126 protein-coding genes, 1 tRNA gene and 2 pseudogenes (1 of these 129 cut by a window edge) are annotated in these 114229 nt (G+C 29.5%); 52 read left to right on the top strand and 77 right to left on the bottom strand.

The features are described from left to right. The 5 genes in view from CAMP5121_RS03480 to CAMP5121_RS03460 are tightly spaced (at most 42 nt apart) and all read left to right on the top strand, a layout consistent with a single transcriptional unit that may run on beyond the window. On the top strand, positions 1-70 hold the end of the coding sequence (locus CAMP5121_RS03480; protein ID WP_012661139.1) for a hypothetical protein. 137 nt of this gene lie to the left of the window's left edge; the window shows 70 of its 207 coding nt (coding positions 138-207); its start codon lies off the left edge, out of view; the stop codon is at positions 68-70. Positions 71-112: 42 nt separating this feature from the next. Beyond that, positions 113-547, top strand: coding sequence for a flagellar protein FlgN (locus tag CAMP5121_RS03475; protein WP_263663826.1), 435 nt, complete (start codon positions 113-115; stop codon positions 545-547). A 10-nt stretch (positions 548-557) separates the two neighbouring features. Beyond that, positions 558-2387, top strand: coding sequence for a flagellar hook-associated protein FlgK (gene flgK, locus CAMP5121_RS03470; RefSeq protein ID WP_263682762.1), 1830 nt, complete (start codon positions 558-560; stop codon positions 2385-2387). Next, on the top strand, positions 2387-3136 hold the full coding sequence (locus CAMP5121_RS03465; RefSeq protein WP_337214794.1) for a TIGR02757 family protein: 750 nt from the start codon (positions 2387-2389) through the stop codon (positions 3134-3136). Before flgK ends, CAMP5121_RS03465 begins: the two co-directional genes overlap by 1 nt. After that, the gene (locus CAMP5121_RS03460) at positions 3121-3873 is read left to right on the top strand and encodes a TSUP family transporter (RefSeq protein ID WP_337214793.1); all 753 of its coding nucleotides are present in this window, start codon (positions 3121-3123) and stop codon (positions 3871-3873) included. The genes CAMP5121_RS03465 and CAMP5121_RS03460 overlap by 16 nt, the downstream gene beginning before the upstream one ends. Here the strand turns inward: CAMP5121_RS03460 and CAMP5121_RS03455 are convergent. The 5 genes from CAMP5121_RS03455 to CAMP5121_RS03435 form a co-directional block, all read right to left on the bottom strand. After that, positions 3870-5030, bottom strand: a complete 1161-nt coding sequence (locus tag CAMP5121_RS03455) for a type II secretion system F family protein (protein WP_337214792.1) — start codon at positions 5028-5030, stop codon at positions 3870-3872. The two genes, CAMP5121_RS03460 and CAMP5121_RS03455, sit on opposite strands and share 4 nt — an antisense overlap. Next, a complete protein-coding gene (locus tag CAMP5121_RS03450; protein WP_337214791.1) occupies positions 5027-6541 on the bottom strand; it encodes a GspE/PulE family protein in 1515 nt (504 codons plus the stop codon). The genes CAMP5121_RS03455 and CAMP5121_RS03450 overlap by 4 nt, the downstream gene beginning before the upstream one ends. Next, the gene (locus CAMP5121_RS03445) at positions 6534-6728 is read right to left on the bottom strand and encodes a hypothetical protein (RefSeq protein WP_337214790.1); all 195 of its coding nucleotides are present in this window, start codon (positions 6726-6728) and stop codon (positions 6534-6536) included. Before CAMP5121_RS03445 ends, CAMP5121_RS03450 begins: the two co-directional genes overlap by 8 nt. A 163-nt stretch (positions 6729-6891) precedes the next feature. Continuing rightward, entirely contained in the window at positions 6892-7557 is a 666-nt protein-coding gene (locus CAMP5121_RS03440; protein ID WP_257905972.1) for a hypothetical protein, read from the bottom strand. Positions 7558-7649: 92 nt separating this feature from the next. Further along, positions 7650-8297, bottom strand: coding sequence for a LexA family transcriptional regulator (locus CAMP5121_RS03435; RefSeq protein WP_139452529.1), 648 nt, complete (start codon positions 8295-8297; stop codon positions 7650-7652). A 150-nt stretch (positions 8298-8447) separates the two neighbouring features. Here CAMP5121_RS03435 and CAMP5121_RS03430 point away from each other — a divergent pair, with 150 nt between their 5' ends. The 12 genes from CAMP5121_RS03430 to CAMP5121_RS03375 all read left to right on the top strand — a co-directional run bounded on the left by CAMP5121_RS03430 (position 8448) and on the right by CAMP5121_RS03375 (position 14752). Beyond that, on the top strand, positions 8448-8648 hold the full coding sequence (locus CAMP5121_RS03430) for a Mu phage-associated protein (protein ID WP_039663976.1): 201 nt from the start codon (positions 8448-8450) through the stop codon (positions 8646-8648). A 1-nt stretch (position 8649) separates the two neighbouring features. Continuing rightward, positions 8650-10713 (top strand): DDE-type integrase/transposase/recombinase, encoded by a 2064-nt coding sequence (locus CAMP5121_RS03425; protein ID WP_337214789.1) that lies wholly within the window; start codon positions 8650-8652, stop codon positions 10711-10713. Positions 10714-10795: 82 nt separating this feature from the next. Next, on the top strand, positions 10796-11719 hold the full coding sequence (locus CAMP5121_RS03420) for an AAA family ATPase (RefSeq protein WP_257398791.1): 924 nt from the start codon (positions 10796-10798) through the stop codon (positions 11717-11719). A 2-nt stretch (positions 11720-11721) separates the two neighbouring features. Next, positions 11722-11913 (top strand): sigma factor-like helix-turn-helix DNA-binding protein, encoded by a 192-nt coding sequence (locus CAMP5121_RS03415; protein ID WP_039663969.1) that lies wholly within the window; start codon positions 11722-11724, stop codon positions 11911-11913. Further along, the gene (locus tag CAMP5121_RS03410; protein WP_337214788.1) at positions 11910-12095 is read left to right on the top strand and encodes a hypothetical protein; all 186 of its coding nucleotides are present in this window, start codon (positions 11910-11912) and stop codon (positions 12093-12095) included. Before CAMP5121_RS03415 ends, CAMP5121_RS03410 begins: the two co-directional genes overlap by 4 nt. A gap of 55 nt (positions 12096-12150) precedes the next feature. Next, entirely contained in the window at positions 12151-12489 is a 339-nt protein-coding gene (locus tag CAMP5121_RS03405; RefSeq protein ID WP_147555818.1) for a DUF7768 domain-containing protein, read from the top strand. A gap of 108 nt (positions 12490-12597) precedes the next feature. Next, complete coding sequence (locus tag CAMP5121_RS03400) at positions 12598-13083, top strand: host-nuclease inhibitor Gam family protein (protein ID WP_263674598.1); 486 nt, start codon at positions 12598-12600, stop codon at positions 13081-13083. Continuing rightward, on the top strand, positions 13080-13205 hold the full coding sequence (locus tag CAMP5121_RS03395) for a hypothetical protein (RefSeq protein WP_256378661.1): 126 nt from the start codon (positions 13080-13082) through the stop codon (positions 13203-13205). The genes CAMP5121_RS03400 and CAMP5121_RS03395 overlap by 4 nt, the downstream gene beginning before the upstream one ends. A gap of 53 nt (positions 13206-13258) precedes the next feature. Continuing rightward, positions 13259-13525: a hypothetical protein gene (locus CAMP5121_RS03390; protein ID WP_039663960.1), complete on the top strand. Its 267-nt coding sequence runs from the start codon at positions 13259-13261 to the stop codon at positions 13523-13525. A gap of 14 nt (positions 13526-13539) precedes the next feature. Beyond that, positions 13540-13785 carry a hypothetical protein gene (locus tag CAMP5121_RS03385; protein ID WP_337214787.1) on the top strand — a complete coding sequence of 82 codons (246 nt, stop codon included), beginning with the start codon at positions 13540-13542 and terminating at the stop codon, positions 13783-13785. 57 nt (positions 13786-13842) lie between these two features. Then, on the top strand, positions 13843-14316 hold the full coding sequence (locus tag CAMP5121_RS03380; RefSeq protein ID WP_337214786.1) for a hypothetical protein: 474 nt from the start codon (positions 13843-13845) through the stop codon (positions 14314-14316). Next, on the top strand, positions 14303-14752 hold the full coding sequence (locus CAMP5121_RS03375) for a phage protein GemA/Gp16 family protein (RefSeq protein WP_337214785.1): 450 nt from the start codon (positions 14303-14305) through the stop codon (positions 14750-14752). Before CAMP5121_RS03380 ends, CAMP5121_RS03375 begins: the two co-directional genes overlap by 14 nt. A 242-nt stretch (positions 14753-14994) precedes the next feature. On the opposite strand, the gene CAMP5121_RS03370 is transcribed toward CAMP5121_RS03375, so the two are convergent. After that, positions 14995-15675 carry an endonuclease gene (locus CAMP5121_RS03370; RefSeq protein ID WP_337214784.1) on the bottom strand — a complete coding sequence of 227 codons (681 nt, stop codon included), beginning with the start codon at positions 15673-15675 and terminating at the stop codon, positions 14995-14997. A gap of 95 nt (positions 15676-15770) precedes the next feature. Here CAMP5121_RS03370 and CAMP5121_RS03365 point away from each other — a divergent pair, with 95 nt between their 5' ends. Together CAMP5121_RS03365 and CAMP5121_RS03360 are read left to right on the top strand one after the other, a co-directional pair. Next, positions 15771-16055 (top strand): Mor transcription activator domain protein, encoded by a 285-nt coding sequence (locus CAMP5121_RS03365; protein WP_043019826.1) that lies wholly within the window; start codon positions 15771-15773, stop codon positions 16053-16055. Positions 16056-16124: 69 nt separating this feature from the next. Then, positions 16125-16553, top strand: coding sequence for a hypothetical protein (locus tag CAMP5121_RS03360; protein WP_337214783.1), 429 nt, complete (start codon positions 16125-16127; stop codon positions 16551-16553). Here CAMP5121_RS03360 and CAMP5121_RS03355 read toward each other — a convergent pair. From CAMP5121_RS03355 to CAMP5121_RS03300, 12 genes are all read right to left on the bottom strand, one after another. Then, positions 16510-17487, bottom strand: coding sequence for a phage late control D family protein (locus tag CAMP5121_RS03355; RefSeq protein ID WP_337214782.1), 978 nt, complete (start codon positions 17485-17487; stop codon positions 16510-16512). The two genes, CAMP5121_RS03360 and CAMP5121_RS03355, sit on opposite strands and share 44 nt — an antisense overlap. Next, on the bottom strand, positions 17481-17672 hold the full coding sequence (locus CAMP5121_RS03350; protein WP_139452501.1) for a tail protein X: 192 nt from the start codon (positions 17670-17672) through the stop codon (positions 17481-17483). Before CAMP5121_RS03350 ends, CAMP5121_RS03355 begins: the two co-directional genes overlap by 7 nt. After that, positions 17665-18039 carry a phage protein U gene (locus CAMP5121_RS03345; RefSeq protein ID WP_039663934.1) on the bottom strand — a complete coding sequence of 125 codons (375 nt, stop codon included), beginning with the start codon at positions 18037-18039 and terminating at the stop codon, positions 17665-17667. The genes CAMP5121_RS03350 and CAMP5121_RS03345 overlap by 8 nt, the downstream gene beginning before the upstream one ends. Before the next feature lie 133 nt (positions 18040-18172). Then, entirely contained in the window at positions 18173-19411 is a 1239-nt protein-coding gene (locus tag CAMP5121_RS03340) for a phage head morphogenesis protein (protein WP_337214781.1), read from the bottom strand. A gap of 1 nt (position 19412) precedes the next feature. After that, positions 19413-20771 carry a Mu-like prophage protein gp29 gene (locus CAMP5121_RS03335; RefSeq protein ID WP_039663929.1) on the bottom strand — a complete coding sequence of 453 codons (1359 nt, stop codon included), beginning with the start codon at positions 20769-20771 and terminating at the stop codon, positions 19413-19415. Positions 20772-20780: 9 nt separating this feature from the next. Further along, complete coding sequence (gene terL / locus CAMP5121_RS03330) at positions 20781-22445, bottom strand: phage terminase large subunit (protein WP_337214780.1); 1665 nt, start codon at positions 22443-22445, stop codon at positions 20781-20783. Then, positions 22445-22927, bottom strand: a complete 483-nt coding sequence (locus CAMP5121_RS03325) for a DUF1804 family protein (RefSeq protein WP_039663924.1) — start codon at positions 22925-22927, stop codon at positions 22445-22447. Before CAMP5121_RS03325 ends, terL begins: the two co-directional genes overlap by 1 nt. After that, positions 22920-23339: a phage protein Gp36 family protein gene (locus CAMP5121_RS03320; RefSeq protein ID WP_264290557.1), complete on the bottom strand. Its 420-nt coding sequence runs from the start codon at positions 23337-23339 to the stop codon at positions 22920-22922. Before CAMP5121_RS03320 ends, CAMP5121_RS03325 begins: the two co-directional genes overlap by 8 nt. A gap of 109 nt (positions 23340-23448) precedes the next feature. Continuing rightward, on the bottom strand, positions 23449-24426 hold the full coding sequence (locus tag CAMP5121_RS03315) for a major capsid protein (RefSeq protein WP_214136118.1): 978 nt from the start codon (positions 24424-24426) through the stop codon (positions 23449-23451). Positions 24427-24428: 2 nt separating this feature from the next. Continuing rightward, on the bottom strand, positions 24429-24968 hold the full coding sequence (locus CAMP5121_RS03310; protein WP_264290556.1) for a hypothetical protein: 540 nt from the start codon (positions 24966-24968) through the stop codon (positions 24429-24431). Between the two features lies 1 nt (position 24969). After that, positions 24970-25779: a phage protease gene (locus CAMP5121_RS03305; RefSeq protein WP_337214779.1), complete on the bottom strand. Its 810-nt coding sequence runs from the start codon at positions 25777-25779 to the stop codon at positions 24970-24972. A gap of 1 nt (position 25780) precedes the next feature. Continuing rightward, complete coding sequence (locus tag CAMP5121_RS03300) at positions 25781-26215, bottom strand: hypothetical protein (RefSeq protein WP_264290554.1); 435 nt, start codon at positions 26213-26215, stop codon at positions 25781-25783. Positions 26216-26364: 149 nt separating this feature from the next. Between CAMP5121_RS03300 and CAMP5121_RS03295 the strand changes: the two genes are divergently transcribed. The 17 genes and pseudogenes from CAMP5121_RS03295 (at position 26365) to CAMP5121_RS03215 (ending at position 35687) form a co-directional block, all read left to right on the top strand. Next, positions 26365-26754, top strand: coding sequence for a YcbK family protein (locus CAMP5121_RS03295; protein WP_264290553.1), 390 nt, complete (start codon positions 26365-26367; stop codon positions 26752-26754). A gap of 9 nt (positions 26755-26763) precedes the next feature. Further along, complete coding sequence (locus tag CAMP5121_RS03290) at positions 26764-27099, top strand: hypothetical protein (RefSeq protein ID WP_264290552.1); 336 nt, start codon at positions 26764-26766, stop codon at positions 27097-27099. Then, positions 27096-27344 (top strand): hypothetical protein, encoded by a 249-nt coding sequence (locus CAMP5121_RS03285; protein WP_337214778.1) that lies wholly within the window; start codon positions 27096-27098, stop codon positions 27342-27344. Before CAMP5121_RS03290 ends, CAMP5121_RS03285 begins: the two co-directional genes overlap by 4 nt. 79 nt (positions 27345-27423) lie before the next feature. Next, the gene (locus tag CAMP5121_RS03280; protein ID WP_039663905.1) at positions 27424-27738 is read left to right on the top strand and encodes a phage holin family protein; all 315 of its coding nucleotides are present in this window, start codon (positions 27424-27426) and stop codon (positions 27736-27738) included. Next, positions 27735-28133, top strand: a pseudogene (locus CAMP5121_RS03275) (phage baseplate assembly protein V); the annotation flags it as partial. The gene CAMP5121_RS03280 and the pseudogene CAMP5121_RS03275, both read left to right, overlap by 4 nt. Positions 28134-28231: 98 nt before the next feature. Next, a complete protein-coding gene (locus CAMP5121_RS03270) occupies positions 28232-28444 on the top strand; it encodes a hypothetical protein (protein ID WP_257398770.1) in 213 nt (70 codons plus the stop codon). Next, a complete protein-coding gene (locus tag CAMP5121_RS03265; protein WP_039663898.1) occupies positions 28441-28731 on the top strand; it encodes a baseplate assembly protein W in 291 nt (96 codons plus the stop codon). The genes CAMP5121_RS03270 and CAMP5121_RS03265 overlap by 4 nt, the downstream gene beginning before the upstream one ends. Next, positions 28728-29885: a baseplate J/gp47 family protein gene (locus CAMP5121_RS03260; protein WP_337214777.1), complete on the top strand. Its 1158-nt coding sequence runs from the start codon at positions 28728-28730 to the stop codon at positions 29883-29885. Before CAMP5121_RS03265 ends, CAMP5121_RS03260 begins: the two co-directional genes overlap by 4 nt. After that, complete coding sequence (locus CAMP5121_RS03255) at positions 29882-30490, top strand: phage tail protein I (RefSeq protein ID WP_263692850.1); 609 nt, start codon at positions 29882-29884, stop codon at positions 30488-30490. The genes CAMP5121_RS03260 and CAMP5121_RS03255 overlap by 4 nt, the downstream gene beginning before the upstream one ends. Beyond that, positions 30487-31017 (top strand): annotated as a pseudogene (locus CAMP5121_RS03250) (phage tail protein); the annotation flags it as partial. The gene CAMP5121_RS03255 and the pseudogene CAMP5121_RS03250, both read left to right, overlap by 4 nt. Positions 31018-31032: 15 nt before the next feature. Next, on the top strand, positions 31033-31950 hold the full coding sequence (locus CAMP5121_RS03245) for a hypothetical protein (protein ID WP_264290548.1): 918 nt from the start codon (positions 31033-31035) through the stop codon (positions 31948-31950). A 9-nt stretch (positions 31951-31959) separates the two neighbouring features. Next, on the top strand, positions 31960-32616 hold the full coding sequence (locus CAMP5121_RS03240) for a DUF4376 domain-containing protein (protein WP_337214776.1): 657 nt from the start codon (positions 31960-31962) through the stop codon (positions 32614-32616). Then, entirely contained in the window at positions 32616-32972 is a 357-nt protein-coding gene (locus tag CAMP5121_RS03235) for a DUF1353 domain-containing protein (protein ID WP_236633606.1), read from the top strand. Before CAMP5121_RS03240 ends, CAMP5121_RS03235 begins: the two co-directional genes overlap by 1 nt. An 11-nt stretch (positions 32973-32983) precedes the next feature. Next, positions 32984-33697, top strand: coding sequence for a hypothetical protein (locus CAMP5121_RS03230; RefSeq protein WP_337214775.1), 714 nt, complete (start codon positions 32984-32986; stop codon positions 33695-33697). Between the two features lie 3 nt (positions 33698-33700). Then, the gene (locus CAMP5121_RS03225) at positions 33701-34891 is read left to right on the top strand and encodes a phage tail sheath family protein (RefSeq protein ID WP_337214774.1); all 1191 of its coding nucleotides are present in this window, start codon (positions 33701-33703) and stop codon (positions 34889-34891) included. A gap of 2 nt (positions 34892-34893) precedes the next feature. Beyond that, positions 34894-35403 carry a phage major tail tube protein gene (locus tag CAMP5121_RS03220; RefSeq protein ID WP_337205682.1) on the top strand — a complete coding sequence of 170 codons (510 nt, stop codon included), beginning with the start codon at positions 34894-34896 and terminating at the stop codon, positions 35401-35403. A gap of 44 nt (positions 35404-35447) precedes the next feature. Next, a complete protein-coding gene (locus CAMP5121_RS03215; protein WP_337214773.1) occupies positions 35448-35687 on the top strand; it encodes a phage tail assembly protein in 240 nt (79 codons plus the stop codon). A gap of 111 nt (positions 35688-35798) precedes the next feature. Here the strand turns inward: CAMP5121_RS03215 and CAMP5121_RS03210 are convergent, their stop codons facing one another. Next, positions 35799-36104 (bottom strand): hypothetical protein, encoded by a 306-nt coding sequence (locus CAMP5121_RS03210; RefSeq protein WP_214126356.1) that lies wholly within the window; start codon positions 36102-36104, stop codon positions 35799-35801. 41 nt (positions 36105-36145) lie between these two features. On the opposite strand from CAMP5121_RS03210, the gene CAMP5121_RS03205 reads away from it, so the two are divergent. From CAMP5121_RS03205 to CAMP5121_RS03195, 3 genes are all read left to right on the top strand, one after another. Continuing rightward, on the top strand, positions 36146-38467 hold the full coding sequence (locus CAMP5121_RS03205; RefSeq protein ID WP_337214772.1) for a phage tail tape measure protein: 2322 nt from the start codon (positions 36146-36148) through the stop codon (positions 38465-38467). A gap of 3 nt (positions 38468-38470) precedes the next feature. Further along, a complete protein-coding gene (locus CAMP5121_RS03200; protein WP_264290540.1) occupies positions 38471-38959 on the top strand; it encodes a phage virion morphogenesis protein in 489 nt (162 codons plus the stop codon). Between the two features lie 102 nt (positions 38960-39061). Next, positions 39062-39874, top strand: coding sequence for a DNA adenine methylase (locus tag CAMP5121_RS03195; protein ID WP_257395621.1), 813 nt, complete (start codon positions 39062-39064; stop codon positions 39872-39874). Positions 39875-39887: 13 nt separating this feature from the next. Here CAMP5121_RS03195 and CAMP5121_RS03190 read toward each other — a convergent pair whose 3' ends face one another. Continuing rightward, positions 39888-40208, bottom strand: a complete 321-nt coding sequence (locus CAMP5121_RS03190) for a hypothetical protein (RefSeq protein WP_264290539.1) — start codon at positions 40206-40208, stop codon at positions 39888-39890. A 57-nt stretch (positions 40209-40265) separates the two neighbouring features. After that, positions 40266-40895: a S24 family peptidase gene (locus CAMP5121_RS03185; RefSeq protein ID WP_263659918.1), complete on the bottom strand. Its 630-nt coding sequence runs from the start codon at positions 40893-40895 to the stop codon at positions 40266-40268. Between the two features lie 116 nt (positions 40896-41011). Between CAMP5121_RS03185 and CAMP5121_RS03180 the strand changes: the two genes are divergently transcribed. After that, a complete protein-coding gene (locus tag CAMP5121_RS03180) occupies positions 41012-42076 on the top strand; it encodes an SIR2 family protein (RefSeq protein WP_264290538.1) in 1065 nt (354 codons plus the stop codon). A 469-nt stretch (positions 42077-42545) separates the two neighbouring features. On the opposite strand, the gene mshL is transcribed toward CAMP5121_RS03180, so the two are convergent. The 24 genes from mshL to CAMP5121_RS03060 form a co-directional block, all read right to left on the bottom strand. Beyond that, a complete protein-coding gene (gene mshL, locus CAMP5121_RS03175) occupies positions 42546-43937 on the bottom strand; it encodes a pilus (MSHA type) biogenesis protein MshL (protein ID WP_263702492.1) in 1392 nt (463 codons plus the stop codon). Beyond that, complete coding sequence (locus CAMP5121_RS03170) at positions 43909-44169, bottom strand: hypothetical protein (RefSeq protein ID WP_337214771.1); 261 nt, start codon at positions 44167-44169, stop codon at positions 43909-43911. Before CAMP5121_RS03170 ends, mshL begins: the two co-directional genes overlap by 29 nt. 66 nt (positions 44170-44235) lie before the next feature. After that, on the bottom strand, positions 44236-47790 hold the full coding sequence (nifJ, locus tag CAMP5121_RS03165; RefSeq protein ID WP_337214770.1) for a pyruvate:ferredoxin (flavodoxin) oxidoreductase: 3555 nt from the start codon (positions 47788-47790) through the stop codon (positions 44236-44238). Positions 47791-47907: 117 nt separating this feature from the next. Continuing rightward, positions 47908-48552, bottom strand: coding sequence for an HAD family hydrolase (locus CAMP5121_RS03160; protein ID WP_337214769.1), 645 nt, complete (start codon positions 48550-48552; stop codon positions 47908-47910). Positions 48553-48555: 3 nt separating this feature from the next. After that, positions 48556-49542: an OmpA family protein gene (locus CAMP5121_RS03155; RefSeq protein WP_337214768.1), complete on the bottom strand. Its 987-nt coding sequence runs from the start codon at positions 49540-49542 to the stop codon at positions 48556-48558. 253 nt (positions 49543-49795) lie between these two features. Further along, a complete protein-coding gene (rpsI, locus tag CAMP5121_RS03150) occupies positions 49796-50185 on the bottom strand; it encodes a 30S ribosomal protein S9 (RefSeq protein WP_039617655.1) in 390 nt (129 codons plus the stop codon). 2 nt (positions 50186-50187) lie between these two features. Further along, positions 50188-50613, bottom strand: a complete 426-nt coding sequence (gene rplM, locus CAMP5121_RS03145; RefSeq protein ID WP_039617653.1) for a 50S ribosomal protein L13 — start codon at positions 50611-50613, stop codon at positions 50188-50190. 175 nt (positions 50614-50788) lie between these two features. Then, positions 50789-53536, bottom strand: a complete 2748-nt coding sequence (locus CAMP5121_RS03140; RefSeq protein ID WP_337214767.1) for a RecB-like helicase — start codon at positions 53534-53536, stop codon at positions 50789-50791. Continuing rightward, complete coding sequence (locus CAMP5121_RS03135) at positions 53533-55923, bottom strand: PD-(D/E)XK nuclease family protein (RefSeq protein ID WP_337214766.1); 2391 nt, start codon at positions 55921-55923, stop codon at positions 53533-53535. The genes CAMP5121_RS03140 and CAMP5121_RS03135 overlap by 4 nt, the downstream gene beginning before the upstream one ends. Beyond that, complete coding sequence (locus tag CAMP5121_RS03130; protein ID WP_337214765.1) at positions 55923-56435, bottom strand: FixH family protein; 513 nt, start codon at positions 56433-56435, stop codon at positions 55923-55925. The genes CAMP5121_RS03135 and CAMP5121_RS03130 overlap by 1 nt, the downstream gene beginning before the upstream one ends. Further along, the gene (locus CAMP5121_RS03125; protein ID WP_337214764.1) at positions 56436-57011 is read right to left on the bottom strand and encodes a hypothetical protein; all 576 of its coding nucleotides are present in this window, start codon (positions 57009-57011) and stop codon (positions 56436-56438) included. It lies immediately after the preceding gene. Then, positions 57008-57109 carry a hypothetical protein gene (locus tag CAMP5121_RS03120; protein ID WP_149062088.1) on the bottom strand — a complete coding sequence of 34 codons (102 nt, stop codon included), beginning with the start codon at positions 57107-57109 and terminating at the stop codon, positions 57008-57010. Before CAMP5121_RS03120 ends, CAMP5121_RS03125 begins: the two co-directional genes overlap by 4 nt. Before the next feature lie 2 nt (positions 57110-57111). Further along, positions 57112-57324 carry a DUF4006 family protein gene (locus CAMP5121_RS03115; RefSeq protein WP_263663812.1) on the bottom strand — a complete coding sequence of 71 codons (213 nt, stop codon included), beginning with the start codon at positions 57322-57324 and terminating at the stop codon, positions 57112-57114. Next, positions 57324-58202 carry a cytochrome-c oxidase, cbb3-type subunit III gene (gene ccoP / locus CAMP5121_RS03110; protein ID WP_263663811.1) on the bottom strand — a complete coding sequence of 293 codons (879 nt, stop codon included), beginning with the start codon at positions 58200-58202 and terminating at the stop codon, positions 57324-57326. Before ccoP ends, CAMP5121_RS03115 begins: the two co-directional genes overlap by 1 nt. Further along, positions 58202-58405 carry a cytochrome c oxidase, cbb3-type, CcoQ subunit gene (locus tag CAMP5121_RS03105; RefSeq protein WP_039617636.1) on the bottom strand — a complete coding sequence of 68 codons (204 nt, stop codon included), beginning with the start codon at positions 58403-58405 and terminating at the stop codon, positions 58202-58204. The genes ccoP and CAMP5121_RS03105 overlap by 1 nt, the downstream gene beginning before the upstream one ends. Positions 58406-58413: 8 nt before the next feature. Further along, the gene (gene ccoO, locus CAMP5121_RS03100) at positions 58414-59079 is read right to left on the bottom strand and encodes a cytochrome-c oxidase, cbb3-type subunit II (protein WP_149062087.1); all 666 of its coding nucleotides are present in this window, start codon (positions 59077-59079) and stop codon (positions 58414-58416) included. Between the two features lie 11 nt (positions 59080-59090). Then, a complete protein-coding gene (gene ccoN / locus CAMP5121_RS03095; RefSeq protein ID WP_263663810.1) occupies positions 59091-60557 on the bottom strand; it encodes a cytochrome-c oxidase, cbb3-type subunit I in 1467 nt (488 codons plus the stop codon). A 123-nt stretch (positions 60558-60680) separates the two neighbouring features. After that, positions 60681-61343 carry a sulfite exporter TauE/SafE family protein gene (locus CAMP5121_RS03090; protein ID WP_337214763.1) on the bottom strand — a complete coding sequence of 221 codons (663 nt, stop codon included), beginning with the start codon at positions 61341-61343 and terminating at the stop codon, positions 60681-60683. Continuing rightward, positions 61340-62458: a glutamine-hydrolyzing carbamoyl-phosphate synthase small subunit gene (gene carA, locus CAMP5121_RS03085; protein ID WP_337214762.1), complete on the bottom strand. Its 1119-nt coding sequence runs from the start codon at positions 62456-62458 to the stop codon at positions 61340-61342. The genes CAMP5121_RS03090 and carA overlap by 4 nt, the downstream gene beginning before the upstream one ends. Further along, positions 62455-63006, bottom strand: coding sequence for a DUF507 family protein (locus CAMP5121_RS03080; protein ID WP_257929470.1), 552 nt, complete (start codon positions 63004-63006; stop codon positions 62455-62457). Before CAMP5121_RS03080 ends, carA begins: the two co-directional genes overlap by 4 nt. A 61-nt stretch (positions 63007-63067) precedes the next feature. Further along, positions 63068-63583: a MotE family protein gene (locus tag CAMP5121_RS03075; protein WP_412174992.1), complete on the bottom strand. Its 516-nt coding sequence runs from the start codon at positions 63581-63583 to the stop codon at positions 63068-63070. Beyond that, the gene (locus CAMP5121_RS03070) at positions 63583-64002 is read right to left on the bottom strand and encodes a flagellar FliJ family protein (protein WP_263678553.1); all 420 of its coding nucleotides are present in this window, start codon (positions 64000-64002) and stop codon (positions 63583-63585) included. The genes CAMP5121_RS03075 and CAMP5121_RS03070 overlap by 1 nt, the downstream gene beginning before the upstream one ends. Then, positions 63999-65249, bottom strand: coding sequence for an adenylosuccinate synthase (locus tag CAMP5121_RS03065; protein ID WP_263702511.1), 1251 nt, complete (start codon positions 65247-65249; stop codon positions 63999-64001). Before CAMP5121_RS03065 ends, CAMP5121_RS03070 begins: the two co-directional genes overlap by 4 nt. A 24-nt stretch (positions 65250-65273) precedes the next feature. Next, positions 65274-65371 (bottom strand) — tRNA-Sec (locus CAMP5121_RS03060). 158 nt (positions 65372-65529) lie between these two features. Between CAMP5121_RS03060 and yedE the strand changes: the two genes are divergently transcribed. Next, the gene (gene yedE, locus CAMP5121_RS03055; RefSeq protein ID WP_337214761.1) at positions 65530-66744 is read left to right on the top strand and encodes a selenium metabolism membrane protein YedE/FdhT; all 1215 of its coding nucleotides are present in this window, start codon (positions 65530-65532) and stop codon (positions 66742-66744) included. After that, positions 66741-66968 (top strand): sulfurtransferase-like selenium metabolism protein YedF, encoded by a 228-nt coding sequence (gene yedF / locus CAMP5121_RS03050; RefSeq protein WP_012661107.1) that lies wholly within the window; start codon positions 66741-66743, stop codon positions 66966-66968. The genes yedE and yedF (CAMP5121_RS03050) overlap by 4 nt, the downstream gene beginning before the upstream one ends. Positions 66969-66985: 17 nt before the next feature. On the opposite strand, the gene putP is transcribed toward yedF (CAMP5121_RS03050), so the two are convergent. The 11 genes from putP to nspC all read right to left on the bottom strand — a co-directional run bounded on the left by putP (position 66986) and on the right by nspC (position 81333). Beyond that, positions 66986-68467, bottom strand: a complete 1482-nt coding sequence (putP, locus tag CAMP5121_RS03045) for a sodium/proline symporter PutP (RefSeq protein ID WP_337214760.1) — start codon at positions 68465-68467, stop codon at positions 66986-66988. Positions 68468-68484: 17 nt separating this feature from the next. Then, positions 68485-71982, bottom strand: coding sequence for a bifunctional proline dehydrogenase/L-glutamate gamma-semialdehyde dehydrogenase (locus tag CAMP5121_RS03040; RefSeq protein WP_337214759.1), 3498 nt, complete (start codon positions 71980-71982; stop codon positions 68485-68487). 140 nt (positions 71983-72122) lie between these two features. Beyond that, complete coding sequence (selD, locus tag CAMP5121_RS03035) at positions 72123-73154, bottom strand: selenide, water dikinase SelD (RefSeq protein ID WP_337214758.1); 1032 nt, start codon at positions 73152-73154, stop codon at positions 72123-72125. Then, the gene (yedF, locus tag CAMP5121_RS03030) at positions 73151-73729 is read right to left on the bottom strand and encodes a sulfurtransferase-like selenium metabolism protein YedF (RefSeq protein WP_337214757.1); all 579 of its coding nucleotides are present in this window, start codon (positions 73727-73729) and stop codon (positions 73151-73153) included. Before yedF (CAMP5121_RS03030) ends, selD begins: the two co-directional genes overlap by 4 nt. A gap of 48 nt (positions 73730-73777) precedes the next feature. Further along, positions 73778-74506 (bottom strand): winged helix-turn-helix domain-containing protein, encoded by a 729-nt coding sequence (locus CAMP5121_RS03025; protein ID WP_337214756.1) that lies wholly within the window; start codon positions 74504-74506, stop codon positions 73778-73780. Positions 74507-74560: 54 nt separating this feature from the next. Then, positions 74561-75130: a formate dehydrogenase FDH3 subunit beta gene (gene fdh3B, locus CAMP5121_RS03020; protein WP_039662920.1), complete on the bottom strand. Its 570-nt coding sequence runs from the start codon at positions 75128-75130 to the stop codon at positions 74561-74563. A gap of 10 nt (positions 75131-75140) precedes the next feature. Further along, positions 75141-77963 (bottom strand): formate dehydrogenase subunit alpha, encoded by a 2823-nt coding sequence (locus CAMP5121_RS03015; protein WP_214097741.1) that lies wholly within the window; start codon positions 77961-77963, stop codon positions 75141-75143. 16 nt (positions 77964-77979) lie between these two features. Continuing rightward, the gene (locus CAMP5121_RS03010; protein WP_012661099.1) at positions 77980-78183 is read right to left on the bottom strand and encodes a twin-arginine translocation signal domain-containing protein; all 204 of its coding nucleotides are present in this window, start codon (positions 78181-78183) and stop codon (positions 77980-77982) included. A 176-nt stretch (positions 78184-78359) separates the two neighbouring features. Beyond that, positions 78360-79040, bottom strand: a complete 681-nt coding sequence (locus CAMP5121_RS03005) for a TorD/DmsD family molecular chaperone (RefSeq protein ID WP_052243243.1) — start codon at positions 79038-79040, stop codon at positions 78360-78362. 63 nt (positions 79041-79103) lie between these two features. Continuing rightward, positions 79104-80033: a formate dehydrogenase subunit gamma gene (locus CAMP5121_RS03000; protein WP_039627999.1), complete on the bottom strand. Its 930-nt coding sequence runs from the start codon at positions 80031-80033 to the stop codon at positions 79104-79106. A 136-nt stretch (positions 80034-80169) separates the two neighbouring features. Beyond that, positions 80170-81333 carry a carboxynorspermidine decarboxylase gene (nspC, locus tag CAMP5121_RS02995; RefSeq protein WP_337212278.1) on the bottom strand — a complete coding sequence of 388 codons (1164 nt, stop codon included), beginning with the start codon at positions 81331-81333 and terminating at the stop codon, positions 80170-80172. A gap of 144 nt (positions 81334-81477) precedes the next feature. Between nspC and CAMP5121_RS02990 the strand changes: the two genes are divergently transcribed. The 4 genes from CAMP5121_RS02990 to CAMP5121_RS02975 are packed head-to-tail and all read left to right on the top strand — an operon-like array spanning position 81478 to position 84886. Next, on the top strand, positions 81478-83022 hold the full coding sequence (locus CAMP5121_RS02990) for a multicopper oxidase family protein (protein WP_337214755.1): 1545 nt from the start codon (positions 81478-81480) through the stop codon (positions 83020-83022). Between the two features lie 9 nt (positions 83023-83031). Then, positions 83032-83253: a molybdopterin synthase, small subunit gene (locus CAMP5121_RS02985; protein ID WP_039627993.1), complete on the top strand. Its 222-nt coding sequence runs from the start codon at positions 83032-83034 to the stop codon at positions 83251-83253. Between the two features lie 3 nt (positions 83254-83256). Next, on the top strand, positions 83257-83703 hold the full coding sequence (locus tag CAMP5121_RS02980) for a molybdopterin synthase catalytic subunit (RefSeq protein WP_039627992.1): 447 nt from the start codon (positions 83257-83259) through the stop codon (positions 83701-83703). Position 83704: 1 nt separating this feature from the next. Beyond that, the gene (locus tag CAMP5121_RS02975) at positions 83705-84886 is read left to right on the top strand and encodes a molybdopterin molybdotransferase MoeA (RefSeq protein ID WP_337214754.1); all 1182 of its coding nucleotides are present in this window, start codon (positions 83705-83707) and stop codon (positions 84884-84886) included. On the opposite strand, the gene CAMP5121_RS02970 is transcribed toward CAMP5121_RS02975, so the two are convergent. From CAMP5121_RS02970 to CAMP5121_RS02955, 4 genes are all read right to left on the bottom strand, one after another. Continuing rightward, positions 84876-86141: a hypothetical protein gene (locus CAMP5121_RS02970; RefSeq protein ID WP_337214753.1), complete on the bottom strand. Its 1266-nt coding sequence runs from the start codon at positions 86139-86141 to the stop codon at positions 84876-84878. The genes CAMP5121_RS02975 and CAMP5121_RS02970 overlap by 11 nt on opposite strands. A 158-nt stretch (positions 86142-86299) precedes the next feature. After that, a complete protein-coding gene (locus tag CAMP5121_RS02965) occupies positions 86300-87883 on the bottom strand; it encodes a hypothetical protein (RefSeq protein ID WP_337214752.1) in 1584 nt (527 codons plus the stop codon). A gap of 12 nt (positions 87884-87895) precedes the next feature. Further along, on the bottom strand, positions 87896-89164 hold the full coding sequence (locus CAMP5121_RS02960; RefSeq protein ID WP_087685180.1) for a restriction endonuclease subunit S: 1269 nt from the start codon (positions 89162-89164) through the stop codon (positions 87896-87898). Then, positions 89161-91413 carry an N-6 DNA methylase gene (locus CAMP5121_RS02955; protein ID WP_337214751.1) on the bottom strand — a complete coding sequence of 751 codons (2253 nt, stop codon included), beginning with the start codon at positions 91411-91413 and terminating at the stop codon, positions 89161-89163. The genes CAMP5121_RS02960 and CAMP5121_RS02955 overlap by 4 nt, the downstream gene beginning before the upstream one ends. Before the next feature lie 214 nt (positions 91414-91627). Between CAMP5121_RS02955 and CAMP5121_RS02950 the strand changes: the two genes are divergently transcribed. Together CAMP5121_RS02950 and CAMP5121_RS02945 are read left to right on the top strand one after the other, a co-directional pair. After that, positions 91628-92227: a hypothetical protein gene (locus CAMP5121_RS02950; protein WP_257938190.1), complete on the top strand. Its 600-nt coding sequence runs from the start codon at positions 91628-91630 to the stop codon at positions 92225-92227. A gap of 162 nt (positions 92228-92389) precedes the next feature. Beyond that, complete coding sequence (locus CAMP5121_RS02945) at positions 92390-93472, top strand: NAD(P)-dependent alcohol dehydrogenase (protein WP_337214750.1); 1083 nt, start codon at positions 92390-92392, stop codon at positions 93470-93472. Here CAMP5121_RS02945 and CAMP5121_RS02940 read toward each other — a convergent pair. Together CAMP5121_RS02940 and rrpA are read right to left on the bottom strand one after the other, a co-directional pair. Further along, the gene (locus CAMP5121_RS02940; RefSeq protein WP_337214749.1) at positions 93469-93921 is read right to left on the bottom strand and encodes a lipocalin family protein; all 453 of its coding nucleotides are present in this window, start codon (positions 93919-93921) and stop codon (positions 93469-93471) included. The genes CAMP5121_RS02945 and CAMP5121_RS02940 overlap by 4 nt on opposite strands. Continuing rightward, complete coding sequence (gene rrpA / locus CAMP5121_RS02935; protein ID WP_039617585.1) at positions 93918-94247, bottom strand: MarR family transcription factor RrpA; 330 nt, start codon at positions 94245-94247, stop codon at positions 93918-93920. Before rrpA ends, CAMP5121_RS02940 begins: the two co-directional genes overlap by 4 nt. A gap of 416 nt (positions 94248-94663) precedes the next feature. Between rrpA and CAMP5121_RS02930 the strand changes: the two genes are divergently transcribed. Beyond that, positions 94664-95248 carry an NAD(P)H-dependent oxidoreductase gene (locus tag CAMP5121_RS02930; RefSeq protein ID WP_337214748.1) on the top strand — a complete coding sequence of 195 codons (585 nt, stop codon included), beginning with the start codon at positions 94664-94666 and terminating at the stop codon, positions 95246-95248. On the opposite strand, the gene CAMP5121_RS02925 is transcribed toward CAMP5121_RS02930, so the two are convergent. From CAMP5121_RS02925 to lgt, 6 genes are all read right to left on the bottom strand, one after another. Then, positions 95238-97055: a dynamin family protein gene (locus CAMP5121_RS02925; protein ID WP_337214747.1), complete on the bottom strand. Its 1818-nt coding sequence runs from the start codon at positions 97053-97055 to the stop codon at positions 95238-95240. The genes CAMP5121_RS02930 and CAMP5121_RS02925 overlap by 11 nt on opposite strands. Then, positions 97045-99270 carry a dynamin family protein gene (locus tag CAMP5121_RS02920; protein ID WP_337214746.1) on the bottom strand — a complete coding sequence of 742 codons (2226 nt, stop codon included), beginning with the start codon at positions 99268-99270 and terminating at the stop codon, positions 97045-97047. The genes CAMP5121_RS02925 and CAMP5121_RS02920 overlap by 11 nt, the downstream gene beginning before the upstream one ends. Then, entirely contained in the window at positions 99248-99973 is a 726-nt protein-coding gene (locus CAMP5121_RS02915) for a fumarate reductase iron-sulfur subunit (protein ID WP_012661078.1), read from the bottom strand. Before CAMP5121_RS02915 ends, CAMP5121_RS02920 begins: the two co-directional genes overlap by 23 nt. Further along, positions 99966-101957: a fumarate reductase flavoprotein subunit gene (locus CAMP5121_RS02910; protein WP_066007209.1), complete on the bottom strand. Its 1992-nt coding sequence runs from the start codon at positions 101955-101957 to the stop codon at positions 99966-99968. Before CAMP5121_RS02910 ends, CAMP5121_RS02915 begins: the two co-directional genes overlap by 8 nt. Beyond that, entirely contained in the window at positions 101941-102720 is a 780-nt protein-coding gene (locus CAMP5121_RS02905; RefSeq protein ID WP_039617578.1) for a fumarate reductase cytochrome b subunit, read from the bottom strand. Before CAMP5121_RS02905 ends, CAMP5121_RS02910 begins: the two co-directional genes overlap by 17 nt. 77 nt (positions 102721-102797) lie before the next feature. Beyond that, positions 102798-103613, bottom strand: a complete 816-nt coding sequence (lgt, locus tag CAMP5121_RS02900) for a prolipoprotein diacylglyceryl transferase (protein WP_263668983.1) — start codon at positions 103611-103613, stop codon at positions 102798-102800. A gap of 72 nt (positions 103614-103685) precedes the next feature. Between lgt and CAMP5121_RS02895 the strand changes: the two genes are divergently transcribed. Then, a complete protein-coding gene (locus CAMP5121_RS02895) occupies positions 103686-104483 on the top strand; it encodes a membrane lipoprotein lipid attachment site-containing protein (RefSeq protein ID WP_337214745.1) in 798 nt (265 codons plus the stop codon). On the opposite strand, the gene CAMP5121_RS02890 is transcribed toward CAMP5121_RS02895, so the two are convergent. The 6 genes from CAMP5121_RS02890 to CAMP5121_RS02865 are packed head-to-tail and all read right to left on the bottom strand — an operon-like array spanning position 104470 to position 108659. Beyond that, positions 104470-105009: a hypothetical protein gene (locus tag CAMP5121_RS02890; RefSeq protein WP_337205740.1), complete on the bottom strand. Its 540-nt coding sequence runs from the start codon at positions 105007-105009 to the stop codon at positions 104470-104472. The genes CAMP5121_RS02895 and CAMP5121_RS02890 overlap by 14 nt on opposite strands. Beyond that, positions 104993-105547, bottom strand: a complete 555-nt coding sequence (locus CAMP5121_RS02885) for a hypothetical protein (RefSeq protein WP_039627963.1) — start codon at positions 105545-105547, stop codon at positions 104993-104995. Before CAMP5121_RS02885 ends, CAMP5121_RS02890 begins: the two co-directional genes overlap by 17 nt. Further along, positions 105544-106509 (bottom strand): hypothetical protein, encoded by a 966-nt coding sequence (locus CAMP5121_RS02880; protein WP_337214744.1) that lies wholly within the window; start codon positions 106507-106509, stop codon positions 105544-105546. Before CAMP5121_RS02880 ends, CAMP5121_RS02885 begins: the two co-directional genes overlap by 4 nt. A gap of 5 nt (positions 106510-106514) precedes the next feature. Next, the gene (locus CAMP5121_RS02875; RefSeq protein ID WP_039617569.1) at positions 106515-107138 is read right to left on the bottom strand and encodes a lysophospholipid acyltransferase family protein; all 624 of its coding nucleotides are present in this window, start codon (positions 107136-107138) and stop codon (positions 106515-106517) included. Further along, positions 107122-108420, bottom strand: a complete 1299-nt coding sequence (miaB, locus tag CAMP5121_RS02870) for a tRNA (N6-isopentenyl adenosine(37)-C2)-methylthiotransferase MiaB (protein ID WP_337214743.1) — start codon at positions 108418-108420, stop codon at positions 107122-107124. The genes CAMP5121_RS02875 and miaB overlap by 17 nt, the downstream gene beginning before the upstream one ends. After that, positions 108417-108659: an HP0268 family nuclease gene (locus CAMP5121_RS02865; protein WP_039617566.1), complete on the bottom strand. Its 243-nt coding sequence runs from the start codon at positions 108657-108659 to the stop codon at positions 108417-108419. Before CAMP5121_RS02865 ends, miaB begins: the two co-directional genes overlap by 4 nt. A gap of 124 nt (positions 108660-108783) precedes the next feature. Between CAMP5121_RS02865 and nusA the strand changes: the two genes are divergently transcribed. Continuing rightward, positions 108784-109875 (top strand): transcription termination factor NusA, encoded by a 1092-nt coding sequence (nusA, locus tag CAMP5121_RS02860; RefSeq protein ID WP_087700337.1) that lies wholly within the window; start codon positions 108784-108786, stop codon positions 109873-109875. Here the strand turns inward: nusA and CAMP5121_RS02855 are convergent. From CAMP5121_RS02855 to CAMP5121_RS02845, 3 genes are read right to left on the bottom strand one after another with little or no spacing between them, the layout of a single operon-like run. Then, positions 109872-110225 (bottom strand): membrane protein, encoded by a 354-nt coding sequence (locus CAMP5121_RS02855; protein WP_039627957.1) that lies wholly within the window; start codon positions 110223-110225, stop codon positions 109872-109874. The genes nusA and CAMP5121_RS02855 overlap by 4 nt on opposite strands. Continuing rightward, positions 110222-111595: a cytochrome P450 gene (locus CAMP5121_RS02850; protein WP_337214742.1), complete on the bottom strand. Its 1374-nt coding sequence runs from the start codon at positions 111593-111595 to the stop codon at positions 110222-110224. The genes CAMP5121_RS02855 and CAMP5121_RS02850 overlap by 4 nt, the downstream gene beginning before the upstream one ends. Before the next feature lie 9 nt (positions 111596-111604). Next, the gene (locus CAMP5121_RS02845) at positions 111605-112735 is read right to left on the bottom strand and encodes a DUF829 domain-containing protein (RefSeq protein ID WP_337214741.1); all 1131 of its coding nucleotides are present in this window, start codon (positions 112733-112735) and stop codon (positions 111605-111607) included. 163 nt (positions 112736-112898) lie between these two features. Here CAMP5121_RS02845 and CAMP5121_RS02840 point away from each other — a divergent pair. Next, positions 112899-114229: SGNH/GDSL hydrolase family protein (locus CAMP5121_RS02840; protein ID WP_337214740.1), on the top strand; the 1331-nt coding region annotated here is incomplete at its 3' end.

The following is a 114229-nucleotide window of genomic DNA, read 5'->3' as shown; positions in this document are numbered from 1 at the left end:
AATTAAAAATGGCGAGTATAAAATCAATCTACAAGCCACTTCTAAAGCAATAGCAGATTCTTTATTATAATTTTTATCCTTTTTTGGGTTGGTGCCTAAGAAAGGATAAAAAATGGTTAAACAATATTTAGATGAAACAAATTCTATTTTAGAAAAACTCATCAATCTTACTTTAGAAGATATAGCACAAATTCAAGCTGCTAATCATAAACATGTAAGTAAAAGTGTTGAAGATAAAACTAAACTTGTAAATGACTTCCAAATTGCTAAAAAAAATCTTGACAAGGCTTTGGTAGAACTTAGTAACCAAGGAAACAATAAAGGCTTAGATGAGCTTTTGGATGACGAAGATAAAGAAAAACTTGCTCTTTTAAAGCAAAATTTAAACACCTTACACCAAAAAAATAAAGAATATGCCAAACTAGCTCTTATTATTAAAAATTTTTACGACAATCTTTTAAATGCAATGTTTGAACAAAATGGAACAAATAATGCTTATGGAGACAATAAAACAATTCCAGATTCATTATTTAAGATTAATGTTTAAAGGCTAAGTCATGGGAATTTTTGATAGCTTATATACCGGAGTTAGTGGCATAAGAGCTGCTGAGCTTCAAATTAACACAACAGGCAATAATATTGCCAATGCAGACGCAGTATTTTACACAAGACAAAGAGCTGTGCAAAGCTCAGGTATGTCTCTTGATAGAGGTGGTTTACACTTAGGAACAGGTACACAAATTGATACCATAAAACGATTGCACGATGAGCACTCTTATTATGAGTTAAAAAATGCCACTACTCAACAAAATTATACAAATTATTTAGGACAAATTTTACAAGAAGCAAGCCAAAGATTTCCTGATATGCAAGGAACTGGTATTTTACAAGATTATAAAAATTATTATGATGCATGGAATAATTTTGCTTCTAATCCAAGTGATGGAGCAAGTAAAATAGATCTTGTTAATAGCGCAAATACATTAACTCAAAACATACAAAAAACCCTACAAGATCTTAGCAAAATGCAACAAACTGTCAACGAGCAAATCAGACAAACTGTAGATGAGATCAATAATATTGGTCAAGAAATTGCAAATATCAACAAACAACTTGAAAACGAAGAAGTTTTACCAACTGATAATGCTAATCAATTAAGAGATAGAAGAGATGAACTTGAACTTAGACTTTCAAAATTAGTTGATGCAGTAGCCTGGAAAGGAAAAAGCTCTCAAGATAGTACCCTAGAATCTACTATGACTGATTCTGGAAGATATTATGATTTAAGTATTCAAGGTTTTAGCATAGTCAATGGCTCTAGCTTTCATCCTTTAAAATTAGATGATAATAATCCTAATGGATTTTATCAAATTTATTATGAAGTAAATGATGAAAACCGCTATGATTTAACTAGTAAAATTTCAGGTGGACAACTTGGAGCTCAGCTTGACCTTAGAGGTAGAAACTATGATGGCAATCACGATACTTACAGCGATGGAAAATTGCAAGAGTATAAAGATATGCTCAATACCTTTACAAAAACACTTATAACTCAAACTAATAATGTCTATGCTCAAGCAGCAACTGATAAAGTAAATTCGGATGATTTAAAAGGTTTAAAACCTGATACTTCTTTAATGAGTTATGATAAAAATATCCAAGCAGGAAGCTTTGACATCACAATTTATGATGAAAAAGGTAATGCAGTAGCTACTAGAACTATAAAAATTGATGTTAATACCACCATAGAAGATGTTGTTAAGCAAATCAATGCGGATATTGATGATAACAAAGATGGTGTTAGTGGTAATGATTTAAATGATTATTTTCAAGCCTTTTATCATTATGATGGACAAAGTGATAGTGGAAATTTCCAAATCAATGGCTTAAAAAAGGGTTATAAAATAGCTTTTAAAGACAATGGTACAAATTTCCCAGGGGCTTTAAATGTATCTTCATTTTTTAATGGTCAAGATGCAAGCAATATCAATGTAAATTCAAGCATTAGAAATGATCCAAATAGCTTAAAAGCAAGCTCAAATGGAGTTGATGGAAACAATGATGTAGCCAATGCTATGTTGCAACTTCAAAATCAAAAAGTAAATTTTTATAATAAAGATGGTACAGTTGATACTATGTCTTTAGATGGATATTATAGAAAATTTACAGGTCAAATTGCTTCAGATGCTGAAAGCAATGGTTTTGCGCATGCAACTAATATGACGGTATTTAATACAGCCTATGCAGAATATCAATCAAAAAGTGGCGTAAATACTAACGAAGAATTAGCAGCGCTTATACAATATCAAGCAAGTTATGGCGCTGCAGCTAAAATCGTAACTACTGTTGATCAAATGCTTGAAACCTTACTTGGTTTAAAATCTTAATGCAAATTAAAGCTCTTTTAGATGAGGCTATTTTAAGCAAAAATACTCAAAAAGAGCTTTTCTCTTATCCTGATCCTTTACAAATTGCAAGTGTTTATAAAGATGAAAATATAGCCTTGCTTTGCGCTTTATTTGCCTATGGAAATGCTAAAAATATTGTAAATTTTTTAAAAAAACTTGATTTTTCTTTATTTGAAAGAAATGATGAGATTATTAAAAAAGAATGCAAAGATCTAAAATACCGCTTTCAAAACTCTCAAGACATAGCTCAAATTTTTATCACACTTAAACGCTTAAAAAATGAAGATAGTATAGAAAATATTTTCACTAAAACTTATCAAAAAGAGCAAAACATCACACATGCAATAAAAGCTTTTATAGAAACAATTTATAAGCTTAATCCTTATAAAAGCTATGGCTATGAGTTTTTCTTTTCAAAAGAATTTAAAACTCCAAAAGGTCCTTTAAAAAGATACAATATGTATCTTAGGTGGATGGTAAGAAAAGATGAGCTTGATTTGGGTTTGTTTAAAAATATCGATAAAAAAGATTTACTTATACCCTTAGATACCCATACTCATAAAGTTTCATTAAAACTTAAGCTTTTAAAGCGTAAGATTTATGATTTTAAAAGTGTTTTAGAGCTTACTCAAAGTCTTAAAAAATTTGATCCACAAGATCCTATAAAATATGATTTTGCTCTATATAGAATCGGACAAAACAAGGAAAGCTTATGGAGCTTGAATTAACTTATTATGTGATTTTATTTTTTGTTGCTGCTTTTGCAGGCTGTGTTGATGCGATTGTAGGTGGTGGTGGACTTATTACTATACCTGCTTTATTTGCTTGCGGGATCCCTCCTCATTTAGCCCTAGCTACCAATAAACTTCAAAGCACTTTTGGCTCACTTACTGCGGTTTTATCTTATAGAAAACATATGAACATAGAAAAAATTGCTTTAGGTATTTTATTTACCGCAATTGGAGCTGTTATTGGTACTTATGCAGTTTTACTAATAGATCAAAACGCTGTTAAAATCATTGTGCTAATATGCCTAGCTTCAGTTTTTCTTTATACTATTTTTAAACCTAATTTAGGAAATGTTCATAATGAAGCAAAAATGAGCGCCACAAGCTTTCAAGTCACTTTTGGTTTATTGCTTGGCTTTTATGATGGCTTTTTAGGGCCTGGAACTGGGTCTTTTTGGATTTTTGCTTGTGTAATATTTCTTGGTTTTAGTATGAAAAATGCAAGCATTAATACTAAAATCTTAAATTTCACTAGCAATGTAGTGGCTTTAGGAGTGTTTTTATACTCTTATGAAGTACTTTGGAAAGTTGGTATTTTAATGGGTATAGGCCAAGTCTTAGGTGCCTTTGTAGGCTCAAAACTAGTCTTAAAAACACAAGGAACTTTTATCAAAAAACTCTTTTTAACTATGGTTGCTTTAACTATAGCTAAGGTTGCTTATGATTATCTTGTTTAAATTCCTTGACTAATTTGCCACATAGGTAAAAATACACCCAAGGCTAAAACTAAAATCAAACTCGCCATAAAAATTGTCATCAAAGGCTCTAAGACACTTAAAAGTCTTTGAGTGTAATTTTCTTTTTTATGTTCATAAAATAAAGCAAGCTCATAAGTACTCTCATCTAGTTTAGAACTTTTTAAAGCTAAATTTAACATTCTTATCGCAAAAGATTCAAAAAGCTTTATTTTGAAAAAAGCTTGATCTAAATCAAGTCCTGATTCAAATGAAGTCTTTATAATAAACATTTTGTTTTTAAAAAATTGATTTTCTATACCTTCACAAGCAAGCTCAAAAGCTCTTTTTATATCCACCCCTGCTTTCAATAAATAAGAAAAAATCAAGAAAAAATAAAATTTATCTTGATAAAATATTATCTTTCCAAAAATGGGAGAATAAAAAAGAATTTTATGAAAAAACAAAGACTTTCTAAAAGAGTAAGCAAGCATTATAAAAAATCCTATACCTAATAAAATAAATACATAAAAATGTTTAAAAAAATCTCCTAAAACAAAAAGAATTTGAGTGATTTTTGGCAAATCTAGTTCAAGTTGCAAAAATAAAGTTTTAAATTCAGGCAAAACCAAAATCATCAGTACAAAAAAAGCTAAAATAATACATGTAAAAACAAAAAGTGGATAAGTTATAGACTTTTTAAACTGCTTAAAACTATGAAGGTTTTTCTCTTTTAGATTAATGATAATCTCAAAAGCCTTATATAAATCCTCCTTACCGTCACAAATTTTTAAAACAGCACATTCTCTAGAATTTAAAACACCTCTAAAAGCTTCATTATAAGAGCTTCCATTTTTGAGTTTATTATAAATCACACTAAATATTTTAGCTATATGCACATCATGATTTGATCTTGCAAATTCTAAAATAGCTTCTTGTAAGCTTAATCCTGCTTTTAAAATCATACTTAAATCTTTAAGGATAAAAATAAGCTCTTCTTCTTTAATTTTATGTTTTATTGTCCCAAAGTATTCTTCAACACTAATTATATTTTCAAATGATTTTTGTGCAAGATTTCTGGCTTCATATAGATTTTTGGCTTTAATTACACATTGCTTTTGCTCTTGTTTTAAGATATAAGAAATAATAAATTTTTTCAAAAACCAATCTTTCTTAGCTCATCTACACTTGTTAAACCAAGCTTAACTTTTTCCAAAGCATCCATACCTAAAGTTAAAAAGCCTTTTTTTAAAGCATATGTTAAAATATTTTCATAATTTGCATTATTTTCTATCATACTTTTTAAATTATGGTCTAAATATAAAAACTCAGCCACCATTAAGCGCCCTTTATATCCACTATACATACACTTAACACAACCCTTTGCCTTATAAAATTTTCCTTCAAAAACTTGATTTTGAAAATGAAATTTTTCATCGCTAGCTACTTTACATTCACATAATTTTCTTACCAAACGTTGGGCTATGATCAAATTAAGCGCATAAGTTATTAAATACTCTTTTGCACCCATGTGTTTCATTCTAAAAATAGCTTCTATAGCACCATTAGTATGCAAGGTGCTTAAAACTAAATGTCCACTTAAAGAAGCTTTTAAAACTATATCCAAACTCTCCTCATCTCTGATTTCACCCACCATAATCACATCAGGATCTTGCCTTAAAACCGCTCTTAAAGCTTTGTGAAAATCAAAACCAGTTTTAGAATTTAACAAAATTTGCTGAGCATGTTTAAGTTTATATTCTATAGGATCTTCTAGAGTAATGATTTTTTTATTTTGATCAAGCTCGTTTAAAATAGCATGCATAAAAGTGCTTTTACCACTCCCCGTTGGCCCGCAAAATAAAATCAAACCATAAGGTGCGTTCATGTATTTTTTCAAATAGATTAAATTTTCTTCTTTAATAAAAAGTCTATCAAGTTTTAAAACATGCTCATCTTGTTTTAAAATCCTAACCACCACACTTTGCCCAAATAACAAAGGCATAATTGAAATTCTAAAGTCATACTTTTGCTCTAAGATTATCTTAGAAAAACTCCCATCTTGAGCTTGTCTTTGTTCGGCTACATTAAGCAAGGCAATGATTTTTATATGCATTAATAAAGCCTGATAAGAATCCACATCAAGACTATGGATATATTTTAATTCTCCATCTATTCTAAATCTTATCAAAACTTCATTTTCCAAAGGCTCCAAGTGAATATCACTTGCTCTTAAAAAACAAGCATAAGTTAAAATTAAATTCAAAAACTGCTCTAATAAAAACTCATCTTTATTTTCATCACTTTTTAAATTAAGCTCTAATTTATCAAGATAGTTTTGAAAGCAAATTAAAAATTTAATCCTTTCTAGCAAGAATTTAAATTGTGTAACATCGCAAAGAAAAATTTTAATAACCTTTAAGCGGTATAAATTTTGTATTTTTTCTAAAATACTCTCATCTAAAGGTTTTAAAGAAGCTATATGAATATTTTCATCATCTTCATAAAAACAAAAAATATTATATTGTTCTATTAAAGAAAAAGGCAAAACATGAAGATATTTTTCTATTTTAAGAGTTTGATTTAAGTCTAAAATTTCCAATTTATACTCTAAAGCCAATTCTTGCAAAGAAAGTTCATTTAAAGCTTTTATTGTTTTTGCATCATTCAAAATAATTTCCTAAAAGTTTTTCATACTCTTCTTTAGCTCTTAAAGCATCTTCATACTTTCCAAGTTTTAATTTAGCATTGATAAAAACTAACCATGCTTCTTTTTCCAACAACTCAAATTCATTTGCCTCAATAGCCCAAAAAACGGCCTTTTGATAATCTTTTATTTGATAAAAATATTTAGCCAAATTTAAAGCATTTTCATAACTTGGGTGATTAATAAATTTTTCATAGAATACATTTTGCTCAAAACTTGTCGGCGGAAAAATAAAAATACACCTTAGAAAAATAAAAATACACTTTTTGGTGTAATTTTAATTTTCCACAAAGCTTAAACTTAAAATGTAATTATTATATTTCTTTTACTTTATTTTTCCAAAAATCAATAATTTTTTTATCAATTTTAGGATTTATTTCAGCTTCTTTTATTAAATCATTTATACAATCAATTCTTTTTTGCCTAGATTTAATGGTTTTTAGTTTCTTAGCGTCTTCATAATACTTAATACATTGATTTTCAAAAAGACTTACATCATAATTATCTTTTAAAAACTGAATGATACCAGCAATTAAACCATAAGCTTTAGGATGTCTTTCTTGTATTTTTTGTTCCATTTCTAATGCAAGTTTTCTTCTGCTTTCTGCAACATCTTTATTTTTTGATTTTAAAGCTATATCAACGCTTTCTTCTGCGATTTGAATAAATCTTAACACTTCTACATATTCATCTTGATCGTTTAAAAGCAAATTATGTAAAAATTTGCCTCGTTCATCTATAGAAAAGTTTTTATATTCTTCATATATTTCTTTATAAGAGTCTTCTATTTTTACTAAGTCTTTTTGCTCTTTTTTCTTTGCAAATTCCTCATTTATTGTTTGTGTTTTTTGTCTATATTCTTCATCAATTTTTTTACATTTTTGCTTATACTTATCCCAATCTTCTTTACTTTCTTGCTTGTATTTACACCATTCAAGTTTAAGATCACTCCAAGTTTCTTTCAGTGATTTATCTGGCATTCCTTTTATTCTTCTATATAAATAATTACATAAAAGAATAATAAAAATAATTATTAATATTAATAATACAACATTCATTTTAAATCCTTAAACTATATAATAGAACGCAGAACCTTGCCTTGTATAATTAACTCAATTTGTGAGTCTTTTAGGTCTATGCTGTAGCTTTTGTAATCCTTATTAACACTAATAATATCCAAAATTTTACTTATTGGATTTAATTGCAAAAGCTTGACCATAAGTTGATTATCAAAATTTAAAATATATAATCCATCTCCTTGATACTCATGTGTTTCTTCAAATACTACCCAGCTATCAGGTAGAAGCATCGGGACCATAGAATATCCATCAACTTTAATAGCTTTTAAATTCTTTGGTGTTGTTTTAAAAAAAGCTTTACTAAGCTCTAGCATTTCACCAGTTTCATATTCTTCTAATCCTATTAATTCATTGCCACCACCAGCAGAAGCTGAAATATTAAGTTTTGGTATAGAGTAAAAAGTGGCACTTTGGTTGCATTTGTTAGTATTATACTCATTTTTATTAGTATTATTTAAAAAATATTCATATGGTAAATTGCTATCTTGAGAAATTTTATAAATATATTTTTCAGGAATTTTACCTCTCTTCTCCCAGCCAGCTATAAAGCTATTTTCTATATTTAGATACTTTGCTAGTTGATTTTTATTTTTAACACCTATTGCTTCGAACATTTTTTGTAGTATATTTGAAACTTCCATAAAATTACAACCTCGATAAAAATACTATTAAAAATTAGTTTTTTTCTTGACTTATACTAACTTTTAATAGTATAATACTTCAATTAAAATTGAAATTTTATCACAATCAAAAATAAACTTCAATTAAAATTGAAGTATTAAAGGAAAAATATGATTAAAGCATATTTTGAAAACAACGCTATTAATGTAAAAGCCTTTGCTAGAACACATAATATCAGTTATGACATTTTACATAGAGTTATTAAAGGCGAAATTACAGGTCAAAGAAATACTAAAGGTAGTACAAAAGTTGTATTTGAAAAACTATTAGAGCTTGGTATTATTAACGAGCTTCCACAAGGTTTAAAGTAAAATGTATTTTTTAGAAACCAAAGAAGCTTCGCAAATTTTTAATGTAAGTGAAGGCGCCTTAAGACTTGCAGTAACTAGAAGATCAAATAAATATGAGTGGTTGAAAGTAGATAATGCTAATGGTGGCAGAGGTGGCAAAAAACTACTATTTAAAATAAGTAAAGAGCAGATTTTAACCGCCTTTAACCAAGAATTAATCACTCATGATACTTTAATTTATGATGAAAAAATGCAAGAAGTTAAATTGAGTGGGATTATAAGTGAAAATAATACAAATTGCATTATTGAAGAGAAAAATTTAAATTTAACAGAGCCAAAAATAGACAATGATTTGGCTGTTTTAAATTTAAAATTTGAAAATTTAAGTGATAAGCTTAAAGAAGATGCGAGAAGCAAAGTAAAACTACTTAAACAAGTGGAAAAATATATTGAAGGTGGTTTAAAACAAAAAAGAGCCTTAGAAATATTAAATATTAAAAAAGATATTTTTATGAAATGGCAACAATCCTTCAAAGCTCATGGCATTCTAGGTCTTATCGACACTCGCGGACTTCACCGCAAAGATAAAACAAAACTTAGCACCTGGATACAAGAGTATGCTTTAAGAGAGTATCGCTCCTTTGCAGCAGGTGGCTTTAATTTCACTGAGCTTTGGTGGAAAATTCACAAAGAGGCAGCACAAAAAGAAAACTATGATTTTATAGGTTTTGATTTAGGAGAGGTAAAACCGCTTTTTAGTGTAAAAACCTTGCAAAACTTTATTAAAAACTACTATAAAGATAAACCATTAGAACATTGTATTATCACTCAGGGCTTAGATAAAGCAAAAAGTAAATTTCTACCTGCACTTGGCAATCAAAGAGAGCTTTATGATATGAAAAATATGTGCTGGCAAATCGATAGCTCTCCAGCTGATTTTATAGTTAGAGATGATGAAACTTTCGAGCCTTTCCGTCCTCATATTTTAAGTGTCGTTGATGTCTTTAGTGGTATGGGAGTAGCTACTTTAGTAAAAAAATCTAATTCATTAAGCTTAATACGCCTTTTATGGAAAGCTATAGATAAGTTTGGTAAGCCTGATATGATTAAAGGGGATAATGGTAAAGATTATCTTTCAAAAGATTTTCAAAGCTTACTTGATGGTCTTAATATAACTTACGATGCAGCTATTGCTTATGCGGGAGAACAAAAGGCTTTAGTTGAAAGAAGATTTGGAATACTTCAACATGCTGGTATTTCTTTATTTCATGGAGCAATAGGATCAAATTTAGCTAAAAGAGAAGCTATTGAGCAAAAAACTCCTAAAAAAGAACGACATGCTAAAGATGAATACGGTTTTACTAAAAAGACTAATCAAAAACTACTTCATACCTTTAATGAGGCTTGTGAATTTTTAGAAGCTGAAGTAATTAAATGGAATATGTCTAAAGTACGTCGTAAAAAAGGCGTTAAAACACCACTTGAACTTTGGAACTCATGTGATAGAGCTATAGTAAAAATATCTTATGAAGAATTTTTATTTAATGCAGGTAATAAGGAACTTAGAGTTGTTGGCAAAAAAGGTATTAACTTTGAAGGTAGAGTTTATAAAAGTGCTTTAATGCCAAGTGTTGGAACAAAGGTTAAATGTGTACAAAATATCGATAATATCAAAGAGCTTTTCATCTATGATATGATGGGAAAATTTATTTGCTTAGCACTTGATGAAAGTATCGCTAAACTTAGCAAAGAAAGCTTTAAAATACTTAAAAAAGGCTATGAAAGCGAAGTTAAAGCCATCAAAGAAGTGCTTAAAAAAGATGAAATTGCGGCCTTTACTAAACTTAATATTAAACAAGACTTACAAGATCTACAAGTTGCTTTTGAAAACTCACTTATAAAAGCTAAAGAAGTACAACAAAAATCACTTGCTAAAGAAAATTTAACAAAACAAAGAAAACTTGAAAAAATTAAAAACGATACCAGCGCTGATGAGCTTATTTTAAACTCTAAAAAAGAAACTACAAATAATGAAAGCGAATTTGACATGGAAGCTTTTATGGATAGAAAATATTTTGCTGGTTAAAAATTGTTTAAAGCTTGATTAATTCAAGTTTTAAAGAGTTTTTAAAATCTAAAAACTTAGCAAAAAAACAAAAGGATGAAAAATGGATTTAGTTGAACAAACAAAGAGATTTTTAAATACACAAAACATCTCTCAAAACAACTTAGCTGATCGCTTAGGTATTAATAAAAGCTATATGGTTGGATACATGAAAGAAGGTAGAGCTTATAAATATGCTACTAAAGTAGAACCATTGCTTGAAAAGTATATAAAAAGCTTCGTAGAAGAAAAGAGCATTAAAGAACTACAAACACCTTTTATAGTTACAAAAGATGTAAAAGCAATTAATGTAACTATAGAAAATGCTATGTGTAATCGTGAAATGGGAGTTATCATAGGCGAAGCAGGAACTGGTAAAAGCCGAGCTATTAAAGAATATGCTAATAAAAATGGCACAAGGGTAGTTTTGTTTGAAGCTACTACTGAAACTAGCAAAAGAATGCTTTTAAGCGGTCTTGAAAATAAACTTAATGTGTGTTTTAAAGGCTCACTTGATGATAAGATTAGAGGCATAGCTAGTGAGTTATCAAGAACTTCAAAAGTTTTAATTATAGATGAGAGCGAACACTTACCTTTTAGAGCACTTGAGTGCTTAAGACGCATATATGATTTTTCAAACACTGCTTTGATTTTAGTAGGAACTAAAAAACTTAAAAACAATCTTACAGGTGTTGGTAGAAATGATTATAACGAATATGGACAGCTTAGCTCTAGAATTGGTGCAAAATGGGAATTAAAAGGACTTTGCTATCAAAACAAAGAGGGCTTAAAAAATGATGATTTAAAAGCGCTTTGTGATTATTTTTCCTTAGTAGATAAAAAAGCAATAGATTTGGTTTTTAATCTAGCTAGAGGTAATTTTAGAAAAAGCGAAAAGCTTTTAAAAAGAGCTAGTGATTTTGCTGATGGTAAAAGTATAGAAATAAAGCATATTGAAGCTGCAGCTGGATATTTACTATTAGGCTAAGAATGAATTTTGAAGAAATAGCTAGGGAATTAAATATCTCAAGAGTTAGAGTTGGACAAATATATAAATCCGCCTTAAAAAAGCTAGCTCATCCAAAAAACAAAGAAAAATGGAGAGAGATTATGGATACCTTAGAAGCTTTAGAAGAGCAAAGAGTAAAAAAAGAAAATTTAATGCAAGGAGAAAGAAAATGAGAAGAATGATTAGAGGCGAAAGAGCTGATTATAGTATTTCTTTATATGAGGTAAAAGGTGCAAGTATTGTTTACAAAGAAAGTGGTGCATTTATAGATATTTTAAAAGGAATCTATCCTGATCATATTGCCTTAAAAATAATCAATCATGAAAAAAGCAAAAAGCTTAACAAAGGTGCTTAATTAAAGCACTTTGATTAAGTTTTTTAAAACTTAAATTTATTAGAAAGGAAAATTCATGGCAATAGTTTATATAGCTTCCCCTTATAAAGCTTTAGCTGTAAGAGAAAGTCAAAGAAAAGCACAAGCTATTAGCATAGCAACGCAAGAATGCTTAAAAATCATGCGTGAATGTGAAGGCTTTACACCTGTTTCACCTATTTTACAATTTAGCTATTTAGATGAAGAAAAACACAGAGAAATAGCTTTAAAAATGGGATTAGAGCTTTTAAAAGCAAGTGATTACATTTATATGAGTACCCATGAAGATGCTAAGTATTCACAAGGTATGCAAGAAGAATTAGCATTAGCTAAAAAGCTTGGCATTAAAGAATTAACATTGGATTTGCCCTTATAAAAAGGGTTTGAGAATAGTTAGAAAAAGAATTAAACACGCAATGCTTTTAAGGTATGGTGTAGTTCTTTGGGATTACCAAATTAAAAAATACAATTTAAAGGAAAACAAATGGAAATAAAAAGTTTTGAAGATGTTAATTTAGCGCTTAAAAAAATAGCAGAACTTAGTGTAAAGATAGAAAAGATTAATGGTGATGTAACTTTAGCTTGTAATGAGATTAAAGAAGCTCATGCGGGTAAAATTAAAGTTTTAAACGATGAGCTTAAATATATGGAACAATGTATTAGCACCTTTTGTGAAAACAACAAGCATGAATTTGCTGAAAAAAGATCTAAAGAATTTACCTTTGGAAAAATTGGTTATCGAATAAGCGAGAGTGTGCCTTTACCAAGAGTAAAAGAAAAGCTAGAAGCTCTTGTAAAAGCTTTTAAAAGTTATGGGCTTAATGAATGTATTAGCTACAAAGAAGAGCTTAATAAAGATGCAATTATCGAGCTTGAAGATAGCACTTTAGTAAAGCTTGGTCTTAAAAGGGTGGTAAAAGATAATTTTAGAATAGAACCTCGTATTGAAAGTTTGGAGATTGAAAAATGAAACTTAGCAATATTGTTGCTTGGGTTTTATATCAGAGTGAATTAGAAAATTTTACCATTAAAGATAAAGATATTGATCCAAGCGGTGTTATTAGATTTTTAAAATTTAACAAAGTCCATTGATTTAATGGGCTTGATTAAGTTTTTAAAACTTAAATTAAAACAAAAGGATGAGAATGTATGTAAATGTAAGTGTAGATGCAGATGATCTAGAATGTGTTAGTGTGGATGATGTTGTTGAGTTGTTTGATACTTTGGACAATGAAGAACAAGAATTATTTTTTAAAAGAATTGGTAGAGATACATGTATTATAAAAAAAATAAGAGATTTGTTTTATGAATTAAACAATAATGAAGCAGTAGAGCTTTTAAATGAGTTAAATAGCAATTTCAAAAGCGATAAAGAATGGCAAGAAATAGTTAAAAATATAAATGAAGATTAATATAGGAGGGTAAAATGGATATAAAAGGTATTGTTTTTAATGAGTGGTATATTTTGTTTATAGTTCTTTTTATAATAGCTTTGGTTTTAAATTATTACTATAGTAAAAAGCAAAAAGAGCTTTTGATATTAAACTTACAAGCATTAGAATTAAATTTACAACTACAAGAAGAAAGCATTAAGCGATTAGAAATTCAACAACAAGAATTAAAACTTCTTATAGATATATACAAGGATAATTTAGTAAAAATCAAAATATAAGAATTTAACAAAGCCCATTAAATCAATGGGTTTGATTAAGTTTTTAAAGGATGGTTTGTGAAATTTCTTACTTCAAAGTCTTTTAATGATGAAAGTGTGTTTTTTGTAAAATTAAGAGCTTATCAAGCCTTACAAAATATGTCTAGACAAAGTTTAGAAAAATTTTTAATACAAAAATTCTTTAAACAGGCTGTGATAAAAAATAAAATTTTGGTTTTTTATTTTACAAATACCACTGCTTTAATGGAATTTAACGCGAAAAAAGAACTAATAAAAGCTCAATTAAGGATTATTTACAAACAAAATTTTGAACTTTTTTATAAGAATTATATGCTTATTTTTAAGGATATAAAAGCAGAGCTTATAATTTTAAAAAACACGCAAGAAAAAGAAGTTTTTAAAAAAGAAATCTTTATTGAAAAAAGCACGGGAAACTTTCATATTCACGATAATGTTTTAAAAGAAAAATTTTTAGAACTTCAAATTATTATAAAAAACAATATTAAAAAGGATCTGAATGCAAAATCTTAAAAAACAACTTATAAAAATAATTCATACCCTAAGAAAAGACGCTCATTTAAGCGATGATGAAAGCTATCGCTGGATATTAAACGAAAGGTATGGTAAAAGCTCATCCAAAGATTTAAGCATTGAGGAACTTAGAGATTTTGCTATAGCTTTGGGATATGATGAAAAGTTTTTAAAAAATACTAAAAAGACAAGATATTTTAAAAATGAAAATACCAAAAGTGGAAGGGCTACAAAAAAACAGCTTAATATGATACAAGCTATTTGGAGTAAAAATGCTAAAAATCCTACACAATGGGCTTTAAGAGAATTTATTAATAATATCATTAAAAAGCGACCTTTACATCTTTGGTATTTAAGTATAGAAGATGCTAATAAAGTCATTTTAGGGCTTAAAAATTTAGAAAACAACAGCACACATTCAGCTGAGCGAAGCTAATCTCAAAGAGTGGTTTGTTTTGATGAAAGCTCTCATCTTAGTTTTTAATGACTAAGATGAGGGTGATTAAAGCAATTACAAAAGCTATAATCTCATTCATAATATCTCCTTTTTAAATAAAATTACCAAATTATATTTAAAAGGAAAATTTCTTACATAAAAACTTCTTTAAACTTTTTCATTTTTATATAGTTTAAGAATTTTTTTATCTTTTTTACTTTAGTTTATGATTAAACAAATTATTATTTACTAGACTTTTCTCTTATAATCCTTTCTTTTTCACTCATAGGATATTGTTTGTCCCAAGATTCCATAAGTTTTCTTTCTTGATCTGATAATCTAATATTATATGTTTTACTCATGTATAAATAGCTTCTTGCAATCCAGCCTTTAGAATAATTAGCAGGATAAAATCTTTTTAATTTAAAATCTGCATATACTTTGCAATTTCCATATTGAGTATATTCTAAATTCAAAGGAGCCTCAGCATATCTAAAATTACTTCTATCGCCATTAACCTCGCCTATGGCAGGAACTAGGTTTTGTTTATCAGCTTCCATTTTTGCAAAAAGTGGATCATTTTGACAAGCTTTTCTACCACCTTCTCTCCAACAAGGTAAATGTTTTCCAAAATTTTGTGCAGGCATAATATGCTCCCATTCTATGCGTTTTGCTCTTTGATTGATTTTTCCTTTTTTAGTATATTCATTGCGTGGAGTGTATAAATCACTTTTAACTACTTCAAACTTAGTGTATTTTTCTTTTTTATTTGATTTAAATGGAGCATTACAATAAAAATCATATTGATAAGTACTACCTAAGCTATCGTATAGCTTAACTAATTCTTTTTTGCTTTCATTGAAATTATCACTAGCTAATAAAGATAAAGATGAGAGCAATAGAATAGATAAGAGTTTTTTCATTGTTTTTCCTTTATATAAAAATGTAATTATAATCTCAATTTACCAAATTTTATTTTTTTAGATAAAATTTTAAAAATCTTTATTTAAGGCTTAATATGCTCTCTAATAGTGAATATTTTGATTATTTTATTGATTTTGTGAAAAATAATGATAAGCGTGAGATTTTAAAAGAATTTGGTGGTGGAAATATTTATATCCCAAGCTATAAGACTTTAATGAGAGATGAAGAATTAAAACAAGATTTTAAAACACTTATAAAACAAGGTTTAACCACTAAAAATGCAAGTGTAGAATGTGCAAAAAAATATGATTTAAGCTTAAATGCTGTGTATTTAATCACCAAAGAATTAAGAGAGAATTTAGAGCCAAGTTTATTTTAATATCTATTATGATATATTCTATAACTAATTTAATTGAAAATGATTTAAATACATAAGCGGGAGGCTATTATGAGTGCAAACTATCGATCAATAGAAATTTATATTATTGAAGATCAAGAATATATTTATGAATATGACAAAAGTAGTATAGAATGTCTTAATGATACTGTAATGCATATTAGACCTTTGTCTCAAAATGATACTCAGTATGAAGTTACTTTTAAGACTTTTAAAAATAACAAAGATAAAGACAATGAATTTCAAAAACAGACAAAATACAGAAATCATCTTTTACATGCAAAAATATATGCAAACATCCGTGAAAATGAAGTGAAAATAATAGATGAAAATCCTTTTGTTAAAGTTGAAATAAGATATGAAGTTATAAAATATATAACTAATTTGGATGAAATGGCCAAAAGTGGTATTATAGAAAATGTAGAAATAGAAAAAATCAGCTCTCAAACTCTAGAGCAATCACATAAGCTGAGTCATTAAAATTATGACTCACGCTTTTAATACTAAATTCATAATTATCCATATTAATATCTTTAATCTTAAGCTTGCCACCAGCTCTTATTTCTCTTCCTATAAGCTCGCATCTTCCATTTAGCCCACCTTTTTGAAGCTCATTTAGCTTGCTTTGTGCCTTTTTAAAAGCTTCATTATCACTTTTTGGTTGTGATATGTGCATTTTATAAATATTTTCCCCACTTCCTACTTTTATACTTTTTATCTTTGCTTCATCTATATCTTGCCACTCTACTATCACAGCAGAGTATTCATTTCTACCACTTTCTGAAATTTCTAATGAGTTACATTCACATAAAGCTATCTCAAAACAAGGTAATTTTTCATTTTTACTTGTAATGTTTGCGGCATTATCTCCTATTTTTCCATCTTTTGGTGTTATGATTAAGGTATTTTCTTTAATCATGCAAATAAATCCATATTCAAAACAAATCTTATATAAAAATTCTAAGTTGTTTTGATTGTTTTGTAATATACTTACAATATTTTGATCTTCTCCGCTTGTTTTTATCTTTAAACTATTTTCACTCGCTAATTTATTTGCTATAGTAAAAAGTGTAGTATTTTCAAAGCTTCTTGTTTTTTTATCTTTTATGTTTGTGTCATTTTTTCCACTAAAATTAACAGCACTAGCCCTTACTTCGGTAGTATTTAAAGTGTAATTTTTGCTCACAACATTTACATTAAAAGTTCCACATTTAAAAAGCTTTTCAAAACCAAGCCAAAGTTCTAAACTATCCCCAAACAATGGTTTAGAGTAAAGCCCAAAAAAGCTTAAGCTAATCTCATCGCTTTCATTACCTTCTTTATCTTCATAAGAAATACTGATAATATTTTTAGAAAGCTTTTGTGTAACATCTTTTCCTTTTACAACAAGTTTAAATCTTGGTTTTCTTACCATAAGGCTTTTTCCTTATCCTCTTTGATTTCAAGTTGCGGTAGAATAATCTTATCTCCTGCTTTTAAAATGGGTTCCAATTTTGGATTAGCTATTAATACCTGCTCAAAACATTGTAAATTTTTATAATGTTTATAAACTATACTATCAAGCCTTTCATTGTTTTTAGCTATATAAATCTTATTCATCAAAGTCCCTTTCTAAATCCATACTAAAGCTTTGTGCTACAAAGCCACTTCCATCTACAAATGCACTTCTATTTTCATTTAAAGCTAAAATCACAAACTTACCATAATACTTTCCATTAGCTCCTATTAAAATATAAGATTTTTGTTCTTTTGCCATATTCTCAAGTTTATCTAAGTAAGTGTTTCTATCCCCTTTTAAAGGTAAGGTTTTGCCTTGTATTTTAATCTTTTCACTTTCTTTGGAACTTGCAAATAAAGCATTATGATTATTAAGTCTATTTTGACTTTGTATGTTATATTCTAAGCTTCTTTCTAAATTATCAAAATTTAAAGCTTTAAACTCAAATTCTCCTAAAGCTAAAACCATTTAAACTCCTTTTTAGTTTTGCAAAGCTAAAATTATCTTAGTTAGATAGGGTTGATGGTTGCAATGTAGTAGTTGAGGATGTGCGGTAACTAGTCCGAGAACACATCGTATTGTGGGTGCAAGTCCCACCGCTCTATCTAATTTTTTCTAAGTGCTTAAGACCTTTTCTATCTTTATCCACTTTCCCAAGCGTAATAACCGCATTAGTTTTTCCAAATTTTTTTAGTTTGCAATCAGGTCTTATGATGATTTTATTCACTTTTTTACTATTTTTCATATCATCAAAAAAATAAACCAAACTTTCTTCTTTCTTGTCCCAATAAACCTCTTTTGCCTCATCTAAAACCTTAACAATTTGCTTGATTTCATCCACACTTAAGGCTTGATTGTAGTTTGCTTTTCTTTTAGGACTTGCGTGTAAAAGATTGTTTTTGCTAAGTGTAAAGTATAAGTCTTCTAAGTCTTTTTTGTTAAGCTTTTCTAAAAATTCCTTAGTGCTTTTATCCATTTTACCCACTTGAATGAAATTAATAGGATATTTTTGATTATCTTTAACAATAATTTCATCTACCATTTCATCTAAACTTTTTTGCCAGGTATAGAGTTCTTTTTCGTGAGTAAAACTCTTAACTTCTTTTGTTTTTTTGGCTGCAATACTTAGCATGTTAAGTTTTATGAAATTTTGAATTACTTCGGTGTTTTTTTGCTTATAAAGCTCATCTAAAAGCTCTTCATCGTTAAAGCCATTAAATTCACTTTCTTTGGTGTTTGAAGGTGGAATTTTTAAGCCTTTAACTTCATTCTCTCCTAGTGCTAAAACATAACATCTACAACCATAATCATGCATGCTTACATGTGGATAGTGCGTATCCCAAAAAGGATCATCTTTAGGTAAAACTATGCCATCAAATGCTCTATGCTTATCTCTAACATGCGAATCTTGTTTTGTGCAATATTTAAGATAAGGCTTGATGCTTTTCATTTGATTTTCATAGATAGCTTTGGCTTTAGCTTTTCTTGAGTTTTCTTCAAAAATCTTTTTTAATCTTGCACTATTAAAATTGGTTTTTTTAATTTCACCTGTTTTTCTATCTATAATTTCTTTTGAACCCCACCAACCCTTAGCTTTTAATTTTTCTTCAGCAATCTTACTCCAAGTACTAAATTTATCTCCATTTTTTATAGCATTTACTAAAGAATCTTGTATATCTTTCAATAAGCTTTCATCTATAAGCTTGGCAATAGTAAAAACTTTTTTATGAGAAGAATGTGAAAGCTCATCATAATCAAAGCTAACTTGTGGCTTTTTATTTTTTAAAAATAAAACAGCTTCACTTGGTTCTTGGAAAAAACCTATTTTAGCGTTTGGCATTTTAATCCTCCAAATATCCCAAGATATTAGAATTAACTAAAGACATATAAAGATATTTTTCAAAATCAGCTTGCTTTAGACTAGAAAAACTCCCTTGAAGTTTTTCAAATGCTTCATCATAATTTTTGCTTTCTTTAATAGTTTTTTCAAACTGTTCTTTGAAAAATTTTGCCATAGCCTCATCAACTTGTAAATATTCTTTTTGTTCTAAAGCCTTATCTATAAAATCTTCTTCAAAGTCTTCTTTTAAAGTTGCTTTATTTTCAAAAATTTCTTTATTTTTAGCATTAGTTGTTAAAATTTCTTTAACAAGCTTTCCATCTACATTATAAGTGTTTTTAATATAAGTTTCATCAAAGTTAAATCCCATGTTAAAAAGCTTCAAATCTCTTTCACAAAGTTCGTTTTTCGGATCAAATTCATTAAAAAATTGCATATATAATTCATCATTAAAATGATTAATTTCCTTAAAAAATTTAAGCGCACGATTTAGTACAAAAAGTACTATTTGTCCATCTTGTTCAGCTATTTCGTTTCTAATTTGATTGTGAGATTGTGCAGCTGCCAAAGAACCACTACTAACTTGTGATGTTAAATTTGCACCTAAAATAACACTTCTTATTTGATTATCTAAATAATTAATTATTTCTTCATAATTTGCTTTTGTGTTTGGTTGAATTAAATTAAGTTCTTCTTCTTTATCAATAACAGCACTATCCCCATTTAACATTTGATGTATTTCATTAGCAAGTGCATCAGGATCGCTATCGGTTTTCGCAACAGCCCAAGGAGAGCCAAACCTTTCTAGAAACTCCATCCAAAATTTTAAACTTGCATTTTTAAGTTTTATAGGAAAATATAACTTTGAGAGTAAAGCGTCGCCATTTTTAAATAAAAAATTAGATCCAAAAAGCCCATAAATTGCTTTTTTATCTTCAACTAATTCATCATATCCATTGCCATTATAAATAAGCTCATCGTTTTCATTAAGAGTAAAATTTCTAAAATCTCTTTGCTTTAAAATAGGATAATAAAAACCATTTTTAAGTTTATAATTAACTTCAAAAACATTAAGTCCATAAAGATGAGTTTCTAAAATTTGACCAACTAAGTCAGGGTTGAATAAATATTCAAAAGTTTCTTTAATAGCTTCATTTTTGCAAATAATTTGAATTTGTTTTGAAAGAATTACACCCTTTCTACTTTGAACAGCTTGAGTAAAGCTTAGGTCTTTAAATATCTCTCTTTGATCGTTTTCGTTAATTTGCGATATGTTTAGATAATTTGAATTTATTAATATATCAACCAAAGAATTATTTTTAAACAACACTTCTCTTTTTGGTTTTTTTACTTTTTCCATAGATTTTCCTTAAAAATGTCTTATCTTTGATGTAAAACTATGACTTCTTCTTTTGATACTTGATTTTGTTCTTGCTAATAAAAAAGCACCTGCTAAGCTATCAGGCGCATCATCATTTTTACCCTCTGGAAATTCTAAAAGCTGATTTATGAGCATAGTTTGGCTTTTATGTAAAAAAAGTTCTTCATTTTCAAAGGCAATACTTAAACTCTCAATACGCTCAAACTTGCTAGTACTGTTATTTTTACCTCTTAATGGTAAGAACACTCCGCTCTCTAAACTTTTTTCTTGTATCCATTTTTTTAAGAAAAATTGACCGCCATTAGTTTCAATTTCAATTAAACGGCACTTATAAATTTTTTGTAGGTTAAAAATAGTTTTTATGATACTTTGTGCTTTTAAAATTTTAACAATGCTTTCTATTACATAAAAGCCCTTTGCAGCTTTACCAATAACTGTAATTGCTGTATAATCGCTTTTTGCTTTCTCTCCTGCTGGATCAATATACATGTAATATTGGCTAATGGATGGTAAGTGATTATAAAAATTAATTGTTTCAAGATTAAATATTTGATTTTCACTTCTTGGATTATTAAGCTGCTCTTTATTAAAAGCTTTTAGGTTTTCAGCTCTTAATTTCATTAAATCTTCTAAACTTTTAGCCTCGCTCCAAAGAACTTTAGCTCCCTTATCCATTAAGGTTTTATTTTTTATGTAAAAATTATGAGCGCTTTTAAAATCACTGTTTCTATAAAGTGTAGCATACTCATCCCATAAATCAAGTCTTTGTGGAAATTCTTCAATAGAACGAAATACTTTTGGATTCCAAAAACCAAGTTTTAATTTTCTTGCTAGAACGCTATCATTATGCAAAATTGTACCAATATAAAGCACATCAAGCTTTCCATCAGCACTTCCTAAGTTTAAAACAGCCTCATCTACCCAATCTTCTAGTTTATCTCTTTGATCTTTACTTCTAACATTGGTGTCATTTTCTAAATCATCCAAAATAACCAAATCAGGTCTTTTAACCCCATATCTAACACCACGCAATCTTTTTCCACTTCCAAAAGCTTTAACCTTAACACCGTTGTTACTAACAAATTCTCCAACACGCCAAGTCTTGCCAATTCCTACTACTTCAGGAAAGTCAAGCTTTAAATGTGGATTATCTTCAAGTTCTGCTTTTATAGCTTCAAGCATTCCTTCCATAAGCTCTACTGCATCTGAGATTTCTACTATAAAGCTTTTGTAATTAAAAACCAAACACCATAAAGGAAAAAGCTGTGAGGTATAAGTTGATTTACCATGTGCTCTTGGGGCAGCTATAGCATGTTTTTCTCCTTTACTCTCTTTTTTAAGTGCCAATTTTTCAAAAACTTTATTTAAATGCAAATGTAAAGCACACTCACCTTTGATGGTAAAATAATGTGGAAAATAAGTTCTTGCAAAATAATCAAAATCCACACTTGCTCTTTTAATTCTTTCTTCTTTTAAGGCAGGATCTAAATGACTTTCATGCAAAAATTGAGTTTTTAATTCATTTTTTAACTCATCCATCCATTCTAAAAAGTCTTTTCTTTGCATAGCACTTTTTAACTCGTTTGGAGTGCTCTCATGTTTTTGCTCATTTATTATTAAAAACTCATCTAATTCTTCTTTAGTAAAAAGCATTATTCATCCATTGCTAAGATTTCTTTTTCTATCACGCCACTTTCTAAAAGCAATACTAGTTTGCTCACACAATCTTTATCATTTTTCAAATGGCTTATTATGATTTCAACTACCTTTTTAGCGACATTTAAACGATAAGTACTTGGATCTTCAAGTCTTGCTACTTTTCTCATTTTTGAAAAACTATCTCCTATTCTTGCAATAGCTTCAGTTTTTTTCTCAGCATTCATTTTTTCATCAGAATTGATATTTTCAATCGCGCGAAACATTTGATCTGTAAAGCTTTCATATAAAGATGCACTCTCCTTGTCTTTAATTTTTGAAGTTAAAAGACTAGTTTTAACCTTATCCCAATCTCCATCTTTTGCTTTGTAATTTCTTATAGTTTTTTCATTACGGTTTAAAATTTTTGCAATTTTGAAAATATCAAAACCTGCAATGTATAGTTCTTTTGCAAGTTCTTTAATCTCATTGCTAGCCATTTATACTCCTTAAATCCATTCTTCTTCTTTTGTGTTTAAACGCCCTAGCTTTGTTTTGTGGAATAAAATCATCTTCATCAATTTCAGTTGGAATTTTTTTATTAGCCATTTTTAAAAGCAAATCATTTGCCCATTCTATAATTTCATTCAAACTTTCCTTTGGAAAATCATTACGGCGTTTTAGCTCCATAATTGCAAGCTTTACACAAATATCTTTTAAAAGAGGAGTTGGTTTATTAGGTATCTTTATAAAACTTGCAATATAACTTTGTGCATCATTAATGGCATCATCAATTACTTCTTTATCGCACACCCCGTTGGCATTTAAATCGCTAAGTTGTGCAATATCATCAAAACTTAATTCTTTGGTTAAATCATACTCGTTGATTAAAAATGATTTTACTTCTTTCATTATTTGCCTTTTAAGCTGGTTAAAATATGGTTAAAATCGTTTAAAATAATTTTCTAATATCTTTTTAGCTTTAAAGGTAAAAAATACTTTTAAAGCTAAATTTATGCGTTTATTTTAAAACAAGCTTAATAAGTCCATTTGGTCTAGTACAAACTGGCATTGCTCTCATTTCACCTACAATTTCAATTCCAGCTCCACGAGATAAAATCTCAGGCTTAGAAACAAACATTAAACTTGGTGCTTTTCCTAAAGCTTCTGTATGATTAGCTCTTGTGAAGTAAATGCGATTAGAATTATCTTTTGGAACAACAATACCTTCATTGCTTGCTAAAAATTCTACATTTTTACCTTTTGTATTTTTATATTTTGCACTATAACGGCGGAATTTAATTCCATAAAGAATTAAAGATTTATCTTTTTCATCTCTACTTGCAAGATTATTTTTATAAAGATCTTCACTCAATGCAAGATTAGAAATGCTCGCAAAAAGTTCATTTCCACAAAGCACTTCATAATCTATATTAGTGCCAAATTCATCAACTATTGCAGCATCTATACTATCGCATATATTAGCTAGTGTTGCACTTCCATCTTTTTTAACTTCAATAGTAGTTTTATTTGTACTACCAAAATCAAAAAGCACATTTCCTTTACCATCTAAAATCTTGCCAAACAAAGCTCCATTTGCCATGTATTCAAGTGTGGTAGCAAAGCTTTCCCTCATTCTCTTAATACAAACACCAATAGCCCCGCTTAAAGTTTTAATTTGAGCTTCTCTTAAAGCTAGTGATCTTAAATTATTGATTTCGCTAGCTGAAATTCTTTCAGCTAATGCAAAGCGTGGTAATGGAATATTTAAAATATAAGAATTTCTGGTTTCTTCTAAAAGGTGTTCCCCGTTTTCACTCACACTATTTAAAACAACACCAGCTCCTTTTATAATTTCAACTCTTGCTGTACTTTCTAAAGAAGGAACTTTTTCTTTAAAAAAAGTATCACTTACAAAATGCGGCGAAGCTTTGGTTTGATTAATAACTTCGCTAACTTTTGTGCTTGAAAAAATCTCTAAAAGTTTTTCTAAATCCATTGTTACTCCTTAGTATTAATAATTAAATTTTGCAAAAAAGCTTTTTTGATTGCACTTTGATGAATATCTGAAAGAATTACTTCGCCCATAAGCAAAACTCCATAATAACCATTATTAAATACATCATCTTTAAGCACTGCTAATTTGATATTTTCCTTAGCGCTAATATCTTCATTTGGGCATTTTTTAAAATTTTCCCCATAATCTTCACTAATAAGCAAAGTTCCTCTTGCTAAACTTGGATTTAATTCCATATCAACCTTTGCATTAATTGAAAACAAATCTTTAGCAATAATACTTTCTAATCCTTTTGGCATAGCAACTAAAGGTTCATTGCTTAAACTTTTTTGTATATTTTTTGGTGGCATTTGTTCTCCTTGTTCTTTTATGAGAGTAGTTTTTTCTTCAATGCTTTGGCCTATTAACTCAATATTTTCATCTACTGCTTTTACATCATCTTGCAATTTTAAAGCTTCATCTTGTGTATTTTCATCAAGATTGCTTGTATTTGGTTTGTTTTGATTTTCGTTTTTTCTTGCCATTTTAAGCCTCTAACATCATTTTAACAACATCTAATTCTTCATTGTTACTTGGGGTATTTTTATTTGCAAACTTATTATTTTGCATATTGTTAATTTCTGGAGCACTATTAATAAAAGCAGTAAATCCTTCAAGGTCTTTACACGCATAAGTTAATGCCCATTCTTTTTGAGAATTTGCAATTTTTCCACTACTTAAAGCATTCTCTACTAAAGAATTAGCCAAATCTTTAGCACTTTCTTCGTTTTGTTTTTTTAAGTTCTCATTTTCTTTTTTCAGTAAGTTGTTCTCATCCTTTAAAGCCATAATTTGAGATTCTAACTCTTTAATTTTTTCATCCATTTTTACTCCTTTATTTTGATTATTTTTATTAGCAATAAGCTCATCAAGCTCATCTATAAACGGTGTGTTTGTTAGAGCAACTGAGTGTAATTTTGCTCTTATTAATTTTCCACTTTTATTGTCTTTTGCATTAAATTCAAAGACAGGAGATAAATAGCGGTATTGTTTATTTGCTATATATTTTTTAGCTTCCTCATTAAACTCAGCTTTTGCCATTAGTGCACCATTTTCTAAGAAAAGCTCTTTAATCCAACCTGCAGCTGGAGCTTTTTCATTTTTAAGAGTTTGATGTTCATAATCTATAACTATGTCAATCTTTTTTTGATTAAAATTATCAATCATAGACTCTAAATCTTTATCATCTATCTTAAAAACACCATTAGCATGACCTTTCCATTCACCTTTTATGGCTACTTTTATTGGCTTATCATTGCTAGCTTCAACTAGGTTTTCTTTATTGATAAAAAACATTTTAAATCCTTAAAAAATCATTTTTTGGCAAAAAACCACTTTGTAAAGTTCTTGCATAAATACTTAAATAACCATGATCACTAACTCCTTCATAAATCTTTTTAAGATCTTTTAACTCTACCCTAAAGCCATTATTAAGCTCTGCATTTGAAAGCACCTTATCAACGCTTTCTATGGTGTCAAATAATTTGTGTTTTGCATCTATTCTATGTTTAGGTGTTTTTGATTTGGTGTGAGTTAAAATATAAAGTTTCCAAGTACCTATTTTATTTTCTAAATCTTTATAGCTTTCTCCTTCAAAATCAAGCAAAAGCGAAGCTTCTAAACCATTGATACAAGTTGCTATATTTTGAGTGTTTTCAAATTCCCCTAAATATGCTCTGATATTAAAATCTTCAAGTAATTTTAAAAGCTCAATTTCAAATTCTTTAAGCATTTGTTTCCTTATAAAAAATTGATGGCATTTTAGAATGAGAGTTTTTTACTTTCAAATAACGATTTTTGCACAAAGGTTTTAGCACAATTTTTTTCTATTTTTTAAAGAACCTTTTTTATTAAACTTGCAGCAATTCAAAGGAGAAGAAAATGAAACCAAACCCTTATTTTAAACTTGATGAGTTTAAATGCAGATGTGGAAAATGTGAATTGCCAAAAGGTGTACCAAGTGATGAGCTTGTGGATATTCTTTGTCAAATAAGGGAGCATTTTAACTCATCTATAATTATAAATAGTGCTTATAGATGCGCTTCTCATAATGCTAAAGTTGGTGGTTCCCCTAAATCTCAACACACCTTAGGGAGTGCAGTAGACTTTGTAGTTAAGGGTATTAAAACAGAGGAAGTTCATCAGTATGTTTTAGATAATTTTGGCGAAAGAGGTTTAGGGATTGCTATAAAACATAATTTTGATAATTCTTATGCAGGTTTTGTACATATTGATACGCGTGGTAAAAAAGCAAGATGGACTTATGCTTAAAGGTTTAAAATGTTTGATATATCTAAATTATTTGGCTTTGAAAAAATAGCTATTTTTGCCTTAATTGTTTTAAGTTCTTTTTTGTTTTTTAAAAACCATACTCTAACTTTAGAAAATGAAAATTTAAAGCTTAAGTCTTTGCATTTAAATAGTGAAATAAATGTATTTAAAGATAAATTAAAAGAGCAAAATAATGCTATTGAAAAATTAAAAATAGAGTTAAAGCCCAAAGAGGTTTTAAAAGAAGTTTTAAAGGTTGATAAGGTTTTTATCAAGGATGAAAGCTGTCAAAGTGAGCTTAATGCTTATAAGGAGCTTTTTAATATCTTAGGTAGCAAGCAATGAGAATTCTTTATATAAAACTATTAATCTTTCCTTTTGTTTTAAGTGCTTGTGCTAGCAAGGATATTTTGATTAAAACTGAATTTAGCGAGGTTAAAATACCTGTTAAATGTCCTTTAAAGCTTCCTTTAAAACCTTTAAACAAAGGTAATTTAGCTAGTGCAAAAGAACTTAGCAAATATTATTTAGAAATTGAAAGTATTGCTAAAACTTGCACAGGATGGGATGAAAATGAAACTAGTTATTGAACTTAGCATTGCTTCTTTGTTTTCTAGCTTTGCTTTAGCTTTATTTTATTTGATTGAAATTCTTACAAGGAACTAGCACATGAAGTTAGAAGATATTTTTGTATATATAGTTTTAATGATAGTAAGCTTTATAGCAGGACTTGTAGGAATAGTAACGAAAAACAAGCTAAGTAAAGAGCTTAACATAAAAGGCAAGTTTATACTCTTTTTAAAAGGTATGCTTGGATCTATGTTTGTAGCATACTTAGTTTTTGAAATTGTAAGTTATTTGAATTTTGGTATCAAATTAAGTGTTGCTATGGGTGGATTTGCAGCTTACATGGGAACAGATGCATTACTTAAAATAGAACAGCTTGTAGAAAAAATAATAAGCAAGAAAGTAGAAAAACTATGAATGAGCTTGGCATCATTTGCGACATTAAAGACAACAAAGCAAAAGTTGCTATTGGAGAAATGGTAACTGATTTTTTAAGTGTTTTTCAAGCTTTTTCAAATTCTTACGCAGTGAGTTTTTCACCTTTAAGAATAGGAGAGCAAGTTTTAGTAATGCCTGTGCGCGGGGATTTAAACTCAGGTGTAATTTTGCGTGGGCTTTACCAAGAAAAACACAAAGCAAAAAACACAGATACTAATACTTTTAATATAGACTTTGAAGATGGAACACACCTAGAATATAACTCTAAGAGTAGCACTTTAAAGCTTGATGTAATTAAAGATATAAATATTACTTGTATTAATGCAAATATTAAAGCAGAAAAAGTTTTAGTTGATAGTCCTAGTATTGATTTAGGACTTGGTGGTAAAGGTGTGGTAACTACTGAATGTATTTGTGCTTTTACAGGAAGTCCACATCCACATGGTTCAAGCAATACAAGGAGTAAAATCTAATGGCAATTTCACAAGGCTCTTTAGTTTCTAAAATGGAAAAACATTTACAAGATCAAGGTTATTCAAGAGTAGAAGATGAAGATAATGGCAGGGGATATAGAAGATATTCTATGCCATTTTTAAGAGCCTTAGCTGCAGCTATTGTAGAAGAAATTAAAGAAAATGCCAAAGCAATTGACACAGCAGATGGTGGTAAGTGGAGTATAGAATGAAATTTATGGTTAGCATTGAAGAAAGTGTTAAAGACATTTTAATCACTCCTTTGGGTTCAAGAGTAATGAGGCCTGAGTATGGTTCTTTGCTTTATACATTAATAGATAGAAAAATTGATGATGATTTTAAAATCAAACTTACTAGATATACAGCAGAGGCTATTTCAAAGTGGGAAAAAAGAGTAAGGTTAAAAGGTGTGCGTTTGAATGAATGCAAAGATAATAAATTAAACATTACCTTGCTTTTTGAAAATTATCAGGATTTAAAAGTGGAGCTTAGTAAATGAGTGAAATTTTAAACGCTAATAATGCATACTTTAAACAAAGCTTTTTAAAAGATATTCCTTATCCAAAAATCATAGAAGAGCTTGATTTTGAAAAGATTTTAAAAGATCTTGAAGAGCTTTTTAAAAGCTTTTTAAATGAAGATGTAGAGCTTTTAGAATCAGATCCTTTTAAGGCTATATTAGAAGCGCTTGCTTATAGAGAAATGATAATTAGAGCAAGAATCAATGAAGCAATAAAGGCTACATATTTACATTATGCTAGTGGAAGTGATTTAGATAATGTAGTAGCAAATGGCTATTTGATACAAAGGCTTAAAGGAGTTAAACCAACAGCCAAAGTAGAGTTTGAATTAAATACTTTACTTACTTATGATGTAATCATTCCAAAGGGTGCGATTTTTTCCAATGAAAATGCTGATATTGCCACCTTAAAAGAAGAAGTAATAATCAAAAAAGGACAAAACAAAGCACAAGGTGTTTTAGAACTTGATGAGTTTGTGCAAAGCAAAGAAAGTAAAACCGAGTTTTTACAAACCCCACTACCTTTTGTAACTAAAATAAAACAACTTGAAAGTTTTAGTGGTGGAGCAAGTGAAGAAAGTGATGAGGCTTTAAGAGAAAGAGCTGTGATGAGTGTGCATAGATTTTCAACAGCAGGAAGTGAAAAAGGATATATCTATCATGCCCTAAGTGCAAGTGCTAAGGTAGCTTCTATTAAAGCTTTAAACAATGGAGCAGGAAAAGTAAGAGTTATTATTAAAAGTGAAGATGAAGCAAGTGTTGATGTGGTTAAAGAGTATTTAAGTGCAGATGAAAGAAGACCTTTAACTGATGAAGTAAGCGTGGAGTTAGCTAAGAAAAGAGAGTTTATTATAGAAGCTAAACTTTTGCTTTTAGAATTAAGTCGTGCTAATGAAATTAGTGAAAAAATCAATGCCTTGCAAAGTGATTTTGATTTAAGTGTAGATTTAGCACTGGGATTTATTTATAAATGCTTACATCAAGATGGGGTTTATAAGAGTGAAATTTTAAGCATTAAAGAAAAAATTACAAATGAAGAAGAGCAAGAATTACCTTTAGCAAACATAATAATAGCTGATGATGAGTTTGCAAAAATTAGTTTTGAACTTAGCTATGAAAAGGCTATATTATGAGTAACTTAGTTTTAAACCACCACCCAAAACAAAGCAAAGCTATTGATTTAAGTGCAAAAGCAAGATTTGAAGATTTAAATTTAGCTAGTATCACAAATTTAGCACAGCATTGTGATGAAAGATTATTGCCAATTTTAGCAAATGCTTATGATGTAAGTATTGATGGTTTAAGTCAAAAAGAAGCAAGAGCACTTTTAAGCAAAGCTTTAATGCTTAAAAGACATGCAGGAACTACCTATGCCATAAAAGAAAGCTTAAAAGCAGTATTTGATACAGCTTTAGTAGAAGAATGGTTTAATTATGATGGCAAGCCTTATCATTTTAAAGTAAAAGTAACTAGTTCTCATAAACCTTTTGATGAAAACACTTTTAAACAGCTTGAAAAACTTATTTATGAGTATAAAAATGTGCGTAGTGTTTTAGAAAGCATAGAGTTACAAGTGCAAAGTAATTGTGATAAATACAATGCTAGTGCCAATTTTACAATAGAAAATATAAGTGTTTTACCACTTAGAGTAAGACAAAGACAAGTAAAACTTTCTTCTTTTAACGCAATAGCTGTTTTTATTAGTGAGAAAAATATACAAAGTGGAGTTGTTTTATGAATAGTGAATTTTACACCATACTCACAAAAATAGGTATAGCAAAAATTATTGATGCAAGGGCTAGTGGAAAAGCTATAGTTCTTTCTAAATTTAAAGCCTCTTCAAAAGTTATCATTCCTAAAGAAGAGATGCAAAGTCTAGAAGAGATTGTATATGAAGCAAATATTAATTCTAAATATGTGGATGAAAAAAATGATCATCATTTGATTTTAGAATGCATTATAGGTGCAAATGAAGGTGGATTTGAGATTAATGCTATAGGTATATATGATGATGAAAATGATTTAATCGCTATAGGAAATGTCCCAAGAACCTATAAGCCACTTTTAGAAGAAGGTGCTGCCAAAGAGATTATCTTTAAAATCATAATGGAGCTTTCTAATACTAAAGATGTGATCTTAGAACTTGATAAGAGCATGGCTTTAGCAAGTAAAGATTATGTTGATAATATGAAAATAAATCTCTTATTACCTATTACAAGTAATTCTAATGCTATCTTAAAAATTTTTAATGAAAAAATAGACAAAATCAAAGGAGAATAAATGAGTGTTGATATGAGTTCAAAAATAGATGAATTAGCTCACAATATGGGAGAAGTCATAAATAGAGCTGATGCATTGATGGATAAATTTGAAAAAAACGAAGGTGATATTGCAGGTATTGAGGAAAGTTTAGAAAATAAAGCCAATTTGTTAACACAAAACTTAGAATGGAGTGTGGGAGCAGGAGGTAAATTTACTAATATTAATGATGCTTTGAGTGAAGCTAGTAAATATTCAAAAGTTCATAAAGTAACTGGTTCATTAATTACTCTAAAACTAAAAAGTGGTTTTGTTTTTAATGAGAAAATTCATATAGTTAATCAAGACCTAAATTATGTAATAATTGAAAGCGAAGATACTGAAGTAGGAATAAATGCTTCAAGTAATGTATTTGGAAGCTCTGAAACTAACATTTTGTTTCAGGGCAATGGCGCAAAATTACCGGTATTGAGAATAATGGTTAATTTAGATACCAAATCTGCAGGAAATAAAAAAGTGGTATTGATGCGATTGTTACAAAGCTACGGGATTATATCCTATAGTGCAGGATGTAAAAATGCAGCTTGGGATGCTGTTATGGTTGAAGGTGCTTCTACTCTTTTTGCAGATGGTTCTATTATAGAAAATGCAGGATATGATGGTATATTTTGCAATCAAGGTTCTATAGTTAGTGCTAATGGAGCAACTATTAAAGGAAGTGCTAGATATGGTATATTAACTAGACTTGGTGGCTATGTTAGTGCTAATAATGCTAAGCTAATAGACCAAGTTACTAGTGGCACATATCCTTTATCAACAATGCTGCAATGTGAAAGTGGTATTATACAAGCCAAAGGGCTTATTACAACAGGTTCTACTGCAAAATTATCAAATATCACACCTAATCAAATTACCAATAGCGGTATTATTTTTAAATAAGGAGTTTATATGTTAGTAACAAAAAACAATGGTTCTATTTTAGAAAATATAAATATTGAAACTATAAAAGATATCATAGAAAAAAACCATATTTTAGCTATTGTCAATAGAGCTTTAAGTTATAAAGAAAACATAATTAAAATTGAAGGTAGTGATGATTATGTAGAAAATATATATCAAGATGACATTACACCACAAGAAATTGAAAATGGTACTAAAGCAGTAAAAGAGTATTGCTTTGCAAATAATTATGAGAATTTATATTTTGAGTACCTACTAGCAATTTCACAAGAAGATGAAAAATTAAATGTTTTAAAAGAAAAGAAAAAACATGAAATTCAAACCAAAAGAGATGAGGCTTTAGAAAGTGGACTTATTTATAATGAGCATACTTTCCAAACAAGAAAAGAAGACAAACAAAATATCATTGGAGCTGCAACTAATTTAATGCTTGATATGCAAAGTGGAACTAACTCAATTTCTGAAATCATTTGGATTGATATAAATGATGAAAAAGTAACTTTTACACCACAAGATTTTTTAATATTTGCTTCAAGTGTAGCTTATCATACCCAAGAAATTATCTTTAAAGCGAATGCATTAAAAGAAAGAATAGAGCAAGCTAAATCTGAGCAAGATTTAGAAACTATTGTTTGGGAGAAATGATGAAAAAAGTAATTTTAAAACCATTTAGCAAAGATAGATTTATACTTGTACAAGATTATGAGTTTAATTTAAAAAGCTTTAAAGGAAAAATTCCTGCTAATTTTACAAGTAATGGAGCAAATATTCCTAGAATTTTTTGGAGTATTTTTCCACCAAACTCACCTGAATATTTAAGTGCGGTTGTTGTGCATGATTATTTGTGTGAAAGAGCTAATTCTAGAAATGATTATAAATTAGCAGATTTGGCTTTAAAAGAAGCTATGCAAGCCTTAGGATGTTCTAGTATTAAAACTTTTATTTTTTATCATGCATGCAATAGCTTTCATGCAATTAAATGCTTTTTAAAAGGCATTTAAAGGAGTTTAAAATGGATTATGGCATTTCTTATATACCAGAAGATGGGCAAGGTGGCTTAATAAAACCTCCAATTCAAAAACCAGAAGTAATTAATAAAGAATTTATAGAAAAACTTATAAATGAAAAACTAAGTCATACTAAAGATGGTTTAAATGGCAAAAATGCTTTAAACATAGAACTTAAAGTAGAAGATAAAAAGCTTTTTTATAGACATTCTTTAAAAGAAAATCCTATTTTTACTTTTAAAGAAAAAATAGAGTTTCAAGCAAGCTCTTTGGCTTATTTTGAAAAATTTACAATTAAAAGCTTTCCAAATAATGCAAAAAAAGCAAAAATATCTTTAGTTACTATTTTTGCAGATAATGGAAAAAATTTTAGCATTAGTGCTAATACTCAAGGATCTTATGAGTATCTTGGAAAGTTAAATCCAAAAGAAGCAAGCGCTGTGTTAATCAATGAAAAAAGCGCAATATTTAAAGCAGAATTAGATTATAAAATTTTAAAAGAAAACACTCTAAGTTCTATTGAGCAAGCTTTATATATTGATAAGATTTTTATCACTTTAGATTTAATTGATGAAAATGAGCAAGTCATATCAAAATGCGTTATTTCTTATACATTCTTACAAGAAGATTTAAACTCAGATTTTCAAGAATTATATGATTTTAATAATGCAGCTAACACTTTAAGCACAAAATCAAAAGAATTAAAAAAAAGGAGTTAAATAATGGCAGCTAATTATGGAGTTAATTTTACTATAGAAAATGGTGCAGCAAGTCCTATAGCTATACAAAGTGATACACCTATAGGTATAGCTGGAGTGATTGAGGGTGCAAGTAAAGATATGATTTATACTAAGGCTGGGTATGAAAGTACCCAAACTATGCCAATTTTTGCTTTTTCTAATGTAAGTAAGGCAAAAGAGTTTGTAAGTGATTTGATTAAAGAGCATAATTTGCAAGATTTTAGACTCTTAGACGCTTTAGAATGCATTAATTTACAAAATGTTTCTAATGTGATTATCATTAGTTTTTTTGAAAAAGATACAGAGGATGAAAACACTTTAGCAAATGCAAGCGAAGCGATAGAAATGTTTAAAAAAGCAAAGCATCGCACAGGCTTTGCTCCTGATTTAATCATCGCTCCTTATTATTCTCATGAAGCAGGAATAAAAGCTAAACTTCAAAGCGTAGCAGAGGCTATGAATATTACAGCTATAGTAGATTTATATGCAAACAATGCTGGAGAAGCTATTAATGCTATGGAAAGTTTTAGCTCAAAAAGATTGGTTGCCACTTGGCCTTGGGTGCAAATTTTAAATACCCAAGGAAAATACACCTATGTTCCTCAAAGTCCAATCATAGCAGCAATGATAGCACATACTGATGGAGATAAAGAATATGGCTTTAGTGATTCTTACTCAAATAGAGTTATGAATGGGGTAACTGGGAGTGAGCATTTTGTGGAATTTATTATGGGTGAAGATTGTGATGCAGATAGATTAAGAAAAAATCATATTTCAACTTGTATTCTTTATGAGGGCTTTAGAACTTGGGGCGGGGAAAGTAGTGATGAAGATACCATATGGCAAGATTTAGCAAGAGTAAGAACTTTTGATCGTATAGCCATAGCAGCCCAAAAGGCTTCTTTTAAAGCAATTGATAAAAAAGCTAGTGAGCTTTATTTTGTGAAGATTAGTGTTGAAGAAATGCTAAGAAATTTAAAAGGTGCTAATGTTTTAATTGGCTATGATGTAGAGTGGGATGAGGAGCAAAACACTCCAAGCAATGTTAGTGCTGGTAAATTTTACTTAAAAGTAAAAATCATGAATAACCCAATTGTAAAACAATTAACAATCAACTTCAAATACTCAGATGAGTGGAGTGATGATTTGATTAAAACTATGCAAGGAGAGTAAAAATGAAAAGAAGAATCGGGGAAGTTATACAAGAATGTAATGTTTATATAGATGGTCAGGGTTACTTAGGAGTAGTTAGAAATCTAAAACTTCCTGATATAGAGCAAGAAGTGATAGAAACAAAAGGAGTTTTAAGTGCAAATTATGGTAGTGGCGTGTTAAAACCATTAGAAATCTCTTTTAAACTTTCTGTAGTTGATCCAGTACTTTATGCTGCATTTTTTCATACAACTTATAGCACTATTAAAGCACCCATTCTTTTTAGAGAAAGTGTGCATCAAGGAGGTGATAATCATGGAATTAGCGCTGAAATTATGGGTGAGTTTATAAGTTTAAATGAAAGTGATCATGAAAGCGGAAAAGAAGTTGAAGTTGAAGTAAAAATGGCTGTTCATTTTTATATGCAAAGAAGAAACAATATACCAATTATTACCTATGATCACAAAAATACTATTTTAATGATAAATGGCGTAGATCTTATGAGCAATGTAAGAAGTAAATTAACTATTTAATCTCTAATTAACCAGTAATCAAATAAAAAAATAAGGAGTAAAAGATGAAAGAAAAACTAATTAAATTTGAAAATGGCGAAGAGTTAAAAATGAAAGCACCTAATGTGCGTGTTTTAAAAAATGCTACCAATAAAAGTGATAAAGAAATGAATCAAACTATTTATATGATAGCTACGCTTACAAATAAACAAGAAAGCGACATAGAAGAATTAAATCTTAAAGATTTTATGGTTTTGCAAAATGCTCTTAAAGATTTTTTGCGAGAAGCAGGAGTTATAGCCTAGAAGCTGTAGCTCTTATAAGCCATAGTTTAAATTGGGGTTTAAATGAGGTGTTAGATTTAGATTTGGAAGAATTTGAAAAAGCTTTAGAAATAGCAAAAGAGTTGTTAAAAACTAAGAGTTTTTAATTATTTTATTCTTAAAAGAACAAAATTTTAAAGCTACATATAAAACAAAGTCTAAAACTGCAATTAAACACCAAGTTGGTAAAACAATTAAAAGTGCGATAGGTGGTATAATCATCATTAAAATAGCAGTTGTGATAATGCCTATAAAATAAGAAAAGATAAAAATAGCTATTGTATTGAAAAAACCATCATTTGCACTTTGATAACTTATTAAAAAAGCAGGTATAAGTGTTGTTAGCAATAAAGCAATGTGCGAAATTGTATCATCATTAATAAATTTTAAAATTTTCATAGCAAAGATTTTAAAATACAAACACTTAAAAAGGGTTGAATGTGGAAAATGCTGGAAGTATTGGAATTGGTGTTGTTTTAGGTTTAGTGACTAAAAATGCAAGTGCTGTTGGTAAAATAGTTAAAGATTTTAATAATTTAGAAAAAGTAGCAGCAAAAACCAAACTCGGCATTAGTGGCTTACAAAAACAACTAGATACCCTTAAATTAAATAGCAATCTAAGAGAAGAATTAAAAGCTCAAAGAAAAGGATTACAAGATGAAATTTTTACCTTAGGAAATTTAATAAGCAGTGGGATTGTTGGCAAAAGTATAAAAGTTGGAATTGATTTTGAAAGCGCAATGGCTGATGTAAAAAAAGTAACAGAGCTTAGCGAGGGACATAGTTTAAAAGATTTCAAGCAAGATATTATAGATTTAAGCAAAAAGCTGCCAATGAGTGCTGAAGAGATTGCAAAAATAGTAAGCGAAGGAGGAAAGTTAGGTTTAGCTAGTAAAGAAGCTCTTGAGTTTGGAAAAACAGCTACTGCAATGGGAGTTGCTTTCGAGATGGGAGCAGATGAGGCTGGTGAGGCCATAGGTGGTCTTATGGCAAATTTGCAAACTGATGTAAAAGGTATAAAAGATTTAGGTGATAGTATTAATTATTTAGCAGATAAAGGTTCTAGTGATGCTAAGAATATAGTAGATATTATAAGTAGAATTGGTGGAATGGGCAATCTTGTAGGACTTCAAAGAGAAAATATGGCTGCACTTGCGGCCACCCTTGATGAAGTGAAAATTCCTGCTGAAGTTGCAGGAACAGCAATTTCAAGTATGCTTACTAAACTTTCTACAGCAGATGCATTAGGAGAAAAAGCAGAAGAAGCTTTTATGCAATTAGGGCTTAGTGGTGAATTTATGAAAAAAGCTTTAAATGAAAACTCTCAAGAAGCTATCAATCTTTTACTTTCGCGCATAAAAACACTCAACAAAGAATCCCAAATAGGAGTAATAACTAATATTTTTGGTAATGATAGTGGCACAATCAGAGCTATGACTACTTTAGTAAATGGTTATGATCGTTATCAAGAACTCTTAAAAATGGCAAATTCTGAAGAGAAAAAAGGGTCTATGGATAAAGAATTAATCAACAAGTGTGATACAACAGCTGCTGCTTTAAAAATACTTGGCAATAACATTACTGCCATTGCAATTAAATTTTCAGATGCTTTGCTCCCTGTAGTTAAATCAGTAGCTTTAGGCTTTAGCTTTGTTACTAATATCATAGATACCTTACTTTCAAATTTTCCAGTACTTAGTACAATTATAGCTACAGCTACCGTTACTTTTTTACTTGCAAAACCAGCAATATTAGCATATGCATTTGCTAAAAACTATGTTAAAGATTCCACTCTTTTATTTAAGAATGCCTTAATAGCAGCAAGAATCCATCTTTTAGCTTTTGCTAATTCTTGCAATATTTCAAAAATATCACTTATCGGTAAAGCTCTTGCATTAAAACTAGTAAGAATTAGATTAATGGCTAGTGTGATTGCAGCGATTATTTATAAAAAAGCTGTTATAGGATTAAATCTTGTACTAGCAAATCTTTCTAAAGCTTTTATATATGTAGCAAGATGTATTAAAATTTTAACCATAACAATGCTTACTAGTCCACTTGGTATTACATTGGCTGCAATTGGCATTGTTGCAGGAGTTATTATAGCTAACTGGGACAAAGTTAAGATTTGGTTTGTCTCTTTTATAGAATGGTTGAAGCCAATATTTAATCCAATAGTAAATATTTTTAATTCTATTTGGCAAGGTATTGGTGATTTTTTTAGTTCCTTATGGGGTGGTTTGTTTGGATGGTTTGCATCTAAATTCGAGTGGTTAAGTTCTGCTTTTTCTAGTTTTGGTGGTTTCTTTAAAGGAATTTGGCAGGGAATAAGCGACTTCTTTTATGGTATTTTTGGTGGCATGTTTAAGTGGTTTGGAGATAAACTTTCTTGGATTAGTGAAGCAATAGCTTCTGTAGGAAATTTCATAAATGATGTTTTAGGATTTTTTGGTTTAAATGATGATGAAGTTAAAGTAAGTACCAATAAACAAAGTGAAGAAAAGATTATTAATACTTATAGGGATGAATTACCACAAACAAATGAAATTTTAGAAACAAAAAGTATCAAACAAATACCAATTAATTCTACTCCAAGCTTTAATAATGGCAATATCAATGTAACGGTCAATGGTACTTTTAATATAGCCACAAAAGATGGTAATTTTAATATGCAAGAGTTTGCTGCTGCTATACAAAAAAGCATATTTGATGCTTTAAAAAAACAAGAGCAAAATAAAATCAATACTACAATTTATGGGTAATTTATGAGCGATTATATAGAGATTAAAGGACTTGAAAACTTTTTTAAGGCTTGTGATAAATTAATAGATATGGATAAACATGGGCAAAGCATTTTAGCAGGTGCTGGAGAAAGTATGAGAAATGCTATCATAGATTCTTTTAAAAATGATCGTAGTATTTTTGGACAAAAATGGCAAGGTTTAAAACCAGCAACAATAAAACAAAAAATTAAAGAAGGAAAAAATAATGGTATTTTAAAAAGAGATGGTGAGTTAAGCAAAGAAACAAATTGGCAAAGTAAAGTTAGTAAAAATAGTGTAGAAGTTTTTAATAATATACAAAGTAAGAAAGGTTTTAAATATGGACTTACTCATCAATATGGTAGCAAGAAGAAAAATATACCAGCAAGAGCTTTTTTACCAATAGATAATAACAATGTTTTACATAAAAGCGTAAGGGAAACAATTTATGAAGATACTAAAGATTTTATTAAAAAAATTAGCAAAAACTAAAATAGGAAAGCCATAAGCTCTCCTTTCTAAAAACTAGCAAAAACATTATAACCTTCTTTTTAGAAGCTAGCTAATTAAATTTTATTTTAAAAGGAATTTGTTATGAACACTATAAACAAATTTCTAAAAACTAGCACACAAACCAAACCTACACAAACTAAATTAAAAGCTGCATTTGCTTGGGTAGGTGGTAAAAACTATTTAGCTAAAGAAATCATTGCTTTAATGCCAGAGCATAAAACTTATATAGAAGTTTTTGGTGGAGCTTTGAGCGTTTTTTATCAAAAAAGTCCTTCAAAAATAGAAGTTATTAATGATATAAATAACGAGCTTATTAATCTACATCTTTGTATTAGAAATAAACCACAAAGCTTAGCAAATGTGCTTAATTCTATGTTAATAAGTAGAAAGATATTTGCAATGATAAAAAATAAAGAATTAAAGCCAAGGAATGATATAGAAAGAGCTGCTTTTTATTTTTATCTTATTAGTACTTCTTTTGGATCAAACATGGGTCAATTTGCTATGAGCAAACAAAGAGCGCCAAAAAGATTGCTTAGAGATTTTAGCTTACATACGCAAAGGCTTAAACATGCTAGTATTGAGAATAAAAGCTTTGAATATATTTTAAAAGAATATGATTATAATGAAGCTTTGTTTTATTTAGATCCACCTTATGTGGGGACTGAAAATTATTATAAAAACACTAATGGTTTTGGAATAAAAGAGCATAAATTATTAAATGAGTTATTAAAAAACATCAAGGGTAAATTTATGCTTTCTTATAATGATTGTGAGCTTGTAAGAGAACTTTATAAAGATTTTAATTTTAAGGAGTTAAAAGTAAGATATTCTTTAAATAATAATGTTTTAAAAAGAAAAGAGAGCAAGGAGGTTTTAATAATGAACTTTTAAGGAGTTTTACTCCTTAAAATTCACAAAAAGTGCTTTTTAATTCATATCTTTGTTTTTTGCTATTGTATTGAACTACAAATTTCCTACCTATAATATATCTTTCAAATAAAGGCACTTGTATAATGGTTTTTTCTTCATTTATTTCAAGTATTTTTGCAATAGAATAAGAATATATTCCCATATTATAAATAGTCATAAGCTCTAAGATATTATCTCTTGCTAGATAATCTTTTTCTTTTAAAAGTCTTTTATATAAAGTCTTAAATTCATCTTCTAAATCCTGCATAATTTTTTCTTTTAATTCTTCATCAGTATAGTTTTTAATCTCTTTCATTTTTTCTCCTTTTGTTGATTAAATGCACAATAGCTTGGCAAAGCTTATTGTGTGCTGTTAGATCTTAGAAAGCTCTCCAACTACCACACCAATTAGCAAAAAATCTCCATTTTTATAAAATATGTCTTTATATAAAGGGTTTAAAGAGTGTAAAATTACTCCATTATCTTGTTTTAAAACTTGTTTGATAAAAAGTCCATCTTTAGTATTGACCACACAAATGCTTTTGTTTTTAAAAGTTTTATTTCTATCTATTACGCAAATACTTCTATCTTTGATAATTGGCTCCATACTCTCACCATAGCAAGTAATAAACTCACAATCTTTTGTTTTAAAAAAATCTAATATCTTTTGATCTATTAATATGTTTTCAAAGTCTAAAATATCATTAATACCACCTCCGCCTAAGCTAGCATTGGTTTTATATAGTTTTAAAATTTTATATTTGTATTCACATTCTAATTGATCTTTTGGAGAGCTTCCATAAAAGAAGTAATTAATACTGATATTTCTTTTTTCTAAGAAATTTAAAATATGTGCATAAGGAATGGAGTTTCTAAATTTCATAGAATTAAAAGTGTCTGGATGGATACCTAATTCTTTAGCTATATCTTTTGTTTTTAATTCACACTTACCTTCACTTGCAAGTATGTCTTTTAACTTCTCAATTACTTCTTGCATTTGCATGATCAATCCTTTTATTTTAATTTAAAAGAATTTAACAAAAAATTGCAAAAAGCAATGAAAAGATTTTATTTTGAAAGGTTAAAAATAATGTATAATTTTCCAAAAAAAGGATTTTTATGAATGGTAGTGATATTTTCTTTTTTGGCGCAGGTTTTTCAAAATCTTTAATTAGTTCTTATCCAACTCTAGCTGAGTTATCAAATTATTTTTTAGATAATGGTTTTATATATGAAAATGAAAAAATTTATAAAGATAACTTAGAACAACTTTTAACTTATCTTATAACACCTTTGCCTTTTAAAACAAAAGAAGATATCTTAAGAGATGAAGCTTCTTATCTTGAAAAAATAGACAAGATAAATAATTATTTTACGCGGTTACGAGAAGATACAACAATTGATCAAAACAATAAATATGTTTTAATATTATCAAAGTATATTAATAAGAACAGATGTACTTGTATAACATTAAATTATGATTTATTACTTGAAGAAATGCTATTTTTAACACATGAAAAATCATATCAAAATGCCAATTCGTATGATGTTTTTTATAAGATGCCTATTATTAATATTGCAAAAAGAGGGAATCAAGAATATAGTGTAAGCATAGGTAATAAAAATGAAGACTATTTTAAGGAAAAATCAACCGAGCTTCTAAAGCTTCATGGTTCTATTAATTGGTTTTGTGATAATAAAATATCAAATAGTCAAATATATTTTGATGAGCAAATGGTTAGGCATAATTTAAATAAAATGGATAACTCAAGCGGAATGGTAGTTCTTGGTACTGCACTCAAGCCCGATGTAAATTATATTAATCAACTTAAAATAGACTTAAATTCTTTAATTATTCCACCTATACTAGATAAAACAAATAATTACAATCATATTTTATTGCAATCTTTATGGAGAAAAGCTTTTGAGGCTATACAAAATGCTAAAAATATCTATATTTATGGATTTTCATTTCCTATGACTGATTTGTCTGTAGTCTATCTTTTTCAAAGTGCCTTGCATTTAAATAAAAACGATTATAAAATATATATTGTTAATACTGAAAGCAATCTTGAAAACAAAAAGAAAAGATATAGTGAAATTTTTAGTGAAGGTAAGTGTGATTTTAGTTTTTGTTGTGATGATAATTTAGAAAAATTGGCCAAACATTTGAATAAAAAATAGTTGGAAAGTTTAAGTTTTTTATGTAACTATCCTACAAACCTTAAAGTTATAGATAGTTACATACTATTCTTGTGTAAAAAGTGGTTAAACTATGATTATATAGTGTTTCATAAAGATAGTTACATTGAAAATAAAACATAAGCTTATTTTAAGTAAAAATGTAACTATCTTTAGAAAGTAAAACATTTTTTAGGATTTGAAATTTAAAACTAAACTTCGCTTTTATCTGCCTTTTAAACAGTATTTAATCACTTTCTTGGGATAAAACGGACATTTTGGGATATTTGGGATGTTTTATGCTTTTAATTGAGAAAGATAAAAATTTATTTCTATAAGCTTTAAAAGCCTGTTATTTAGCATTTTTGCTAAAATTATTTAGAGATAGTTACATATTCTTTTTAAAATACCCCTTACAAAACTTTCATTTTGAATATTCATTGCATTCAAAAAAGACAAACAAATTAAAAAATTAAAACATATCATCTTCATGTTCAAAACCTAATTCTTTCAAACTTAATACTTTTTTATCAGCTCTTATTAAACTTGGCTTGATGATAAAAACTATTTCACTAATATCTTCTAAATTTTGCTTTCCTTGAAATAAAGCACCAAAAAGTGGTATTTTAGATAAAGCACTTACTTCATTATGGTTACTAATCGTATTTTTACTAATCAATCCACCCAAAATTAAAGTTTGTCCATCATCAACTTCAACTACAGTAGAAAGCTTTTTTTGTATAGTATCTGGTGCTATATTTCTTGGTTTATTTTGTCTATGATTATCAACACTATATTTAAAATCACTCAAACTAGGATTAATCCTAAGCATAATTTTATGATCATCTGAAATTTCTGGCAAAATATTTAGTAAAATTCCTACAAAAATAGAATAATTATTATAAGTTTCACTAATAGTTGTACCATTTTCAGTACCCTTAGAGCTTTCTTTTACTTGATAATTAATCGTATCACCTATGGAAATAATAGCTTGCTGATTATTAAGTGCCATAAGTTTTGGGTTAGAAAGTACAGTAGTTTTACCATTTTCTTGTAATAAATTTAAAATAGCCTTAGTTTCAACATTAGCTTTAAGATTAATATTTTTAACACCGCCTTTATTGATTATAAAATCATTATCATCTCCATTAAGTTTAAAAGCAAGCTCTTGCCAATTAATTCCACTTGAATGACTTTTATTTAAATGTACTGCAACTATACTTACATCAATTAAAACTTGTTTTTTAAGTCTTTTATTTAAATCTTTTAAATATTTTTCAACCCTTGTAAGCTCATACAAAGTAGCATTTAAAGTGATAATCCCTGCATTAGTATTAATAATAGGCTTAGTTGTATTTTCATCTAATAAAGCTTGTATTTCTTCTGAAATTTTTTCCCAAAAATCAAATTTATCCGTGCTAATGACCAAATTATCTGCTTCTTTAGCACTATCATAATCGCCCTGTTTAGGTCTTGAATCCACTGAAGCTTTGGTAATACTTTGCCCTTCTCTAATAGAGCTTATATAATGCACTTTAAAAGTTTTAACTTGTCTTCCATAAATTTTTAAAATATTTTTTTCATACTCATAAGCAAGATTATTTTCCATCAATAAAAGTTTAAAAATTTCTCTTAAAGACATTTTTCTTATGTGCAAATAATTTTGAGTATGATTTAACTTTTCTCTGGCTAATGAATCTTTTATTATAATACTAAAACCACATTCTCTACCAAGTTCATTTAAAATTTCAATCAAAGAAGTTTTATTTTCTACACTTATATCAAAAAAGCGTTGATGACACTGTGAAGCAAAAACGTTTGTAAAAGTTAAGATGCTAATAAATAAAAATATTATTTTTTTCATACAATTTTAAAACCATGATTTTTTCTTCCTTTATCAATACAACTTGAGAATTTTTAATCTCAACAATCTTAAAACCTTCAATATCATCATTTAAAGCATACCATTTATCATTAATCTTAACTTTATTAGAAATGATAGCTTGCAAAGAAAAATCAGATTTTATATTTGTAGTCTTTTGAAAAAAAAGATCTTGAATCAAAGAAAAATCAATATTACTGCAATCTTGATTCAAAAATGGGTACTTAGCACTAAAAGCACTAAGCACCCATAAACTCACAAGTAAAAATCGAAGCAAATTTTAATTTTCATTACTAAAATCAGCACTTGCTAGACGTTTAAGTTGTCTATAACGGCGTTGTGCTTCTGCTTTATTTTTTTCAAATAATTCTTTTGCTTGCTCAGGATTTGATTTTTTCAAAGAATTATAACGCACTTCATTCATTAAAAAGCTTTCATACAAATCCCAATCAGGCTCTTTAGAAGAAATTGTTAAAGGATTTTTACCTTCTGCTTCTAAACGTGGATCGTAAATATAAGTTGGCCAATATCCACATTTTGTGGCAAGTTCTGCTTGATTTCCTGAATTTCCAAGCCCACCTTTAATACCATGAGCTATACAAGGAGAATAAGCAATAATCAAAGAAGGTCCATCATAAGCTTCTGCTGCTATTATTGCTTTTAACAATTGCACATAATTTGCATTAGAATTTACTTGAGCTACAAAAATATAACCATAAGTCATAGCAATTTGACCTAGATCTTTTTTCTGCACTGGCTTACCTGCTGCAGCAAATTGAGCTACTGAACCTGTTCTTGAAGATTTTGAGCTTTGACCTCCAGTATTAGAATACACTTCAGTATCAAGCACTAAAATATTTACATTTTCACCACTTGCTAAAACATGATCAAGCCCACCATAACCTATATCATAAGCCCAACCATCACCACCAAAAATCCAATGTGATTTTTTACTTAAATAGCTTTTCAGTTCTAAAATATCATTTACAGTTTTAATCTGTTTATTTTCTTCTAGCAATGGCACTAACTTATCTCTTAGCTCTAAAGAAGCTTTAGAATCTTCTTTATTTGCAATCCATTCTTTATATAATGCAGAAAGCGCATTAGGAACTTCTTGCATACTTTCATTCATGATTTGCTCAATTTTATGTCTTGTTGTTTCAGTTGCTATTTTCATACCAAGACCAAATTCAGCATTATCTTCAAATAAAGAATTACCCCAAGCTGGTCCATGACCATTTTTATTACTTTTTCTATATGGAGTTGAAGGAGCTGAGCCACCATAAATAGAACTACAACCTGTCGCATTAGCAATAATCATTCTTTCACCAAACAATCTAGTGATTAAAGTGATATAAGGAGTTTCTCCACACCCTGGGCATGCTCCATGGAATTCAAATAAAGGTTGAGCAAATTGAATACCTTTTGCATTTTCTCTATTTAAGATATTATCTTTATAGCTTACTTTTTTGAATAAATAATCTGCATTTTCTTGCTCACCATGATCAAGCTCTTCACCTAGCGGAACCATTACTAAAGATTTTTCTTTAGTTGGACACTCATGCACACAAAGCTCACAACCTGTACAATCAAGTGGCGAAACTTGAATTTTGAAATTTAATTTTTGCTCTTTTACGCCTTTTGCATTTAAACTATGTTCTTTTACACCTACTGGAGCATTGTTTAATTCTTCTTCATCAATCAAGAAAGGTCTAATAACCGCATGCGGACACACTGAAGCACATTGATTACACTGAATACAATTAGTTTCTATCCATCTTGGCACCATAACACCAACACCTCTTTTTTCATACTCAGTAGTACCATGCTCAAAACTACCATCTTCATAACCCAAAAATGCTGAAACTGGTAAATCATCTCCCTTAGCTGCATTCATAGGTTTTGCGATTTTTTCAACAAACTCAGTGCCTTTATAGGCTATAGTTTCTTCTTTAACTTCATCAGCTAAATTTGCCCAAGAAGGATCAATATCAACTTTTACAAGTCCATCTGCACCCACATCAATAGCTTTGTAATTCATCTCAACTATAGCATCACCTTTTTTGCTATATGATTTATAGGCTAACTCTTTCATATATTTTTGCGCATCTTCAAAAGGAATGATATTAGCAAGCTTGAAAAACGCTGATTGCATAATTGTATTTGTTCTACTACCTAGTCCTATTTCTCTAGCAAGTTTTGTAGCATTAATAATATAAAAATTAATTTCTTTTTGTGCTAAAACCCTTTTTACTGCATTTGGAATCTTCTTAATAGTCTCTTGCGCACTCCAAATACTATTTAAAAGAAAAGTTCCGCCTTTTCTAATGCCTGCTAAAACATCATAAATTTCTAAATAAGCAGCCACTGAACACGCTACAAAATGCGGTGTAGAAACTAGATAGGTTGAAGTGATAGGTTTTTTAGAAAATCTTAAATGGCTTCTTGTATAACCACCTGATTTTTTAGAATCATAAGCAAAATAAGCTTGTGCATAAAAGTCTGTTTTATCCCCTATAATTTTAATAGAGTTTTTATTCGCCCCTACAGTACCATCAGCACCAAGTCCATAGAATAGGCACTCTATAGTACTCTCATCACCCAAAGAAATTTTTTCTCCCACAGGCAATGAAGTAAAGGTTACATCATCATTAATTCCTATGGTAAAACCATCTTTTGGATTTGCTTGATTTAGGTTTTCAAAAACCGCTAGAAGTTGAGCAGGATCAACATCTTTTGAAGAAAGTCCATATCTACCACCAACGATTAAAGGTGCTTTTTCTTTTCCATAATATGCACTTTTTAAATCCAAATAAAGTGGCTCGCCTAAACTTCCTGGCTCTTTAGTTCTATCTAAAACAGCTATTTTTTCAACACTTTGAGGCATTACATCAAATAAATATTTTAAACTAAATGGTCTATATAAATGAACTTTTAAAACCCCTACTTTTTCGCCTTTGTTGTTTAGATGATCTACAACCTCTTTTAAAGCTTCAGTCACTGAACCCATTGCTACTACAATGCGCGTTGCGTTTTTATCCCCATAATATACAAAAGGTTTGTATTCTCTTCCTGTAATTTTTGAAATTTCTTGCATATATTCATTAACAATGTCAGGAATAGCTTCATAATATTTATTTGCTAACTCTCTTGTTTGAAAATAAATATCATCATTTTGAGCCGTACCTCTTGTTTTTGGATTTTCTGGATTTAGACAGGAATTTCTAAATTCTAATAAAGCTTCACGGTCAAGCAAACGATCAAAATGCGCATAATCCATTACTTCAATTTTTTGGATTTCATGGCTTGTTCTAAAACCATCAAAAAAATGCATAAAAGGTACTCTACCTTTAATAGCTGCTAAGTGTGCAACACCTGCTAAATCCATACTTTCTTGCACAGAATGTGAGCAAAGCATAGCAAAGCCTGTTTGTCTTGCTGCATAAACATCTTGATGATCGCCAAAGATAGATAGTGCTTGAGAAGCCAAAGCTCTAGCTGCCACATGAATAACCCCAGGTAAAAGCTGACCTGCGATTTTATACATATTTGGTATTTTTAGTAAAAGTCCTTGAGAGGCAGTATAAGTAGTAGTTAAAGCGCCAGCTTGCAAAGAACCATGAACCGTCCCTGCCGCTCCTGCTTCACTTTGCATCTCTACAACTTTAACCGGTACTCCAAAAAGGTTTTTTTTACCTTGAGAAGCCCATATATCAGTATAATCTGCCATTGGTGAACTTGGGGTAATAGGATAAATTCCGGCAACTTCTGTAAATGCATAAGCTGCATAAGCTGCTGCTTCATTACCATCCATTGTTTTCATTATTTTACTCATCTAATTATCCTTATAATTAAAATAATTACTTAAAATCAATAGCTACTTTATCTTGAATTGTCTTAAACAATGATAAAAAATTTTTATTATTTATAAGTATGGAGTTTGAGTGTGAAATTATCGGATATTTTTTATATACTCTATTGCCTCATAAGTATTTTTAAAAAGTGGAATTTTAAATTTAGCTAAACTTTCTTTGCTTTCATAACCACTACTTACTGCTATGGGTTTAATACCCGCATTACAAGCTGCTTGGATATCTAAATGAGTATCTCCAATCATAAATGCATCTTCTTTACCTTTAGATAATTTTTCTAAAGCTAATAAAATAGGCTCAGCATTTGGTTTTGGGTGAGTTACATCATCTCTACCTATAATGACTTTAAAGTATTTTCCTATCCCTAAATGATCTAGCAAAGGTTTGGAAAATTTAGAACTTTTAGTCGTTACAACAGCTAAATCAGCAAACAAACTAGCCTCATATACACTTTCTTTTGCCAAAGAGAGCAAAGAAGTTTGCTCTATATAGATTTTTTGATATACGCTTCTATAAGCATTAATATGCTCACTTGTTTTTTCTTTTGGCACTCCAAGTTTTTCAAAAGCTACATCTAAAGGAAAGCCTATTAAAGCTTTAATGGCCTCATGATCTCTTAAAGGCTCACCAAAAGCTTTAAAAGCAGCATCAAATCCATCTAAAATGGCACTTGTAGAGTCTATCAAAGTACCATCTAAGTCAAACAAAATTGTCTTTTTTAACAAAGTTTATTCTTTAATGAAAAATTTTGCTTCCACGCGTCTATTTTGCGCACGGCCTTCTTTAGTATCATTGCTTACTTTTGGCTTATCAAAACCATAGCCTTTAGTTGCAATTTTTTCTTTAGCTACGCCTGATTTTTCAAGTTCTTTCGCAACTGCCTTTGCACGCTCTAATGATAATTTTTGATTATAAGCTTTAGTTCCTGTACTATCTGCGTGACCTTCTAAAATAGTATAATATTGTGGGTTTTCTTCTAAAACCTTACCTACTTCTTGGATTTTTTGTGCAAACTCAGGGTTTATAGTGATTTGATCAAAACCAAAATGTCCTTCAAGTGCTATTGTCTTTTCACAACCTATATGATCAAGCAAAGCACCTTTTCTTGGTTCTGGACATGATTTATCAATTTGTTTTGTTTGTGGTTTTTCTTCGATTTGTTTAGTTGCAGTTTGAGGAGTTTTTGGAGCTTTATTACCAAAATAAAAACTCAAGCCAACACTAGAAATCAAATTATGTTCACCATTATTGAATTTAATTTGATCTCTTGCTTCAAGTCTTAAAGCCAAATCTTCTCCAAGTGCAAATTTAAAACCTGCACCATATTGAGCAAACATACCACTTTTATTTTCATAAGCTCCATGACTCAAATACTCATAACCTGTTCCCAACAAACCATATAAATATACATGATTAGCCAGATCAATTCCTTTAATAGCATTTACATAAAATCTTGAAACACTAGTATCTGTATGTGTATTATCGTTTGGATTATTATATTTTGCATTGTCATAATACTCTAAGCCAAGTTCAGCCTGATCTAGCCATAAACCATCATAATGATAACCAAATCTCAATCCCACTCCACCATAATTTTTAAGATCTAAATTTCCTTCTGGAGTTGTGTAGTTAAAGGTTGGAGTGATTTCTATTTTGCTAGTATCAAAAGCAAACAAAGCACTAACTAAACTAACCAATCCTATGATTTTTTTCATCGTCTATCCTTAAAAATGAAAATAAATGGGGTATTATATAAAATGAAGATTAAAATAAAATAAGCCCCTTTTGGGTAAGGGGCTTAAATTTACTACAAAAAGGAGGTTTCCCTGATCGGACTTTGAAATTATAAAAGTTTATTATAAATAAAAAATCCTATAATTTTAAACAAAACTAAAATATATGAAAAAATATGTTTTTTTTAAAAAATGAAAGAAAAAAATGGATCCAAAAATGGATCCAAAAAAAAGATTAACGTTTAGAGAATTGTGGGCTTCTTCTTGCTTTTCTGCGACCGTATTTTTTACGCTCAACAGTTCTACTATCTCTAGTAAGAAGTCCTTTTGGTTTTAATAATGCTCTAAAATCTGCATCCATAGCAGCTAAAGCTCTTGAAATACCATGTCTTAAAGCTTCAGCTTGAGCGCTGTATCCACCGCCTAAAGTTGTTGCTTTAATATCCATAGAAGTTTCTTGCTTAGTTACTAATAAAGGCTGAACTACTTTTAATTTTATAGCTTCATGTCCGCCAAGCCAAGTGTTTAAATCCATACCGTTAACGATGATTTTACCACTACCAGCTTTTACCCAAACTTTAGCTACAGCGGTTTTTCTTTTACCTGTTGCGTATGTTGTTGCCATGATTATTTTCCTTTATTAGCAATTTGAGCAGTATGAGGATGTTCGCTACCTGCATAAATTTTTAATTTTTTTAGCATAGCTCTACCTAGGTTTGTTTTAGGTAGCATACCACGAACTGCTAATTTATATAATTTAACTGGATTTTTTTCTAATAAATCACCAAATTTCTCACTTTTTACACTTCCAAAATACCCTGAATGTCTGTGGTATAATTTATCTTCTGCTTTATTTGCACCTGTGAAAACTGCTTTAGAAGCATTGATAATGATTACATAATCTCCACAATCAACATTTGGAGTATAGCAAGGTTTATTTTTACCTCTTAAAATAGTCGCTACTTCTGTTAAAAGACGACCAAAACGCTTTCCTTCAGCGTCTAAAACGATCCATTCGCGTTTTACTTCGTTTGGCTTTGTTATCTTTGTCATCATCTTACCTTTGCCAAAAATTTTTTTAAAAATGAGATTATAATTATTTTAGCTTAATTAATACTTAATTTAAGAATATTTAAAGCTTAAATATTCTTACCACTATATGAAAAATATTGAGTATGAAAAAATACACAACTTAAAAAATAAAACGATATAGATATCTTATATAATGTTAAACCTCTATTACATCCACTTTATCTTTTAGAATATACACCAAAAAAGTCTTAGTGGAAGTCTTGGTTAAGATTTTTTCTATGGCTTCTTTGTAAAGTAAAACTTGCTTTTTATGCTCGTTTAAATTTAAACCTGTTTTATAATCTATAATGATAGCTTCATTATCATCAAATGCAAGCATATCAAGCTGTTTTTGCTCGCCTTTATAAGTGATGATTTGCTCTTTAAGTAACTTTTTACCCACTAAAAGTGCGTTAAAACTCTCATCTTTTAAAAGCATAGTAAGTCTTTTAAAAAGCTCACTAAAAGCTTCATCATCTAAGTAAAAACGATATTTTTTATACACCATTTGCTTACAAAATTCAAAATTATTTTTAGTGTTAAAATCAAAATATTGTAAAAATTCATGCAAAGCCAAGCCAAAATGTATTTGCTCACTTGTAAAATAGTTTTTAACTTTAACTTCTTGCAAATTTACCTTTTGAAATTCTTCAAAGCTTTCTATTTGCTCTAATTTTTCCAAAGGCTCATTTGTTTTTGAAAGTTGTTCTTCTAAAATGCCTATTTGCTTTTCTTCATAATCTTTAAAATATCCTTTAAAACCCTTATAATTTTCATCATTTTTTATAACAAAAAGAGAATTTTTAGCTCTAGTAAGTGCTACATATAAACAATTTATCTCATCTTCTGTTTGGAGTTTTTTTCTTTTGTCTAAAAAGGCATTATAGCTATCATCTTCAAGGTATTCTCTAGCACTATGTCTGTATTTTATTTCCCAGCCCTGCTCTAAATCATACTCAAACATTAAAGTATCAGTGTCTGGAGCTTTTTTACTAAGTCTATCAAGCACGATTAAATTTTCAAATTCAAGCCCCTTAGACTTATGCACGGTCATAATGCTAACTCCATCATTTTGCGCTTGTAAAGAACTTAATTTACAAGGACTAAATAAAAAATCAAAAAAATTATCAAAAGTACTTGCATGCTCTAAATAGGCAATAAGATTAACATCACTTAGATCAAGCTTTAAATAATCAATCAAGTATTTTAAAATTTCACCTACACTGCGGTTTAGATCAAGCTCAAGATAGCTAAGTTCTTTTTTTAAAATATCATTTACAAAATACAAACTAAACTCATCTTTAAGCACACAAGCCTTTGCATACTCAAAAAGCACTCTTACGCTAATACAATCTAACAAAGGAACATTGCTTTGCGTATAAGCTTTAACGCCATTTTCTTCAAGAAATTCTTGAATCAAAGTGGCGTCTTTATTGACCCATACTAAAATGCAAATATCATCAAGCTTAATGCCTTTTTCTAAAAGTCTATGGATGATTTTTAAAGCTTCTTTAGCACTTGCTTCATAAACAGAACTATCTTTACTAGGGATGTGATTTTGCAAAATTTCTACATACCCACCTTCTTTAACGCTTTTTTGCAAAGTAAAGCTAGGATTTAAAAAGCTATCAAAAAATTTATCTTTAAAGGTGTCATTGACATAATCAACAATGATCTTTTTACTACGATAATTAGTATCCAAATGCTCTAGCTTAATTTGTGGAAAGTCTTTTAAAAGCTTATCAAAAAGTTCTTTTTTACCCCCTCTAAAACCATATATACTCTGCTTTTTATCGCCTACATAAAAAAAACTTCTGTTTTTTTTCACACCCTCACCTGAAACAAGCTCAGCGATAATAGGCTTTAAAATTTGATACTGCAAGACATTAGTATCTTGAAATTCATCGATTAATAAATGAGAAATATAACCATCAAGTCTAAAATAAATCAAATCTTTATTAGCCTCATCACTAATTAATTCATAAGTTTTTAAGGCTATATCTGAAAAAGTTAATGCATTTTGCTTGGTATTGTTTTCATTTCTTGCTTCTTTAAAATGCGCCAAAAGCTTTGCAAGCATACTTATGCGGTAATTTTCCATTTGATTAAAATATTCTTTTGCATTTTGTATAAGCTCTGCTCTTTTTTGTGAAAATTCATTATCAATGACTTTAGTAAAATAATTTTTATCTAAATTACTAATAATAGGCTTAGCGAAAAAATCTTCCATTCTTTCAAAATTAAAATTTGAAAGATAATTTTTATTTGTGCTTAAATTTTTTGCATAAGCTATAAACTCATCAATATTTTTTTCTAAAGCAGCCTTACTTGGAAGGTAAGCTTTTGGATTTGGCTTAACATCACAATGCTTTATATATAAATTTTCAAGGTTTTTTAAAAAATCACTTTTACTTTTTGTTTGGATAATGTAATACGCTAGACTTTTTAGCTCTTCTTCGTTTAATTTAGCAATGAAATTTTTATAACTATCTTGACTTTCTATGATCTCAAAATCACTCATAAAACCTAAATTTAAAGCAAAAGAACGAATAATTTGCGAAAAAAAACTATCAAAGGTATAGATATTGAGTTTAGATCTTAAAAATTCGTTTTTACGCTTTTGTCTTAAACCTACAAGCTCTTCTTTGCTTTTGCCTAGCATTCTCATAAGCTCATTGCATTCTGCTTTATTTTCTCCATTTTCAAGCACATCAAATTCTAAAAAGGTTTTAAAAATCCTTTCTTTCATCTCGCTTGTGGTTTTATTGGTAAAAGTAAGAGCTAAAATTTCATTAATCTTAGCTCCCATTAACACCAAGGCTACAAAACGCACGCTTAATGCAAAGGTTTTTCCACTTCCTGCACTAGCTTCTAAGGCCAAAAAAGGCTCAAAATTACAACTCAAAGCTTAAACTCCTTTTTATAAAGCATGGTATAAGGACTATAGGTATTATCATTTCTTTGATTAGTAAATTCTTTTTCTAAAGGCTCTTTTGCAAGCTCATTAAGCATGTCTTTAAGCTCTTGCACCTTTTCACTTTCAGTATTTTCATAAACGATTTTCATATTTTTTAAATCATAAAAACAAGCATTTATATTTTCTAAAGGGTATGCACCCTCTAATAAAAACTTATAAAAAGCAAGCTGGTAAGTTTTTTCATCTATTTTCCCAGTTTTATAATCTATGACTAATTTTTCATTTTCATTTTCATCTAATCTATCTAAACGACCAAAAATAGTAATTTTAACTCCATTTTGAGCGATAAAATCTTTTTTTTGTGAAAATTCACAATCTCTTACCATAAAACCTTGTTTAAAATGCTCATTTTCAAGCACTTGAAATTCTTTAAACATTGCTTGTATTAAAGCTAAATTTAAAGCATCGATTTTGTAATCTTTCAAATTTTTTACAATATCCATAAATTTTTCATAGTCAAAATATTTTGCTTTTTTGTTTTGTTTATAGTATTTTTCTAAAGCTTTATGAATAAAACTTCCTAGCTCATTCGCCCTAAGAGTATCTTCTAATTCTTTTGGTTCTTTTAGTCCTAAGACATATTTATAATAATAATCTAAGCCATAATTTATCAAAAGGTGAAATCTCGTAAAAGTAAGCTCTTTACTAAAATAATCATGCTTAGCCATTATATGTGTAATTGGCTCAAGGTTAAAATCACACTTGTGTGTTTGAAAGTATTTGATATAGGCATTGTCACCGTATGTTTTATCCTCTATGAGTGAAAAATCAAGCTCACTTAAAAATCTTGACTTGATTTTTTCTTCATTCTCTACATAAGAAATTCCTACTAATTTTGCCTTGGCTATTAGGGTGTAATAATAATGTCTTTGTAAATTTTCTCTTTGAGCATGAGTAATAAGTCCTGCTTTTTTTCGAATTTCATTATTTAAAAATAACTCACTTGAAACTCTTTTAGGGATAAACTCATCATTAAAATCAACTATAACCACCCCATCAAAGCTGAGCCCCCTACTTTCTAAAAGACCCATTACAGTAACTTCACCACCGCCAACACTGCTTAGTTTTTTAGTGTCAATTTGCATGAAAAATAACTCTAAAATTTGCTTAAAACTTAAAGTATGTGTTTTTATAAGTTCTTTAATGAATGCAAGCTCTTGATAGATATAATCTTGCAATTCTTGATTGTTAATATCTTCTAGCAAATTATGGATGAAGTTTTCAAAAAAATCAAAAGAGATATTTTCATCAAAAAACTTTTTAAACTCTATAAAATCAACACCAGAAGGATAAAAATGCAAATTACATAAGTGCTTGTTTAGCTTTTGCCTATCAAAAAAATCTTCACTAAGCTCATACTCAAACTCATCATCTTTAGCACTTTCATATAAAGTCTTTAATCTATGATAAAAAAGCGTATGTTTGATACTTTCCCCATTGGCATAGTTTAATACATTGTTTTTATCATAAAGTCTTAAAATATCTACAAAGTTCTCATCAGGAGTAATCACTACAATATCTTTTGCACTAATACCAGCTTTTAAAAAGCTGTTAATTTTTTCAAAAACAAAAGCAGCTTGCAAAGACCGTAAATTAAAACTTTTATAAGTGATTTTATTTTCTTGTACAAAAGGACACTCTTGTAATATTTGTGCTTGGTTTACATCATATAAATACACATGATTTTCCTTAAGAGAAAGCCCTTGTAAAAAGCTAAGAGAACTTAAAAAATCTTTATTAAATTTAGTACAATTAAATTGCACTTTAAGAGGAAGTATTCCCTTAACTTTTAACAAAAGCTCTACTTCAAAAGCATTCAAAAAACCTTGAAAATCAAAAATAATCTCATCATAATTTTTTAAAAAATCATTATTAATTTCATAATCTAATACTAAAGAAATATCATCATATAAATTTTGTTCATGTAATAGGGTAAGATAATTTTTAAAAAGCTCTTCTAAAATTTGTAAATGTTCATCATACTGAGCATAAGCGTCATAATTTTTTAAAGCACTAATATCCTTTTTCTCCAAGCTAAGTTCTTTAAAAAAACTAAATAAATAAGCATTGTTTTTTAAAAATGCAAAAAAATTACTCGGTATTTTCAAACTTTGTTCTAAATTTTTAGTTTGTTCACAAGCCTTTTTCATCAAAAGCAAACACTCATAATGAGTTGCTTGAAAATGTGGAGAAAAAACTAATTTTTGCATAAATTCAGCTATACTCATAGCCGGATCTACTAAAGTGTCTATTTGTAGTTTTTTCTCATAATATTTTCTTAAAGCTCTTAGTGAGCTAAAAACAAAAAGCTTCATTATTTAGTCTGTAAAAAGAATTTAAAAAATCCTACGCTATTTTCATCTTGAGTGATTTTTAAAAGTATTTGCCATGTGCCTTTTTCTTTAATATTAAAATCAAACACCAAATCACTTCCTTCTAATCTTGCTTGTAAATTCTCATCATTTACATTTGTATGTGGACGCGAAAGCAAGGTTTGAATTTGAAGTTTATTTAAGTCATAATCTTTTAAATTTTCAATCGCAATCCTAAGTTCATTTTGCCCTTCATTAATATAATAAACTTGATTTTTCTTATGTATAAAGCTTTCTTTATCTTTAATGCTTAATTTAAAATTTTCATCAAAAGTCTTTTGTCTGTTTTGAATTTCATTATAATTTAACTCAACATTTTGATAAGAATCAAAATAAAAATTATCTTCATACACAGGGGCTTTGCTTGCAATAAAAATCGTTACAATACAAGCTATAACAATAAGCCCTAAAGAAATCAAAATGCCATAAGGCCAAAATGTTTTCTGATTTTGCATTTATCTTCTCCTTTTGATTTTTCTTTGCACTAACATCAAAATCGCAACACATAAAAAGCCATAAATTAAAATTCTCATGATATTTAAAGTATCACGATTTGAATTTCCATAAAAAGGTTTTATATTAAAATGATTTGCCACTTGATCAGCGATATCTGCATAACCATTTAAAATAGCAGCATTGTAAATGTCTTTTTGTTTAGGATTTGCAAGTATAGGCAAAATCGTTCCTTTTTCAGGGTAAGGACTCAAAACACCTTCTTTATCAAAAAAAGCTAAAGCATCATCACTTGCAAGTATATCTACCTTATGTGAAGCTTTAGAAAATACAAGTAAAATATACGGCTTGTTCAAATTAGCTTCATAGCTCTTTAAACTTTCAAAATCTTTTTTATCACTTAATGCCAAAGCGATATTTACTCCGGTTAACTCACGAATTTGCTTAGAGCTTGAAGTAATATTTTGTTCTATTGCAGTATTTAAGATATTGTCATTTAATAGTATTTCAGCATGTAAGAAATTAGCAAAGCAAATAAAAGCGGCGGTTAAAAAACCGCCTTTAAATATATTTTTCATCCTATAAAAAGGTGATTTACAGTTAAAACTGACCAAGCAGTAACTCCTGCTGCTACAACTAAGCCAGCTATGATTAAGTATTCAAGAACTTTTGCCATAATCATTCCTTTATGATGATATGTTCTTCTCTTTTAGAGTCAAACATTTTAATTTGCTCTGCATTTTCTATTTTATAAGGTTTTTGCATAACATCTTGCTGTGTTTTAAGACCCAAAACAGTAAGTCCAGCTAGAATCGATAGCAATAAAACAGTTGCTATTAACATTCCACTAACACCCGAAAGTGAAAATACACATCTATTTGAATTTTCCATTATTCACCCCTTGAAAGAGAAATTGCATATTCGCTAACTGCTTCTTTTTGAAGCTCATTTAATAAACCATTATTAAAATGAGGCATTATACCTATACTACCTGCTTTACCACGATTTAAAACATCTACTACAAACTCAGCACTGCCATATTTTGTCAAATCCGGAGCAACCAATTGCCCATCAATAGTTCCTTTTCCATCTTCACCATGACACACCGTACAAGTTGCAAAAAGTTCTTTTCCTTTTGCTACAAGTTGAGGATTTTCAGTTTTTTTAATTGCTGAAATTTCAGAAGCAACATAGGCAGCAATTGCAGGGATATCAGCCTCATCTATGCCATTATCAGCTGCGCTTAACATTTCACCCATAGGATAATTCATACCCTTAGAACCTTTAGTAATTACCTCTATAAGCCCTTCTTCTGAACCCCAAATGTTAAGATTTTGTGCTTTTCCATTAATACCATCACCTGTAATACCATGACAAGAAGAACATTGAACCAAGAAAATATTCTTACCCATTTCTTGTTTATCTTGTGCACTTAAATTTGCAAATTTTTGTGCAAATTTTTCATTATGTGCTTGTACTTCTTTATTATACTCACCAATTTGAGAATAACTATTTAAAGGATATCCCCAAAGAAAATACCATATACACCATACTATAGCTAAGAAAAACACTACAGCCCAACCAAGTGGTATAGGATTTTTAAACTCACCTATACCATCCCAACTATGCTCGCTTAGTTCACCTTGGCTCTTTTCTTCTTTCATACTTTTAAACAATTTTCCTACCACAACAAGCGTAATTAGTATGATAAGAATTGCTCCGATAAAAGATAATAAATTAACATTATCTTGTAAATTCAACCATTGCATTAAGCACTCCTTTTATTTTGCTCTAAAACACGATCGCTGATTTCATCATGCAATGCCAAATCAGCGTATTTTTCATAGTTTCTTCTACCTGTTTTTTCAGATCTATACAAATGAAACCAATAAGAATATAAAACTACCACTAAAAATACTACAAGAGCAAAAAAACCATAAGCTTGTAGCTCTCTTATTAGTTCTAAATCCATAGTTTTTCCTATTTTAAGCTGTTAAGATACGCAATCAAAGCTACAATCTCTCTAATTTCACCTCTAGCAAACGCATCTTTAACATCTTGATTTTTCATTTGATCTACTATAGCTTGAGCTTCTGCTTTAACTTCTGCTTGAGCCTCTTCCCAAGTACCTAGTTTTGTACCATTTTCAGTATCATAAGGCACATTGAAAACTTTTTTTACAGTTAGTGCTTCTGCATAAGCTGTTTCTATATTTGCATTATTGCTAAACATATGTTTATAAGCTGGCATAATAGAACCAGGGACAACTGAAACTGGATCCCACATGTGATTTTCATGCCAATCTGTTGTTCTAAAATTACCTATACGCAATAAATCAGGCCCTGTTCTTTTTGAACCCCATAAAAATGGTCTATCATAAGCATATTCACCACTAACTGAGTACATACCATAACGATCTGTTTCTGATTTAAAAGGACGAATAAGTTGCGAATGACATGCATTACAACTTTCTTTAATATAAGCATGACGTCCTGCAAGTTGTAAAACTGTATAAGGTTTTTTACCTTCAATTGGTCTTGCATTCTGAGCAAAATCAGGTAAAACTTCTACAATACCTGCATATGCAATCACTATAAATACTGCCACAGCAAAAAAGAATGGATTTTTTTCTAACCAACTAAACATATTTTTCCTCCTTATGCTGCCATAGGTGAAGCACTTTTTGGCTCTTTATCAAGCACTCTACCCACTGAAATTGATTTATAAATATTATAAACAAACATGAAAAATCCTACTAAGTATAACAAGCCACCCACAGCTCTAATCCAATAATAAGGAACAATAGCTTCAACAGTATCAATGAAAGTATAAAGTAAGTTACCATACTCATCAGTAGCTCTCCACATCATACCTTGAGTAATACCTGCTATCCACATAGAACTAAAGTACAATACTATACCTGTAGTTTGAATCCAAAATTGAGCTTCCATTAATGATTTGCTATATAGTTCTCTTTTAAACATTCTAGGCACCATATGATAAAGTGCTGCCATAGTCATAAAGCCAACCCAACCTAAAGTACCATCATGAACATGTCCTGGAATCCAATCTGTAAAGTGTGCTAATGCATTAACTGATTTAATAGAAAGAATAGGACCTTCTAAAGTTGAGAACATATAGAAAGTTGAAGCTAAAATCATAAATTTAATCAACGGACTTTCTCTTAATTGACTCCACTCACCTTTCATAGTAAGTAAGATATTAATTGCTGAACCCCAAGAAGGTAAAATAAGTACAATTGAAAAAACTGAACCCATAGTTTGCATCCAATCAGGCACAGTAGAATAAATCAAGTGGTGTCCACCTGCCCATAGATAAACAAACATTAAGCCCCAAAACGCAAATAAAGATAACTTATATGAGAAAATTGGCTGACCACTTTCTTTTGGTAAGAAATAATAAATTTGAGCAATAATACCAACAGTAAATACAAATGCAACAGCATTGTGTCCATACCACCATTGGACTAACGCATCATTAGTTCCTGCATACATAGAAACACTATGCCACCAATCGCCCATTCCACTTACAAAATAAGTTGGTACAGCCATATTATTAAATAGATAAAGCATTGCTATACCTAGGAAAGTAGCTATATAATACCAAAGTGAAACATATAAAGTTTTTTCACGGCGAATTCCAATAAGTCCAAAAATACTTACACCCCATAAAACCCAAACTAAAACTACCAATATATCAAGTGGCCATTCAAGCTCTGCGTATTCTTTTGAAGTACTAATACCTGCAAACAAGGTAATAACAGCTATAATCATAGTGATCATATAAAGCCAAAAATGTAGTTTGCCAACAAACATTAAAAAGCTTGATTCTGCCATACTAACTTTTAGTACACGCTGACCAATATAATACCAAGTAGCCCAAATTCCTGAGAGCATAAAACCAAAAATTACACCTGAAGTGTGCAATGGTCTAAGTCTTGAAAAAGTGCCATACTCACCAGCTAAATAGTTTAAATCCGGATAAGCCATTTGAAAGGCAATAAGCGTTCCAATAGCCATACCAATAACACCAAACAATAAGGTAGCAAACATAAAATATTTAGCAACCGTATAGTCATAGTTTAATGCATTTCCTGGGTGCATTTCCTCTCCTTAAGTTTTTTTCTGCAATATGCAATCGCTATATTATATGATAATTATCATCTTTTTTAGCTTAAAATCACAATGATTAATCATCTATTAAGAGTTATAAGTAAATAATAAATTTTATCGAGTTAAAGAAAAACCTATATAAGAAAAATACAAGCCATAAAAAAATATTAAAATATAAGAAATCAAACTAGCTGTTTTTTGAAATTTTTCACTCAGTGTTTTAGAAAAATAAGCAAAAAATACCAAAGCAGGCAGTGTTGAAAGTCCAAAAACAAGCATAATTAACGCTGCTAAGTATACATTTTGTACACTCATTCCAAAAGCTATATAAAAATACACCAAGCCACAAGGTACAAAACCATTTAAAAAGCCTAAAAAAATAGTACTTTTTAAAGACTTATTTTGAATTAATCTTGAAATGTTTTTTTTAATGACACAGTCAAAAATTAAAGAGCTTTCAAAAAAAGCTAACAATTTTCCTTTAAAAATTAAAGCAAAAGCTAAAACCACCATAAAAATCCCGATAGTAAAAAGCATTATACCTTTTGCAAATTCGCTAAAAGAAAATAAATTTCCAAAAAATCCAAAAAATACACCCAAACAAACATAGGCAAAAATTCTAGATAAATGATAAGAGAAAATCAAAAGAGAAAAAGGGAGTTTGAACTGCTTTGAAAGCTGAGTATAAGCTAAAATAAAACCTCCGCACATTCCATAACAATGTCCAAAGCTAGAAAGAAAAGCTATACTCGCTAAAGCAATAAAATCTAAATTCACAAAAGCTCTAAAAATTCTTTAAAGATGTATTTGCTCTCATGTGGTCCTGAGGAGCTTTCTGGGTGATGTTGTACTGAAATGATAGGATAATTTTTGTATTTTACACCCTCTACATTATCACCAAATAAATTTCTATGAGTAATTGTTGCAACCTCTGCTATTTCTTCAGGAACATTATAGTTGTGATTTTGCGCTGTGATTTCTACTGTATTATTTGTAAGATTAATTACTGGATGATTTGCTCCATGTTGACCAAATTTCATCTTATAAGTTTCATAACCAAATGCATTACTTAAAAGCTGGTGCCCTAAACAAATACCTAGCATAGGAATTTTTGCTTCTGCTAATTTTTTAATCTCTGCAATTTCATCTTTTAAAATTTTTGGCTCACCTGGTCCATTGGATAAAAATACCCCATGAATTGCACCTTTTTGGTATAAATCAATCAAATCTTTTGCCTTGGTATTATAAGGAAAAACCTCTACTTCAAGTCCTACACTCACAAGTTCATTTAAAATATTTTCTTTTACACCATAATCAATCACAGCTACTTTTTTACCATTTGCTTTTACATTCTCATAAGTTTTGTTGCTATGATTCCAAGCACCTTTACTATGCTTATAAGAGCTTTTAGTGCTAACTTGTGCTACATAATTTACCTCATCGATTTTAGCACTAGAAAGAAGCATTTTCTTAAGCTCTTCTTTGTCTTTAACTTCAGTAGATATTACAGCTCTTAAATTTCCTTGATCTCTAATCATTTTAACCAAAAATCTTGTATCAATTTCACAAAGTCCTATTTTGCCATGGTTTTTCAAATAAGCACTTAAAGAATCATTGGCTCTAAAATTAGAATAATCTTCATTTAATTCTCTTATGATCATACCGCTAGCAAAAACTTCTTTACTTTCATTATCTTCATCATTAACGCCAACTATGCCAATTTCTGGCATTGAAAAAACCACAAATTGACCCGCATATGAAGGATCAGAAATAATCTCTTGATAGCCCGTTAAAGAAGTATTAAAAACGAGCTCACCAAAAAAAGTTCCACTTTCTCCAAAAGCCTTTGCACTTAAAAAAACATCATTTTCTATATAAATATATGCTTTCATAAAAGTCCCTTTTTTCTAAGCTCTTCTTGGTAAAGCTTTTCAAACACTAATTCATATTCTTCAGAACCTAGGATAAGCTTTCTTTTATAATTTGAAATTTTTTCATAAACCAAATCTTCTAAATTTTCATACTCTTTTAAATAAGACATAATACTTGAGAAAATGAGATTTTTCACACGATTTTCTGATACATTATAATTTATCAAATCCTCTTCTACTAAATTTTCTAAAATTTTATGAGAAAGATTATTGTATCTATCTTCACTATCAAGCATAAATTTAAACTCATTTGCTAATTTTTTCTTAATCATCCAAAACATACTTTTTCTATCTATTTGCATAAACTCGATTTCATCTTCTTGGCTTTCTAAAAGCTCTTTTGCTTTTTCATCAAGCTTACGCTCGTTTAAAACATCTATTTCTATAATCTCTTTTGCTATTTTTAAAAGTTTTTGACTATCATCTTTAATTTTAACAAAAGAAGAATGCATTAAATCAAGTATTATTTTATTTGCTATATAAGGTATGTGAGCTGGTTTGATACGCATTTATTCACCTTTTTATTTTTATTGAAATAATACTAAAAAAAAGGTAAAAACTGCTTAAAACTTACTGCGAACTTGCATTTTGATCTAAATTTTTTAAAAGTAATGTTAAATCTGAAGCTTTCTTAGGTTCCATTTTTGCCATAATGGATGAAATTTTTCTAGGATCAAGCGAAAGTAGAATTTTTGAAGCTTCATCAGGTTCCATTTCACTTAATATACCTGCAACAGCCACATCTTTCATTTTTGCATAGATTTCTGTAATACGCCCCATAGTTTTATCATTAATCGCTTGGAGATTTTCTCTAGTTGCTTTCAATATACGTTCATTTTGTTCTTTTAAGCTTTTGATTTGTTCTAAACTTGCATTAATATCAGCTTCTTTTTGTACCAAAGCTTGCATTTTTTCTTTTTGTAAAGCTTCAAAAGATGCCCTATATGCTTCTAAACTTTGTCTTGCCTCATCATATTCTCTAATTTGTTCTTGCATTTGTTCTTTTCTTGCTTCAAAATATTGCTCACAATTTTGTTGCGCATTTACAAAATTTAAAAAAATTAATAAAAATATTATTTTTTTCATTATTTATCCTTATTAAAATGCCTTGTTATAGCAAGTTCATCTATAAATTTTTCTTCTTCTTTTTGTAAGGCTTTTTGAATCTTTTTTAATTCTTCATTTTCTAAAACTTTGATTTTTTCAAATTCCAAATGAGCTTTTTTATATAAATGCTGATGATGCGCTAATTCTTTTTTGGTTAAATCCAATTTTTGTTTAACCCTTTGCTTGCCTTCTCTTGCAATTTCTTGCAATTTTAAAGACGATCTTAACAAAGCTATCGAACCCTTATCGGCTAAAGTTAAGCTTTCGCAAGTTTTTGAAGCTTCTTTAAGCTCTTCTTCACACTGCAAAAGCTTTTGTCTTGTTTTGGTTAAATTTGCTTCTGCTTTATCAAGCTGTTGTTTTCTAAGCTTAATCACAGAAGAATATTTGCTTTTCATAAAATGATAGTATCTTCTCTTTCAGGGCTTGTAGAGATATAACCTACTTTAACACCACTTAATTCTTCTAAACGTTTAATGTATTTTTTAGCATTTTCAGGTAACAAATCATAATCCCTAATCCCTGCAACTTTATCCCAACCTTCCATTACTTCATAAATAGGTTTAGCATTTTCTAAATCACAAGGCACATAGTCTATTTCTTGCCCCTTATACTCATAAGCTTTACAAATTTTAACACTTTCAAAACCATCCAACACATCAAGCTTCATCAATGATAAAGTATCTAAGCCATTTAATCTTGCAGTATATCTTACCGCAACCGCATCAAACCAACCACATCTTCTTTTTCTACCTGTACTTACACCGATTTCTTTACCAATAAGTCCTATTTTTTCACCATCTTCACCTAAATCTTCACTTGGAAAAGCTCCATTTCCCACTCTTGTTGTATAAGCTTTTACTATACCTATAACTTTTCCAATTTCTTTTGGATTTAATCCCAAACCACTTAAAGCCCCAGCTGAAATAGTCGTTGAACTAGTAACATAAGGATAAGTTCCATGATCAATATCAAGCATTGATCCTTGTGCACCTTCTAACAATACTTTTTTATCCTCATCCAAAGCTTTCCAAAGCATTCTCGTGGTATCTGTAATATATGGCGCTAGCACTTCTTTAAAGCGTTTTAAATCTTTTAAAATTTCATCATAACTAGGCATTGCAATACCTAAAACATCAAAATAAGTTTTTTTAAGTTCAAAATCTTTCATTAAATTTTCACAAAGTTTTTCAGGCTCTAGCAATTCCCCTACTCTATGTCCATTACGACTTATTTTATCTTCATAGCTTGGCCCTATGCCTTTGCCTGTTGTTCCTATAGCTTTATCGCCTTTAAGTCTTTCTCTTGCTTGATCAATCAAAGCATGGTGGTTTAAATTTAAATGAGCTCTATCACTTATAAATAATCTTCCTTCTAAATTTTCAAATTGAGCCATTTCGCTAATTAATACATCGGGATTAACTACAACTCCATTTCCTATAACATTAACACATTGCTTATTCAAAACGCCTGATGGCATTAAATGTAAAGCATATCTTATACCATCAACCCATATAGTGTGACCTGCATTATGTCCGCCTGCACTCCTGCAAACATAATCATAATTTTCACATAGTTTATCAACTATCTTACCTTTACCCTCATCACCCCATTGGATACCAACGACAATATCTGCTTTACTCATGAAAACTCCATTTTGACTTAAATTTGGCGAGAAGGTGAGAGAATCGAACTCCCCAAAAAGTAGTCAACTACCCTTTCATCTGATTTGAAGTCAGTGGCCATCACCAGATAAGCTAACCTTCCAAAAAGATATTATATCTTAATATTTTTAATTAAAACAAAAACCAAATACGTAAAATTGAAACTATTTTTAATAATATTTTATTTTGTATAAATTTATTAGCTATAATGCTAACTTTATTAGTGTCAAGTTTTGACAATCACAATTTTTGGATACGACGATGCATTCTTTCAAACAATCTTTTTTTATAAATTTTTGGGATAATTCCAAAGGCATGATTATGCTTGGAATTTTAAGTGCTATTTATTTTGGAATTTTTGGTAGCGTTTGGGCAGTCACTGGCGAAATGACGCGCTGGGGTGGAGAGTTTTTAGAATTTTTTGGCATAGACTTAAGCTCTTATTCTTATTATCAAAAGCAAAATTTAAGTGGCAGTCCCTTAACAAGAATTGATGGTATTATGCTTATAGGTATGTTTATAGGGTGTTTAAGTGCTGCATTTTTAGCAAATAAATTCAAATGGCGCTTACCTGCTAGCAAAATTCGAATTTTTCAAGCTATTATAGGTGGAATTTTATCCGGTTTTGGTGCAAGACTTGCCTTTGGTTGCAATTTGGCAAATTTTTTTACAGGTTTACCTTATTTTTCTTTGCATACTTGGGTTTTTACCTTATTTATGATTTTAGGGATTTATTTAGCTGTTAAAGTTTGCAATCTAACACCTTTTAAACCAAAAGCTAAATTACAACGTGTATGCAAAGAAAACCAATCATTAAAAACACAAAATAAAACTGCAAAGATATATTTTTATATAGGACTTGGTGTATTTATAATTTTTATAACTTATGTTATATTTATACTACAAAGACAACCTTTAAATATTAAAAATAAAGAAAGTATTCTTCCTTTAGCGTTAATATTTGGCTTTGTTTTTGGTTTTATCATATCTAGAGCTCAAATTTGCTTTACTTCTTGCTTTAGAGATTTATTTTTATTTGGTAGGGATAATGCCATAAAGGGTGCTTTAATAGGTATGATTATAGCTTGTTTAATAGCTTTTGCTTTTATCTTACAAGGGCACACTAGCAAAATAATAGAAATATCACCAAATATTGCTTTAGGTGCTTTTTTATTTGGCTTTGGGATAGTTTTTGCCGGAGGATGCGAGTGTGGCTGGATGTATCGAGCTTGTGAAGGACAAAGTCATTTTATTATAGTGGGTATTGCAAATATTATTGGCACTATGATATTAGCTTTAAGCTACGATCATTTTCCAAATTTCTTAACAGATGGAGTAAAGATTCATCTTTTAAATGAATTTGGTTATTTTAATGGTTTAGCAATCAATTTAATTTTATTTGTAATTTTATTTTTATTTATATTAAAGTTTAAAAAATCATTCTTTTTCAAACAAAATAAAAAAGGAAAAATATGATTATTCATTATAGTTTAAATTTAGAAGGTGAGGCTTGTCCATACCCTGCTATAGCTACTATTGATGCCTTAAAAGAACTAAAATCAGGTGAAGTTTTAGAAATTTTATGTGATTGCCCACAAAGCATTAATTCCATACCACAGGATGCTAAAAATCGTGGTTTTGAAATTCTAGAAATAAATCAAGATGGTCCAACGCTTAGATTTTTAATTCAAAAGCCTTAAAGACTTTTGAATATATATTAAAGATGTTTTAACATTGTTTCATAAGCTGCTTTAGTTCCTGGGCGAACTTTAGTTACCAAGCTCACTAAAACAATCACAATAGATGCAGCTAAAAATCCTGGAATGATTTCATAAATAGGAAAATTAAGCCACTCAGCCAAGAAATTTTTATATGCTACAACTACAACTGCGCCCGTAATCATACCTGCAATAGCAGCATATCTAGTCATTTTTGACCAAAATAATGAAAAGAGCATTACAGAACCAAAACTTGCTCCAAACCCTGCCCAAGCATAAGCTACTATGCTTAATACGCTTGAGTTTTTATCAGTAGAAATAACAAAAGCTATCACAGCCACTGCTAAAACACCAAATCTACCTAAAGTCATCACTGTTTTATTAGACGCTTCTTTATTGAAAATTCTTTTATAAAAATCTTCTGCTATAGTCGAACTTGAAACAAGCAATTGTGAACTTGCTGTACTCATAATAGCTGCCAAAATAGCGCTTAATAAAATACCTGCTATCCAAGGATTAAAAAGTAATTGTGACATTACGATAAAAATCTTTTCAGGATCTTGTAAACTAAGTTCAAATTTACTCACATAAGCTATACCTAAAACACCTATCAAACAAGCACCAATTAAAGATATAACCATCCAAGAAATTCCTACAAAAGTAGCAGTTGGGATGTCTTTAGTTGAGCGTATAGACATAAAACGCACCAAAATATGCGGCTGACCAAAATATCCAAGCCCCCAAGAAAGCGCTGAAACTATGCCTAAAAAGCTTAATCCTTCTCCCATAGAAAAAGTATTTGGCTTAATTTCTTTGACTATATTAACAGCTTCACTAAAGCCACCCAAATGATAAATCATCACTATAGGCACGATAATCAAGGCACTCATCATTAATAAACCCTGAATCAAATCCGTCCAACAAACTGCCTTATATCCACCCAAAAATGTATAAGCAACTATAATCACAGTTCCTGTAGTTAAAGCATAATCATATTGAATTCCAAAAGTTGCTTCAAAAAGTTTTGCTCCACCTACAAGTCCTGAAGAAACATAAAAAGTAAAGAAAATTAAAATAACAATAGCACAAACCACTCTTAATATATGCTTATCATCATCAAATCTTGTTTCAAAATAATCTGGAATGGTAATAGAATTTGCAATCACGCTAGTATAAATTCTAAGTCTTTTTGCTATAAAAGCCCAGTTTAAAAACGCTCCTATACTAAGACCTATTGCAATATAACTTTCAGCTAAGCCACTTACATATAAAGCTCCTGGCAAACCCATTAAAAGCCATCCACTCATATCAGAAGCTCCAGCACTAAGTGCTGAAACTACCGGCCCCATAGAACGACCACCTAAAAAATAGTCCTCTGAATTTTTATTTTGTTTATAAAAATAAAATCCGATAAAAAGCATTAATGCTGAATATGCGACAAACATTATCGCAATTTGAGTATTAATTTGAACAACCTCCATTTTATCTCCTTTTTATATTATTTTAAAGCACGAATGCCTAGATTTCCATAACGATGGAAAGATATACTTAAAGCTTTTTCATTGTGATATAAAAGCAACTCAAAACGTCCATTCATTAAAGGCTTAGCATTGGCGATGATTTTTGCGCAACTTGCTGCCTTTATGAAAATTTCATCATTAACATCTAATGGAGCAAAATAACGAATTCTTTCATAATCAGCTATTTTGCTAATGAAATTTTCTTTACTTTCTTTAAGGAATAAAGTTTTTGAACTAATTTTTTGATTAATCTTTTGCACAAGATCTATTTTTTCATGTTCATCATAACTTAAAATAAGATCAATATTTAGCACACTAGCTGCTAAAATAACTCCTAAAACATCTTTTAAGCTATCATCTTTATGCACTCTATAAGCGATATTTTTAACCTTTGTATAAGAGAAAAGATTATCCTCACCTCTTATATTGACATAATCTTTCGCACTTGCAAATTCATGTTTTGCATGATAAGCATAGCTTCTTGCCATAGCTTTAATGACTTCAAAATCAGCTTTATCTTTTTCATTTAAATCCAAACTTAAAGCGTTTAAATTTGATACTAATTCATTGTCTAAAACATTTTGATCAACTTGACTTTGCTCTATGTCTAAAAATTGGGTAATGTAATTATAAATTCCAACTTTTCTACCAAAACCAATGGCTGATTTTTTAATACCACCAAAAGGTTGTCTTAGGACTATAGCTCCCGTTGTTGGTTTATTAATATAAATATTTCCTGCCTCTATGTGAGTATGAAAATACTCCCATTCTCTCTCATCTAAACTTTCAAATCCTGCTGTAAGTCCATAACCTGTAGAATTTACTATATCAATAGCTTCTTTTAAATCTTTTGCTTTCATTACAGTTAAAATTGGTGCAAAAAGCTCATTCATGTGTGTAAAATCACCTTTTTTAGTACCATACTTAATCCCTGGAGTTAAAAGATAAGGATTATCATCTATAAATTTAGGTTTTAAAGCCCAACTTTCATACGGAGCTAATTCATCTAAAGCTTTTTGTAATTTCACATCTGGTTTATCTGCTAAAGCTCCAAGTTTATTTTTAAACGCAAATGGATTTCCAACCGCCATAGAACTAGCAGCATCTACCAAAGTCTTTTTGAACTCTTCATCATTATAAACTTCTTCTTCTAAAACTAGTAAAGAAGTAGCAGAGCATTTTTGACCTGAATTTGAAAAAGCTGAATGAATGATATTTTTAATCGCACTATCACGATCAGCAAATTTAGAAACAATGGTTGCATTTTTACCGCCTGTTTCGGCACTTAAAAGCAATGTTGGATTAGCTTTGAGCATTGCATAAGCAGTTTCTTCTCCACCAGTTAATACTGAAAATTTCACACTTTGATCAACAAGTAAGTATTTTGATATATCACTACCTTTAGCAGGTAAGAAAATCAAAGCATCCTTAGGAATTCCTGCATCCCAAAAGCATTTACAAAGCATATAACCTGTTAACATCGATAAAGATGATGGTTTATATATCACTTTATTTCCTGCGGCCAAAGGCGCTGCTATGGTTCCTACTGAAATACCTACTGGGAAATTCCATGGCGCAATCACCACGCCTATGCCTTTTGCTTTAAAAGTCGTATTTGGATTTTGCTCTTTTAATTTTTCTAAAGAATGTGGGTAAAATTCTAAAAAGTCTATAGCCTCACTAACTTCAGGATCAATTTCTAAGAAAGTTTTTCCTACTTCTAAAGCTGCTATACCTATTAAATCTCCTCTACGCTCTCTAACAAGTTGAGCAGTTTTTGCTAAAATTTTATAAATTTCATCATGACTTAAATCACTAAAATTTGAGCTCTTAGCTACATCTAAAGCGTATTTAATATCTGCTTGGCCTGCTAAATGTGCTTTACCTATAGTACGATTTTTGATTTTATCTTTAACTTCTACTACTTGTAAATTTTCGTTTTTAATTTCTTCTTTTGCAACTGGATAGACATCATAATTTTCTAAATTTTCATACTTAGCTCTTATACCCTTAGCCCATTCTCTATTTGCTTTTAAGATAAAATCTGTGTCAGGTTCGTTTTTAAATTCTTTACTCTCATAAGAACTAATAGCCTTTGTTTCATTATTTCTATCTTGAGTTCTATGAGTAGAATTATCCAAACTAGCAACACCTTCTAAAGATTTTAGAAATAATTCTTTTTGTATTTGCCAATTTTTATCATTAATTTTAAGATTGAAAAAATATCTCATGAAATTATCTTCACTAGTATTTTCATCAAGTCTTCTTACTAAGTATGCAATAGCATTGTTAAAATGTGCTTCATCACAAACTGGTGCATAAAGTATAAGATCATGCATTTTAGAAAGCTCATAAGAGCATTGTAAACTCATACCCTCAAGCATTTCAAAAGTAAAAGATGATAAAGCTCCAGCTTGTGAAATTCTAGTATAAGCATAAGCAATTTCAAATAAATTATGACTTGCAATACCTATATTAATATATTTATGATTATCTCCCTCTAAGACAAAATCAAGCATTTTTTTATAATTACTATCAGTGTCAATTTTTTTATAAAAAGTAGGCAGAGCCCAACCTCTTTGTGAAGCTATAGTTTCTTCACTTTCCATATTCGCTCCTTTAACAAAACGAATTTTTATAGGCTTCATACCTTTTAAAACTCTTTCTTTAGAAAAGGCAAAAAGTTTTTTCAAATACTCATAAGAATCAGGCAAATAAGCTTGCAAAACAATACCTGCTTTAATATCGTATTTTGCAACACTCTCCATAAAAGCTTCAACGGTTAATTCTAAATCTCTAAATTCTTCCATGTCAAGATTGATAAATTTAGACACACCTTGCTTTTTTTCTTCCTCTAAAGCAAGAGCATATAATTTATCCAATCTTTTTACCACCTCATCTTTAGAGTATTCAAAATCAATGATATTGATTTGGGAAAAAATGGTAGTAATTTTAATAGAAATATAAGTAATATAGCTTGTTTTTAATGCTTCTTCGTATTTTTTCATCCTATAAGCACTCTCAGCTTCACCCAAAACCTCTTCACCAATTAAATTTACATTTAAAGTGATTTTATCTTCATCTTTTCTTTTACGCATATGAGGCTCTAAAACACTAGGATTTGCATCTAAAACCATAGCTTTGGTATCTTCTCTTAAATGCTTAATGAAAAATGGCACACTAAGAGTTGGTGCAAATTTTCCAAAATTTAAAAATGAAAAAAGTAAAAATTTTTCAAAAGCACTAAAAAAATCAGCTATACCATATTTGTTTAAAGTATGTTCTATAAGCTCAAAACTCGCACTTTTATCTTTACATCTAAAAGAGCGATCTAAAAGCTCAATTAGCATTACTTTATTTTTAGGATTGTTTAAAAGTTTTTGCATTTTGGCATGAAATTCTTTTTCGCTTTGAGAGATATTACTTTCTATCTTTCTTTGTAATTCTTCAGCTAATTGCAAAGCTTTTTGTATCATTTTTTCCTCCACTTTAATAGTTAATATGTATTTATGATACAAAAATTGCAACGAAAATCAACATATATTTATTTGTAATTTATTTTTTTATGTAAAAAAGTAACAAATATAAACATATATTTTTGATTGTAAATAAAATATTAGCACAATAATAAATAATTATGAGTATTTCTTACACATCTAGCAATAATCTTTGCTTCAATATTATGATCCTTTAAGATTTTTAAAGCTTCAATTGCTTCATTTTCACTCATACTAGCTAAAAGTCCACCTGAAGTTTGAGGATCAAAATACACTATATCCTCATCTTTTTCATTTAAATTTTCAACCCAAATTTTTAGACTATCTTTATTTTTATAAGCTCCGGCTGGGATAATCCCTATATTAGCCATTGACAAAACTCCATCCATTAAAGGAATTTCATTTTTATATACTTCTATCATAAGCTCTTTATTTAACATTTCTTTTAAATGTCCCAAAAGGCCAAAACCGGTAACATCGCTTAAAGCACTAAGACTTTTAAAGCTCTTTAAAATACGACTTGCATAAAGATTTAAAAAACTCATTTGTTCTACTGCTTTTAAAATCTTTGCTTTTTCTAGCAAACCAGCCTTGATAGCAGTACTAATAATACCACTACCTATAGGTTTAGTAAGTAAAATCACATCACCATCTTTTGCGCTATTATTAGCTATAAATTTCTTAGGATGAACTACACCTGTTACACTAAGACCAAAAATAAATTCATCATTTTCTATAGTATGCCCACCTACTAGCACAGCACCAGCTTCTTCAACCTTAACTCTAGCACCTTCTAACACTTCAAGTAAAATTTCATTATTAAAATGACAAGTATCAAAGCCTACAATATTTAAAGCATTAATCGCCTCAGCACCCATAGCAAATACATCACTTAAAGCATTTGCAGCAGCTATAGCGCCAAAATGATACGCGCTATCAACCACAGGTGTAATAAAATCAAGAGTTTGCACTAAAGCTAAATCTTCATTTAGCTTATAAACACTTGCATCTTCATTATTATCAATACCACTTAAAATGTTTTCATGCGGTTTTAAAATGCCAAGAATTTTGTCAAGACCCACCGAGTCTAATTTGGCAGCTCAACCCGCAGCTTTTACATATTGGGTTAGTTTTTGATCTTTATATATCATAAAGAGATAATCTTTGCCTTTCCAAAAAGTTCATTTAAAATTTCATAAGCATTACCTATTTTACCTATTTTAAGCTCTTTGCTTTTGCCAAAAAATTCCAAACACGCCCCGCAACTATAAATTTCAACTCCTAAATTTTCAAGTTCTTTCATGGCTTCAAATGCCATATGAGAGCAATCAGTATTCATCAAAACACTATCATTAACACAAAGGATTTTTGCAGGTTTATTAGGTAAATCTTTTAAAGTTTTTAAAAAACCTGGCATTAGATTTTTTCCAAGTTCTCCCTCGCCTACTCTATCACTTTTTAAAAATAACACATTGTATTCTTGTAATTTTTTTTCTTGAGTTTGAGCTATATTGCTATCTTTTACAATGCTAATAATACTCTCATCATCTAAATCTTTAACATTAAATTCCAAATTTAAAGATTTTAAAAATCTCATTACATTTTCTTTAGAAGCTTGAGAATTTAAAAGAATTTCTAAATTTTCATTTTCTTTTAACTCTTCTAAAGCTTTTTTTGTTTCTATCACAGGACGTGGACAAGCTAAATCTCTACAATCAACTTTCATCTTTTACCTTTTTTATTTAATGATATATTGTTATAACTTGTATTCAAATTAAGTTTTGTTTTTTTCTTGATTTTTCTTAAAAAATAATTCTTTAAAGCGTTTATTGGTGTATTCTTCTACATCTTGTTGTAAAATTTTAAAATTTTGAATTAACTCATAAGCTCTTGGAGTAAGTTTGCTACCTGACTCACTTCCTCTTCCTTTTTTAGCAATAAGTAATTCTTCTTTCATATTTTTTTCTAAATCTTGTATATAAAGCCATGCTTTTTTATAATTAATCCCTAGTTGTTTAGCCGCTTGGGAAATACTTCCACATTCTCCTACTAATTCTAAAATATCTGTTTTACCTTTACCAAAAAGCAATTCTCCATCAGGATTTTCTACCCAAATTTTACTTTTTACATGAAATTTTTTACCTTTTTTTTCTTCAAAACAACCAAGTTCACAGTATTTAACATCAATTTTATAAGTTTTAAGTGTAGCTCTCATATCAGCCATATTAAAGTCTTTAGCATATTCTAAAGCATCTTTACATGTTATACGACGCTTAGAATCTAATTTTGTTTCTAATTTTTCCAAAATTTCACTTTTTGCTATATTTTTATTTAACTTGCCAAATTGACCTAGCTCACAATCTGAAATTTTTACGCCTAATTCTTTTATAATAGCTTGAAAATCTTCTTTAGAGTATTGTTTTAAAAGTTCTAGTGCTTTTTTACAAGTAAGTTTATTATTTTCATCAAGATTTTTTTGAATTTGTAAAATTAGCTCTTCCATGAATTAACCTTGGATTATAAGTGGTAAAAAGGGTGCTTGTAAACACCCTTTGAGTTATTTTGCATCAAGTCCTAAGTTTTGACCCTTGAGTAAAACTCTTTTTCTATACATTGCACTAACTTCAGCTGCATCACCAACCAAAAGTGCATTTGTAGAACAAACCGCAGCGCACATAGGTACTTTACCTTCTGCAATACGATTTTGTCCATAAAGCTCTCTTTCTTCATGAGAGTTAGTAGGCTCAGGACCACCTGCACACATAGTACATTTATCCATTTCACCCTTAATACCAAAAGCACCATCTCTTGGAAATTGTGGAGCACCAAAAGGACATGCATAAAGACAATATCCACAACCTATACAAGTTTTTTTATCATGTAAAACAATACCATCAGCTCTAATATAAAAGCATTTTACAGGACAAACTTGCTCACACGGAGCATCTGTACAGTGTTGGCAAGCAAGAGTTGTTGAAAACTCTTTGCCTTCTATACCTTCATTTAGAGTGATTACTTTTCTTCTATTAATTCCCACTGGTACTTCATGCGCACTTGAACAAGCTACTTGACAAGCAAAGCAAGAAATACAGCGATTATTATCTACATAAAATTTCATTCTAGCCATAACTTACCCCTTAAGCCTTTTCAAGTCTGCAAAGTCCTGCGTTAAACTCAGAAATTTGCGTATTTATATCAAAACCATAGTTAGTAACCGTGTTAGAACTTTCCCCTATAGTATAAGGTTTAGTACCTTCAGGATAATTGTAACTTAAATCCACTCCTTGCATAATACCTGCAAAATTATAAGGCAAGCAAATTCTATCTGGTGTAACTGAATGATTATGTACACATTTTACTTTAATCTTAGTGCCTTGTGGCGAGTGAATCCACATCATATCACCATCATTTATACCATATTTTAAAGCAAGTTCAGGGTGTACATTAGCAAACATCTCAGGTGTGATTGCAGCAAGATATTTACTAGTTCTCTCAAGCATACCCGCGCCACTTAAATTTACTAAGCGCATACTTGAAATAATAGTTGGAAACTCTTTACTCCAATCTGTTTTTTGTTGCTCGCTAATAAATTTACTCTCAACTCTGAAGTTTTTCTCTTGATCACCCCAAGTAGGATATTTTTTAACCAAATCCCAGCGAGGTGAGTGAATAGGCTCTCTATGTAATGGAATAGGATCAGCAAATTCCCAAACTTTCATTCTCGCTCTTGCATTACCTAAACAACAAGCACTTTTTTCTCTACATTTTTCTAAGATTATACCTGAAATATCTGTGCTCCAGCTAGCACCCATTAATTCTTTTTCTTTATCACTTAGTTTGATATTAAACACTTTTTCGATATTTTCTTTAGTGATTTGCGGGTAGCCACCTTTAACTTTACATCCTTTTGGAGTAAAGGCTTCATCTGCTAATTGAGAATGCCCATCATGCTCTAAACCAAAGCGATTTCTAAAGCCCATACCACCTTCTTCATAAGGAATATCCGTGTTCCACATGATAGAAGTGCCTGGGTGTTGTTTATCCCAACAAGGCCAAGGTAAGCCATAATATTCACCTTTAACTTCACCACCAATACCTCTTTGAGTATCAGGATCAAAATGTTCCCAATTTTGCTGGTGTTTTCTTAGACGTTCAGCTGAAATACCTCTTAAACCTATACTTAAAAGACCATTACTCATTTCTCTTGTGGCATCATCAGGCCATATGAAATTATCATCATTATCATCTCTTGTTTGTACAAGTTTATGGTCTTTTAATTCCATTTTCATGCCACGAGTGTACTCTTTATAAAAACCAAATTTTTTAGCAAAAGCAAACATAATCTCTTGGTCTTCTTTACTTTCATAAATTGGTTTCACTACTTGAGAACGCCATTGCATAGCACGGTTAGTCGCTGTTACATAACCTTCTGTTTCAAATTGGGTTGAAGCAGGAATAATATAAATACCATCTGGACGATCTGCTAAAACTGCTACTTCATTTACAAAAGGCTCAGCAATTACGATCATATCAAGTTTTTTAAGTGCTTCCTGAATTTTTACCGTATGTGCCATAGAAGTAATACCCGTTCCTTGCACCCAAAGTACACGGATAGGTGAGTTTGAATAAGTTTTTTCTTCATGTAAAACGCCTTGCCACCATTTTGCTAGTGAAAAGCCTTTTTCATGCATCCATTCTTTAGAATAAAATCTTGAATTTAAATACTCTCTCTCAACATTCCATACATTAGAAAAATGATTCCAAGCATTATCATCAAGTCCATAATAAGCTGGTAAAGTATCAGCCAAACAACCCATATCAGTAGCACCTTGAACATTATCATGACCTCTGATGATGTTTGTTCCTGCACCTGGTTTGCCTATATTACCAAGAACGAGTTGCAAGATAGCTAGAATTCTTGTATTAGAGCTACCTACTGAGTGTTGAGTAATACCTAAAGCCCAAAATAGCGTAGCAGGTTTAATTGTAGCTAGCATTCTTGTGATTTTTTCAAGTTGAGCAGCCGGAACACCTGTTACATCTTCTACAACTTCAGGAGTCCATTTAGCGGCCTCTGCTTTTATTTCTTCAACCCCATAAGTTCTAGTTTTGATTAATTCTTTATCTTCCCAACCGTTTTTGAAGATCAAATGAAGCATACCATAAACTAAAGCTATATCTGTACCTGGACGAATTCTTACGTATTCATCAGCATGCACTGCAGTTTTTGTAAATACAGGATCTACAACTACTAATTTAGCATTATTACGATCTTTTGCTTGCAATAAGTGTTTAAATCCAATAGGATTAGCCACAGCAGTATTTGCACCAAAAATAATCATCATTTTTGAATGTTTAGTCACATCACCAAAATGATTTGTCATAGCGCCATAACCCCATGTATTCGCCACACCGGCGACTGTTGCGCTGTGTCAAATTCTAGCAACGTGGTCTATATTATTAGTACCCCAAAATGCTGCAAATTTTCTAAAATAATAAGCTTGTTGGTTATTAAATTTAGCCGAACCTAAGAACATAACGCTATCAGGTCCATTTTCTTTACGGATTTCAAGCATTTTATCACCAATTTCATTGATAGCTTGCTCCCAAGTTAAACGCACCCATTTGCCGTTTTCTTTTTTCATAGGATATTTAATACGCTGTTTTGATTTAGTAAGATCGATTTGATCTATCCCTTTACAGCAGTGTGATCCTTGAGAAATAGGATGTTCTATAGCGTTTTCTTGACGCACCCAAACTCCATCTTGTACTTCTGCTTTAATTCCACAGCCTGCACTACAGATACTACAGATTGTTCTAACAATCTTAGAATCTGGATAAGGATTTGCTACTTCTTGTTCGCTTGCAGCTCTAATAGCTTTATTTTCACTACCAAAAGCCGCACTTCCAAGACCAGCAATACCAGCAAGCTTAAGAAAATTTCTTCTTGCTAATGCCATCTTCTTCCTTTCTTAATTAGTAAGCTATTTTGTAATATTTTTCCCAATGCATAGTTTTTTTATAAAGCACTTCTTTTTTAGTGCTTTTTCCCAAAACTACAGTATTTTGCTCTTGGTAATCATCTTTAGCTAAAGCATTTACACTTGCTCCAGCTACCACCCCTAAAGCACCAATTTTCAAAGATTTTTTTAAAAAATCCCTTCTTTGATTGGCCTCCATGTTCTCTCCTTTGAAATAAAAGTAAAGAATAACTATAAATACTTATTTTCAAAGTATTTACGCACTTACACAAAATGAATTTTGCATATTTTCACTTAAGATTTTATTTAATTTCTATTTTCATAAAAAGATGATTTTGATAATATGTATTTTGGTAACAAAATACATATTTATTTTTATAATTTGCTAAGTTCTTCTATATTTGTTTTACTAAATTTGGTAGGAAGTCTTGGTTCATAAGGAAGTCTTTGTAAAGCTTCATCTGCTATACTTTTACCTTCTTTTTTTACAGGCGCTTGTACTTCTAAATAAGCCCTTTCGTTTGCAAAAAAGACTTTCATAATATTAGCAATAGCAATGTAAAAATTTGAATTTTTGTGGATTTGTAATTTTTCTATAAACTCATCTATCACAGGGTTTATCACAAAACGAAATAATTGCTGTGCAACTTTTAAATCATGCTCAATAATACTTGCCATAAAAGCAAATAAAAAGCCAAATTCATCTTCACTTTGTCTGCAATCTTCTTTTTTTCTAAATTTGGTTTTTCTAATGATTTCACAAGCTTGAAGCTTCATTTTACCATCATCTCTACCCTCATCGTAAAAAGAAGCACTAATAGGTACATTCACATAAGAAAAATCAAAAAACACCGCATTTTGTTCTTCTTTAAAACTTGCAAAATCACATGCACTAAGTTTTTCAAAATCAGACTTTAAACTATCATCTAAAGGGCTTTGAGCTAAAACTAAAACTTGTTCATGCCAAATTTTAAATTCATTTTCATCGATAAAATTAAAAGCTTTTGAAAAAAATTCATAAAAATATTTGCGCGAAAGATCAATATCTTGTATCATTAATTTTCCTTGTTATTTTTATTTGATTATAACAAGGAAAATTTAAAAAAATCAAGTGAGATTTTAAAATTTTGTTTTAGAATCGTAAGTAAATGATGGATTGATTTGTTTTTTATCGCTTAATTCTTTATACCAATAAGAGTGTAAAATATAAACTTCCTCTTCTTCTTTATAACCACTAATCATAGAATGAATACTTCCTTTAATAGCAAATACAGCCATATAAATATGAATAGCAAAAAATACTGCACATAAAATACCCAAAATATTATGGATGATAGCTGAAGCTCTTAAAATATCTATATGAGAAATTCCAAAAATAGACTGTAAAGAAGTAGAATTAAAATCAAGGAAAAACATAAACGCACCGGTGATTATCATCAAAAAGCCACCAAAAACAGCTATATAATACCAAGATTTTTGACCAAAATTAAACTTACCTGCAGGAACAGGTTTTTTCTCTTTGCTTAAATATCCACCTACTATCATCATCCATCTTAAATCATAACTTGCAGGAAGCATTCTTTTAATCCAACACAAAAGCATAGGAATGATAGAAATGATAAATAAAATAGTAGCAATACCATGTAAGTTTTTACACATTCTTACAAAGAATCCACCACCAAAGTATGATCCAAAAATCATAATAAGTCCGGTTGGCACAAGGATAATCCAAGAAATTGCCGCTACAAAATGAAACAATCTTTCAAATACTGAAAAAGCATAAATTTTCTTACCATCATGAGAAAATTTCTTTGGACCTATGACCATATAGTGCAATGCAAAAGCTGAAATAACCACTATAAGTATAATCAAAACAGCACTTGCAATATACTCACCTTGTAGTTTAGTCCACAAAGCACCAAAATTTTGATAACTTTCTATATTCATCACTCTTTGCACATCCCAAATTTGAGTATTTTTAACTTCAAAATTTTCTTGAGCAAATAGAAAGTTAAAACAGGCTAAAAGAGCTAGTATAACTCTATGCATAAATTACTCCTAAACATTACACGCTAGAAAAAGCTTAGCGTTGTAGTTTTGTTAATTTTCAGTTTCCATTTTTATTTTAAAAAAAGTTTTATTTAAAAAACATAAATTTGCAAAAAACTACAAAAAAACTCAATTTTTAGTTTCTTTTTGAATAATTTTCATAGCCAAATTCTCTTACCATAGATAAATTTTCATTCTTATCTAAGAACATTAAATTTGGAAGTCTTACTCCGTTAAAAGTGGTGTTTTTAACTATAGAATAATGAATTTGATCTAAAAATACTATTTTTTGTCCTATTTTTAACTCTTGATTAAAAGCATACTCACCCATGATATCTCCTGCTAGGCAAGTATTGCCACCAAGTAAATAAGCAAATTCATTTTCTTTTAACTCGCTATATTTTTCCCCATCACGACTTGATAAAATTCTAGCATTTAAAACCTCGCTTGTATAAGGCATGATGATAGTATCTGGCATATGAGCTTCACTTGAAGTATCTAAAATAGCTATTTTTTTCTCATTTTCTACTATATCTATCACACTTGCAACTAAAGTCCCACACTGCCAACCTATAGCTTCACCTGGCTCAAGATACACTTGTACGCCGTATTTATCGCTAAATTTTTTACAAAGATCAATTAGTTTTTGCGTGTCATAGCCTTCTTTTGTAATGTGATGGCCCCCACCAAAATTAACCCATTTCATATTTTTAATAAATTTTGAAAATTTAGCTTCAAAAGCATTTAACACAAGCTCTAAAGAATGCGCACTTTCTTCACATAAAGCATGAAAATGAAGCCCACTTAAGGCACTTAAATCTTCATTTTCAAAATCAATCGCACGAATTCCTAATCTTGAAAATCTACCACAAGGATTATAAAGTTCTTTTGGAGCCACTGAAAGCTCTGGATTACAACGCAAACCAAGAGACTTTTTACTTGCTTTGTCTTTAAATTTTTTAAACTGATTAAAAGAGTTAAATACTATATGATGTGAAAGATCTATGATTTCATCTATTTCATCTTCTTTAAAAGCAGGTGAAAAAGTATGAATTTCTTTATCCATATATTCTTTTGCAAATTTAGCTTCCCAAAGCCCACTGCAAGTACAGCCTGATAAATACTCACCCACTATATCCATAGCACCTGAAAAAGCAAAACCCTTTAACGCAAGCAAAACTTTTGCTCCACTTTGCTCACTTACTTTAGCCAAAAGTTCACAATTTTTTCTAAGTTTATCTTCTTCTAAAATATAAGCAGGAGTTTGAAAGTCTTTATCTAAATGATTTTTAATTAGCATTATTTATCCTTAATTTTTGATTTAAAACCACTTGTATAACAAATCATATTAAAATTATATCTTGTTTTTATAATTTACAATCATTAATCAAATAATAGTTATAATCAAAATCCAAATCAAAATTAATTTAGGAGTAAAAATTTAATGGACAGAAGGTTATTTTTAAAATTTAATGCTTTAGGTTTAGCAAGTATTAGCAGTGCTTATGCAATGGGAGATCATTCTCATCACAATATGCACTCAAAACATACACAAAAAGAAGTAAAAGAAATCGATACTTCTTTTATAAAACTAGAAAATCCAAACATTAAACTACTCGATGAAAAAGACTTTCCTAGCGGACAAACATTAACAAATTTAAAACTTCTAAAAAACACAAGCACAAAGAAAAATTTCTTTAGATCAAGTATAGAAATCAAAGAAAGTCAAATAGAACTTGTTAAAGGTAAAAAAACAAAATGTTTTACTTACAATGGCTCTATACCTGGACCTAAAATAGAAGTTTATGAAGGTGACACTGTAGAAATTTTAGTAAAAAATAGTTTAAAAGAACCAACTACAATCCACTGGCATGGACTTGACATACCACCTGAGCAAGATGGCAATCCACATGATCCTATCATGCCTGGTAGAGAAAGAATTTATCGCTTTAAACTTGGAGAAAATTCAGCAGGAACTTACTGGTATCATCCGCACCCACACTACACCACAGCAAAGCAAGTTTATAAAGGCTTAGCAGGGGTATTTGTAGTAAAAGCTAAAAAAGATGCATTGTCGCATTTACAAGAACAAGATTGGGTGATTAGTGATTTGCGTTTAGATGAAAATGCACAAATTCCTGATAATAATTTATTTGATTGGCTCAATGGCAGAGAAGGAAATTTAGTTCTTATCAATGGACAATTAAAGCCAAAAATAACGCTTGACAAAGCTCAAAGAATTCGTATTTATAATTTTTGTGCGGCAAGATATTTAAATTTACGCATTAAAGGCGCTAAATTTATTTTAGTAGGAACTGATGGAGGGCTTATAGAAAAAGGTGTTGAATTAGATGAGTTGTTTTTAAGTCCTGCTTCAAGAGTAGAAGTATTAATCAAAGCAAGTAAGGGTGATTTTAAACTTGAAAGTACTTATTATGACCGCGATAAAATGCTTGTTAAAGAAGAACCTTACACTCTTATGTTAGCTGATCTTAAAGTAGAAAAAACTATAGAAAACATACAGGAGAAATTACGCGAATTTCCACCTTTAAAAGAAGCTACAAACTTTAAAGAAGTGATTATGAGTGAAGATCATATGCAAATGCATGGTATTAGTAAAAAAAGTGAAGAAGAAATCAAAAAAAGCCTTGCTTCTATGTTTTTAATCAATGGTAAAACATTTGATATGAATAGAACGGATTTAACCTCAAAATTAAATGAAGTAGAAGAATGGGTAGTAAAAAACAAATCACATATGGATCATCCTTTCCATATACACGGAACACAATTTGAACTCATTTCTTCTAAATTTAAGGGTAAAATAACAAAAGCAAAATTCAGAGCATTGCAAGATACGATTAATGTAAGACCTGGGGAAGAATTAAGACTTAGAATGAGTCAAAAATTTACCGGTATTAGAATGTTTCACTGCCATATTTTAGAGCATGAAGATCTTGGAATGATGGGAATTTTAGAAATAAAAGAATAAAGGTAAAAAATGGTAAAAGTCGAATTTCTAGGGCCAATTGACAAAGAAAGCTTAGAACTAAATGTAAGCAATCTTAAAGAATTAAAAGCGATTTTAGGGCAAGATGAAAGCTTAAAAGAATGGCTTGAGCTTTGTGCGGTTGCTTTAAATGATGAAATGGTTTTTGATGATGAAACTACCCTAAAAGATGGGGATAAAATCTGCCTACTTCCACCGGTTTGTGGAGGATGAGTTATGTTTGAATTACATCAAGGAGCCTTAGAAATTCCTAGCATTTATGCTAGATGGTATGAATATGCTAAAGATAAAAACTGCGGAGCTTTGATCACATTTTGCGGTATAGTCAGGGCTGAAGATGAGATTGAGGCTTTGAGTTTTGATATATATGAGCCTTTATTAAAAACTTGGTTTGAAAAATGGTGCCAAAAACTTGCAAATGAAAATGTAAGCTTGATGTTTGCTCACTCTATCGGCGAGGTTAAGGTGCATGAGAGTTCTTATTTTGCTGGGGTTTTAAGCAAGCAAAGAAAATTAGGACTTAAGCTAATTAATGATTTTGTAGAAGATTTTAAAGCAAGTGCACCTATATGGAAATATGATATCATTAATGGCGAAAAAATTTATGCCAAAGAACGCTCTTTGAAACTTCAAGGAGCAGGAATTTTAAGCACTAAGGACTAAAATGCTAACTTCTTATAACCAAAGTTTAAATATACTTCATTCACACATACAAACATATGAAAAGATAGAAAACATCGCTTTAACACAGTGCTTAGATAGAATTTTAGCCATAGACATCAAAGCTTCTACTAACAACCCTCAATTTCCCACAGCCTCTATGGATGGCTATGCGATCAAATTTAGCAAGCAAGATGAGCCTTTGTCTATCATAGGTGAAGTGCCTGCCGGAATTTTCCCAAGCTTTAAAATACAAAATAAAGAATGTGTTAAAACCTTTACAGGCTCTTTAATGAGTGAGGGTTGTGATACCTTAGTGCCTGTGGAAAAAGTAGAAGTTAAAGAAGGTGTGGTTTACATCAAAGAAAAAGTTCCACAAGGCTTTGCTGTAAGAAAGGTTGGCGAGAGCTACACTAAAGGTGAAATTTTACTCACAAAAGGTGTAAAACTAGGCTATAGCGAGATAGCACTTTTAGCCGAGCTTGGACACTTTCACATTAGTGTTTTTGCTAAACCTATCATAGGCGTGCTAAGCAGTGGAAGTGAGATCAAAGACTTAGGCGAAAGCTTAGAACACCCTGCACAAATTCGCTCATCAAACCATGTAGCCATAGCTAATATGGCAAAAAAACTTGGTGCTGAAGCTAGAATTTTCCCACTTTTAAAAGATGATATGCAAAAAACTCCAAGTGTTTTAAAACAAACACTTAATGCGTGTGATATTTTAGTTACCACTGGTGGAGTTTCCATGGGGGATTTTGACTTTTTAAAGCAAGCTGTTAAAGAGTATGAAATCATCATAGATAAAGTCGATGTAAAGCCTGGCAAACACATCAAAATAGCCAAATTTGAAGACAAATTCATCTTTGCACTACCGGGTTTTCCATACTCGGCTATGGTGATGTTTAATTTATATGTAAGAGAACTTTTAAATGCTTGGCTTTTACAAGAAAAAGACTATGTATTTAAAGCATTTGCAAATACTGACTATAAGAAAAAAAGTTCACATTTAGAATTTGTAGCTTGTAATGTAGAATTTAAAGATGGAAAAATTTATGCCAATTTAAAAGGCAAAAAACAAGGCTCAAGTGCCATCATCAACAACCTTAATCACAAAGCTGCATTAATGATAGCAAATGATAATATAAAAGAAAATGATTTGGTGGATATAATTTTTATGCCTTAGGCATAATTTTTATTTTCAACCTACTCCAAGCAATAATAAAAAGAATGGTGATATAGATATAGATAAAACCAACACTAGGATAAATAAATTTTTCTAGATCAAAAAACATCATAAAACCTTTTAAATAAACTTTTATAAAACTACTTAAATCAAAATTAAAAGTTACAAACATATTATTTTTGATAAACAAAAAATAGACATTATGGGTAAATAAATACATATAAAACACAAAAAAGATTTTCATTCCACTAATTTTGACTAGTTCTTTAAAAAAGAAAAATGCCGATATAGTATTTAAAATTGATACAATATCAAATAACTTTAACATCATTATTGACTTTATAAAATAACACAAATAAGAAATCATCCATAAAGTAAAAAACAATAATAATTTGTATGATTTTATCTTTTTGCAAAGCAGAATGATAGACATAAAAGAAAATATACAAAAAAAGCATCCTAAAATAATTAAAACTATTTCAAGAGGAAAAATTACACCAGATGAAAAATTATCAAGAACAAACATAATAAAAACCCAAAGATAGACGATGAAAGGAAACACACAAGCAAAAATCATTGTAATTTTAATAAGCTTTAATCCTTGAGTTGTTGTTGCATAATTTTCTTTTATTTCTTCATCAAAACTTTCAAAATTTAGCCAAGCTAAAGCATGGTAAACAAATCCTGTGATTAAAAACGAAACTGCTATAAAAATTAAGATTGGAGCACCAATTAAAAATAAAGTATTACCTTTATTTGCTTGATTTAAAAGCACATTATATATATAAGAAAAAGAAATTTCAATATTTAAATGAAACAAAAATAAGCCTATATTTATACTTACAACAAGTATCAACAAACCTATAAAAAATAGATTAAAAGCTTTAATAAAATATTTTTGATGCGTTACTCTTGCAATTTCATAAAATATATTCTTAGTAAATTTATAAGATAATAAACAATTAATAATCATACATATTGCAATTATCGCTACTGTATGTTCAAAACTTATATAACCAGTTGGATGCAAAATCAAAACAGAAAATAAAAAGAAGATTAAATTTATGAACACAGTAATAAAAAAATTACTTAATAATTTCTTAGCACCTGCGTGAACTTCGAGTTTATTTAAAACGATAATAAATAAAATAAAAGCCGTTATAGCAAATAATGGCATTATGGCCAACATGCTACAAATTAAACTCATAAGAGCAAGAATTTTAATATTTCTAGTAATTTTTTGTTGATTTTTCATAAATTCTCTTTCAAAAATAATTCAAATTTTTATATTATATAGATTATTTTAACCTAGTTTATCTTATAATTTTTAAAATACCTGTCAATAGCACTTTAGCTTTTTCTTGACTTTGTTTTAAATCATTTAAAATCTCTTCTACTTCACGAGTTATTATACTAGTCATTATCTAAAATATCATAGTTATTATCTGCGATATAAGCTTTTAATTCTTTTTCTAATATATCTTCAAGATCTATTTGATTAGTCCATTTATTTATTTTATTTACTTTGATATCAAAACATCCTTGTTTCAAATTATTAATTATTCTATTTATATAATCATCTTTATGTTGAATTTGTGTTAGTTTATCTATAGTGTTTTTTCTCCAATTTTCATTATGTACTAGTATAATATGCTTATTTTTTAATCCTTTTGCAAAACCATATTCATATAAAACATTACTATTATTGGTGCTACAATCAACTATAATAATATCTGCTTTCTCTATATTTTCAAATATCTTTTCTATTATATTATCATCTTTTTTTTCATTCATAATCTCCATTAGATTAAAGTTATGGAGTTTATTTATACCTTGAATTCTATGAATTGATTTTTCTATAGAATCTTTATATTGATTAATATATATTTCATTATATTCCATAGCAACAAAAATATGTTTTACTCTTTCTAGTGTTTTTGTATATGAATTAAAACTTTCATACAAATCGGCAAAATTTTTAAAATTATCTAAATTGTAGTTAAATTTTTTTATCCATTTATTGAACAATTTAAGTTGTTTATTGAAAATTTCTAATCTATCATATTTATATTTAAGATAACATATGGCACCCAATAGACTACATTTAATGTTGTTATCATGTTTATATTCGCAGTATTTATATATAGCATCTTTTATAATATTTACAATGCTTTGATCAAATTTTTGATTTAATATTTCATTGATTGCAGAGATTAAAATCTGTTTTTCTTCTTCATTTAAATCTTTCCATGCTTCTTGTGTGTTTTTTAAAATATTTAATAATTGATCAGACTCTATAAATTCTTTTAATTCGTCAGCATTTGCTTTTGTGACTAAATCAAAAATTTTAGTAGAAGTGACTGGTAATGCTTTTGAATTTAATAAATAAAAATATAGATGCTCTTGGGAGTATTTTTCGTTCTTAGGAACAAATAAAATACAAAAAGAAATCATTCGATTTTCACCATCTTTTGCTATTAATGACAATGCTTCTATTCTATGATTTCCATCTAATCTATATAATTTTTTATCTTTTTTGATATCAAATTTAAAAACTGCAAAACCAAAAGTTCTCATAGTTGCAGCCGTTTCCATTGAATTTATTTGCTTTAAATCTTCTATAGCATATTTTAAACATTCCAACTCATCTAAATTTTTATCTACATCATATGAATACAATAAAGTTACTTCAGGAAAATATATATCACTTTTAGAAGAATTATTTACATAACTTACGATTTTATTTCTATGATTTTCGTCAATATCTCTTTGAAATTCTTCATTGGTTTCTGATATCTGAGCAAGTGTTTCTACATCAGCAAAACCTCTAAAAACCTCTATACCATTTTTGGCTACAAAAGGTTTTATTTTTTTATATTTTTCTAACTTATCATAGGTAAAATGTTTATTCTTTGCAAATTTTATTAAATCTTCAGGAACTTCTGTTACTTCTTCACAAACTCCAAGAGTTTCTCTAATCCCATATAATTCAATCATGTTAATTCCTTTTTATTTTATTATAATATTTTCTATCTCTAGATATAAATCTTGTTCAAGTTTTTTAGCTTTTTGTTTATTTTCTTCTATTTTTTCATATTTTTGCTCTAGTTCTTCAATTATTTTGTTTTGGATTTCAATTGGTGGAAGTGGTATTTTTAAATATCGATAAGAGCTTAAATAATAGCGTCTATGGGCTTTGCTTAAATCTATTTTGATAATTTTCAAGACTTCATATAAAAATTTTATATTTGTTTTAGTATTATCTTTAATCTTTAGTATTTTTAAAGCATCAGACTTTACTTTAAAATTAAAATCTACAAATTGAATTGCTGTTGTAAAATCATCAAATATAATCACAGGTGGATTATCGAATATGCCAAAATCTTCATCCGTATATCCTAATATAAAAGTTTTACCAGCTGTAAGAACAGGGATGGCAAAATTATCACTATAGTTTGTATTTGATACTATGTATTTTTTAGGTTGTTCGTAATCTAGTATATTCTTTAACTCAACTAATGGATAATTACTTTTACTTACATCAATCTTGTCACTACCTTGGTTGTGTGTAATATCCCATCTGCTTAAATTTTTAAAAGATACAGTAAAGATTTTTTCTCTTGCTGTATCTTTTGGTTTTTTGAGTCCAAGAGCTATATATATATATGCTTCTATTTCTTTTTTGATTTTTTCTTCTTCAAGTTGTAATTCTTTAATTTTATTTTTAATAGTTTGAAGCTTTGTGACTATTTCTTCTTGAATTTCTAATGGTGGTAATGGGATTGTTAGTGTTTTAAGCTCACTAAATGATAAAATTTGTCTTACAGACCCTTTTGTATTTGCTCTTAAATGATTATTGAACCATTCTGATTTTAAAACAAACACTAAATATTCTGATATTAATTTTTTTTCAATAGTTCTAAATACAATATATGCTGGGCTTGTATATTTTAAATCAAATTCTTTTGGCACAATACCTATTGAACCAACATTTACTCTATATGGATTATAAAAAATATCGCCACTATTTACTTGATAATAAGGTTGTTTTATTTTAGACCCCAATAATGTTTCATTAAAATACACACCTTCTTTATTATTAACTCCTAGGATGTCAAATGTTTCGTTTGGATATAAAAACGGTTTAATTTTATTTTTATTTTCAATAATATAGTTTTTTAACTCTACTAATGGAAAATTAGATTTTAATGAATTTAGAAAATTTTTTACGCTCCAAATATTCAAATCCTTAAAATTAACAACTTTTGTTTTACTCATTTTTTACCCCAAACTATGCTGTTTTCTTTTAAAAATTCTTTAAAGTATGTATTTATGCCTTTTTCTATTATTTTTTCTTCTCCCGTGTCTTTATCTTTTTCTATAATATCCATTAGCTCGTTTTTTACACCTTCTCCGGTCTCGCCCGTGCTAGTAATTCCAACCGCTTCAGCTTCTGCCATAAAAATAGGATAATCAAAATCATTTTTTGTATTTTGATATGCTTCTTCTATTATTTGGACTTCTAAGTCTTTTAAATCTTTTCTAGCTTGTTTTTTATCATCACTTGTATATAAAGGTGTTTTTTCATCTTTACTTTTGCGATATTTTATAATTTCATTAAGATTATCTATAGTTGCTTTATGTTTTAATTTTAATTTTTCTGTGTATTCAGAGATTAAATTATTCCACTTTTGCTGCGAAACTTCATCAAATTTTTGAATAAATAAAATTGAACATTTAACACTGGCTTTGGAGCTTAAAAATGTTTCTACAGGTAGCGATATAACAGCTCTTAAAAAAGCTCTACCTTCTACAAATTTTCTTACATATTCAGCATTTGGCGTATTAAATACCCCTTCAGGTAAAACAATCCCTAATCTTCCATTTGGTTTAAGTAAATCCATACACCTATTTATAAATAAATGTTCTGTTTTGTCACTTTTTAGATTTTCTTTGAGTTTAAACAATGAAGCTATTGGCTTTCCTATATTATCTATAATTTTAAGCTGGGTAGTTTTATATCTTTCTTCCCCATATAGATCGTAGTATTGTTTTATATATTCTTCATAACCTTCTTTTGCTATTAACTCTCCTTGTTCTGTTCTAGTAAGCCAAATATCGTTTTCTTGGATTACATCACTTTCTTCTACTTGTGAGCCAAAAGGTGGGTTTGTAAGGATGATGTCAAATTGATTTTCAAATACTCCATTTATATTTAAAAGCCCATTGTGATGATGTATGCCGCCGTGACCATCACCGTGCATTATCATGTTCATTTTAGATGTTCTAGCCATTCTATCATTTGCATCTACCCCATATATACAAAAATTTGAAAGCTTATATATGCGAGAATTTTTATTGTCTAAACTTAATTCTCTTTGCAACTCTTCTAATTTTTCTGTAAGTTTCTTTGCTTCTTCACTTGTTGGGTTTTCTAGGTCTTTAATATTGTCTTTTTTCCATGCTTCATACTGATTTTTTATATCTTTTTGTATGATTTCTCTAACCTTACTAAATATTCTAATTAAAAACCCACCACTACCACTAGCAGGGTCGCAAGAAATTTCACCTTCTTTAGGGTCTATCATATCCACCATAAACTCAACCACACTTCTAGGTGTAAAAAACTGACCTATTTCCCCACGAAAAGTTCTGCCTAAAAATCTTTCAAATGCTATACCTTTTACATCTGCTGAGGTTAAAGATAGATTATAACTTTCCAACTCTTTTATGATTTTTAATATAGTGTGTTCTTTTAAATTAATCTTTTCATCTTTTTTAAAAATTTTATCTTTTGCAAATTCTTTTTTAGCGCCATCAAAATAACTTTCAATAGGATTTGCATTATACTTTCTAGCTTCTTTAATGTATTCTTGATTAAATTTTTTATTTTGTCCTTTTAAAAGCATTCTTTCAACATAAACTTTCATAAATAAAATTTTAGCTATTTCATCAAATGCAGCTGCTGGATCTAGTTTTTCTATATTTCTTATGATGTTATGACATTTATGGAGCATATTTGCAAATTCATCTTCTTTGAAAACTAATAAATCCTTATAAAGCTGTTCTATTGTTTTTTCATCAGCCCCATTTGATGGTATGTTTGATATCTCTTGCCTATATCCTGGTACCTTATCTTTTAAAATTCGCCAAAATCTAGTTTCATAACTATTGTGTGTAATGAAAAATTTAGCATTTAGTATTCTTGCATAGCTTTCACCTTGATCATAGTCTTTTTCATTTATGTGAATATAATCTGCCTTACACTCAACAATAATTAATGGAGTATTGTTGTTTTGTTTTTCTTCTATACTTTTCCATATAACTATATCAGCTCTTGCACTTCTTTTGCCTTCCTTTGTCGATAACTCTTCATCTAATTGTTCTATTTTATATTTATATTCATTTACTAATCTACATACAAATTCTTGTCTAACTTTTTCTTCTGGAGTTGCAACTAAATATTTTTTTCTAATATGAGAATATATTTTACCTTCTTTGTTATATTGAACTTCTAAAATATCCATATAAATCCTTTAAATAAAAACTATCATTAATATAAAATATATTTTATATTAATATGCGAAATAAATTATAAAATAAACACATTTTATAAAGTAATTTATTTAAACCTATGAGTTATTTAATCTTATTTTTAATCTTTGAAATAGTATAACACAAACATCCTTGCTCTTATTTTATCATTTTTTGCTAAAATATCTCAAACTAAAAAGGATAAAAATGACTCCACAGGTTAAAATAAATAAGCCAAGTTTGCAAGAAGTGCAAAATTATCTTAAATTAGACGAACATTATGCTCTACAAGAAAGTGCATTAAGAAAATTATTTACAAAAACCTATCCAAAAAATGATGATATAGATGATATTTTAATAAAAGCATCGTCATTAAATGATTTTTATAGCACTAATATTTTTTCAATTTTTCCAGTTGCTAAACATATAAAAAATTTAAAAATTGATGAGAAATTAAAAAATAAAGACTTAAGCTTAGTTAGCAAAATAGCAAATATTAAAATAAATGGAGTAGATAAAAATTTTTATTCTTTTGCTAGTAAATACTGCTCACATCATCAGCCTTTATTTTTTCCTATATATGATTATTATGTAGATAAAGTATTGACATATTTTCAAAATAAAAATAATTTTTATAATTTTGAATTTAATTTAAAAAATTATGAAATATTTTGCGATGTTATAAATAAATTCATTGATTATTATAAATTAAATAATTTTAATATAAAAGAAATTGATAAATATTTATGGCAGTTAGGTAAAGTTACATTTCCAAGAAATTATAAAAAACAAAATAATAAAGCGTAATATATTCAAGTTTTTATAGTAATTTTAAAAATTAAATAATTATACCATAAAAATCAAACCAAAACCCACAAACGCACCTTAAGTATAGTATCTTACTTTATTTTCCCTATTGCAATAAAAACCTAGCTTTAATATAATTTCAAAAACCACAAAGGAGAGAAAATGGACTCAAAAATCTTTTTAGAAAATGGTCGTGTTAAAAGTAAAGGTTATGCTATGCTTAGCAAGGATTCTAAATTTACACCTTTTGAATTTACACGCCATAAAGTAGGTAAAAACGATATCTTAATCGCTATCAAATACGCAGGAATTTGTCATAGTGACATACACACCGCAAGAAGCGAATGGGGCGAGGCAACCTACCCTTGCGTACCTGGTCATGAGATAGCAGGAGAAGTTATCGCAGTGGGTGAAAATGTGAGTAAATTTAAAGTAGGTGATTATGCTGGGGTTGGGTGCATGGTAAACTCATGCGGAGAGTGCGAAGCATGCAAAAAATCTCAAGAGCAATTTTGTGAAAATGGTAAAACCATCTACACTTATAACTGCAAAGATGTATTTCATGATAATGAAAACACCTATGGAGGCTACTCAAACAACATCGTAGTAAGTGAAAAATTTGCTATCAATGTGCCAAAAAATGCTCCACTTGACAAAGTAGCACCTTTACTTTGTGCGGGTATTACTACCTACTCACCGCTTAAATTTTCAAATATCAAAGAAGGCTCAAGCGTAGCTATAGCAGGATTTGGTGGGCTTGGTATGATGGCAGTAAAATATGCTGTGAAAATGGGTGCAAAAGTAAGTGTTTTTGCAAGAAATGAAAACAAAAAAGCAGAAGCTCTAGCTATGGGTGTGAGTAATTTTTATACTAGTACAGACAAAAGTGTGGTAAAAGAAAGATTTGATCTCATCATCTCCACCATACCAACCCCTTATGATCCGCTAGCTTATATGGATTTGTTAAAATTTGGTGGTGAAATGGCTATCGTAGGATTACCTCCACATGAAGTAAGTCCTAGCATTAACATCATTCACTTTGTACATAAAGCAGGTAAAAAAGTATATGGCTCACTTATTGGAGGCATTAAAGAAACTCAAGAAATGCTTGATTTTTCTTTAGAACATGGAATTTATCCTGAAATTGAACTCATCAAACCAAGCGAGATTGACAAAGCTTATGAAAATCTCACTTCAGGAAAAGCCAAATTCCGCTATGTAATCGATATGAGTGCAGAGAATTAATGCTCATCAGAAATCACATCGCTAGTGTCAAAACCTCTTTGCTTGGCTATTTCAAGCAAAGAGTTTATTTGCTCTTTTGCTAAAATCTCTCTTGATAAAATCCATAAATATTTTTTATCAGGACTACCTACGATAGAAACTTGATAATTTGTATCAATGTAAATAATCTCATAATTTGGCTTGTTAAAAATATTCATAAATATACTAAATTTAACCGCCAAAGCTCTTGGTGATTTTACCCTAGCTTTGCCATTTGCTTGAGAGATTTCTCCATTTTCTTTTGTGCATATATTTTTGACTTTAATTATAGGCGTAGAGCCTTCATACTCTAGCTCATATTCTACCTTAGCACTTTTGCAAGTTTTTTGAAAAAAAGCAGGTTTTCTAGCCATTTCTAGCCATGTACCCATGTATTTTTCTAAATTTATACCATCTAATAATTCTATCATTTTTCTTCCTTTTGGTTTACCTCACCCCAATCACACATTGCTTGTAAAATAGGAATTAAACTTTGACCTTTTTTAGCAAGGCGGTATTCTACTTTTGGAGGGATTTGTGGATATTCTTTACGCGTGATTAAATCATCATTTTCAAGCTCTCTTAAAGTATGTGTCAAAGTCTTAAAAGAAATATTGCCAAGATATCTTTTAAGTTCATTATATCTTACAACTTCATAGCGAAATAAACAGTACAAAACACTCATCTTGTATTTGCCTGAAATCAAAGACAAGGTATAGTTAAACCCACATTCTGTAAAATCGCACTTTTCTTCCATATACTTTCCTTTAATATAGTATTATGCTTTTTTATATTATAATCCAAAATCATTTTTTATCAAAATGAAAACAAATTAAAAAGGATTTCGATGGATTTCATCACAAATCTTATCATTGCTGCTATTGTTGGTGGCGCATGTGGAGTTGCGCTTCATTTATGGAAAAAGAAAAAAGAAAAAGACAGTAGCGAAAAATAATATGTGAAGCAAAATGCTTCACATTGATTTAATTTATAATATATTTCAGCATATTCTAACTTCAAGATCAAAAAGTAAAAATACTTATTCTATACATTCTGCCTTAAAAGTATAAAAATATAATTACACTTTCTTATAGTATAGTATCTTACATAAATTTCAGTATTGAAATAAAATTATAGTTAAATTATAATTTTAAAAACATAAAAGGATAAAATATGCAAAAGGTATTATTATTAAACGGCGCAAAAGACTTTGGACACTCTAAAGGAAGACTAAACACAAGCTTACATGAGTTTGCACTTAAAACTCTGCAAGATCTTGGTTTACAAACTCAACAAACACACATAGATCAAGGCTATAACACAAACGATGAAGTAGAAAAAATTCTAAATGCTGATGTTTTGATTTGGCAAATGCCTGGTTGGTGGATGGGAGAACCTTGGATAGTGAAAAAATACATTGATGATGTTTTTACAGCTGGACATGGAGTGTTTTATAAAAACGATGGTAGAAGTCATAATGAACCTACTAAGAATTATGGTACAGGCGGGCTTTTAAAAAATAAAAAATACATGCTTTCGCTAACTTGGAATGCTCCAATACAAGCCTTTGATGATAAAAATGAATTTTTTAATGGAGCCGGAGTTGATGGAGTGTATTTACACTTTCACAAAGCACATGAGTTCTTAGGTATGAGTGCCTTACCTACTTTCATAGCAAACGATGTAATCAAAAATCCTCAAGTACAAGAGTATTTCACAAACTACAAAGCGCACTTAGAAAAAATTTTTAAAGCTTAGAAATTTGGGATTTGATGCTAGAAATCATTGATTTTTTAGCCTCAAATTCACTTTTTAAATTCAAAATAATCTGTCTTTTAGCTTCAATAAAATCAACAAAGCTTTGCATATAATTTTTGTAAATTTTTAAAACTACGGGCTTATTTAAAAGTAAATCTTCAAATTCATAGACATTAAGCTCGGTTAATACTCTTTGATGTACTTCACTTGCTTTTGGATGATACAAGCTAAACTCGGTGCTATCAAGCTCGTAAAATTCTTTACTCGCATTCATTTTAGTGCTAAAAAATCCCAAAGTAAGTTTAGTAGCACTTTCATAATTTGCCAAAGCTTTTAGATTAAGCTTTTCTAAAAATAAATCAAGTTCAAGTTGGCTTTTAAATAATAATTGCTTAAAATCTTTTAAAAAAAACTCCTCACTAGCACTAGCAAAGCTTCTAAAACTAGCAAATTCTTTTTCACTTTCTAAGGCATTTTCTTTTTGTAAATTTGAAAATTGAGCTTTAAAAAGTAAAATTTGATCTTCTAAATGAGTAAAAAATAAGGAAAAATCATCTTTGATTTGACTAAATTCTAAAGTGATTTCATTTTTTAATCTTTTAAATTCTTTATTCATTGCTTCAGAGTTATAAAACATAGCCAAAAACGCGTCATCACTTGAAAGATATGGTGCTTTATAAGCAACTTTTTCATAAAGATTTTTCTTAAATAAGCCCTTAGCTTCTTTATAATAACTACTATCTTTTTCTTTAATAAATTTTAAGATTTCTTGAGCGATTTTTTCTCCAACAAGTTTTAATTTATCCAAACAATTATGATTTAAAATTTTGATTTTTTGTTCTAGCTTGCTTGCTTTGAAAGTTTGCAAAATAGCATTAAATTTAAGCTCTAATCGCTCTAGCGCATTTTGAAACAAATCATATTGATTTGACAAAAGTTCGCATAAACCACTAAGTTTTTCTTTAATAAAATCTTTTTTAATGTGCTCATAATCAAGTTCTTTTAAATACTCATAAAGCAAAGGCAAATTTGACTTTTGCAAATCAAATTTTGCTTCTTTGCATGAAATTGCGATGATTTTTTCAAAATACTTATCAAAAACTAAATGTGCATAATTTAAAACATTTTCTAGCTCATCTTGGCTTAGCTTATCTTTTTGATTAAGCACGCAAATCCCACCACGCTCTAAAAGCTTGACATTTGCTTTTATAGCATCTTCTTCACTTTTTTTACCTGCATTATCAATCAAACTAAGCCAAATAGCACTATGCATAAAAGAAAGCTCTTTAAAAGTAGTTAGCGTATCGGTGGTGTTTGCATTTAAACCTGGGGTATCTATAAGTGTGATATCTTTTAAAAGCTCAATAGGTGCAAAAAGGTGCAAACTTTTAGTTTCTTTTAGCTCATTTCTTTGATCGCTAAATTTAGAAAGCTCATCTATATCTACAATCTCATCACTACCATCTTCATATTCAACTCTTAAAAAATACTCCTTAGCATAGCGTAAAAAAGTGGGCTTAAAAGTTACTGGCACCACACCTGTTGGCAGGCATTCTTTTTGTAAAATCAAATTTAAAAGCGTGGATTTACCGCTGGAAAATTGCCCTATAATGGCCACATTAATGGCTCTTTTATAGCTAGCTATAATCATTTCAAGATCTTTTAAAAAGACATCATTTAAATGCAAACTTGGCTCTAAAAATGCATTTTTAATTGCTAAAATCTTTCCTTCAAAACTATCATCAAAACTTTTACAATAAGCATTTTCATAAGCTTTTAAAAAATCATTAATCAAATCATTTTGCATTTAAAAGCTCCGTTTTTAAAGTCTTTAAACCTTGTAATTTTGTATTGTTTTTTTCTAAAAGCTCTTTGGAGTTTTGTTCATTTTGCTCTATTTGTAAAATCAAGTCTTTTAAGTCTTTGATTTGTTCTTCTTGTTCTTTTTCGTATAAATTTAAACTAAGCTCTAAATTAGTAAAAAATTCTTGATTATTTTTTAAATCTAGGGCGATTTTTTCTATATTAAATGTTTGTAATTTTTCTAAAATTTGATTTTCTAAAGAACTTTCTAGTTTATAAATATCTTGAGTAGATTCTAAATTTTTTAAAAGCTCTGCTTTTAATGTCATAAAAAGATCATTAGTTAAAATACTTTCTATTTTTGCTTCAACCTTGCTTTTAAAATCATCACAATTTTGCTCTAAAATAGCTTTTAAAAAATCATATTTCACACTTAGTGTGGTCTTAAACTCATTAATCTTATACTCACTTTGCTGTTTTAACTCTCTTAAAAGATCAAAAATTCCATCTTTTAAAGTCGTATCAATGATAGTGTTTAATCTTTGAGTGTTGTTTTTGATTTTATTATTTTGATTATATTTTAGCTCATCTATAAGTTTTTCTTTTAATTTCTTAGCTAGCAAATGCAAAAGCGTTAAAATTTCTTGAGTATTTTCATCTTTTGTGCTAAAAATAGCACTTAGCTCTGCTTTTACTTGCATTAATTTTTCTTTTTTTGCTTTAAAATCATTGATAATAGTTTGATTTTGCTTATCAAACTCAAAGCTTTCATAATTTAGCATTTTATTAGAAAATTTAATTTTTTCTTCTATTTTTTCTAAATGCAATAACAATTCTTTTTTATAAGCACTTAGAGCAATTTTGTTTTTATCATATAAGCTTTTAGCTATAAGTTCTTCTAGTGTTAAAATATTGCTTTGTTCTAAATTTCCACCTTTTTTTTGATAAAAATCATTAGCTAGTTTTGAAGAAATACACACAAAATCTACATTATCTAATAATTCTTGGCTAAACTGCTTTTGTGCTAAATTTTCTTTGAGCTTATTTTTAGTATAGTTAATTACTTCTTGCAAGTCTTTTTGACTAAGCAAGTCAGCCTTAGTAAGCACAATCAAAAACTTACTTACCCTTGAAGTTAGCAAACATTCTATAATAAAATCACAATCTTTTTGACTAAGACTTTGAGAAGCATTCATAAGGTGGATTAAAAAGTCAGCCTTGCTTATATACGCTTTTGTTAAAAGCTCTCTTTGGATGATCACATCATCAAGTCCTGGAGTATCAACTATACAAACATTATCTTTTAAAAAATCAAGCGATGAAAAAAGCTCTATTTTTTTAATAAGTGCTGAGATTTTGTTTTTTGCACTAGTGTAATTTTTTAATTCTTCAATTTTTATTTCTATATTTTTATTTTCTTTTTCGATATATTCATTTAGATTAAAATTTTGTTCTAATTGTTTTATAAGTTCTTGCATATCTTGATTATCTTTGGAGCTTTTTAAAATATCTTGCCATTCTTCTTCACTCCAAAAATATATCTTAGCTTTTTGCTCTTTGCCGTATTTTAAAACACTTAAATTTGCAGTTTCAGGTACATTAGATACACCTAAAAAATCCTTTTTTAAAAGTGCATTTAACATACTTGATTTACCTGCATTTACTACACCTGTTACCGCGATAGAAAAATCAATATTGCTAAATTTAACCAAAGCTTCTTGTAAGAGCTTTTGAACTTTTTCATCTTCGCAAAGCTCTTGTAAGCTTTGGTTAATGAGATCTAATGTTTGATGTGAGTTTTTAACTTCTTGCTTGTAATCTTTTTGGATAACTTTTCGTTTAGATACAAAAGCATATATTAAAGTATTATCAGTGATTTTTTGAAGTTTTTCTAAGGCTTTTAAAAGCTCATTTTTATCTAAAATTCCTAAATTTAAAGCGTTAATAAAACAAACCTGTGCATACTGAATACCATAAAGATCTAAGCGTAAATTTAAACTTTTCATTAAACTTTTAAATTCATTTAAAGCGCTAAATCTTTCATAATTATCAAGATTAGTACTTAAAAGAATTGCTGCTTTTTGAGCGTCAATTAAACTTTCATCAAAAAGTGTATTTGTGTCAAGATAAACGCTATGATTTTGCCAAATTTGTTTTAGTAAGGTTTTAAGAGCCCCCTTTTCTTGGGGGCTAGGATTATTTGTTTCTTTGAGCGACAAGCTGTCTTCTCATATAAGCGATTTTGCTTTGTAAAGGTAGTTCTTTTGGACAATTATCTTCACATGCAAGCAAAGACATACATCCAAACACACCATCATCATCACCCACTAATTCATAAAAATCTTCTATGGTTCTGTGATCATGTGGATCTTGTAAATATCTAGCTGTTCTTAAAAGCCCAGTAGCTGCGATAAAGTCAGGTCTCATTAGCTTAGTCGCACAAGAAGCAACACAAATTCCACACTCTATACAACGATCAAGTTCAAAAGTCTCATCAGCAACTTCTGGCTCAATACGTTCTTCAAGTTTAGAAATATCTGTTTCTTTTTCATTATGCACCCAGCTTTCAACGCGTTTGCACATACCATCAAACCACTCACCTGTATTAACACTTAAGTCTTTTATGTGTCTAAATGCAGGTAAAGGCATAAGTTCTATAACACCATCTGGATAGTCTTTTGTCAATGTTTTACAAGCAAGTTTTGGCTTACCGTTAATCATCATAGCACAGCTTCCGCAAATCCCTGCTCTACATACAAAGTCAAAACTCAAATCCGCATCCATTTTTTCTCTGATTTGAGTTAAGCACACAAAAATCGTCATAAATGGAGTTTCTTCAAGCTCATAAGTAACAAAATGAGGCTTAGAAATTTTACTTAATGGATTATATTTAAATGCTCTTATTGTTAATTTTCTACTCATAATCAACTCCTATTCTTTGATTTGGTGCTTTAAATTTAGCTTGTAATTCATAAGGCATTAAAGCATGTTGAATTTCATATCTACCTTTGCCTTCTGCTTCCATTTTTTCGCGGATCGCATCAACTTCAGCTTGACGTTTTTCGCTTAATGGATTTTCAATGATATTTCCTTTAGCACCATAACCTCTAAATGCAGGTGGGATTTCCATTTTCATAATGTCAAGATCTTCATACTCAACTCTAGGCATACTTTCACCTTCTACCCAGTAAGTATTTGTTCTTTTCATCCAATTTAAGTCATCTCTTTTTGGATAATCTTCTCTATAATGAGCCCCACGGCTTTCTGTTCTTAAAAGCGCACCATAGGCAACACATAAAGCAATTTTTAGCATTCTTGGAACTCTATAAGCTTCCTCAAGCTCTGGATTTGCACATTTTAATTCTTTATCATGTACTTTTAAATCAAGTGATTTTTGATACAATTCTTCAAGCTCTTTAACCGCTTCTTCAAGACCTTGGCCTGTTCTAAAGATAGCTACTTTTTCCCACATAATGTCTTTCATTCTGTTTTTGATTTCAAATACATCATGTTTTCCTTCTTTGCTAACAAGAGATTTTAAGTAATCATACTCTTTAGAAAGGAAAGATTTAACGATATTTGTATCAATATCATTACCATTTTCTTTACAATATTGTGCAAAATAATCCCCTACGATCATACCTGCAACAACAGTTTCTGAACATGAATTTCCACCCAAGCGGTTAAATCCGTGCATATCCCAGCAAGCTGCTTCACCGCATGCAAAAAGACCATTTAACCATTGACTTTCGCCGGTTGGTTTAGTTCTAATACCACCCATTGAGTAATGTTGCATAGGTAAAACTGGTGCCCAGCCTTTTGGACCCTCATCAGCAGGATCAATACCATTAAATGTCTTACAAATATCTTGAACATCACGAAGATTTTTTTCAACATGAGCACGACCAAGGATAGAAATATCAAGCCATAAATGATCTCCATAAGGGCTTTTTACACCTTTTCCTTTTCTAATATGCTCCATCATTCTACGACTTACAACGTCCCTACTTGCAAGTTCTTTTTTCTCAGGCTCATAATCAGGCATAAAGCGGTAACCGTCAACATCTCTTAAGATACCACCATCACCTCTACAACCTTCAGTTAGTAAGATACCACTTGGTACGATTGGAGTTGGGTGAAATTGCACTGCTTCCATATTTGAAAGTCTGCAAAGTCCAGTTTCAAGTGCAATAGCAGCTCCTGTACCTTCACAAATAACAGCATTTGTAGTTTGTTTATAAATTCTACCATAACCACCTGTTGCAATCATAGTTCCTCTAGCAACATAAGCAATTAATTCTCCATTAGTTAAATCTCTAGCAATAGCCCCTAGACATTTTTTACCATCATGGATGATTCTTACTGCTTCCATTCTATCGATGATTTTAACTTGATGTTTAATCGCTTCATTTGCCACACCATATAGCATACAGTGTCCTGTTGCATCAGCAATATAACATGTTCTCCATTTTTTAGTACCACCAAAGTCTCTTGCATTTATAAGACCATGCGCTTCTTCTTTTTCTTCAATGGTCGTTTTTTGAGCATTGATAACTACAGTTCTAGGTCCTTTTGTAACCCTAGTCCAAGGCACACCCCAAGCAGCAAGCTCACGCACAGCTTTTGGAGCAGTTTGTGCAAACATTCTTGCAACTTCTTGATCACAGCCCCAGTCAGACCCTTTTACTGTATCAGCAAAATGCACATCTTCATTATCTCCCTCGCCTTTAACGCTATTTCCTAAACTAGCTTGCATACCACCTTGTACAGCAGCTGAGTGAGATCTTTTAACCGGACAAATACTTAATAAAGTTACACTTTGACCACTTTTTGCAACTTCAATAGCAGCTCTTAAACCTGCAAGACCACCACCGATAACTAAAGCATCACTATATTGTATGTTCATATTTAGCTCCATCATAAGTTTTTACTATTTGTGCTACAGAGTTGTTTTGGTAATTATTAAAGCCTATTTTTGCAAAAGCAGCTAAGCTTAATACACCTAAAACTAAGAAGAAAATACTAATAAACCATTTTGCTTTTTTAAGTTTTTTACGACTTTCTTTTGCATCTTTACCTTCAAACCAACCCCATTTTACACATAATCTATATAAACCAATACTACCATGCAACTCAACACAGATTAATAAGGCAATGTAAAATAACCACATAAAATGGCTCACTACTCTATCGCCTGACATATCAGCACTGATTTTATCTGCATTAGTAATGATAAAAATTAAGTGTGCAGAACCCAAGAAAAACATTACAAAACCAGTTGCAGCTTGAACCCACCATAAAGAAGAATCGCCATGATTCATATATTTTAAGTGTGTTCTACAAAGTTGGTATTGTCTGAAATTAATAGGGAATTTTCTCATTGCAAGACCCGCATGCACAAAGAAAATAACCAAAACACAGGCAGCTAAGAAAGAAGTGATGTAGCTCATCATAGGGCTATTAATGATAAATTTTAGTTCTAAAAAGTGAACCACTGAATCAAAAAAATCATCACTAACCAAAATGGTAGAAACGAAAAACATATGTGCCCACATAAACAAGCCTAAAATCAAGCCTGTTGCACTTTGAATATAGTCAAGTTTTGCTGGCATTTTACTTTTTTTGCCATCAATACTCTTGCCTAAAAAACCTTCAATGAGTTGGCTCATATTTACTCCTTTTAAAAGTTGATAAGTTTTAATATCGGAGCAATTATAGAACTTTTATTCTTAAAATAAATAAAAATTTATAAATTTTTTTTAATATTTCTTAAATAAAAAGATAGAAATAGTCCTAATAAAAACATTAATAAGCTTAATATCTGACCCATACTCATACCAAAAGCAACAAAGCCTATACCAAAATCAGGCTCTCTAAAAAACTCGCATACAAAGCGCGCTAGGGCATATAAAATAGTATAGTAAGCAATCAATTCTCCGTTGTATTTTTTATATTTTTTTATTAGTAATAAAATAGCAAAAACTACAAAACCTTCTAAAAATGCTTCATAAAGTTGTGAAGGATGACGCAATATCCCATCTACATAAATACCCCAAGGTACTTCCGTAGCTCTACCAAATAACTCTTGATTTAAAAAATTTCCAATACGACCAAAAATATATCCACATGGCACACTAATAGCAACCAAATCTAAATATTTCCATAAATTCTGCTTATTTTTTTTACAAAAAGCATAAGTTGCTATTAAAAATCCAACAACAGCTCCATGATAACTCATACCCCTAATCCCTACAAATTCTCCATTATAAAAGGGATTAAAAATTTGCCAAGGATGTGTAAGATACCATAAAGTATGCGCATCATAAATTAAAATATAGCCTATTCTTGCACCTAAAATCACCCCTATTTCTACCCATATAAAATAGCTATCAAGCATAGCTTTAGAAATTCCCATATTGTCTTTAATCGCATAGTATTTTGCAACCATTAAAGCAACAAGCAAGGCTAGCACATACATAATGCCATACCAATGCACTTTTAAACCAAAAATTTCAAAAGCCACTACATCAAAATTTGCATAAATATTTTGCCAAAATTCCATAAAAAGCCCTTATTATAAAACATATAATATAGCAAAAAATTGTTATAATTATAAAAATCAAAAGGAGGAAAAATGAAAAAAATATTATTATTTTTTAGCATAATTTTATTTTTAAGTGCTTGCGCTGGTAATCAAAAAACTTATTATATTTCTATGCCAAATTTTAAAAGCACTTTTGAAGAACATAACCACACAAATGCTAATAGCCCTAAAGTCAAAATCAATGATGTAGAAATTATAAAAAGCACTTTTTATAGTTCATATTTTGAGCAATCTACTCTAAATCAAAGAATTAATAAAAGCTTAGAATTACTCAAAAAACAACTTTTAGAAGATAGCAAAGCATTGCTTCAAAGTAAAGGATATGCTATAGATAATGAAAATCCTGATTATGCTTTTAATATAGTTATTAATGCTAATTTATATGAAGATAAGGTTACAAGAAATTCAAGTCTTGGAGGTGATAGCGTAGAGTCTTCTTTTATGATTATTTTAGAAGCTCAAAGTCATTTAAATAATTTACATCAAGAAGATACTTTTCAAAGCACAACAAGCTCAGCAAAATTAAACGATCCTATTATTTTAAATTATCCTATAAAAGGTCAAGCAAGCATAGAAAGCTTTAGAGAGGTATACAGTGCTGTTCCTACTCAGCTTAATGAAAGTCTTGCAGCAAGTGCTTTAGAAATTGATAAAGTTTTTGTTGCTTTTTATAAAGAAATCACATCTAGTTTAAAAACTAGTGTAAAAGAAATCAAAGAAGAGTTAAAAACACAAGAAAATTCAGAAGTTCAAGATGTAAAACAAGATGATAAAAAAGAAGAAAAAGCTACTCCTTATCAAAATAATGAAGTAATCATCTTTGAATAGCTTGTGCATAAAACACTTTGATCTTAAATTTAAGATTAATGTGTTTTTCTTCAGATTTAAACTCTACAGGAGTGCTAATTTCTATTAAATTTTTATATCTTTGCAAATCATTTAAAAAAGAATAAAAAGATTGAGGATTTTTCATCTTTACATTAGCTCCAAATTGATACTTTAGATACTCTTGCTCTTTTTTAATAGGAATGAGATTAATTTTAACATCATCAAAGTAATTTTTCATGAATTCTAATAATTCTTTTTGTGAAAATTCTGCATTGATTTGAGCTAAATTTTGCGCATTCACCTTTTGAAACTCATCAATAACCTTTTCTAAAGCTTGTAACTCATTTATTGCTTTAGTATTTTGAATTTGCTGGGTTGCTAATCTTGAATGTTCGATTTTATAATCTTTCAAAAAAGGCACGATTAAAAATAAAATCAAAATCGCGCAAAGTGCAACAAATGAAAAAGAGTAAATCAAGATTTTTAATACATCAGCTTCTTCTAAGCTCTTATCGTTTTTGCTCATACATTTCCTCTGGTATAGTGATATTTACACTTACAAAGCGATACCACCCGTTTTCTAATTGATAATAACTTGTTTGAGAATTGGAAAAAATACTTCTTAATGGAGCCTCTAATAGCAATGCAAACATCTCTTTAGTAGGTGTAATGCCTCTTAAAATAAGCGATCTATCTTCCATTAAAACCTCATCTAAAGATATGTTTTTAGGCACTAGAGTAAAAAGATTTTGAATACTTTTTAATAAAACTTTATTTTTACCATTTTCTTGCTCTTGCTCTAAATCTCCCAAAATCAACTCTGCTTTATCATTTTGTCTTACTAATTCTTGATATTTAAGCTTATTAGCATTAATTTGTGCGATAATTTGAGCTAATTCTTCTTTTTTATTATCAAGTTGCACAGACGCATAATAGCTTTTAAAAACCACCACAATAAATACTACAAAAATCAAAGCAACACTAATACTAGTAAAATAAATCCAAATTCTAGTAAAAAGATTAAAAACAGGTTTTATCTTAGGTTTGATTAGACTATATCTCATAATTTTAAGTCCTTCACCATAAGTTCATTCATCAAATTTAAAGTATCTACAAGTTCTACTTTAGGTTTTATAAAAAGCTCATTTTCTAAATAATCAAGCGAGGTCGAACTAAAACTTTCCTCATCAAAAATCACAATTTCTTCCAAAAAGCTATTATCATACAAAGGATTTTGATAAAATTCTTTTACACTTGAAATGATATATTCTATCATTTTCATATCTGAGCTAAAATTTTCTAAAGATTCCATAGGAAGCTCTTCTTTTTCTTCATCTAATTCCTCAAGTTTGTCAAGCTCTTGACTCATTTCTTCTAAACTTTTTAAGTCATAATTTTGCTCATTTTCTTCTTCTTGATTTTCATCATCAATTTGTAAATCAAATTCTTCTTTAATATCATCAAAAAAATCATCTTCATCATAATTTTGACTAGCTATATTAAAATAACTTCCAAATAATATAGCTTCATTTTTACAAATTAACATCGCAACAAAATCATGGTATCTATATACATAAAGGCCAATTTTTTCTTCAAAACCTCTATTTGTCATACAATGATAAAGCAAAGAAAAAGGCGAATAAAGTAAATCCAAACCGCCAAAAGCCTCATAATCTTGTTCATATGAGCTTAAAGAATGATTAGATGCATACAATAAGCCATTGTTAAAAGAAATGCACTTAACACTACTTGCATCGACACCAAAATTGGAAAGATCTTTAAAATTTGAGCTTGGCACAACGCCTTGGGCAATAGGAGTAAAAAAAGTACATATATAATAAATTTGAAAATCTTTAGTTAAATTTTTTACATATTCTATGGCTTTTTCTTTATCTTCAAAGCTTTTTTCAAAAGTATCAACAGCTTGGGATTTTTTCCAAGTATGACATCTTATAATGTATTGTTTTTCATCATAGCAAATACAAACTAAAAGTTGTAAAATATACTTTCTAAAAAAAGATAACATAGTGTTTATCCTTTGTCTATTTGACTTATCATATCAAATTTTTCTTTTATCAATACTTTAGCTTCTTCTAAATTTAAATTTTGTATTTTGATTTCTTCACTTAATCTATAGGTAATCTTAGAAAAAGGTTTAGGTAAGATCATTTTATCCCAACTTTTAAATTCCCAAAAAGAGCTTGCTTCGTAATTTAGCAAAAAAAGTGGAGCATTTTTTTTCAAAGCTATCATCACAGAACCATCTGAAACACTATGATAAGGCCCTCTTGGTCCATCTGGAGTGATAATCACATCATCGCCTTGATCTAAAATTTTAAAAGATTGTTTTAATAAAGCCAAAGCACCTTTACTTGTGCTACCTCTTAAAGTATCTAAACCAAAAAAGGCAATATTTCTAGCAATGATTTCTCCATCTTTATGGTGTGAAATCATCACATAAGCCTTTTTTCCTTTAATACCCATTTTACGATAGGCAAAAGGCATTAGAGCAAGACGCCCATGCCAAAAAAGTATCACACATGATCTTTTTGGAAGCTTTTGCCCTAAATAAACCTTTCTACAAGTTAAAAAAATCAGCCATTGTAATAAAAAAATTCCAAAAGCTAAAAGATTAATCTTAAAGGATTTCGCCATTTAACACCATACGCCTAGGATTGGTGATTTTTACTTTTTTCATTTGTCCTAATAACTCTTCACTACCTTTAACTTGAATCAAAAAGTTATTATCACTTCTACCTGCTACAAAACCTTCACTTCTTAATTCTTCAAATAAAACTTCAAATTCTTTATCTTTTTGCTTTGCAACAATTTCATCTAAAATTTCTGTATGTCTTGCTTGTAAAATACTCAAGCGTTTTGAAGCTATATCATCAGGAATTTGATTTGGCATAGTTGCAGCTTTAGTTAATGGTCTTTTAGAGTATTTAAAAGAAAACATTTGCTCGAAACGCACTTTTTCAAGTACATCCATAGTATCTTCAAAGTCTTTATCGCTCTCACCTGGAAAAGCTACAATCACATCAGTAGAAATACTCACATCTTTACACATAGAACGCAATTTCAAGGCTCTATCTAAATACCACTCTTTAGTATAACCGCGTTTCATAGCTTTTAAAATTTCACTTGAACCACTTTGTAAAGGCATATGCATAGACTTACACACTTTAGAATTTTTAGAAAAAACCTCTAAAAATCTATCATCCATATGCAATGGATGTGGGCTTGTAAAGCGGATACGTTCCAAACCTTCAATTTCACTTAACTTTTCTAAAAGATCTGAAAAATTAATCTTTTCATGTGCATTCGAAAATCTTTTGCCATAATTATTAACATTTTGTCCTAATAAAAAAATCTCTTTAGCACCTTTAGAAACAGCTTTTAATGCTTCATTTTTAATAATCTCAAAAGGTATAGAAATCTCATCTCCTCTTGTGTGAGGCACTATACAATAAGTACAATGTTTATCACAACCTATGGAGATATTAATATAAGTTTTATAAAGACTATTTCTAAAATCTGCAAAAGCATAATTACTCTCATCAAAATCTATATCATTGCCTAAAAATTTTGGAGTATTTACAGCCTTTGTGATTTTAGAAACATTTCTAGCACCCAAAACAAAATCCACATTTGGAGCGCGCTTAAAAATCTCATCTCCCAAATGCGAAGCAGTGCAACCACAAACTCCTATTTTAGCGCCATTTTTTTTGATTTTTTCAAAACTACCAACTTCTGAAAAAAGCTTATGCACAGGCTTTTCACGCACTGAGCAAGTATTGATTAAAATCAAATCTGCTTCTTTTGCATCTTGAGTTAATTCATAATTTTCTTTTTCTTTAAGCTCGGCTATCATATGCTCTGAATCACGCACATTCATAGCACAACCTAAAGTTTGTATAAAAAGTTTTTTACTCAAAGAATGTGTACCTCATACATAAAATCTGTATCATCTAAACCATATTTGATCGTTCTATGATAAACACATTTTCCTTTTTTTTCAAAATGCTCTACTAAAGCGATTAATTGCTTATGCGCATTGTCTTTATCAAAATAGAAAAATTTTTGACCTTCTTTATCTACAGCCTTTTCAATACTTTCTAAACTTATACTTTTTGGCTTTTCATCAACAGAGGTTCTTGCTATTTTTAAATCCATATCATCATCCTCAAGTTTTTTTTAATCTGAAATTATAGCAAATTTTACTTTTAATTAAACTTATTAAAGATATAATTTTATTCTTCAAACTTTTAAAATCCAAAATTAAGGTTGTATTGTCATTATGGAAAAAATCACAGATATAATTGAATCCATTGCTAATGAGAAAAATTTACAAATAGAAGATGTAAGAGAAAGAGTTAAAAAAGCACTTATTAATACTGCTAAGAAAATTTATGGCGATAAGTATGAATTTTTTGTTGATTCAGGTAAAAATTTACAACTTTATCAAAAAATCATCGTAGTAGCTGATAATGATGAAAGATTAGAAAATGAAAATGAGCATTTTATCGCTTTAAGTAAAGCAAGGGCTGAAGCTAAAGATGTAGAAATTGGCGATGAGCTAACTTATGAATGTTCTTTAGAAAATTTAGGTCGTACTGCTGTAAATATCTTACATAAAGAATTAGAATATAATATTCAAAAACTCTTAGAAGAAAAAATCTATGAAAAATACCAAAAAATGGTAGGACATATGGTTTTTGGTAGCGTGGTAAGAGTAGATAGTGAAGAAAATACTTATGTAGAAATTGATGAGTTTCGTGCATATTTACCTAGAAAAAATCGTATCAAAGGTGAAAAATTTAAAGTAGGCGATGTGATTAAAGCTGTTATTAGACATGTATATATTGATAAATCGGGTATGAGAATGGAGCTTAGTAGAACTAGCCCAAAATTTTTAGAAGCTTTATTAAAAGCTGAAGTTCCTGAAATCAAAGATGGTCTTATAAATATTTATGCAAGCGCAAGAATTCCGGGCGAGAGAGCAAAAATCATCTTACAAGCTAATAGCCCAAGTGTTGATGCAGTAGGAGCAACTGTGGGTATAAAAGGAGTTAGAATCAATGCTGTAAGCAAAGAATTAAAAAATGAAAATATTGACTGCATTGAGTATTCTAATGAAATGGCAATTTTAATCACAAGAAGCTTAGCTCCAGCCATTATAAACTCAGTTGGTATTGAAGATAAAAAAGCTATTGTAACGCTAAATAGTGAGCAAAAAAGCAAAGCCATAGGAAAAAGTGGTATTAATATACGCTTAGCTAGTATGCTTCTTGGATATGAGATAGAGCTTAATGAAGTAAATAATGAAGATAAAACTAATAACCAAGAAGAAGCGTTTAAAAATCTTAAGGCTTTATTTGGAGAAAATTAAAGTTGCTTACCGACAGTTTGTTCGGTAAGCTTTCTTTCTAAAACTAAATCTACTATAGGTTGTTCTCTTTTATTTGCCTTTTGGCAGTGATTTTTATCAAAAAAATCTGTAATTTTAATAACTATTTTAGCCCATCTTTTATCGCGTTCTCTCCAAGCATGAGATGATAAAGACTCCCAAGCATAACCATTAAACAAAGTAGCATTGACAAAATGATCAAGTGCTCTCACACCTTGTCTAACCCTAGCAGGATTACCAAAAGTACCCACTATAACAATAAAAAGATAACTAATTACCGCTAAAGGAACGATAGCACAAAGTAGTATGGTTCCTGCTAATTTTTCTTTCATTCTTGCCTTTTTATAAATCTTATATTCATACCATTTGCCGATCTTATAGTAAGTCTTCCTACTATATCAGGCACGAAATTTTCTTCTAATTCTAACTTATAAGTCCTTAAAATATTAGCTAAAATCAAAACAGCCTCTTGCATAGCAAAGCCCTGCCCTATACACACACGCTCTCCCATACCAAAAGGCATATAAGTGTCTTTTTTAATCTTGCTTTTATCTTCATGGCGACTTGGATCAAACTTATGTGGATTTTCCCAAAAACTATCATGTCTATGGATAAGCCATGGAGCTACTACTACACCTGAGCCTTTTTTGATGAGCTTATCTCTCATTTTGTTATCATTTCTTGCTTCTCTAGCAAAAAAGCCAACTGGCGGATAAAGTCTTAAACTTTCTTTAAACACATTTGTAAGATATTTCATCGCTCTAATATGCTCTATTTTAAACTCCTCATCACCTGCAACTTGCATGATTTCTTCATAAGCTTTTTGTTGTTCTTTTGGAGAAATACTTAAAATATATAGTGTCCAAGTTAGCGAGCTTGCAGTAGTTTCATGGCCTGCTAAGAAAAGCATGGCAACTTGGTCTAAAATTTCATTAAAAGAAAATCTCTCATTAGTATCTGCATCGACTACCATAAGCAATGATGATAAAATATCTTCATATTTTCCTTGATCATTTAGGGCATTATCATATCTTGGCTTTATAATATCTGATAAAACCTTGCGTATAACTCCACCCGCTTTAAGTCTTTTTCTCTCACCTAAAAGATTTGAAAGCCAAGTTGGAAAACGAAACATTCTTCGCATAGCTGTTTTAACTGTTTCTTCTTGCACAGTTACAAAAGCATCTAAAACAATTTTGCCTTTTTGCTCATCAAGTTTTGATGACATGATAGTTCTAAAAATCACATCTGCGGTCACAAAAGTCATAGCTTCATCTACTTCTATAATCGCTTTATCTTCATACTTTGCAAATCTTGCCATCATATCAGAAGCTGCTTCACTCATCAAATCAAAAACTTTAGAAATCCTTGTCATTTCAAAAGAAGGTCTTAAAAGTTCTCTTTGTTTTTCCCATACTCTATCATTAGTTGTAAAAATACTTATACCCAAAAGTGGCTCTAAAAGCTCATGTAAAAGTTGGCTTTTTGGATACTCTCTAACCTCATCTACCATAATGCGTCTAACTTCTTTTGGATCATTTACTACATATAGATCAAATCCGGGCATTTTTACTCTACCCATCATCATTTTATAGCTTCGCTCATAAAGTCCATCAAGCCACGATCTTCTTTTTAGTAAAAAAGTAGTTAATGTAGAAGCTTTATTTTTATAAGGCTTTGGATGAAAAGGACACTGACCCATGTTTTTCTCCTATTTGATTTTTTCTTCTAATTTATTTTTGCCTATGACAAATTCAAAAAAGTTATACACCCCTTGAATTTGTGTGGCAAATAAATATAAAAAATGTGCTTTATATTTGTCTTTTTTGATTTTTTTATAATCTTTATTTTTATATAAGGTATGAAATTTAGCCGAAAGATATTTTGGACTAAATTGTGCTTTTACTCCGCTTGTGCGTACAAAATCAACCTGTGCAAAACAAGCCCCATCAATAATAGAAGTAAAATCATACCATATTAAATTTTTGCTTCCTAAATATTCTAAGTCTTTTCTAAACCCAAAAGATCTTTTTTGATAGCTTACCAAAGGTATACACTCACCTAAAGTTAAAACCTTTAAATTTTCAAAAGATATATTTTCATCTTCACATTTTCTAAGCACTTTTGCTAAAACATTTATACAAAGCACCGTTCCTACGCTATGTGCGCTTAAGATAAGTTCGTAATTTTTGTCATTTGCATTTTCTTTTAGTTTTTCAAAGATAACCCTAGCAAAATCATCCATTCTTAATTCAAGTTCACCTTGAGAATTTTTCTCCCAGTTTGCACAAAAAGAACAAATTCTAGCTATCCAAAAAACAGCTAATTTCTTGCCTAGTTTATAAAGCATTTTTGGTAAAAACACTAAAGATAAAATAAAAACCAAAATTCCCAAAACAATATGAAAATTTTGCAAATATAACAAACTTCCAAAAGCACAAAATAAAGTAAAAATCAAACTCAAAAGCACATAAAAAAATGGGTAATAACCTGTGATGAGTTGGTGCGGGGATTCTTTACCAAATTTTAAAAAAAGCCCTGTGATGGTATAAATTCTAAAAAAACTATAGCAATCACTCAAAGCATCTTTTATACCCTCTGACCAGTTTTTTTTGACTATATCATTCCAACTTAAAAAGGTGTAAGAAATACTTGTATGTGGGGTTTGAATTTGCCAAGAAGGATAAGCATTAATCTGAGCTTTTGATAAAGTATAATCATAATTTAAAAGTGTATTTTGCTCGGCTAAATTTTTTTTAAACATAGCATAATAATGCCTATATCCTCTAGGATCATAACCAGCTATATAAAAAACATCTCTTTTTTGACACAATTTATCCATTAAAATCCCAAATAAACTCAAAATGAATTTAAAAATATAGCTAAAGTTGTTATCTTTGTCAAATGCTTATTTAAAGGCTAAATGAGGGGTTTTTACTCTGAAATTATTCATTAAAAAATATTTTATAAAATAAATAAAAATTTATAAAATCAAGAAAGAACTTATGAATATAATCTTACTAGGTGGCAGTAATAGTGTAGTTAAAAATGGTCTTAGAATAGGTCTTGAAAATAAAGACATTACACTACATAATTATGCTTTAGGGCTTAGCACTTCTTTACAAAATCTTTATGAGTTAATACGCCATGAAACAACTATAATCAACAGTGATTTTCTCATCAGCGAATCAAATATCAATGATTATTTAAGCCCTATGAGTTTAAATATTATACTTAGAAATATTGACTATTTTTACGAAGAACTTTACAAAACAAACAAAATTACCATAGTGCTTATACTCCCCATACCAGCTTGTAATGATAAATCAAAAGCTATCAATGAAGCTCATAGGAAAAATTGTGCTTATTATGGTTTTAATCTAATCGATGTAGACTTTTACTACCAAAAAAATAATCTTTATGATTTTGATCAAAACTATAAATTCCACCCTATGCCACTAGCTATGCAAGAGCTTGGTAAAAACATTATTAAAAATTTACATAACTTTAAAAAATCTAAAGAAAATATCACTTGCTCAAAAAGAAAATATCATATCTTTACACCTTCAAATTTAACTAAAATAGAACATAAAAACTCATTTTTTTGTGAAAAAACTTCAAAGATTAAAGCTAATGAAAAAATCATTTTCCCAAAAGAGTTAAAAAACTATCAAATCTTAGGCATACATACTTGGAATCACACTAGCTCATCAATCCATGCTATATCATCTATAAGCATTGAAAACTCATCTTTTAAATTAGTAAAAAATTTTGGACTTATCAATACTTTTCAAGATATACAAAATGAAAAAGCAATTTGTGATGAGCAAACCTTTTTGTATGTTAATACACAAATTATCAAGCAAAGCGAGGAAAGTTCTGGCTTAAGCATAGCAAATGAAAAAACGCTAAGGCTTGATTATGTGGACTTAATAGGAATTTTACTTTTAGAAAATGATAATGATAAAAAAATTGAATGTAAAATTCAACTTACAAATACCCATGATTCTTTAATACCACCTATAGCATTTTATAAAGAATTAGCGCTAGAGTACCATGAACTAAAAAAACTTGACATGCAAACATTTTTACAAAGTCAAAATCATAATCTTTTGCGTTTTTTAAATCACAAAGGCTTAAAAAATGAATATGAAATATTCATCCACCAAAATAATAAACTTTATGGAGCTAGTTTAAGGATAAAAGATAGATTAAGCTATAAACTTGGGGAAGCTATCATGAAAAATAGCAAAAGTTATTTGGATTGCTTTAAAATACCTTTTGAATTAAGAAAAGTCAAAAAAGAGCATTTTAAAAATCAAAAAGATCAAAAAAA

Origin of the sequence: Campylobacter sp. 2352 PW, from assembly GCF_024723575.1 — a bacterium.
Classification (GTDB): domain Bacteria; phylum Campylobacterota; class Campylobacteria; order Campylobacterales; family Campylobacteraceae; genus Campylobacter_D.
The sequence above is the reverse complement of the archived record's forward strand: the minus strand, read 5'-3'. Positions and strand labels throughout refer to the sequence as shown.

Excerpts from the sequence above, each read along its gene's own strand:
- CAMP5121_RS02950 (WP_257938190.1), top strand. The coding sequence starts at position 91,628 with ATGACTCCACAGGTTAAAATAAATAAGCCAAGTTTGCAAGAAGTGCAA.
- CAMP5121_RS03120 (WP_149062088.1), bottom strand. The coding sequence starts at position 57,109 with ATGGCAAAAGTTCTTGAATACTTAATCATAGCTGGCTTAGTTGTAGCA.
- CAMP5121_RS03295 (WP_264290553.1), top strand. The coding sequence starts at position 26,365 with ATGAAACCAAACCCTTATTTTAAACTTGATGAGTTTAAATGCAGATGT.
- CAMP5121_RS02975 (WP_337214754.1), top strand. The coding sequence starts at position 83,705 with ATGCTAACTTCTTATAACCAAAGTTTAAATATACTTCATTCACACATA.
- nusA (WP_087700337.1), top strand. The coding sequence starts at position 108,784 with ATGGAAAAAATCACAGATATAATTGAATCCATTGCTAATGAGAAAAAT.
- CAMP5121_RS02910 (WP_066007209.1), bottom strand. The coding sequence starts at position 101,957 with ATGAACATACAATATAGTGATGCTTTAGTTATCGGTGGTGGTCTTGCA.
- CAMP5121_RS02965 (WP_337214752.1), bottom strand. The coding sequence starts at position 87,883 with ATGATTGAATTATATGGGATTAGAGAAACTCTTGGAGTTTGTGAAGAA.
- CAMP5121_RS03155 (WP_337214768.1), bottom strand. The coding sequence starts at position 49,542 with ATGAAAAAAATCATAGGATTGGTTAGTTTAGTTAGTGCTTTGTTTGCT.
- CAMP5121_RS03280 (WP_039663905.1), top strand. The coding sequence starts at position 27,424 with ATGAAGTTAGAAGATATTTTTGTATATATAGTTTTAATGATAGTAAGC.
- CAMP5121_RS03080 (WP_257929470.1), bottom strand. The coding sequence starts at position 63,006 with ATGCGTATCAAACCAGCTCACATACCTTATATAGCAAATAAAATAATA.
- mshL (WP_263702492.1), bottom strand. The coding sequence starts at position 43,937 with ATGAAAAAAATAATATTTTTATTTATTAGCATCTTAACTTTTACAAAC.
- CAMP5121_RS02940 (WP_337214749.1), bottom strand. The coding sequence starts at position 93,921 with ATGATAGAATTATTAGATGGTATAAATTTAGAAAAATACATGGGTACA.
- CAMP5121_RS03255 (WP_263692850.1), top strand. The coding sequence starts at position 29,882 with ATGAGTAACTTAGTTTTAAACCACCACCCAAAACAAAGCAAAGCTATT.
- yedE (WP_337214761.1), top strand. The coding sequence starts at position 65,530 with ATGCATTCTTTCAAACAATCTTTTTTTATAAATTTTTGGGATAATTCC.
- CAMP5121_RS03395 (WP_256378661.1), top strand. The coding sequence starts at position 13,080 with ATGAAACTTAGCAATATTGTTGCTTGGGTTTTATATCAGAGTGAATTA.
- CAMP5121_RS03220 (WP_337205682.1), top strand. The coding sequence starts at position 34,894 with ATGAAAAGAAGAATCGGGGAAGTTATACAAGAATGTAATGTTTATATA.
- CAMP5121_RS02985 (WP_039627993.1), top strand. The coding sequence starts at position 83,032 with ATGGTAAAAGTCGAATTTCTAGGGCCAATTGACAAAGAAAGCTTAGAA.
- yedF (WP_012661107.1), top strand. The coding sequence starts at position 66,741 with ATGATTATTCATTATAGTTTAAATTTAGAAGGTGAGGCTTGTCCATAC.
- CAMP5121_RS03010 (WP_012661099.1), bottom strand. The coding sequence starts at position 78,183 with ATGGAGGCCAATCAAAGAAGGGATTTTTTAAAAAAATCTTTGAAAATT.
- putP (WP_337214760.1), bottom strand. The coding sequence starts at position 68,467 with ATGGAGGTTGTTCAAATTAATACTCAAATTGCGATAATGTTTGTCGCA.
- carA (WP_337214762.1), bottom strand. The coding sequence starts at position 62,458 with ATGAAAGCATATATTTATATAGAAAATGATGTTTTTTTAAGTGCAAAG.
- CAMP5121_RS03105 (WP_039617636.1), bottom strand. The coding sequence starts at position 58,405 with ATGGATTTAGAACTAATAAGAGAGCTACAAGCTTATGGTTTTTTTGCT.
- CAMP5121_RS02925 (WP_337214747.1), bottom strand. The coding sequence starts at position 97,055 with ATGCAAAATGATTTGATTAATGATTTTTTAAAAGCTTATGAAAATGCT.
- CAMP5121_RS02850 (WP_337214742.1), bottom strand. The coding sequence starts at position 111,595 with ATGGGTCAGTGTCCTTTTCATCCAAAGCCTTATAAAAATAAAGCTTCT.
- CAMP5121_RS02980 (WP_039627992.1), top strand. The coding sequence starts at position 83,257 with ATGTTTGAATTACATCAAGGAGCCTTAGAAATTCCTAGCATTTATGCT.
- CAMP5121_RS03315 (WP_214136118.1), bottom strand. The coding sequence starts at position 24,426 with ATGGATTTAGAAAAACTTTTAGAGATTTTTTCAAGCACAAAAGTTAGC.
- CAMP5121_RS03360 (WP_337214783.1), top strand. The coding sequence starts at position 16,125 with ATGAGTGCAAACTATCGATCAATAGAAATTTATATTATTGAAGATCAA.
- rrpA (WP_039617585.1), bottom strand. The coding sequence starts at position 94,247 with ATGGAAGAAAAGTGCGATTTTACAGAATGTGGGTTTAACTATACCTTG.
- CAMP5121_RS03460 (WP_337214793.1), top strand. The coding sequence starts at position 3,121 with ATGGAGCTTGAATTAACTTATTATGTGATTTTATTTTTTGTTGCTGCT.
- CAMP5121_RS03425 (WP_337214789.1), top strand. The coding sequence starts at position 8,650 with ATGTATTTTTTAGAAACCAAAGAAGCTTCGCAAATTTTTAATGTAAGT.
- ccoN (WP_263663810.1), bottom strand. The coding sequence starts at position 60,557 with ATGCACCCAGGAAATGCATTAAACTATGACTATACGGTTGCTAAATAT.
- CAMP5121_RS03215 (WP_337214773.1), top strand. The coding sequence starts at position 35,448 with ATGAAAGAAAAACTAATTAAATTTGAAAATGGCGAAGAGTTAAAAATG.
- CAMP5121_RS03025 (WP_337214756.1), bottom strand. The coding sequence starts at position 74,506 with ATGGAAGAGCTAATTTTACAAATTCAAAAAAATCTTGATGAAAATAAT.
- CAMP5121_RS03040 (WP_337214759.1), bottom strand. The coding sequence starts at position 71,982 with ATGATACAAAAAGCTTTGCAATTAGCTGAAGAATTACAAAGAAAGATA.
- CAMP5121_RS02960 (WP_087685180.1), bottom strand. The coding sequence starts at position 89,164 with ATGAGTAAAACAAAAGTTGTTAATTTTAAGGATTTGAATATTTGGAGC.
- CAMP5121_RS03410 (WP_337214788.1), top strand. The coding sequence starts at position 11,910 with ATGAGAAGAATGATTAGAGGCGAAAGAGCTGATTATAGTATTTCTTTA.
- CAMP5121_RS03185 (WP_263659918.1), bottom strand. The coding sequence starts at position 40,895 with ATGCAAATGCAAGAAGTAATTGAGAAGTTAAAAGACATACTTGCAAGT.
- CAMP5121_RS03430 (WP_039663976.1), top strand. The coding sequence starts at position 8,448 with ATGATTAAAGCATATTTTGAAAACAACGCTATTAATGTAAAAGCCTTT.
- CAMP5121_RS02890 (WP_337205740.1), bottom strand. The coding sequence starts at position 105,009 with ATGAGCAAAAACGATAAGAGCTTAGAAGAAGCTGATGTATTAAAAATC.
- CAMP5121_RS03135 (WP_337214766.1), bottom strand. The coding sequence starts at position 55,923 with ATGAAGCTTTTTGTTTTTAGCTCACTAAGAGCTTTAAGAAAATATTAT.
- CAMP5121_RS03375 (WP_337214785.1), top strand. The coding sequence starts at position 14,303 with ATGCAAAATCTTAAAAAACAACTTATAAAAATAATTCATACCCTAAGA.
- CAMP5121_RS03115 (WP_263663812.1), bottom strand. The coding sequence starts at position 57,324 with ATGGAAAATTCAAATAGATGTGTATTTTCACTTTCGGGTGTTAGTGGA.
- CAMP5121_RS03350 (WP_139452501.1), bottom strand. The coding sequence starts at position 17,672 with ATGAATAAGATTTATATAGCTAAAAACAATGAAAGGCTTGATAGTATA.
- CAMP5121_RS03400 (WP_263674598.1), top strand. The coding sequence starts at position 12,598 with ATGGAAATAAAAAGTTTTGAAGATGTTAATTTAGCGCTTAAAAAAATA.
- terL (WP_337214780.1), bottom strand. The coding sequence starts at position 22,445 with ATGCTTTTTACTAAAGAAGAATTAGATGAGTTTTTAATAATAAATGAG.
- CAMP5121_RS03335 (WP_039663929.1), bottom strand. The coding sequence starts at position 20,771 with ATGGAAAAAGTAAAAAAACCAAAAAGAGAAGTGTTGTTTAAAAATAAT.
- CAMP5121_RS03355 (WP_337214782.1), bottom strand. The coding sequence starts at position 17,487 with ATGGTAAGAAAACCAAGATTTAAACTTGTTGTAAAAGGAAAAGATGTT.
- CAMP5121_RS03320 (WP_264290557.1), bottom strand. The coding sequence starts at position 23,339 with ATGAAAGAAGTAAAATCATTTTTAATCAACGAGTATGATTTAACCAAA.
- CAMP5121_RS03005 (WP_052243243.1), bottom strand. The coding sequence starts at position 79,040 with ATGATACAAGATATTGATCTTTCGCGCAAATATTTTTATGAATTTTTT.
- CAMP5121_RS03130 (WP_337214765.1), bottom strand. The coding sequence starts at position 56,435 with ATGCAAAATCAGAAAACATTTTGGCCTTATGGCATTTTGATTTCTTTA.
- CAMP5121_RS03420 (WP_257398791.1), top strand. The coding sequence starts at position 10,796 with ATGGATTTAGTTGAACAAACAAAGAGATTTTTAAATACACAAAACATC.
- CAMP5121_RS02970 (WP_337214753.1), bottom strand. The coding sequence starts at position 86,141 with ATGAAAAATCAACAAAAAATTACTAGAAATATTAAAATTCTTGCTCTT.
- CAMP5121_RS03230 (WP_337214775.1), top strand. The coding sequence starts at position 32,984 with ATGGATTATGGCATTTCTTATATACCAGAAGATGGGCAAGGTGGCTTA.
- CAMP5121_RS02930 (WP_337214748.1), top strand. The coding sequence starts at position 94,664 with ATGCAAAAGGTATTATTATTAAACGGCGCAAAAGACTTTGGACACTCT.
- CAMP5121_RS03240 (WP_337214776.1), top strand. The coding sequence starts at position 31,960 with ATGTTAGTAACAAAAAACAATGGTTCTATTTTAGAAAATATAAATATT.
- flgK (WP_263682762.1), top strand. The coding sequence starts at position 558 with ATGGGAATTTTTGATAGCTTATATACCGGAGTTAGTGGCATAAGAGCT.
- CAMP5121_RS03125 (WP_337214764.1), bottom strand. The coding sequence starts at position 57,011 with ATGAAAAATATATTTAAAGGCGGTTTTTTAACCGCCGCTTTTATTTGC.
- CAMP5121_RS02915 (WP_012661078.1), bottom strand. The coding sequence starts at position 99,973 with ATGAGTAGAAAATTAACAATAAGAGCATTTAAATATAATCCATTAAGT.
- CAMP5121_RS03070 (WP_263678553.1), bottom strand. The coding sequence starts at position 64,002 with ATGAAAAGCAAATATTCTTCTGTGATTAAGCTTAGAAAACAACAGCTT.
- CAMP5121_RS03310 (WP_264290556.1), bottom strand. The coding sequence starts at position 24,968 with ATGGCAAGAAAAAACGAAAATCAAAACAAACCAAATACAAGCAATCTT.
- CAMP5121_RS03190 (WP_264290539.1), bottom strand. The coding sequence starts at position 40,208 with ATGAAAGAGATTAAAAACTATACTGATGAAGAATTAAAAGAAAAAATT.
- CAMP5121_RS02875 (WP_039617569.1), bottom strand. The coding sequence starts at position 107,138 with ATGGCGAAATCCTTTAAGATTAATCTTTTAGCTTTTGGAATTTTTTTA.
- CAMP5121_RS02880 (WP_337214744.1), bottom strand. The coding sequence starts at position 106,509 with ATGTTATCTTTTTTTAGAAAGTATATTTTACAACTTTTAGTTTGTATT.
- CAMP5121_RS03300 (WP_264290554.1), bottom strand. The coding sequence starts at position 26,215 with ATGCTTAAAGAATTTGAAATTGAGCTTTTAAAATTACTTGAAGATTTT.
- CAMP5121_RS03435 (WP_139452529.1), bottom strand. The coding sequence starts at position 8,297 with ATGGAAGTTTCAAATATACTACAAAAAATGTTCGAAGCAATAGGTGTT.
- CAMP5121_RS03390 (WP_039663960.1), top strand. The coding sequence starts at position 13,259 with ATGTATGTAAATGTAAGTGTAGATGCAGATGATCTAGAATGTGTTAGT.
- CAMP5121_RS03075 (WP_412174992.1), bottom strand. The coding sequence starts at position 63,583 with ATGAAAAAAATAATATTTTTATTAATTTTTTTAAATTTTGTAAATGCG.
- CAMP5121_RS02990 (WP_337214755.1), top strand. The coding sequence starts at position 81,478 with ATGGACAGAAGGTTATTTTTAAAATTTAATGCTTTAGGTTTAGCAAGT.
- CAMP5121_RS03210 (WP_214126356.1), bottom strand. The coding sequence starts at position 36,104 with ATGAAAATTTTAAAATTTATTAATGATGATACAATTTCGCACATTGCT.
- CAMP5121_RS03365 (WP_043019826.1), top strand. The coding sequence starts at position 15,771 with ATGCTCTCTAATAGTGAATATTTTGATTATTTTATTGATTTTGTGAAA.
- CAMP5121_RS02845 (WP_337214741.1), bottom strand. The coding sequence starts at position 112,735 with ATGGATAAATTGTGTCAAAAAAGAGATGTTTTTTATATAGCTGGTTAT.
- CAMP5121_RS03345 (WP_039663934.1), bottom strand. The coding sequence starts at position 18,039 with ATGGTTTTAGCTTTAGGAGAATTTGAGTTTAAAGCTTTAAATTTTGAT.
- nifJ (WP_337214770.1), bottom strand. The coding sequence starts at position 47,790 with ATGAGTAAAATAATGAAAACAATGGATGGTAATGAAGCAGCAGCTTAT.
- CAMP5121_RS03415 (WP_039663969.1), top strand. The coding sequence starts at position 11,722 with ATGAATTTTGAAGAAATAGCTAGGGAATTAAATATCTCAAGAGTTAGA.
- CAMP5121_RS02885 (WP_039627963.1), bottom strand. The coding sequence starts at position 105,547 with ATGAGATATAGTCTAATCAAACCTAAGATAAAACCTGTTTTTAATCTT.
- CAMP5121_RS03305 (WP_337214779.1), bottom strand. The coding sequence starts at position 25,779 with ATGTTTTTTATCAATAAAGAAAACCTAGTTGAAGCTAGCAATGATAAG.
- CAMP5121_RS02895 (WP_337214745.1), top strand. The coding sequence starts at position 103,686 with ATGAAAAAAATATTATTATTTTTTAGCATAATTTTATTTTTAAGTGCT.
- CAMP5121_RS02945 (WP_337214750.1), top strand. The coding sequence starts at position 92,390 with ATGGACTCAAAAATCTTTTTAGAAAATGGTCGTGTTAAAAGTAAAGGT.
- CAMP5121_RS03405 (WP_147555818.1), top strand. The coding sequence starts at position 12,151 with ATGGCAATAGTTTATATAGCTTCCCCTTATAAAGCTTTAGCTGTAAGA.
- CAMP5121_RS03385 (WP_337214787.1), top strand. The coding sequence starts at position 13,540 with ATGGATATAAAAGGTATTGTTTTTAATGAGTGGTATATTTTGTTTATA.
- ccoP (WP_263663811.1), bottom strand. The coding sequence starts at position 58,202 with ATGCAATGGTTGAATTTACAAGATAATGTTAATTTATTATCTTTTATC.
- CAMP5121_RS03325 (WP_039663924.1), bottom strand. The coding sequence starts at position 22,927 with ATGGCTAGCAATGAGATTAAAGAACTTGCAAAAGAACTATACATTGCA.
- CAMP5121_RS02865 (WP_039617566.1), bottom strand. The coding sequence starts at position 108,659 with ATGGATTTAAAAATAGCAAGAACCTCTGTTGATGAAAAGCCAAAAAGT.
- fdh3B (WP_039662920.1), bottom strand. The coding sequence starts at position 75,130 with ATGGCTAGAATGAAATTTTATGTAGATAATAATCGCTGTATTTCTTGC.
- CAMP5121_RS03340 (WP_337214781.1), bottom strand. The coding sequence starts at position 19,411 with ATGCCAAACGCTAAAATAGGTTTTTTCCAAGAACCAAGTGAAGCTGTT.
- CAMP5121_RS03235 (WP_236633606.1), top strand. The coding sequence starts at position 32,616 with ATGAAAAAAGTAATTTTAAAACCATTTAGCAAAGATAGATTTATACTT.
- lgt (WP_263668983.1), bottom strand. The coding sequence starts at position 103,613 with ATGGAATTTTGGCAAAATATTTATGCAAATTTTGATGTAGTGGCTTTT.
- rplM (WP_039617653.1), bottom strand. The coding sequence starts at position 50,613 with ATGACAAAGATAACAAAGCCAAACGAAGTAAAACGCGAATGGATCGTT.
- CAMP5121_RS03465 (WP_337214794.1), top strand. The coding sequence starts at position 2,387 with ATGCAAATTAAAGCTCTTTTAGATGAGGCTATTTTAAGCAAAAATACT.
- ccoO (WP_149062087.1), bottom strand. The coding sequence starts at position 59,079 with ATGTTTAGTTGGTTAGAAAAAAATCCATTCTTTTTTGCTGTGGCAGTA.
- CAMP5121_RS03270 (WP_257398770.1), top strand. The coding sequence starts at position 28,232 with ATGGCAATTTCACAAGGCTCTTTAGTTTCTAAAATGGAAAAACATTTA.
- CAMP5121_RS03200 (WP_264290540.1), top strand. The coding sequence starts at position 38,471 with ATGAGCGATTATATAGAGATTAAAGGACTTGAAAACTTTTTTAAGGCT.
- CAMP5121_RS03290 (WP_264290552.1), top strand. The coding sequence starts at position 26,764 with ATGTTTGATATATCTAAATTATTTGGCTTTGAAAAAATAGCTATTTTT.
- CAMP5121_RS03475 (WP_263663826.1), top strand. The coding sequence starts at position 113 with ATGGTTAAACAATATTTAGATGAAACAAATTCTATTTTAGAAAAACTC.
- CAMP5121_RS02905 (WP_039617578.1), bottom strand. The coding sequence starts at position 102,720 with ATGAGCCAACTCATTGAAGGTTTTTTAGGCAAGAGTATTGATGGCAAA.
- CAMP5121_RS02855 (WP_039627957.1), bottom strand. The coding sequence starts at position 110,225 with ATGAAAGAAAAATTAGCAGGAACCATACTACTTTGTGCTATCGTTCCT.
- rpsI (WP_039617655.1), bottom strand. The coding sequence starts at position 50,185 with ATGGCAACAACATACGCAACAGGTAAAAGAAAAACCGCTGTAGCTAAA.
- CAMP5121_RS03195 (WP_257395621.1), top strand. The coding sequence starts at position 39,062 with ATGAACACTATAAACAAATTTCTAAAAACTAGCACACAAACCAAACCT.
- CAMP5121_RS02955 (WP_337214751.1), bottom strand. The coding sequence starts at position 91,413 with ATGGATATTTTAGAAGTTCAATATAACAAAGAAGGTAAAATATATTCT.
- CAMP5121_RS03225 (WP_337214774.1), top strand. The coding sequence starts at position 33,701 with ATGGCAGCTAATTATGGAGTTAATTTTACTATAGAAAATGGTGCAGCA.
- CAMP5121_RS03285 (WP_337214778.1), top strand. The coding sequence starts at position 27,096 with ATGAGAATTCTTTATATAAAACTATTAATCTTTCCTTTTGTTTTAAGT.
- yedF (WP_337214757.1), bottom strand. The coding sequence starts at position 73,729 with ATGAAAGTTGATTGTAGAGATTTAGCTTGTCCACGTCCTGTGATAGAA.
- CAMP5121_RS03370 (WP_337214784.1), bottom strand. The coding sequence starts at position 15,675 with ATGAAAAAACTCTTATCTATTCTATTGCTCTCATCTTTATCTTTATTA.
- CAMP5121_RS03440 (WP_257905972.1), bottom strand. The coding sequence starts at position 7,557 with ATGCCAGATAAATCACTGAAAGAAACTTGGAGTGATCTTAAACTTGAA.
- CAMP5121_RS03260 (WP_337214777.1), top strand. The coding sequence starts at position 28,728 with ATGAGTGAAATTTTAAACGCTAATAATGCATACTTTAAACAAAGCTTT.
- nspC (WP_337212278.1), bottom strand. The coding sequence starts at position 81,333 with ATGCTAATTAAAAATCATTTAGATAAAGACTTTCAAACTCCTGCTTAT.
- CAMP5121_RS03265 (WP_039663898.1), top strand. The coding sequence starts at position 28,441 with ATGAAATTTATGGTTAGCATTGAAGAAAGTGTTAAAGACATTTTAATC.
- CAMP5121_RS03000 (WP_039627999.1), bottom strand. The coding sequence starts at position 80,033 with ATGCATAGAGTTATACTAGCTCTTTTAGCCTGTTTTAACTTTCTATTT.
- CAMP5121_RS03065 (WP_263702511.1), bottom strand. The coding sequence starts at position 65,249 with ATGAGTAAAGCAGATATTGTCGTTGGTATCCAATGGGGTGATGAGGGT.
- CAMP5121_RS03245 (WP_264290548.1), top strand. The coding sequence starts at position 31,033 with ATGAGTGTTGATATGAGTTCAAAAATAGATGAATTAGCTCACAATATG.
- CAMP5121_RS03180 (WP_264290538.1), top strand. The coding sequence starts at position 41,012 with ATGAATGGTAGTGATATTTTCTTTTTTGGCGCAGGTTTTTCAAAATCT.